This window comes from Alsobacter sp. (assembly GCF_059501845.1).
Genome location: NZ_JCACDK010000001.1, coordinates 277,419 through 392,761 on the forward strand (window position 1 = coordinate 277,419; position 115,343 = coordinate 392,761).

The 115,343-nt window shown below is 64.2% G+C and carries 89 protein-coding genes and 1 pseudogene (2 of these 90 cut by a window edge); 59 read left to right on the forward strand and 31 right to left on the reverse strand.

What is annotated here, in order from left to right:
- Nucleotides 1-330: the 5' end (the start) of an alpha/beta hydrolase gene (locus AC5JCN_RS01360; protein WP_495753207.1), read on the reverse strand. The gene continues 1,281 nt to the left of window position 1, outside the view; 330 of the gene's 1,611 nt are visible here — the first part of the coding sequence; its start codon is at nt 328-330; its stop codon lies beyond the left edge, outside the window.
- A gap of 289 nt (nt 331-619) precedes the next feature.
- On the opposite strand from AC5JCN_RS01360, the gene AC5JCN_RS01365 reads away from it, so the two are divergent.
- Complete coding sequence (locus AC5JCN_RS01365) at nt 620-1,162, forward strand: hypothetical protein (protein WP_495753208.1); 543 nt, start codon at nt 620-622, stop codon at nt 1,160-1,162.
- Nucleotides 1,163-1,318: 156 nt separating this feature from the next.
- Here AC5JCN_RS01365 and AC5JCN_RS01370 read toward each other — a convergent pair whose 3' ends face one another.
- Entirely contained in the window at nt 1,319-2,320 is a 1,002-nt protein-coding gene (locus AC5JCN_RS01370) for an FkbM family methyltransferase (protein ID WP_495753209.1), read from the reverse strand.
- Nucleotides 2,321-2,977: 657 nt separating this feature from the next.
- On the opposite strand from AC5JCN_RS01370, the gene AC5JCN_RS01375 reads away from it, so the two are divergent.
- The 5 genes from AC5JCN_RS01375 to AC5JCN_RS01395 all read left to right on the forward strand — a co-directional run bounded on the left by AC5JCN_RS01375 (nt 2,978) and on the right by AC5JCN_RS01395 (nt 8,325).
- Nucleotides 2,978-3,673, forward strand: coding sequence for a 4'-phosphopantetheinyl transferase family protein (locus AC5JCN_RS01375; RefSeq protein ID WP_495753210.1), 696 nt, complete (start codon nt 2,978-2,980; stop codon nt 3,671-3,673).
- A 582-nt stretch (nt 3,674-4,255) separates the two neighbouring features.
- Nucleotides 4,256-4,879: a polysaccharide biosynthesis/export family protein gene (locus AC5JCN_RS01380; RefSeq protein WP_495753211.1), complete on the forward strand. Its 624-nt coding sequence runs from the start codon at nt 4,256-4,258 to the stop codon at nt 4,877-4,879.
- A gap of 85 nt (nt 4,880-4,964) precedes the next feature.
- The gene (locus AC5JCN_RS01385) at nt 4,965-6,311 is read left to right on the forward strand and encodes an outer membrane beta-barrel protein (protein WP_495753212.1); all 1,347 of its coding nucleotides are present in this window, start codon (nt 4,965-4,967) and stop codon (nt 6,309-6,311) included.
- A gap of 137 nt (nt 6,312-6,448) precedes the next feature.
- The gene (locus AC5JCN_RS01390) at nt 6,449-7,174 is read left to right on the forward strand and encodes a lytic transglycosylase domain-containing protein (protein WP_495753213.1); all 726 of its coding nucleotides are present in this window, start codon (nt 6,449-6,451) and stop codon (nt 7,172-7,174) included.
- A gap of 218 nt (nt 7,175-7,392) precedes the next feature.
- Nucleotides 7,393-8,325, forward strand: a complete 933-nt coding sequence (locus AC5JCN_RS01395) for a cupin-like domain-containing protein (RefSeq protein WP_495753723.1) — start codon at nt 7,393-7,395, stop codon at nt 8,323-8,325.
- Nucleotides 8,326-8,465: 140 nt separating this feature from the next.
- Here the strand turns inward: AC5JCN_RS01395 and AC5JCN_RS01400 are convergent, their stop codons facing one another.
- The 6 genes from AC5JCN_RS01400 to AC5JCN_RS01425 all read right to left on the reverse strand — a co-directional run bounded on the left by AC5JCN_RS01400 (nt 8,466) and on the right by AC5JCN_RS01425 (nt 24,915).
- Nucleotides 8,466-9,680: a glycosyltransferase family 4 protein gene (locus tag AC5JCN_RS01400; protein ID WP_495753214.1), complete on the reverse strand. Its 1,215-nt coding sequence runs from the start codon at nt 9,678-9,680 to the stop codon at nt 8,466-8,468.
- A gap of 67 nt (nt 9,681-9,747) precedes the next feature.
- A complete protein-coding gene (locus AC5JCN_RS01405; protein ID WP_495753215.1) occupies nt 9,748-11,388 on the reverse strand; it encodes an asparagine synthetase B family protein in 1,641 nt (546 codons plus the stop codon).
- A 132-nt stretch (nt 11,389-11,520) separates the two neighbouring features.
- Nucleotides 11,521-12,474 carry a UDP-glucuronic acid decarboxylase family protein gene (locus tag AC5JCN_RS01410; protein ID WP_495753216.1) on the reverse strand — a complete coding sequence of 318 codons (954 nt, stop codon included), beginning with the start codon at nt 12,472-12,474 and terminating at the stop codon, nt 11,521-11,523.
- Between the two features lie 168 nt (nt 12,475-12,642).
- On the reverse strand, nt 12,643-14,892 hold the full coding sequence (locus AC5JCN_RS01415) for a condensation domain-containing protein (protein WP_495753217.1): 2,250 nt from the start codon (nt 14,890-14,892) through the stop codon (nt 12,643-12,645).
- Entirely contained in the window at nt 14,889-22,994 is an 8,106-nt protein-coding gene (locus tag AC5JCN_RS01420; protein WP_495753218.1) for an amino acid adenylation domain-containing protein, read from the reverse strand. Before AC5JCN_RS01420 ends, AC5JCN_RS01415 begins: the two co-directional genes overlap by 4 nt.
- Before the next feature lie 4 nt (nt 22,995-22,998).
- On the reverse strand, nt 22,999-24,915 hold the full coding sequence (locus AC5JCN_RS01425; RefSeq protein ID WP_495753219.1) for a non-ribosomal peptide synthetase: 1,917 nt from the start codon (nt 24,913-24,915) through the stop codon (nt 22,999-23,001).
- A 772-nt stretch (nt 24,916-25,687) separates the two neighbouring features.
- On the opposite strand from AC5JCN_RS01425, the gene nusG reads away from it, so the two are divergent.
- The 26 genes from nusG (at nt 25,688) to AC5JCN_RS01555 (ending at nt 60,176) form a co-directional block, all read left to right on the forward strand.
- Nucleotides 25,688-26,254, forward strand: coding sequence for a transcription termination/antitermination protein NusG (gene nusG / locus AC5JCN_RS01430; RefSeq protein ID WP_495753220.1), 567 nt, complete (start codon nt 25,688-25,690; stop codon nt 26,252-26,254).
- A gap of 318 nt (nt 26,255-26,572) precedes the next feature.
- Complete coding sequence (locus AC5JCN_RS01435; RefSeq protein WP_495753221.1) at nt 26,573-27,250, forward strand: hypothetical protein; 678 nt, start codon at nt 26,573-26,575, stop codon at nt 27,248-27,250.
- Nucleotides 27,247-28,686 (forward strand): O-antigen ligase family protein, encoded by a 1,440-nt coding sequence (locus tag AC5JCN_RS01440; RefSeq protein ID WP_495753222.1) that lies wholly within the window; start codon nt 27,247-27,249, stop codon nt 28,684-28,686. Before AC5JCN_RS01435 ends, AC5JCN_RS01440 begins: the two co-directional genes overlap by 4 nt.
- A gap of 56 nt (nt 28,687-28,742) precedes the next feature.
- The gene (locus tag AC5JCN_RS01445) at nt 28,743-30,992 is read left to right on the forward strand and encodes a GumC family protein (protein ID WP_495753223.1); all 2,250 of its coding nucleotides are present in this window, start codon (nt 28,743-28,745) and stop codon (nt 30,990-30,992) included.
- A gap of 24 nt (nt 30,993-31,016) precedes the next feature.
- Complete coding sequence (locus tag AC5JCN_RS01450; RefSeq protein WP_495753224.1) at nt 31,017-32,342, forward strand: sugar transferase; 1,326 nt, start codon at nt 31,017-31,019, stop codon at nt 32,340-32,342.
- An 8-nt stretch (nt 32,343-32,350) separates the two neighbouring features.
- Nucleotides 32,351-33,427, forward strand: a complete 1,077-nt coding sequence (gene galE / locus AC5JCN_RS01455) for a UDP-glucose 4-epimerase GalE (RefSeq protein ID WP_495753225.1) — start codon at nt 32,351-32,353, stop codon at nt 33,425-33,427.
- Nucleotides 33,428-33,436: 9 nt separating this feature from the next.
- Entirely contained in the window at nt 33,437-35,287 is a 1,851-nt protein-coding gene (gene asnB / locus AC5JCN_RS01460; protein ID WP_495753226.1) for an asparagine synthase (glutamine-hydrolyzing), read from the forward strand.
- Nucleotides 35,284-36,372, forward strand: coding sequence for a glycosyltransferase family 4 protein (locus tag AC5JCN_RS01465; protein ID WP_495753227.1), 1,089 nt, complete (start codon nt 35,284-35,286; stop codon nt 36,370-36,372). Before asnB ends, AC5JCN_RS01465 begins: the two co-directional genes overlap by 4 nt.
- The gene (locus AC5JCN_RS01470) at nt 36,369-37,211 is read left to right on the forward strand and encodes an ABC transporter permease (protein ID WP_495753228.1); all 843 of its coding nucleotides are present in this window, start codon (nt 36,369-36,371) and stop codon (nt 37,209-37,211) included. Before AC5JCN_RS01465 ends, AC5JCN_RS01470 begins: the two co-directional genes overlap by 4 nt.
- A gap of 1 nt (nt 37,212) precedes the next feature.
- Complete coding sequence (locus AC5JCN_RS01475) at nt 37,213-38,514, forward strand: ABC transporter ATP-binding protein (RefSeq protein ID WP_495753229.1); 1,302 nt, start codon at nt 37,213-37,215, stop codon at nt 38,512-38,514.
- A gap of 30 nt (nt 38,515-38,544) precedes the next feature.
- Nucleotides 38,545-39,969 carry a glycosyltransferase gene (locus AC5JCN_RS01480; protein WP_495753724.1) on the forward strand — a complete coding sequence of 475 codons (1,425 nt, stop codon included), beginning with the start codon at nt 38,545-38,547 and terminating at the stop codon, nt 39,967-39,969.
- 197 nt (nt 39,970-40,166) lie between these two features.
- Nucleotides 40,167-41,186: a glycosyltransferase gene (locus AC5JCN_RS01485; protein WP_495753230.1), complete on the forward strand. Its 1,020-nt coding sequence runs from the start codon at nt 40,167-40,169 to the stop codon at nt 41,184-41,186.
- A complete protein-coding gene (locus AC5JCN_RS01490) occupies nt 41,183-42,424 on the forward strand; it encodes a glycosyltransferase (protein WP_495753231.1) in 1,242 nt (413 codons plus the stop codon). The genes AC5JCN_RS01485 and AC5JCN_RS01490 overlap by 4 nt, the downstream gene beginning before the upstream one ends.
- Nucleotides 42,425-42,722: 298 nt before the next feature.
- A complete protein-coding gene (locus AC5JCN_RS01495) occupies nt 42,723-43,484 on the forward strand; it encodes a CgeB family protein (RefSeq protein ID WP_495753232.1) in 762 nt (253 codons plus the stop codon).
- 30 nt (nt 43,485-43,514) lie between these two features.
- Nucleotides 43,515-44,879, forward strand: a complete 1,365-nt coding sequence (locus AC5JCN_RS01500; protein WP_495753233.1) for a DUF8712 domain-containing protein — start codon at nt 43,515-43,517, stop codon at nt 44,877-44,879.
- A gap of 11 nt (nt 44,880-44,890) precedes the next feature.
- Nucleotides 44,891-46,078 carry a glycosyltransferase gene (locus AC5JCN_RS01505; RefSeq protein ID WP_495753725.1) on the forward strand — a complete coding sequence of 396 codons (1,188 nt, stop codon included), beginning with the start codon at nt 44,891-44,893 and terminating at the stop codon, nt 46,076-46,078.
- A complete protein-coding gene (locus AC5JCN_RS01510; protein WP_495753234.1) occupies nt 46,075-46,935 on the forward strand; it encodes a glycosyltransferase family 2 protein in 861 nt (286 codons plus the stop codon). Before AC5JCN_RS01505 ends, AC5JCN_RS01510 begins: the two co-directional genes overlap by 4 nt.
- A gap of 298 nt (nt 46,936-47,233) precedes the next feature.
- Nucleotides 47,234-48,985: a carbamoyltransferase family protein gene (locus AC5JCN_RS01515; protein WP_495753235.1), complete on the forward strand. Its 1,752-nt coding sequence runs from the start codon at nt 47,234-47,236 to the stop codon at nt 48,983-48,985.
- A gap of 72 nt (nt 48,986-49,057) precedes the next feature.
- On the forward strand, nt 49,058-50,017 hold the full coding sequence (locus AC5JCN_RS01520) for a glycosyltransferase family 2 protein (protein ID WP_495753236.1): 960 nt from the start codon (nt 49,058-49,060) through the stop codon (nt 50,015-50,017).
- A gap of 58 nt (nt 50,018-50,075) precedes the next feature.
- Nucleotides 50,076-51,353 (forward strand): glycosyltransferase family 4 protein, encoded by a 1,278-nt coding sequence (locus tag AC5JCN_RS01525; protein ID WP_495753237.1) that lies wholly within the window; start codon nt 50,076-50,078, stop codon nt 51,351-51,353.
- Nucleotides 51,325-51,543: a hypothetical protein gene (locus tag AC5JCN_RS01530; RefSeq protein WP_495753238.1), complete on the forward strand. Its 219-nt coding sequence runs from the start codon at nt 51,325-51,327 to the stop codon at nt 51,541-51,543. The genes AC5JCN_RS01525 and AC5JCN_RS01530 overlap by 29 nt, the downstream gene beginning before the upstream one ends.
- 104 nt (nt 51,544-51,647) lie before the next feature.
- Nucleotides 51,648-52,643 carry a glycosyltransferase family A protein gene (locus AC5JCN_RS01535; protein WP_495753239.1) on the forward strand — a complete coding sequence of 332 codons (996 nt, stop codon included), beginning with the start codon at nt 51,648-51,650 and terminating at the stop codon, nt 52,641-52,643.
- Between the two features lie 481 nt (nt 52,644-53,124).
- Nucleotides 53,125-53,793 carry an alpha/beta hydrolase family protein gene (locus AC5JCN_RS01540; RefSeq protein ID WP_495753240.1) on the forward strand — a complete coding sequence of 223 codons (669 nt, stop codon included), beginning with the start codon at nt 53,125-53,127 and terminating at the stop codon, nt 53,791-53,793.
- A 91-nt stretch (nt 53,794-53,884) separates the two neighbouring features.
- Nucleotides 53,885-55,546, forward strand: coding sequence for a hypothetical protein (locus AC5JCN_RS01545; protein WP_495753241.1), 1,662 nt, complete (start codon nt 53,885-53,887; stop codon nt 55,544-55,546).
- Between the two features lie 34 nt (nt 55,547-55,580).
- Complete coding sequence (locus AC5JCN_RS01550; protein WP_495753242.1) at nt 55,581-56,870, forward strand: putative glycosyltransferase family protein; 1,290 nt, start codon at nt 55,581-55,583, stop codon at nt 56,868-56,870.
- Between the two features lie 267 nt (nt 56,871-57,137).
- Nucleotides 57,138-60,176, forward strand: a complete 3,039-nt coding sequence (locus AC5JCN_RS01555) for a hypothetical protein (RefSeq protein WP_495753243.1) — start codon at nt 57,138-57,140, stop codon at nt 60,174-60,176.
- A 227-nt stretch (nt 60,177-60,403) separates the two neighbouring features.
- On the opposite strand, the gene AC5JCN_RS01560 is transcribed toward AC5JCN_RS01555, so the two are convergent.
- Nucleotides 60,404-60,985: a hypothetical protein gene (locus tag AC5JCN_RS01560; protein ID WP_495753244.1), complete on the reverse strand. Its 582-nt coding sequence runs from the start codon at nt 60,983-60,985 to the stop codon at nt 60,404-60,406.
- Nucleotides 60,986-61,476: 491 nt separating this feature from the next.
- Between AC5JCN_RS01560 and AC5JCN_RS01565 the strand changes: the two genes are divergently transcribed.
- Nucleotides 61,477-62,622: a glycosyltransferase gene (locus tag AC5JCN_RS01565; RefSeq protein ID WP_495753245.1), complete on the forward strand. Its 1,146-nt coding sequence runs from the start codon at nt 61,477-61,479 to the stop codon at nt 62,620-62,622.
- A 458-nt stretch (nt 62,623-63,080) separates the two neighbouring features.
- Here AC5JCN_RS01565 and AC5JCN_RS01570 read toward each other — a convergent pair whose 3' ends face one another.
- Nucleotides 63,081-63,923: a Hint domain-containing protein gene (locus tag AC5JCN_RS01570; RefSeq protein ID WP_495753246.1), complete on the reverse strand. Its 843-nt coding sequence runs from the start codon at nt 63,921-63,923 to the stop codon at nt 63,081-63,083.
- A gap of 459 nt (nt 63,924-64,382) precedes the next feature.
- On the opposite strand from AC5JCN_RS01570, the gene AC5JCN_RS01575 reads away from it, so the two are divergent.
- Nucleotides 64,383-64,586, forward strand: coding sequence for a hypothetical protein (locus tag AC5JCN_RS01575; RefSeq protein WP_495753247.1), 204 nt, complete (start codon nt 64,383-64,385; stop codon nt 64,584-64,586).
- A gap of 23 nt (nt 64,587-64,609) precedes the next feature.
- On the opposite strand, the gene AC5JCN_RS01580 is transcribed toward AC5JCN_RS01575, so the two are convergent.
- Nucleotides 64,610-66,310, reverse strand: a complete 1,701-nt coding sequence (locus AC5JCN_RS01580; RefSeq protein ID WP_495753248.1) for a dihydroxy-acid dehydratase — start codon at nt 66,308-66,310, stop codon at nt 64,610-64,612.
- A gap of 82 nt (nt 66,311-66,392) precedes the next feature.
- The gene (locus tag AC5JCN_RS01585; RefSeq protein WP_495753249.1) at nt 66,393-67,145 is read right to left on the reverse strand and encodes a helix-turn-helix domain-containing protein; all 753 of its coding nucleotides are present in this window, start codon (nt 67,143-67,145) and stop codon (nt 66,393-66,395) included.
- A gap of 260 nt (nt 67,146-67,405) precedes the next feature.
- Between AC5JCN_RS01585 and AC5JCN_RS01590 the strand changes: the two genes are divergently transcribed.
- Complete coding sequence (locus tag AC5JCN_RS01590) at nt 67,406-68,404, forward strand: arginase family protein (RefSeq protein ID WP_495753250.1); 999 nt, start codon at nt 67,406-67,408, stop codon at nt 68,402-68,404.
- Between the two features lie 75 nt (nt 68,405-68,479).
- On the opposite strand, the gene AC5JCN_RS01595 is transcribed toward AC5JCN_RS01590, so the two are convergent.
- The 4 genes from AC5JCN_RS01595 to AC5JCN_RS01610 form a co-directional block, all read right to left on the reverse strand.
- Nucleotides 68,480-69,247, reverse strand: a complete 768-nt coding sequence (locus AC5JCN_RS01595) for an amino acid ABC transporter ATP-binding protein (RefSeq protein ID WP_495753251.1) — start codon at nt 69,245-69,247, stop codon at nt 68,480-68,482.
- The gene (locus AC5JCN_RS01600) at nt 69,244-70,074 is read right to left on the reverse strand and encodes an amino acid ABC transporter permease (protein ID WP_495753726.1); all 831 of its coding nucleotides are present in this window, start codon (nt 70,072-70,074) and stop codon (nt 69,244-69,246) included. Before AC5JCN_RS01600 ends, AC5JCN_RS01595 begins: the two co-directional genes overlap by 4 nt.
- A gap of 68 nt (nt 70,075-70,142) precedes the next feature.
- A complete protein-coding gene (locus AC5JCN_RS01605; RefSeq protein ID WP_495753252.1) occupies nt 70,143-70,973 on the reverse strand; it encodes an ABC transporter substrate-binding protein in 831 nt (276 codons plus the stop codon).
- Between the two features lie 143 nt (nt 70,974-71,116).
- On the reverse strand, nt 71,117-72,037 hold the full coding sequence (locus tag AC5JCN_RS01610) for a polysaccharide deacetylase family protein (RefSeq protein WP_495753253.1): 921 nt from the start codon (nt 72,035-72,037) through the stop codon (nt 71,117-71,119).
- A gap of 149 nt (nt 72,038-72,186) precedes the next feature.
- Here AC5JCN_RS01610 and AC5JCN_RS01615 point away from each other — a divergent pair, with 149 nt between their 5' ends.
- From AC5JCN_RS01615 to AC5JCN_RS01635, 5 genes are all read left to right on the forward strand, one after another.
- Complete coding sequence (locus AC5JCN_RS01615) at nt 72,187-72,840, forward strand: TetR/AcrR family transcriptional regulator (protein ID WP_495753254.1); 654 nt, start codon at nt 72,187-72,189, stop codon at nt 72,838-72,840.
- Nucleotides 72,841-72,981: 141 nt separating this feature from the next.
- Nucleotides 72,982-73,986 carry a dimethylarginine dimethylaminohydrolase family protein gene (locus AC5JCN_RS01620; protein ID WP_495753255.1) on the forward strand — a complete coding sequence of 335 codons (1,005 nt, stop codon included), beginning with the start codon at nt 72,982-72,984 and terminating at the stop codon, nt 73,984-73,986.
- 10 nt (nt 73,987-73,996) lie between these two features.
- Nucleotides 73,997-75,586 carry a zinc-binding metallopeptidase family protein gene (locus AC5JCN_RS01625; protein ID WP_495753256.1) on the forward strand — a complete coding sequence of 530 codons (1,590 nt, stop codon included), beginning with the start codon at nt 73,997-73,999 and terminating at the stop codon, nt 75,584-75,586.
- On the forward strand, nt 75,583-76,308 hold the full coding sequence (locus tag AC5JCN_RS01630) for a nitroreductase (RefSeq protein ID WP_495753257.1): 726 nt from the start codon (nt 75,583-75,585) through the stop codon (nt 76,306-76,308). Before AC5JCN_RS01625 ends, AC5JCN_RS01630 begins: the two co-directional genes overlap by 4 nt.
- A gap of 7 nt (nt 76,309-76,315) precedes the next feature.
- Nucleotides 76,316-77,950: a thiamine pyrophosphate-dependent enzyme gene (locus AC5JCN_RS01635; RefSeq protein WP_495753258.1), complete on the forward strand. Its 1,635-nt coding sequence runs from the start codon at nt 76,316-76,318 to the stop codon at nt 77,948-77,950.
- A gap of 33 nt (nt 77,951-77,983) precedes the next feature.
- Here AC5JCN_RS01635 and AC5JCN_RS01640 read toward each other — a convergent pair whose 3' ends face one another.
- From AC5JCN_RS01640 to AC5JCN_RS01650, 3 genes are all read right to left on the reverse strand, one after another.
- Entirely contained in the window at nt 77,984-78,433 is a 450-nt protein-coding gene (locus AC5JCN_RS01640) for a hypothetical protein (protein WP_495753259.1), read from the reverse strand.
- A 10-nt stretch (nt 78,434-78,443) separates the two neighbouring features.
- A complete protein-coding gene (locus AC5JCN_RS01645) occupies nt 78,444-79,364 on the reverse strand; it encodes a DMT family transporter (RefSeq protein WP_495753260.1) in 921 nt (306 codons plus the stop codon).
- A 124-nt stretch (nt 79,365-79,488) separates the two neighbouring features.
- The gene (locus tag AC5JCN_RS01650; protein ID WP_495753261.1) at nt 79,489-80,505 is read right to left on the reverse strand and encodes a dimethylarginine dimethylaminohydrolase family protein; all 1,017 of its coding nucleotides are present in this window, start codon (nt 80,503-80,505) and stop codon (nt 79,489-79,491) included.
- A gap of 163 nt (nt 80,506-80,668) precedes the next feature.
- Between AC5JCN_RS01650 and AC5JCN_RS01655 the strand changes: the two genes are divergently transcribed.
- Nucleotides 80,669-81,487: an MBL fold metallo-hydrolase gene (locus AC5JCN_RS01655; protein ID WP_495753262.1), complete on the forward strand. Its 819-nt coding sequence runs from the start codon at nt 80,669-80,671 to the stop codon at nt 81,485-81,487.
- 37 nt (nt 81,488-81,524) lie between these two features.
- Here the strand turns inward: AC5JCN_RS01655 and AC5JCN_RS01660 are convergent, their stop codons facing one another.
- Nucleotides 81,525-82,283 (reverse strand): SDR family NAD(P)-dependent oxidoreductase, encoded by a 759-nt coding sequence (locus tag AC5JCN_RS01660; protein WP_495753263.1) that lies wholly within the window; start codon nt 82,281-82,283, stop codon nt 81,525-81,527.
- A 358-nt stretch (nt 82,284-82,641) separates the two neighbouring features.
- Here AC5JCN_RS01660 and AC5JCN_RS01665 point away from each other — a divergent pair, with 358 nt between their 5' ends.
- From AC5JCN_RS01665 to AC5JCN_RS01710, 10 genes are read left to right on the forward strand one after another with little or no spacing between them, the layout of a single operon-like run.
- Nucleotides 82,642-84,735, forward strand: coding sequence for a HAMP domain-containing methyl-accepting chemotaxis protein (locus tag AC5JCN_RS01665; RefSeq protein ID WP_495753264.1), 2,094 nt, complete (start codon nt 82,642-82,644; stop codon nt 84,733-84,735).
- Nucleotides 84,736-84,768: 33 nt separating this feature from the next.
- Nucleotides 84,769-85,083, forward strand: coding sequence for an STAS domain-containing protein (locus AC5JCN_RS01670; RefSeq protein ID WP_495753265.1), 315 nt, complete (start codon nt 84,769-84,771; stop codon nt 85,081-85,083).
- Nucleotides 85,080-85,442 carry a response regulator gene (locus AC5JCN_RS01675; RefSeq protein ID WP_495753266.1) on the forward strand — a complete coding sequence of 121 codons (363 nt, stop codon included), beginning with the start codon at nt 85,080-85,082 and terminating at the stop codon, nt 85,440-85,442. Before AC5JCN_RS01670 ends, AC5JCN_RS01675 begins: the two co-directional genes overlap by 4 nt.
- The gene (locus tag AC5JCN_RS01680) at nt 85,439-87,478 is read left to right on the forward strand and encodes a chemotaxis protein CheA (protein WP_495753727.1); all 2,040 of its coding nucleotides are present in this window, start codon (nt 85,439-85,441) and stop codon (nt 87,476-87,478) included. The genes AC5JCN_RS01675 and AC5JCN_RS01680 overlap by 4 nt, the downstream gene beginning before the upstream one ends.
- Nucleotides 87,475-87,930 (forward strand): chemotaxis protein CheW, encoded by a 456-nt coding sequence (locus AC5JCN_RS01685; RefSeq protein ID WP_495753267.1) that lies wholly within the window; start codon nt 87,475-87,477, stop codon nt 87,928-87,930. Before AC5JCN_RS01680 ends, AC5JCN_RS01685 begins: the two co-directional genes overlap by 4 nt.
- Nucleotides 87,931-87,953: 23 nt before the next feature.
- A complete protein-coding gene (locus tag AC5JCN_RS01690) occupies nt 87,954-90,176 on the forward strand; it encodes a HAMP domain-containing methyl-accepting chemotaxis protein (RefSeq protein WP_495753268.1) in 2,223 nt (740 codons plus the stop codon).
- A 20-nt stretch (nt 90,177-90,196) separates the two neighbouring features.
- A complete protein-coding gene (locus AC5JCN_RS01695) occupies nt 90,197-90,676 on the forward strand; it encodes a chemotaxis protein CheW (protein ID WP_495753269.1) in 480 nt (159 codons plus the stop codon).
- Nucleotides 90,677-90,678: 2 nt separating this feature from the next.
- A complete protein-coding gene (locus AC5JCN_RS01700) occupies nt 90,679-91,539 on the forward strand; it encodes a CheR family methyltransferase (protein ID WP_495753270.1) in 861 nt (286 codons plus the stop codon).
- Nucleotides 91,536-92,642, forward strand: a complete 1,107-nt coding sequence (locus AC5JCN_RS01705; protein WP_495753271.1) for a protein-glutamate methylesterase/protein-glutamine glutaminase — start codon at nt 91,536-91,538, stop codon at nt 92,640-92,642. Before AC5JCN_RS01700 ends, AC5JCN_RS01705 begins: the two co-directional genes overlap by 4 nt.
- The gene (locus AC5JCN_RS01710) at nt 92,639-94,288 is read left to right on the forward strand and encodes a methyl-accepting chemotaxis protein (protein WP_495753272.1); all 1,650 of its coding nucleotides are present in this window, start codon (nt 92,639-92,641) and stop codon (nt 94,286-94,288) included. The genes AC5JCN_RS01705 and AC5JCN_RS01710 overlap by 4 nt, the downstream gene beginning before the upstream one ends.
- A gap of 16 nt (nt 94,289-94,304) precedes the next feature.
- On the opposite strand, the gene AC5JCN_RS01715 is transcribed toward AC5JCN_RS01710, so the two are convergent.
- The 4 genes from AC5JCN_RS01715 to AC5JCN_RS01730 form a co-directional block, all read right to left on the reverse strand.
- Nucleotides 94,305-96,545, reverse strand: a complete 2,241-nt coding sequence (locus AC5JCN_RS01715; protein ID WP_495753273.1) for an ATP-binding protein — start codon at nt 96,543-96,545, stop codon at nt 94,305-94,307.
- Between the two features lies 1 nt (nt 96,546).
- Complete coding sequence (locus AC5JCN_RS01720) at nt 96,547-97,053, reverse strand: putative pterin-binding protein (RefSeq protein ID WP_495753274.1); 507 nt, start codon at nt 97,051-97,053, stop codon at nt 96,547-96,549.
- 5 nt (nt 97,054-97,058) lie between these two features.
- A complete protein-coding gene (locus tag AC5JCN_RS01725; RefSeq protein WP_495753275.1) occupies nt 97,059-98,174 on the reverse strand; it encodes an HD domain-containing phosphohydrolase in 1,116 nt (371 codons plus the stop codon).
- A 189-nt stretch (nt 98,175-98,363) separates the two neighbouring features.
- On the reverse strand, nt 98,364-98,612 hold the full coding sequence (locus tag AC5JCN_RS01730) for a hypothetical protein (protein WP_495753276.1): 249 nt from the start codon (nt 98,610-98,612) through the stop codon (nt 98,364-98,366).
- A 250-nt stretch (nt 98,613-98,862) separates the two neighbouring features.
- On the opposite strand from AC5JCN_RS01730, the gene AC5JCN_RS01735 reads away from it, so the two are divergent.
- From AC5JCN_RS01735 to ftsH, 3 genes are all read left to right on the forward strand, one after another.
- Nucleotides 98,863-99,324 carry a DUF4112 domain-containing protein gene (locus AC5JCN_RS01735; RefSeq protein ID WP_495753277.1) on the forward strand — a complete coding sequence of 154 codons (462 nt, stop codon included), beginning with the start codon at nt 98,863-98,865 and terminating at the stop codon, nt 99,322-99,324.
- Entirely contained in the window at nt 99,321-99,611 is a 291-nt protein-coding gene (locus AC5JCN_RS01740) for a hypothetical protein (protein ID WP_495753278.1), read from the forward strand. The genes AC5JCN_RS01735 and AC5JCN_RS01740 overlap by 4 nt, the downstream gene beginning before the upstream one ends.
- A gap of 447 nt (nt 99,612-100,058) precedes the next feature.
- Nucleotides 100,059-101,999 (forward strand): ATP-dependent zinc metalloprotease FtsH, encoded by a 1,941-nt coding sequence (gene ftsH / locus AC5JCN_RS01745; protein WP_495753279.1) that lies wholly within the window; start codon nt 100,059-100,061, stop codon nt 101,997-101,999.
- Between the two features lie 141 nt (nt 102,000-102,140).
- Here the strand turns inward: ftsH and AC5JCN_RS01750 are convergent, their stop codons facing one another.
- The 4 genes and pseudogenes from AC5JCN_RS01750 to AC5JCN_RS01765 all read right to left on the reverse strand — a co-directional run bounded on the left by AC5JCN_RS01750 (nt 102,141) and on the right by AC5JCN_RS01765 (nt 105,704).
- Nucleotides 102,141-102,557, reverse strand: coding sequence for a hypothetical protein (locus tag AC5JCN_RS01750; protein WP_495753280.1), 417 nt, complete (start codon nt 102,555-102,557; stop codon nt 102,141-102,143).
- A 150-nt stretch (nt 102,558-102,707) separates the two neighbouring features.
- Entirely contained in the window at nt 102,708-103,715 is a 1,008-nt protein-coding gene (locus tag AC5JCN_RS01755; protein WP_495753728.1) for a cytochrome d ubiquinol oxidase subunit II, read from the reverse strand.
- 6 nt (nt 103,716-103,721) lie between these two features.
- Nucleotides 103,722-105,084 (reverse strand): annotated as a pseudogene (locus AC5JCN_RS01760) (cytochrome ubiquinol oxidase subunit I); the annotation flags it as partial.
- Entirely contained in the window at nt 105,084-105,704 is a 621-nt protein-coding gene (locus tag AC5JCN_RS01765; protein ID WP_495753281.1) for a GbsR/MarR family transcriptional regulator, read from the reverse strand. The pseudogene AC5JCN_RS01760 and the gene AC5JCN_RS01765, both read right to left, overlap by 1 nt.
- A 203-nt stretch (nt 105,705-105,907) precedes the next feature.
- On the opposite strand from AC5JCN_RS01765, the gene AC5JCN_RS01770 reads away from it, so the two are divergent.
- Both AC5JCN_RS01770 and AC5JCN_RS01775 read left to right on the forward strand, forming a co-directional pair.
- Nucleotides 105,908-106,996 carry a mandelate racemase/muconate lactonizing enzyme family protein gene (locus tag AC5JCN_RS01770; protein WP_495753282.1) on the forward strand — a complete coding sequence of 363 codons (1,089 nt, stop codon included), beginning with the start codon at nt 105,908-105,910 and terminating at the stop codon, nt 106,994-106,996.
- A gap of 17 nt (nt 106,997-107,013) precedes the next feature.
- The gene (locus AC5JCN_RS01775) at nt 107,014-108,708 is read left to right on the forward strand and encodes a GMC family oxidoreductase (protein WP_495753283.1); all 1,695 of its coding nucleotides are present in this window, start codon (nt 107,014-107,016) and stop codon (nt 108,706-108,708) included.
- A gap of 9 nt (nt 108,709-108,717) precedes the next feature.
- Here AC5JCN_RS01775 and AC5JCN_RS01780 read toward each other — a convergent pair whose 3' ends face one another.
- A complete protein-coding gene (locus tag AC5JCN_RS01780; protein ID WP_495753284.1) occupies nt 108,718-109,533 on the reverse strand; it encodes a class I SAM-dependent methyltransferase in 816 nt (271 codons plus the stop codon).
- A gap of 138 nt (nt 109,534-109,671) precedes the next feature.
- Nucleotides 109,672-110,415: an acetoacetate decarboxylase gene (locus tag AC5JCN_RS01785; RefSeq protein ID WP_495753285.1), complete on the reverse strand. Its 744-nt coding sequence runs from the start codon at nt 110,413-110,415 to the stop codon at nt 109,672-109,674.
- A 208-nt stretch (nt 110,416-110,623) separates the two neighbouring features.
- On the opposite strand from AC5JCN_RS01785, the gene AC5JCN_RS01790 reads away from it, so the two are divergent.
- The 3 genes from AC5JCN_RS01790 (at nt 110,624) to AC5JCN_RS01800 (ending at nt 114,589) form a co-directional block, all read left to right on the forward strand.
- Nucleotides 110,624-111,046, forward strand: coding sequence for a YciI family protein (locus AC5JCN_RS01790; RefSeq protein ID WP_495753286.1), 423 nt, complete (start codon nt 110,624-110,626; stop codon nt 111,044-111,046).
- Between the two features lie 156 nt (nt 111,047-111,202).
- Entirely contained in the window at nt 111,203-112,873 is a 1,671-nt protein-coding gene (locus tag AC5JCN_RS01795; RefSeq protein ID WP_495753287.1) for an FAD-dependent oxidoreductase, read from the forward strand.
- On the forward strand, nt 112,874-114,589 hold the full coding sequence (locus AC5JCN_RS01800; RefSeq protein ID WP_495753288.1) for a cation:proton antiporter domain-containing protein: 1,716 nt from the start codon (nt 112,874-112,876) through the stop codon (nt 114,587-114,589). It begins immediately after the preceding gene.
- Between the two features lie 4 nt (nt 114,590-114,593).
- Here the strand turns inward: AC5JCN_RS01800 and AC5JCN_RS01805 are convergent, their stop codons facing one another.
- Nucleotides 114,594-115,343, reverse strand: partial view of an amylo-alpha-1,6-glucosidase gene (locus tag AC5JCN_RS01805; protein ID WP_495753289.1) — the end only. 1,467 nt of this gene lie beyond the right edge of the window; the window shows 750 of its 2,217 coding nt (coding positions 1,468-2,217); its start codon lies off the right edge, out of view; its stop codon occupies nt 114,594-114,596.

The following is a 115,343-nucleotide window of genomic DNA, read 5'->3' on the forward strand; positions in this document are numbered from 1 at the left end:
GATCGAAGCCGGGAGATACTCTGTCCCGGCGTCCCCGGGGCCGCCGGGGTTCCAGAACAGCGTGCCGATGCGCCGCGCGGGGTCCTGGGCAGGCTGGCGGATGAGCGCCAGCCTGAATGCCGGCCCATCCGGTTTGGCGTGATCCACCGGCACGTCGAAAGTGGCGCACGCGAGCCCGTCAGTGACGGCCGAGCCCTGCGCCGGGGCCGGGCAGGCGTGCCAAGCGATCGGCGAGGCAGCCGCGGCCTCCTGGTGCGAAGCCGCCGCGAAATTCCAGCACAGCGCTGCTGCCGTGACTGCCCACCACCGGGCCCTGGTGCCCCGTCCCATCCGTCACCTCATGAAAACCCCGCCGGGGAGGTCCATCCGGCGGGGAGAGTTGGTCAGGGAGGAAGCACCGGAACGGCACGCCGCGCCGGCTCATCCAGCTTCATGCATTGAGCATGCCAAGCCGGAATGATCCGCCTGCCTGCGGCAAGGCTCGCACGGCTCGCGGCCTGTGGCGAGGCCGGGATGCGCGACCCACGGAATGCGGGGCGTTGACGGCTGTACTGCCGGCATGGTGCAGTTCAACTCACACAACCTTCAATGGCGTAACTCTGAACATCCGGAGGGTTCCTTGCTCCTGCGTGCCGCCGCTTTTGCCGCCGTCCTCGCCACGCGGGCCGCTGCCCTGGCCGGGACGGACTGGTCGATCGCCGCGCGGACCTGGAGCGACCAACTGCATGAGTTGCGCGTTGCCGACGCTGCCCGGCGGCTCTGCGGCGTGCCGGCACCAGCCGCCTCGGTCGACCTGCTGCGCACGACCACGAAGGGACTTGAACAGGCGCTGCGCCCGCTGGGCTCCCCCGGCAAGGCCGACGCCCCCGTCGTCGCGGCCGGCGGCCGCAAGGCCTTCTGCGCCGACGCGTCGCTGATGGCGCAGGCCAAGGCCACCTTGGCGGGGCTCGCCGCCGAGACCCTTCCGGAAACCCCACCTGCCCCGGCCAAGCCAGCGATGGCGGCCGACGCGGCAACCCCCGTCATCGACCCCGACGTCCCCCTGATCCGCGGCTGCCGCGACGCCGTGAACCGCATGCTCGGCGCGAAGCGCACGAACAACGAGGCGTTCTGGGCGAAGTACGAGGCGTGTGTCGGGGATCACGGGGCGGGGTGGTATTGAGGACAACTGGAGAGCAGAGCTCTAGTTTACGGGTTTTCTGATCTGGAGCCGCCGAAACCGCGCCCGTATCCGAACATGACATTCAGTGAAGGGCCGCAATGAATTTGCGTTCAGTGTAAGCGAAATAGGCCAACGTCGCAGATAAGTACTCTCTGTTTATTCATGCTTGTAACCAATCAGCATCTCAGTTCCCGATTGGAGCGGACTCGAAAGTGGGGACGACGCTTTCAAGAAGCTGTCCATTTTCAAAACCTTGAAACCAAGTTCCATGAGCAGCCTCTGTGCACGTCCAACATCGCCGGGGTAAGCACGTTCTTCTGCCCAATCGCAGAATTCAAAAATAACTAATGGTGCAGGACGTTGTGAGAGCACAGTCGTTGCGCCTTCAATCACGTCAGCCTCGTGGCCTTCAACATCGATTTTGATAGCTGCGACACGATCTGCGCCGCTGGCTTCCAGTAGGCTATCCAGAGACATCATAGGGATTGTGGTCGGTGCTGAATTGAATTGCGGTGACATCGACCCCATCCCAAAGTGACTCTCTGGCGGGACATAAAATTCCGTGGTTCCCTGGTTCCTTCCGGCTGCGCATCTTGACAATTGTACATTCTGTAATCCGTTCATTTTAATGTTATAAGCTAATATCTCTGCAATACGAGGAGAAGCTTCAACTGCTATAACTTTTGCCTTGTCGGCCAAGTGCCGTGCTACTGGTATAGTGAGTGCTCCAATATTAGCTCCCACGTCAACGAAACTACCACCTGTTCTGCAAGCGTTTTTAATGACGTGAAATGTCTCGGGCTCATACATTCCATGGACGAATAAATGAAAACCCACAGGCTCCACCAGATTGGGAACCGAATACCAATCTCCCTTTTTATCTTGGAACGTATAAGATCGGCTTAGCGATATGTCGTTCATAAATAAGCGCGCCAGGCGTGCTTTTCCACGGAACGCCGGGAGATGACGAAGTGCAGTTCCCAGAAGCTCTATACTCATATGCAACCTCAGATACGCCAGACGGAGTAAGTGCCACCGTCCACCGTAGAGTTGCACAAGATTGTTAATCAGGTAAGTGCGGGATTGGTGCTGTGGCGGCATTGCAAGATCCACCGAGCGGGTTTGATGCGCTCCATCCGCGCCGGCAAGCGGGGTCAATCTGAAGTAAGCGTCCTGCTATGGACAGTGGATCTATGGCCGATGCACAGATCTTTTCGAACAGGTTCGACCTTAGCGGCTGCCGCGATGCCGTGAACAGTGTGCTCGGTGCAATGCGCACGAATAACAAGGCGTTCTGGGCGAAGTATTAGGCGTGTATCGGGAATCAGGGGGCGGGTGGTATTGACGCGTTCTTCCTGAGTGCTATCGGGCAAATGCTTGCCCAAGGGAACTTGCGTATCTTTTGGAATGCTGCTTCGCTCTGCCCGGTGCAGTTCCGCGCGACCCTGGTTGGAAGCAGCGCTTGTCTGGCTGGTTCACAATTCGGCGCGGTGCGCGAGATGGTTGACTCTTGTGGCTCCAGGAGGGGATCGGCCAGGGGCCTCCTAAAATCGAGATTGTTGCGCGCTCCGCGAGCGGCGCTCTCGAGTTGAAAGCAGTGGACAGGTTTTTGGTTGGCGGATTATCGGCGGGCTTAGACAGTGCGGTCGTGTCTAACGGATGCCTATCGAGGCTTGCCGTTGAAAGGCGGATCTACGTGACCCACGGAGGTTGAAGGGCTTGGAGGGCCAACGGTGGAACATGGGAAGCGGGCGCGCGGATACCTGCAAGTTACTGCCCTGCGGGGATTGGGTCACGTCGACCAGGCCACCCGGAATGCCGACCGGGTTCTTCCTCCACATCTGGCACGCCGACACCTTTGCGTTTCCACCAGGCGTCCTGGACGTTTGCCTAACCGGCGAGGATCGGGCCCGCGCGGCAACTTTTCATCGCGAGGAGGACCGGATGCGGTCGATGGCCTCGCGCGCCGCATTGCGGCACCTGTGTGCCGGCTATCTCGTTGCAGAACCGCGCAGCCTGGTCTTCGGTGCCGGCGAGGACGGCAAACCGAGGCTGGATGGCTCCCATTTGAGGTCCGGTCTGACTTTCAACCTGTCGCATTCAGGCCGTCATGTCCTGCTCGCCTTTGCGAGAGACGCGGAGGTCGGGGTGGACGTCGAGGTGCTGGCGCCGATCCCCGACCTCGGATCGTTGATCACGAGCGTGACCCATCCCGATGAGGAAGCTTCCCTGAATGCCGAACCGGATAATGACGCCAGGCTTCGACGGTTCCTGGCGCTCTGGACTGCGAAGGAGGCCGTCCTGAAGGCGATCGGCACCGGACTCGGCGCCGATCCGAGGACTGCCAGGTTCGCGCCTGACGGGCCCGGATGGGCCTTCGTGTGTGTGGACAATCGGCCGCCGGGCGAACGTTTGGTCGTTATGCCTGCAAACCCGTCGTCCGACGCCGTCGGACATGTGGCCATGCTTGGCAGGGTTATTCAGCCGGCCTTGTTCCGATTGACTGCTTAATGGATTGGCCGGCTGTGTGGCGGCGGGTTGCGTGCCCGAACGGCGCTCCAACTTGCCGGGTGGCGTATCCTGACCACGCAAACGGCACAGGCGTAGCTTAACTTTATAAGAATCACCTTTACATCCAACCCAATTTAATGTTTAGTTTAAGTGCCATTATCAATGCGAGCTTCCCCATGTTGCGTACGGTCGTTCTCGGCAGCCTGTCGTCGGCGCTCCTTTGGAGCGCGATTGGCGCGCTCGTGTGGCTGACCTATCATTATTGAAGCGCAAGACGTACGAACGAGCTGCAGGCCATCTTCATCAGAGTGGCCCGCTTATCAGTCTTCATGAGACTGTCGCCGGCAGATTTGCCAATTTCGTTCACGGGCAGTCCTTACAGGGCCTAGTCGGCACAGCAAAATAGCCGGTCGACCTGCCACGCGCCACATGTGTGGCCCCCTTGCGACGACCCCTGGAAATCAACCGTATCAAAAAGCATCTCCCCCTCGGCCAAGCACCCCTTAACGTGTTAGCAACGCTGGTCGGATGGGTTCGGGTGAGTGCGCGCGGCGACAGCCCGCGTTGTCCGGAGGGGAAGGCATGACATTCCAGACGCGGCTTGCCGGTGGCGACATTAAGGCGGTTGTGCCTGCACGCCCCGCGGGGCGTGCCGCCGCGGCGGCATTTCTGGCGCTGCTCGCCTTCGGGCTTCCCGCCTGTTCAACCGACCCCTATGTCAAAACGTCCGGTCAGGTCGATCGCTATCCCGAGATCCGGCTGGCCCCGGGCGACAAGCTCAGGATCACCGTTTTCGGTGAGGACAAACTCACGGGCGAATTTGACATCGACTTCACTGGCGACATTTCCATGCCGCTCGTCGGGACCGTGAAGCTGGCGGGCTTGAGCAAGAAAGAAGCGGAGGCGCTTCTCACCAGAAGGTTCAGGAGCGAGGCTCTCAACAAGCCAAGCGTGACGGTCGAAGTCGTCAGCTTCCGTCCGTTCTATGTTTTTGGTGAAGTCAGTTCACCTGGACGGTTCCCCTACACCGATCGCCTGACGGTCGTGACGGCGCTCGCCATTGCCGGCGGACCGAGCTTCAGAGCCAGCAAGTCGACGATCTTCATCCAACGCGCCGGGCAGGGGCCGTTCCAGGAGTACCCGCTTACAGCAGATATCCCGATCTATCCCGGCGATGTCATCAGAGTTCCCGAGCGGTACTTCTGAGGCGCGCCGGCACCAGGAGATGAGCAGCTTGGCGTCCGGCCGGACCCCGTGCATCAGTCGTTCCCGTCGCCTCTGTGCCGCGGCGATGATCGTTGTCGGAACGGCTTTGCCGGGCGCGGGCAGTGCGCAGTCGCAGCGGATCGAATCTCGTGACTACCAGCCGATGGTGTGGGGAGACTGGCTCGTCACAGCGGGTGGAGGCATCGGCTTCCTCTACAATTCCAACCTGTATGGGTCGAGCAGGAACATCCGGGCGGGATATGGATCGGCACTGACCGCCGACATTGGTGCCATCCGTAGCGATGGCGTTCACACGACTTCACTTTACGCCGCTGCGTTGGCTGGTCTCTATGCTGGCAACGCGGGTGCGAACACGTATTCGGGGTCGCTCGGGCTGTCACACACGTGGTCGATCGCCCCGGATCTGACCTGGGCAGCGAATATTGCGCTTGCATTTGGACAAAATACGCTCAACGACGCAAATACTCAGAACGGTGTTGGAGGCGTCTACGACAAACCCCAGCCGTATCTTACAGGCAACTTTGGAACGACCCTCACAAAGGAACTGAAAGATTTTATCATTGACGTCGGTGGATCGGTGAATAGCCAATTCTATGGCGATCAGAAGAACACCACCGGCGCTGTTGTTTCGACGGGCTCATCGGACAACGGAAGGAACTATCAGCTCAATACCCGTGTGAGCTACAAGATCAGCCCCGACCTCCGCTTGTTCGTGCAGCCGTCTTACAACTGGGAACGTTATCGGCAGAGCATCAACGATAATGAAGGGTACACCCTGACCGGGGGCCTCTCAATTGGGGGCGGGGATCTCCTGATAGGGGGCGACGTCTATGCGGGTTGGCAAAGCCAGACATATCCCAACGCATTCGCGAACCGTACGAACGGCGCACCGACCTATGGTGGATCACTCTGGTGGGTCCCCACGCGCGACATCCGGGTAACGGCGGTTCTGTCGCAGTCCTTCGGGATCGGTTCTCCGGTCTATTTGCCGAACGTGCCCGCGTCCGTCCTTGCCGCAAGCGTTGGGTCGGGCACGGCAACATCAGCTGGCTCACAGCCAATCGTGACTGTGCCCGCCCCGGCTGGAACACCGCCCATACCGCAGGATCTGCTCCTTCAGAACAACGCGCAATCGCGGACCACGACGGCAGGGCTGGGGCTGTCCTATGACGCCACAAATCGGCTCAAGCTGGGCAGTACCTTCGCTTGGTCGCACTCGTCCGCTGTATTTGGCGCGCCTGCGAACGACACATACACTGCAATCCTGAAAGCCGACTATCTGCTGACCAACACGTGGAGCGTCACCGCGAATTATGGCTTCGACTACGTAGACGGGGGGAGGATCTTGCAGGGGGGCGAGGGTAGTTACAACCGCAATCTGGTCGCCCTCGGTTTCAGGGGACGATTCTGAGACGGTCGGGCCCGCCGAGCGGGGTTTTGCGGCTCCGCACCGCGCTGCTCGTCCTGGTCGTGCTAGGCCCTTGCATGATGGCTCGCGCTGAGCCTCCGGGCTCATCCGAAGCAGCCCAGCCCAGCACGGCATCCGGCATGGTCGAACCAAGATGGCTGGGCACCAGACTGGACCGCGACAAGCTGCGGGCGCTGGTGAGAGCGGAAGCCGAGGCAGCCGGAATGCCCGCCGATATTGCCGACGCGGTCGCCCATGTCGAAAGCGGGTACGATCCGGCGGTAGTCGGAACCGTCGGTGAAATCGGATTGATGCAGGTGCGGCCGACCACGGCTTCCATGCTCGGATTTTCGGGACCGGATTCGGAACTGGCCAAGCCGCAAGTGAACGCCACCATTGGCGTCGCGTATCTTGCAAGGGCCTGGCGGCTGGCGAACGGGGATCTGTGCCAAGCGCTTATGAAATATCGCGCAGGGCATGGCGAAACGCGGATGACCGACCGCTCGGTTCTCTATTGCTGGCGTGCGCGGAATTACCTGCGATCGATAGGGTCGCCTTTCGGGGGCGCCGTAGTGCCCCGCGAGGACCAGATTGCGTCCATCATAGCTGCCGAACGAAGCGCAGGCCCTAGCCGCTATTGGATGGCTTTGCGGTTCGCTTTCATGCTCCGAACCGAGACCGGGAATCCTGCGCCTGCAGCGTCGAACGCATTGAGCTTCTCGCCCGCCGCATCTCTTGCCTCGAGAAGCACTGCGCCGCTCCTGTCGAAGACGAACAGCACGGCCCCGAAGCGTGTCGGGCGAAAATGGTCGATGTTGCGCGACGCTTTCGCGCAGCGTGAGGCAGGCAAGCCGGCCATCAAGTAAGAGCGCGTTCAGGGCCACTGGATCCACGCGGGGCAACTGCCGAGCGGGTCGTGATCGACGGGTGGGTCACCGCGCTTCAGTTAATAACTTTTATGTTGCCGTCGCTTGAATTAACATTAAACTGCGATATCAGTTTGCTTGGCGGCGCAGAGCCGTATCCTGCAAGCAGGTCCGCCGCTTGCCGCCGGAGCGGATATTGGAGGGCGCTCCCTGTGAACATGCTGACGTCACCTGCCCAGATTGCATTCACCAATGGAAATTGGGCGACCCCGACGGACCCGTCCCATTGCTTGGCGTCCTTGCATGTGCAGCCCTTCAGCCTGAAGCACAATCTCGCCGCAAACCCCCTTTTCTCGATCCCATGCCTGATCGAAACGGCGCAAGCCGCTGCGAAAAGGAACGGCGACGCCTATATCGATGCGGGCAAGGTTGCCATTACTGACAAGTGGGGAGCCATTCCGACGCCGGACCTCCCGATCGAACAGGTGATGCAGAGGCTCGAAACCTCGGGCGCCTGGATCATTATGAAGCACGTTGAGAAGGATCCTAGGTACAAGGCGGTGCTGGACGAGTTCACCGCGTTCGCAAAGGATCTGGTCGGCCCAGCCAAGGCGAGGGATTTCCGAAATCCGGAAATGCTGATCATCGTGACATCGCCGGGACGGATGACGTCATATCACTTCGACGCCGAAATCAATTTTCTCGTCCAGGTGCACGGAACAAAGCGAGTTTGGATCTGCGATCCGAACGATCGCGACATCACGACATCCCGCGAAATCGAAAGGTATTATGGCGAGACCGAGTCGGCTGGAGACTTCAAGGCTGTCGCCGAGGAGCGCGCAATGCAGTTTCTCCTGGAGCCGGGGGACGCAGTTCACATCCCCAGCCATGGCGCGCACTGGGTGCAAAACGGTGACGAAGTCTCCGTCTCCTTGAGCCTGAACTTCGAGTTTCCCGACTGGAAGTACAAAGACCCGTTCGCGGCAAACCACCTCTTGCGCAGCTTGGGTTTCAACCCGAAACCTCCGAGCGTCAATCCGGTGGCCAACATCCCCAAGATTGCGCTCGTGAGGTCGGTCAGGACGGCCAAGGCTCTCGGGAGACCCGTCAAAAAACTTGCGCGTTCAGCGTTCAAGGGTTCGCGGGCCTGAACAACCTTCAAAAGTGCTACTGAAGCCCAGCGTCAGCTGTACAGTCATCGGCCAAGTGCATCTGCAGCACGTGGTCCGGCGCGAATGTAATTGGTAAGGACAGCCAGGCACAGAGCCCCCGCGCCGTCGATCGGAAGGCTTCAGCTTTGCAGCACTGCAGGGAAGGCGGGCCGCGAACCTGACGCGAATCCATCACGCGACCGGTGCTTTGCGGACAGGATATTCTGGTAGATTTCCTGGATTGTGTCCCCGTAATGCGCCCAGGAACACGAGTTGCCGACTCGGGCCATGGCCAGTTCGCCCATTCGTGCACAGCGAATGCTGTCGCCGTGGAGCAGTGCAAGTTTCTCCTTCAGGGCTTCAACGTCGCTGGCAGGGATCACGAAGCCCTCGATCCCATCTGCCGAAAGGAAGTCTTCGCCCCCTGCATTCGTCGTGCAGATCAAAGGCAGTCCGCAAGCCATGGCCTGCGCCTGAACCGTCGCCAGGCCCTCCTCGATGGAAGCCATAACGAATACGCTTCCTTGTGAGTATAGCTCGGCGAGTTCCGCCGGGTGCCGGTGACCGAGCACTTTGACTTTCGGGGATGAATATTTCGCGAGAAATGGCCTGATTTCGTCGCTGATGCCGCCGACGAGCATCAACTCACTGTTGGGAAGGTCGAGTTCGGCGAAGGCCCGGAGGAGGACGTGCGTGCCTTTCCTTACGCTCTGCCTGCCGCTCGTCACGACGCGGAATACGCAATCGCTCTTGGGCTTCCGGGTGAACCGCTCGAGATCGACCCCGGTGTTCACCATGATGATCTTCTCCGCCGGCACACCTCTCTTGACGAGTGTTTGCGCGGCGAAATTCGAATTGGTTTGGACGTAATCGGCTTCCGCGTATTCGGCAATCTCTTGGGCTACGACCCCTCCATCCCGGCGAAAGGGCAAACCAAGAAGGCGATACTCTGCTTCGAGGATATCCATCTGCTCGGAAATGTGAGCGCTGCCGCGTACGACGATCGAGGTGATCCCGAGGCGGTTTGCCTTGCGGATCGTTCGCAGTGAGCATCCGCTCCAGCCCACAAGTATGTCCGTGCGGGGATCGAGCACGAAGCTGGCAAACCGGTCGTGCGCCAGACGAAAGGGACGGCTCTTGTCGAACAGATCAGGGAGCCACCGTTCCACCGCCACATAGGGAGCATGCAGGTAATTTGAGCGAATGCGGGAAGGGTCCAGCGACAGCCTGAAGCGTCGGTTGATGTACGCGGGAGGGTAGTTGGTCACGAGCCGATCAAGTGCTCCGTGCCGCTGCAATTGGTCCGCCAGATGAAAGGCGTGGAACGCTCCCGCAACACTGACAGCGACTTTCATCGACCACCCCTTCGGCACGACGGCGAGAGTGACGAGGAAATGAAATCAGACAGGACCGGCACTGTGATCACGGTGCAGCTCCGGCCCGTGCGAGGAACTCGCTCAGTACGTAAGCTTTCCATGTCTGCGGAAAGTGGCGAAATGCAGTGAACGTGTTGGCCATCGACGGACGAACATCGGCGCCGAGCTCTGCAAGAAGGGGCGCACTCCTGAGGACGGAGCGGCGGAAGGTGGGGATCATCGACAACATCATATAGCGGAGTGGGTAGGCAAAGCCGAGCTTGGGGCGATGCACGAAACCCTTCCTAAATCCGCGTTCCTCGAGATAGCGTTTAAGCGGATACTTCGTTGTTCCGGAATGACGGAGCCAGTACTCGGCTGGCAGCCGACGGACAAAATCCATGAGATCCCAGTCCAGGAAGGGACAACGAGCCTCCATCTGGTTCTCGGCCGTGGCCTTGTCGACCTTGACGAAACCATGGCCCACGAGGTCGATCGTGCCCTGCTGAATACCGTAGTCGCTGAGAGGGAAGCTGAAATCCGGGCCGCTGCGAACGGGATCCAGGAGCGAGGGCGTCTGGCCCCCGATCCAGTCTTTCGCCTCGCGGTAGCCAAAGAAGACTTCGTCAGCGCCGTCGCCTGTGAACAATACGTTTCCGGTCTTACGGGCCTGAATGGCCAACAAGGACAGAAAAAGGTAAGATTCAAGTCCGAGTGGCTGGTCGAGGCGGCGTACCGCGCTCTCGATGTTCTTTAAAAGATCTTGGGCAATGCTGACGTTTATGAGCGGTGCGTCGAGCTTACGCGCCGCCTCGCGGGCGTATATCTCGTCATTGAGCCACGGAAGTGGCTGTTTCAACGTGATCAGGCGTGTATCTTGCCTTAGCTCGGTCATCTCGCACGCTAGGACAGTCGAGTCGATCCCGCCGGAAAAAATGAGAACGGGCGTATCCAAACCCGCCATCCGCTTTTCCACGGCGCGGCGGAGCCTTGAGCGGAGCTCGCTTTGGATCTCATTATCGCTGCGAACGCCCAGATCGACAGACCGAGTGGGCTGCTCCAGTGTCGACGTTGTAATCGCACCTGTATGCAGGTCTATGGTGACGACCTCGCCCGGGGCAACGGGCTTTACGCCCTTGAAAATCGAGTGAAGAGGGTGGACGAAGCCGTGCTGCCAGTAGTGAAGGATCTGTTCCCTGTCGATGGTCGGCTGGCCGGGGAGGTTATTGACCACTGCCGTCACGTTCGAAGCACAGACGAACCTGCTGCCATGCATTCCCCAAAACAATGGCTTCTTGCCAACTCTGTCTCGGTGCAGGATCAATACATTCCGCTCACAATCCAGAAGCGTGAAGCTGAAAAAGCCGTCGAGGTCGCAGAAGCCGGCGACCCCTTTCCGTCGGTAGACATGCATCACGGCTTCACAGTCGGACGTGGTAAGATACGTGAAGTCTCCTGCCTCACGGCGCAGATCAAGGTGATTGAGAATCTCGCCGTTGCAGACCAGAATCTGGCCTCGATTGACGATCGGCTGGTTGGACGACTGCTTAGTGTCGATGACAGCCAGGCGGGTGTGGAACAGGGATGCAGAATTCCAGTGAAACTCGCCGACATTGTCGGGCCCACGATCCACGATTCCGGACAGGTCTGCTGCGAAGCTGGGCGCAGGAGCGCCGTCCAGAGCAACACAGGCCAAGATTCCGCACATACCTCAGCCGCGCTCCCGGGTGAAAAACGTCATGGCAACAGTAAACTGGACTGACGCAACCAACAAATCACGGGCTACCTGACCATAGCGGGAGCGAGGCAAGGAAGCCCAGGTTGTCCAAGAACGCAGCGCTCAGCCGGCCAACTGAAGTTGCTTCCGGAAATATGAAACAGTGCGGGCCAGCCCCTCCTCGAGCGGAACCTTGGGTTCCCAGCCCAAGATCGACTTCGCAACTGCAATGTTGGGCTTGCGCTGGCGCGGGTCATTCTCAGGCAAGGGTTGATGGACGATTCTCGACCGGGACTGCGTCATTCGCAGGATCATTTCCGCGAGCTCAAGCATCGTAAACTCGCCGGGGTTGCCGATATTCACGGGCCCTGTGATGTCCGATGCTGTATCCATCATTCGCAACATGGCTTCGATCAGGTCGTCCACGTAGCAGAAGGATCTCGTTTGCGAGCCGTCACCGTAAATTGTGACGGGTTCGCCCTGCAGGGCTTGGACGATGAAGTTGGAAACGACCCGTCCATCATTGGCCATCATGCGCGGGCCGTATGTATTGAAAATCCTGACGACTTTCGTGCTGAGGCCATGTTGCCGGCGATAGTCGAAGAAAAGGGTTTCAGCGCAACGCTTTCCTTCATCGTAGCAGGCGCGGGGTCCGATAGGATTGACGTTGCCCCAATAATCCTCGGTCTGTGGATGGATCACCGGGTCGCCATAGACCTCCGAAGTGGACGCCTGCAGGATGGGAACGCGCAACCGCTTGGCCAGGCCAAGCATATTGATCGCGCCGAGCACGCTCACCTTCGTCGTTTGCACCGGGTCAAACTGGTAGTGCACGGGAGACGCAGGACAGGCCAGATTCCAGATCTCATCGACTTCCACGTATAGTGGAAACGTAACATCGTGCCTCTGCATCTCAAACGATGGGTGGCTCAGCAAATGGCTTACATTTGCGCGGTTCCCCGTGAAGAAATTATCGACGCAGAGAACGGCTTTACCTTGACCGAGTAGGCGCTCGCAAAGGTGGGATCCCAGAAATCCCGCTCCTCCGGTAACGAGAGCTGTCTTTACTTTCGACATTGACGATTTTCCCGTTTATCGGATTACTATAAACCTTGCTGGCGTGCCTTCGGGGTGTATAGCATCAAACGACTAAAACTGCGTTCACCGGGATCAATCCTCCTATTAATCCTGAATGCACGCCGACGCCTTTTCGAAAGGTGGCAAGGATTTCACGACTTTATCTTGTTATTTTCGGGTAACGATTTCGCCAGCCTTAGGCTGGCTTTGCAGGATCGCTTTGAGCGTATTCGCTATCGTGTATGAGCTCGCGTCATTGTACATGTTGTAATGATCGGTCGGGAGCATTTGTACCGACAACTGCCCCTGCACGATGGACCGCCATCCCATGTCGTGACGAAATCCAATACCTGTGGCGGCTTCGGCCGTCCTGAACACCACCGCATTTCCCTGGTAGGGCAGCGGCCGGAGTTTGGCGCAGGCTTCGATCATGACGTTGCGGTAGAATTGCGTCTGCGGGTCGTCTGTCGATTGCATGGGGTCGCCGACATCTCTGCTGCCCCGGCCCTTAACCAGAAGCACGAGGTTGCGCAATATACCGCCTTCCAACTTCCAGCGGAGGTAGCGTAGCTTCCAAAGCCGCCAGTGCTGCAGCACTTTGGGCATTGTTTCGCGGTAGCCAGGTGCCCACGCGTCGAAGATCACCAGAAGCTCAATAACGTGTCCGCGTTCCTGTAGCCGCCGCGCAGTTTCGAGAGCCACTGTGCCCCCCGTAAAACATTCACCTGCGATTATATAGGGACCGCTGGGAGCAGATCTTTCGATCATCGCGACCGCGTCGTCGACATAGTGAGCTACGTCAGGCGCTGCATTTGGGGGATCATACGGGCCGGAGAACGACAGATCGATGAAGGGCCGGTCGGGCAGGCGGTCTGAAACGCGTCGGAGCGTGCCGCCGATGTTGATCATGATGATCGGCGTCGCATGTCCTTGATCACTTAACTCCAGAACGCGGAGGTGTTTTGTGGCGGCTGCCGCCGCACGACGGGGAGCCCGGACCTGAAGTGCCGCTTCTTCAACCGGGCGCTCAGTGTTCGTTCGGCTTTCAGTTGCCAGGTCGCCGATACTCTTCGTGCTGAACTCGACGAGAGACTCGATGACGTCGCGCCACAGGTCGACAATGCGCTCCAGCGTATCCTGATCGTAGAGGTCGGCATTGCCTTCGCAGGACAGGCGCCAGCCGCTGGCGCGGTCTACCATGAAGAAATTGAGATCCCACACGGCCCCGCAGGCCTGCGACGGTACCGTTGTCATGGTAAAGGCGCCGGCAGCAAATTTTGCCCCGAATGCGAAGTCGCCGAGTGCCCGAAGCAGGGTGAAGTTGATGGGGCACACCGGGTAGGGTGTGTCGGGTGATGGGGGAATTACATCCTCGACCGGCAGGTCGCGATGACTGAGAGCCTCATCCACGACAGCGGCGATCCTGCCAATGGCTGATGCGACCGTCTGGTCCGGCGGCATGTCAAACCGCAGGATGATCGTGTTGAGGAGCGGACCCACGATGCCCTCCGCCTCGACGCTGTCTCGCGCGGCGACCGGGCTGCTGAAGACGACCTCGTTTTTCGGATTGAGGCGGCGCAGGCAGAGGGCGAGAGTTGCAACCGCCACCTGGAAGAAGGTGTGCCCTTGTTCTTTCGCGAACTGCTCGAGGCGATCCGTGGTGGCGCGCGACGCGACAGTGGACACGATCTCGGATTTGGCCAGACCTGCCTTGCGCTTCGGTCGGTCGTAAGGGATCCGGAAACTGGTCAGGCTCGTGAGGTGCTCGTGCCAGTAATGGCGGTCACCGTCGAGCGCGTCGCTCTCGAGGACCTGTTGCTGCCAGAGGGCGTAGTCGCCGTGATGCAGATCTACAGGCTCCGGTGAAAAGGAGCGGCCTTCGTGAAGTGCGCGTGCGGCGTCCACGAATTCCTGTGTCAGGATGCCGAGTGACCAGCCGTCAATCACCGCGTTGTGGAAGGTGAGGGCGAGCAAAGCTTCGTCCTGCGCCGTCCGGACAAGGGCTGCCCGGAAGAGTGGGGCGGTCCCGATATCGAACGGGGTGCTAACTTCCTTCTCTCCAAGCGCATCTGCGTATCTGCCGGCTGCATCAGATGGCAGCCCGGAGATGTCGACGAAGCAGAACGGCAGCATCGCGGACGCGACAACCCGCTGCACGAACGTGCCGTCCACCATGGGAAACGATGTCCGCAGGATTTCATGGCGGTCGACGAGCGCCTGGAGCGCCTTCCCGACGATGTCGGCGTCAATCCGGCCGTTCAGCTGGAACCTGTATGTCGCGTTCTGCGCCGGCCCGAGGAGCGAGGAGTGCCGCAGGACCCCTTCCTGAAAGAGCGTGCAAGGAAAGTCGATCCCTCGCGAAGCTCCGGCTTCGGTCAGTTGCTGTGCGGGGGCGGCGTCCTGTCGGCGAACGCTCATTGTAGTGTCGTCCTCTGAGCCGCGTTGGTCCGCGATCGGCGGAAGTCTGACAGGGAGGGTGCGCTGGAGGCCGGCGCGCTGATGATCTCAAGAGAGGAGGCGAGCTTCGCGACTGTGCGGTCCTTCAGGATGTGCCGGGCGGTGATGGGCAGGCCCTCGGCGGTAAGGCGGGCCGCGATTCGTGACACTTGGATCGAGTCTGCGCCGAGGGCGTAGATGCTCTCTTCCACGGGAACGTGGTCGAGCTTCAGCACCTCTTTCCAGACGGCCTGGATCTTTTGCTGCACCGGCGTCAGGTTCTCTGCCTCGGCAGCAGAGCCCGGGCGTGCCGGGACGGCTCTCTCCAGAGCGACTTGCGGAAGAGCCTTGCGATCGAGCTTGCCGTTGCCTGTGAGCGGCATGGCGTCGAGTCGTTTCCAGAGGACCGGTCGCATGTAGTCGGGAAGCTGTGCCGCGACATGCGCCTGCAGCGCTTCCTTCGTCACCACCGGGTCACCTGTGAAATACCCGCACAGCCTCTGCGCGCCGGCGTCGTCCGTGACCACGGATGCCGCGGCCTCCGCCACGCCGGGGAAGCTGCGCATGACGGTCTCGATCTCTTCCAGCTCGATGCGGAAGCCGCGCAGCTTTACCTGGTGGTCCTTGCGGCCCAGATGCTGGATGGAGCCGTTAGGCAGGCGGCGGGCGAGGTCGCCCGTGCGGTAGAGCCGTCGGGGCGGGAGGCCGCCGATTGCGAGGGTGGGGAAGGCCTTGGCAGTCAGGTCGGGGTTGTCGAAATAGCCCAGCGCGAGGCCCTCGCCGCCGATGAGCAGTTCGCCGGGGGCGCCGGGCGGGAGGAGCTCGTCGTGGCGATCGACGATGAAGAAGGACGTGTTGAGGATCGGCTCGCCGATCGTCACCGGGCCCTCGCCCACGAGGCCGGCGGACGACCAGATGGTCGTCTCGGTCGGGCCGTAAAGGTTCCACACGGCTGCGCCGGTGGCGCGGAGGTCGATTGCGAGGTCGGCGGGAAGCGCCTCGCCGCCGCAGAAGATGCGGAAGCCCGGGGGCGTGCGGCCCTTCAGCCCAGCCTCCAGCACCATGCGCCAGCCGGACGGCGTGGCCTGCATCACGGTCGCCTTTTTGGCGTGGATCATGTCGAGGAGGACGGAGCCGTCCACTACGTCCTCGCGCGAGGCAATGACCACCGTGCCGCCCACGCTGAGCGGGCCGAAGATCTCGAGCACGGCGATGTCGAAGGAGATGGTGGTGACGGAGAGCATCGTGTCGTCCGCCGACAGGCCGGGCTTGGCGGCCATTGCGGTCAGGAAATTGACCACGCTCTGGTGGCCGACCGCGACGCCCTTCGGCACGCCGGTCGAGCCGGAGGTGAAGATCACGTAGGCCGGGTCGGTTGGCTTCGGCGCCTGCGCGGGCTTGCCGCCCGCCACAAGCTCAGGGCGGGACTGGTCGAGGTTGATCAGCGCCGCCGCCTCAGGAAGGTCGGCTGGCTTGCTCGCATCCTCGGTGATGACGGCGGCCACCCGCGCGGCCTTGAGCGTCGCGGCGATGCGGGCCGGCGGGAAGCGGGGGTCGAGCGGCACATAGGCGTGGCCCGCCTTCAGCACCGCGATGAGGGCCGCCACCATGCGCGGCGAGCGCTCCAGCAGCACGGCCACGCGCTCGCCGGTGCCGGGCACCTTGGCGCGGATACGCTGGGCTAGTGCCTCCGCCTGGCGGTCGAGGTCGCCATAGGTCAGCCGCTCCTCGCCGAAGACGAGGGCCGTGCGGTCGGGTTCTGACGCCGCGCGCTCCTCGAACATGCGATGCATCGGGATGTCGCGCCGGTAGTCGCCTTCGGTCGCGTTCCAGTCCGAGAGCATGAGCTGACGCTCGGCCTCCGTGAGGAGCGGCAGGCGGGCGACGGAGCGTGACGGGTCCGCCGCCAGTTCCTCCAGAATCGTCTGGTAGTGGCCGATCCAGCGGTGGATCGTGACCTCGTCCAGCACGTCCGTTGCGTAGTCGCACTCCACATCCAGGCGACCCTGCCGCTCGACGACGTTGAAGAACACGTCGTAGTTCGCGGCGGCCTTCGGGTTGGCCTTCAGGTCCACCGTCGCCTCGCCCGCCTTCAGGCCTTCGGCCGTGCGCTCGAAGTTGAACTGCACGGAGGTGAGGGGCAGGCGGCTCATGTCGCGGGGGACGTTGCGCTCGCGCACCAGGGTGCCCAGCGTGAAGCGCTGGTTCTCGGACGCCTCGAAAAGCTTGGTCTGCGTGGCGGCGAGGAGCTCCTCGGCGCGGGTCTCGGGCGTCCAGCGGGCGCGGACCGGCAGGAAGTTGACGCAGTGGCCGACGAGGGAGCCGTCCTCCTCCAGCACCTGGCCGGCGAAGGGGATGGCGACGACGATGTCATCGAGCTGTGCGAGGCGCCCGACCAGGATCTCGAAGCCGGTGAGCAGCGTGGCGAAGGGCGTGCAGCTGCGCGCCTTGCCGAGAGCCTTCACGCGGGCCAGCGTGTCGACGCCGATGCTCTTCACGGTGGTGGCGCCGCGGAAGCTGCGGGTCGCCGGGGCAGGGCGGTCGGTGGGCAGGTCGAGGGTGGGCGGAAGCGTCTCGTACTCGGCGAGCCAGTAGCGCTTCGTTTCCTGCCAGGCGGGGTCGGAAGGCAGCTTAGCCTCGGCGTCAACGTGGTCGGCCCAGCGCACGGCGGGGCCGAGGTCGGGCTCGCGGCCGCTTGCGAGCGCGTCGACGATCTCGGCGAGTTCGGTGACGATGACGTTGGACGACCATCCGTCACAGACGATGTGGTGGGCGGTGAAGACGAGCACGTGCTCCTGCGCTGCCCGCTTCACCAGCGTGGCGCGCCAGGGCCGGCCGGCGGACAGCTCGAAGGGCGTCTTCGCCTCGGAGGCGATGAGGGCGTCGAAGCGCTCCTGCGCTTCGTCCGCCGGCAGGACGGAGAGGTCGAGCACGGGCAGGAAGGAGGGCGCGTGCGGCTGGATCGTGGCGCGCTCGCCGTTCGGCTCGAAGACGAGGCGCAGCGCCTCGTGGCGCTCGACGATACGGTCGAGCGCCGCCTGGACGTGGCCCGTATCCAGCGGCCCGCGGAGCGTGATGCTGACGGATTCGTTGAAGGCGCAGGAGGCCTCGTCACCGAGCTGGGCCGCCATCCAGATTTCGGTCTGCGGCTCGGTCAGCGGGATCTCGATGGGCTCGGCCTGCCTTGCCGTCGCGGAGGGCGCGGGAGCAGCCGGGGCGGGGGCGACCGCCGGAGCGGCCGAAGCTGCCTGCGCGTTTCCGGCCACGATCCCCACCGACTGCAGCGCGTCGATCGACTCGCGGAAGGCGCGCTCGATCTGGGCGAAGTCCTCGTCGCTGTGGCTGGTCGTCAGGAAGCAGGGGAAGCCTTCCTGCAGGTGGACGCCGCGCAACCGCATGTGGTGGTAAAACAGCGAGGCGAGCCGGTCCTCGTTGGCGAAATTGACGTAGAAGACGCTGCCATATGTCTCGACGCGGCTGCGGATGCCGCGCTGGGAGAGGATGTGATTAAGCGCGTCTACCAAGGTGCGTGTGCGCCCGGCGACACGCTGCTGCAGCTCCGGGCCCTGCGCCTTCAGATACTCGAGCACGGCCTTGCAGGCGGCAAGCGTGACGGGATGGCGCACGAAGGTGCCGGCCACGAAGGTGACGCCGACCTCGGGCGCAGAGTCGTCGCCGAAGCGCCATTCCCCGCCGTCGAGCGCGTCCATGAAGCGCTTCTTGCCTGCGAGAATGCCGATGGGCATGCCGCCGCCGGCGACCTTGCCGTAGGTGGCGAGGTCGGCGCGGATGCCGAACACGGCCTGCATGCCGCCGGGGTGCATGCGGAAGCCGGTCACCACCTCGTCGAAGACGAGGGCGAAGCCGGCCTCGTCGGCGACCTTGCGGAGGTCGCGGATGAATTCGACGGGCTGCAGGTCGGGGTGGCGGCTCTGCACGGGCTCGACGAGCACGGCCGCGAGCTCGCCGGCATGGGCGCGGATCCAGTCCAGCGAGGCGGGGGCGGCATAGTCGAGCACGACCATGTTGCCGGCCGAGCCGAGGGGGATGCCGGGCGCGGAGGGGACGGCGCATTCCTGGCCGTTGCGGCGGCCCTTCTTGATCAGCACCTCGTCAAACTGGCCGTGATAGGAGCCGGTGAACATCACCACCTTGTCGCGGCCGGTGACGGTCCGCGCTATGCGCATCGCCGCCATCACGGCTTCCGAGCCGGTGTTGCAGAGCGTGGCGCGTTCGTTGCCGGTGAGTTCGCAGACGAGATCAGCCACTTCGCCGGCCAGCGGCGTCATGGGGCCGATCTCAAAGCCCTTCTTCAGCTGCTCCTGCATTGCCTCGACGACGAAGTCGGGCGCGTGGCCGAGCGCGGTCGGGCCGAAGCCGTTGAGGATGTCGACATACTCGTTGCCGTCGATGTCCCACAGCTTGGAGCCGGAGGAGCGGTCGGTGACGATGGGGTAGATGAGCTCCTTCCACTCCGGACGGAAGCCGGCGACGACGCGCGGGTCGGCGAGGACGGCGCGGTTCTTCTCGGTGAGCGCCTTGGAGCTCTTCGTCTTGGCGTTGTAGGCGGCGACGAGGTCGGCGATGTGCGCCTTCTGCGCGTCGGTGAGGCCGAGGTCGCCCGCGGCGCGTGCGGCCGAGAGGCCGGCGAAGCGGTTGTTCTCGCCGCCGGGATTGTCGGACGCGGGCTTCGCAGCCGGCCCAACGGATGCCGGGGCGGGAACGGGAGTGGCCGGGGCAGGTGCTGGTGTGGCAACCGGAGCCTGGACGGCGGCCGGGATCGCAGCGGGGGAAGCGAGGGCGGTCGAGCCCTGAAGAGCGTCGAGCTGGCGCGCCATCAGCGCCGACATGGTTTCGAGCTGGGCGCGCAGCAGGCCTTCGATCGAGCCGGCGGGTGCGGCAAGGGCGTGAGCCGGCGTGGCAGGGGCGACCGGCGCCGCTGTGATGGGCATTGGTGCAGCGATGGCCGGCGCTGCGGGAACGGCAGGGGCCACGGTGGCCGGGGGAGGCGGCAGCATGGCGTCGGTCACGCCGGGCAGCAGGTGCCCGACCAGCGCCGAGATGCTGGACAGCTCGCCCAGCAGCTGGCGGAAGCCGAGCTTGACGCCGAACCGGTCGTTGATGCGCCGCACCGCCTGGGTGAGGAACAGCGAGTCGAAGCCGAGCTCCAGGAAGCTTGTCGCCGGGTCGGCGCCCGAAAGGTCCTCGCCCGAGAGGTCCTCTAGAATTGCGCGCAGCACGTCGGCGAGCTGCTGGTCACGCGAGGGTAGGGGCGCGGCGGCGGCGATGACGGGTCTGTCGTTCAAGGCGGACTCCACGACGGCAGGCAATTCGGAAACAGGCGGGGCGGCCGGAGCCGGCTCCGGAGCGGGAAGAGCGGGTGCGGCGGCCGCGGCCGCCGGGACCTTGCGGTCCACCCAGTACCGGCGGCGGTCGAGCACTGTCGGGGGCAGGGAGACGCGGCGGTGCGGGCCATCGGCGCCGGGCAGCGCGGCGCGGTCGACCTCCACGCCCGTGCACCAGAGGCGGCCGGCAGCCTCGACGAAGGCGTCGGCATCGGGGCGTTCGGCGGCTGGGTCGGAGAGGGCCGCCACGATGGGCAGGGTCCGCCCGCGGCCGAGCGACTGGGTGGCGAGGGTCGTCAACACGACGCCCGGGCCCACTTCCAGCAGCACGGAACCGGCATCGGCGATGGTGCGCAGCGCGTCCTCGAAGCGCACCGTATCGCGGCAGTGGCGGGCCCAGTAGTCGGGCGAGGTCGCCTCGTCCGGACGGATCCGGGTGCCGGTGAGGGTGGAGACGTAGGGGCTGGCAGGAGGCGAGAGCCGCATGCCGCGCACCTTCTCCGTCAGCGCCGGCAGGATCGGGTCCAGCATGGCGGAGTGGAAGGCATGCGAGGTGTGCAGGCGTCGGGCCAGCACGTCCTTTTCCTTCAGCATGGCCTCGAGCCGCTCGATGGCCTCGAAGGGTCCCGCGGCAACGCAGAGCGACGGGCCGTTGATGGCGGCAATGGACACGCCCTGCGGCAGGAGCGGAACGAGATCCTTCTCCGGCAGGCGAACGCTCAGCATCGCGCCGCCGGGCAGCGAGCTCATCAGCCGGCCGCGCTCGGCAACCAGGGAGAGGGCATCCTCCAGCGAGAAGACGCCGGACAGGCAGGCGACGACGAACTCGCCGACGCTGTGGCCGACCATGGCCGAGGGCTGCACGCCCAGCGCCTGCCACTGCCGGGCAAGCGCATATTCGACGGCGAAGATGGCGGGCTGCGCATGGGCCGTGTCGGTGAGGCGGGCCAGCGCCTCGGGCGTGTGCTCCGCGGGCCAGAGGATCTCGCGGATGTCCGCGCCGAGCTGCGGGCGGAGGAGGTCGGCGCAGCGGTCCATCTCGGCGCGGAACACCGGGAAGTCACGGTACATCGAGCTGCCCATACCGAGGTGCTGGGAGCCCTGGCCGGGGAACATGAAGACGACCAGCGGAGAGGTTTGCTTTGCCTCGCCCGACACCGCGGCGGAGGCGTTCAGCGCCGCAATGGCGCTCTCGCTGTCGCGGGCCACCACGGCCGTGCGATGCGCGAAGGGCGTGCGGCCGGTCCGCAGCGTATGGGCGACGCCGGCCAGGTCGAGATCCGGCTCGGCGGCGAGCCGCGCCGCGAGGGCCTTGCGGGCCTCGGCGAGCCCTTCGGCCGTGCGGGAGGATAGCGCCAGGAGGTGCGGAACCGTTTCGCCGCTGGTTGCGCCCAATCCGGTCTCGGGAGCCTGCTCCAGCACGACATGGACGTTGGTGCCGCCCACGCCCAGCGCCGAGACGCCGGCGCGGCGGGGACCGGGCTTTTCCGGCCACGAGGAGAGAGAGCCCGCCACCGCGAAGGGCGAGTTCTCGATCTCCAGAAGCGGGTTCGGCCGCTGGAAGTGCAGCGTGGGCGGGATGGTCCCGCTCTCGACCGCCAGCGCCGCCTTGATCAGCCCGGTCACGCCTGCGGCGGCGTCGAGATGGCCGACATTGCCCTTCACCGATCCGATGAGGCAGCGCACGCCATCCACGGGCCCGAAGGCCTTCTTCAGTGCCGCGACCTCGATGGGGTCGCCGAGCGGCGTCGCCGTGCCGTGGCACTCGACATAGCCGATGTCGCCCGGCTCGACGCCCGCCACTGCCTGCGCGGTGGCGATGACCTCGGCCTGCGCGTCGACGCTGGGGGCCGTAAAGCCCACCTTGGACGCGCCGTCATTGTTGACGGCGGTGCCGCGGATAACCGCGTAGATATGGTCACCATCGCGCACCGCATCCTCGACGCGCTTCAGCAGCACCACGGCGGCGCCCGAGCCGAAGACGGTGCCGTTGGCGCCGGCATCAAAGGGCCGGCAGGTGCCGTCCGGCGACACCATGGCGCCTTCGGTGGCGATGTAGCCGCGCTGCTGGGGGAAGGTGACGGACACGCCGCCTGCGAGCGCCATGTCGCATTCGTGCAGGGACAGTGCCTGAACGGCCTGCGCCACCGCGGTGAGCGAGGTGGAGCAGGCGGTGGCGATGGTCATCGCCGGGCCGCGCAGGTCGAGCTTGTAGGCAACGCGCGTTGCGAAGGCATCCGCAATGCCGCCGACGAGCTGGTCGTAGCTGCCGACCTGAAAGTCCGTGGTGAACCTGGCGGCGACAGCGGGGTCGGACAGGACGTGGTGCAGCATATAGGTGTTGTAGCTGCAGCCGGCATAGACGCCGATGCTGGCGCCGGCGCAGCCCCTGGGATCGTAGCCCGCATCCTCCAGCGCCGCCCAGGAGACCTCCAGGAAGGCCCGGTGCTGCGGATCGGTCAACGCAGCCTCGCGCGACTTCATGCCGAACAGCGCGGCGTCGAACAGGTCGGCGTCCGGCAGAATCGGCCGCACCGGCACGTAGTCGGCCTGCGCCCGCTCCAGCTCCGTGTACACGTCCTCGATCTCTTCCGGCGCGAAGCGCGAGAAGCCATGCCGCCCCTCGCACGCCATGCGCCACAGCTCCCGCACGGAAGCCGCGCCCGGGAAGCGGCCCGCCATGCCGACGATGGCGATGCCAGGGGGGAGGGGAGCCGCGTTGGTGTCGTCGAACGACATTGTTCTAGGCCCCCCGTAGCTGGCGCATACGCTGCGCCGCCTGAGCGCGCGCCGCGACACGCGCGTCAAGCCCGGATTGTCGCGCCGGCCCGCCGTCCGCCGCATCGAGATGTGCCGCGAGCGCCCGGATGGTCGGAAACTGGAAAAGATCGGTGAGCGCGATCGCCTTGCCGGTCGCCGCCTGCAACCTCTCGTGCACGGCCATGGCCTTCAGAGACGTGCCCCCGAGGTCGAAGAAGTTGTCCTGCGGCGATATGGCAGGCATGGCGAGGACGTCGCGCCAGACCCGGGCCACCGTGTCCTCGGTGCCCGCTGCAACGCGCTCGGTCGACGTAGCACTTTGACCGACGGCGCGAAGTGGGGCCGGAAGAGCGCGCCGGTCGACCTTGCCGTTGATGGTCAGCGGCAGCGCGTCGAGCTCGACAAAGTCGGCCGGGACCATGAAGGCGGGCAGCAGATCTCGCAGCTGGTCACGAAGGGCCCCGAGGCTTGGCGCCCCGGCGGCGGCGAGCACCACATAAGCGGCCAGTCGCTTCTGCCCAGGCACATCTTCGCGCGCGATCACCGTCACGTCGTCAACGCCTGCGAGTTTCCGGATCGCGGCGTCGACCTCTTCCATCTCGATCCGCTTGCCGTCGATCTTCACCTGGGTGTCGCCACGGCCAAGGAAGGCGATGGTGCCGTCCGGTAGAAGTTTCGCGAGGTCGCCGGTGAGGTAGAGGCGGCCATCGGGCTCGTCGCTGAAGGGATCGGCAATAAACTTCGCGGCCGTCTGTTCGGGCTGGTTGAGGTACCCGAGCGCGACGCCGTCACCCCCCGCACAAAGCTGACCGACTTCCCCGGCGGGAACCGGGTTCAGCGCATCGTCAAGGATCACCACGTGGGTGTTCGCGATCGGGCGCCCGATCGGAAGTGCCCCGCCTGCGAAAGGCCGCGGCACGGTATGGCAGCATGTGAACGTGGTGTTTTCGGTCGGACCGTATCCGTTGATCACGCGAAGATGCGGGTGGGCATCCATCACCCGGCCCACATGGGCAGGTGACAACACGTCGCCCCCGGCGAGGAGCTGGCGCAGCGGCGCGAAGGCCTCGATATGGCGGTCCACCATCAGGTGGAAGAGGCCGGCTGTCAGCCACAGCGTCGTGACCCGGAATTTCCGGATGGCTTCGGCGATCTGGGAGAGAGACGGTGTCTTCTCTTCGAGGAATGCCAGGCGGCCGCCGTTCAGCAGCGCTCCCCAGATCTCGAGGGTCGAAGCGTCGAACGAGATCGGCGCCAGCTGCAGGAACACCTCGTCGGGTCCGAGTTCGGCGAAGTCCGTGTTGCGGACGAGGCGCGCAATGGCCCGGTGCGGCACGACGACGCCCTTCTGCCGGCCCGTCGAGCCGGAGGTGTACATGACGTAGGCGGGATCCGTCCCCGCGCCCGTGGCGAGAGAGGACGGGGCCACGTTGCCGGCCGGGTCAGTCCCGACTTCGTCCAGCATCAGCACAGGCCCGCGGAAATTTATCGCTCCGGCTCGCCAGGCGTCCCGAGTGGACACCATCACGAGCGGGGACGCGTCAGAAACAAGGTCACGAAGGAGGTTGAGCGGATATTGCGTGTCGAACGGAACGAAGGCGGCTCCGAGCTTTGCGACGGCCAGCATGGCAGCGACTGCGGCCGGCGAACGGTCGGCGAGCAAACCGACCCGGGCATGGCGCACGACGCCATGTCCGGCCAGCCATGAGGCCATCACGTCCGACCAGCGGTCCAACTGCTCATAGGTCCACTCGGCCGAGCCACATTGAAGCGCGATCGCCTTCGGCGTCCTGCCGGCCTGAGTCCTGAACAGACCTGCGATTGTCGCATCTCGCTCGTAGGGAAGCTTATTTCCCTTGGCGAAGGACACCTTGCTGTCGCGCAGATCCGCCTCGAGCACATATCCCTCCATCAATCCCGGCAAAGATGCCGGGCCCGGCAACCATCACAATTCGCTAGCTTAAGGGTATGAGAATATCCAGTTCAAACTGTTTCAAATTTAACAAACTGAAAATGCTTCATTGTCAACACTTCCCTTGCTGTCCTGTCCCGCGATACGGCCGCGAATTGTGCTGACAGTTAATAGTCGCTGTCGATCAGAGCGCGAGGGATCCACGATAGTTCTGCTCGTGACTGCGCGGACATCTAGGCTTCCGATTCACGATTTACCGCCCTGAACCCCATTTTCAGCGCAAGCTGCATACAAAATGATAGTAATCAAAAATCGAGAAGACCTTTTTTGCAGCGCAATATAATTTCGTCCGATCCGATCGGCTGATACACATCGTTATGAGCCGTTGGTAGCATCTTTTTCTTCCTGCCTGAGCTTCCCGAAGCTTCATGCCGGCTTTGCCGCTGTCATACAGAAAATCCGGCAGTGGACGTGTTACGACTGCAACGGTTTGCTAACTGTACGCTCTTCTCCTTTCTTTACTCGTTCCAGTCATGGTCGTCGTGACACCGGAGATGGAAGTTCAGTGACCCCGGCCTTCTCGAAATCAGTTAACTATGTAACTGGACGGGGCGGAAACGCGGCTGCCTCGGAAGGCAGCCAGCCTTGCGCTTGCGCAACCTTTATATTAATTTGTAAGTGAAGTTGTTGGATTGCTCAAGTTCGAAGTCGGCGCTTGGGCGCTCGGCGGTCCCAGAGTGCGGCGTAGGCGGAGGGGCATATGCGTTCGGGGCTGAGTGAAGCCCATGGCGATGGGGTTGACTGCTTGGTCACCGGTGGCGAGGCTGATACCGCCCGCTGGTACCTCGTGCAGAGCCATCCCCACGCGGAAGAGAAAGCCCGCGTAAACCTCGGGCGGCAGGGCTTTGAGTGCTTCTTGCCTGCGCAGCGCCGCACCGTGCGGCATGCCCGCAAGGTGAAGTCGGTCATGGCGCCCCTCTTCCCCCGTTATCTCTTCGTCAGACTTGACCTCAACCGCGACCGCTGGTTGTCGGTGAGATCAACGTTCGGCGTGTCATCGCTCTTCATGATCCGTGAAGCTCCGGTCCCGGTCCCTCGTGGTGTCGTGGAGGACCTGCTTGCCGGGCTTGACGGGGATGGCGCCGTCCGCCTCGACCGCGGCCTGTCGCCGGGTCAGGACGTCCGTGTCCTGGATGGACCTTTCACCGATCTCGTCGGAGTGCTGGAGCGCCTCGACGACAATGGCCGCGTGCGCGTGCTCCTGCAGATCATGGGATCGCGGATCGCCGTGCGCATGGACAGCCGGGCTCTCGCCCCGGCCGTGTGAGACACCGGCCGCGCCACGGCGCGGTCGATCATCAGGACGGACGGGGCGGGGAGCGATTCACCCGAATGGCGGTAGCGTGCTGAAATTCACAAGCGTTTTGCTGGTGCTGGTAATGGCGATCGTTCTTGGCACCGGTCCGAGGCAGGCTGTGGCACAGGAGCCTGCCGGACGAACTCTGGGCGGATCGCGAGCGAAGCCCGACGATATCGCTCGGGTCCTGCTTTCGGCGAATACAGCGAGTACGAAGGCCAAAGATCCCTGCGCTACAGGCAGGCGCAATCCTTCGTCGAGCCCCTACTTCAACTTGGGGGATGACCGGTGCACCGGTCCGCATTGATCAGCAGCATTGCCGGAGCGACCGGCCGCGTCGTTATCGTTTCGGTTGCGCTTGTCGCAATGGTGCTTGGAATCCAGGTGTTGCGCTTCCACGGTATGCTGGACCGCGTCACTTGGGCCCAATCGATCCTCTCGGCTGGCACAAGTGGTGGCACGGTCGTGTGGGCTGCAGCCGAAAAGGACCTGCAGCGCTGGACCAACAGTCTCGGATTTATGCTCATTGCCCGCGCATACCGCCTAGATCTGCAAGCGGCGACAGCGCCGACCGTGTTTGCGGACCTCGAGAAAGCCGAGATTGAGCTCATCGCGGCGTCGCCCACGCTCCCAACATCTTGGCAGGCACTTGCAGAGTTGCGGCTTGCAGGCGGCGATACAGCCGGGGGTCTGGCAGCGTGGCGCATGTCGCGTCTCACTGGCGGTCACGAAGGCTACCTGATGGTGGAGCGCGCGACCCTGGGCCTCAAGCACTGGAGCGACCTGGGGGCCGACGACCGGCAGCAGGTTGCCCGAGAAATCGCGGCGACGGCGGACGCGAACGGCCCCGTGTCCCTCTATCGTGACATTTTCGCCGCAGCTGACCCGGCCTTGCGCGAGGCGGTACGGATCGAGATGCAGGCTATTGGGATGAGCGCTACGGACCTCGCGAGGTTGGGGCTGTGAGCCAGGCCGTCATCGAAGGAGACACCAAGCTTAACTTCGGCGTGACCGCAGTTGCGGCGACACCGGGCCCCAAAACCCATGCGCACCGGGATCATGCGGTCGACCGGATCGTCTTTGCGCTCCTGCTGGCCGGACTTCTGTGGGCACCGGCATGGTACGGAAGCGACCGGCCCCAAGCCTGGGCCGTAAATGCCATTCTCTTTCCGGGTCTTCTCGTCGTCAGGGAACTCGCGCAGTCACTTGGCCGCGCAGAATCGGTCAAGGTAACGCCCCTTATGCTGGTGGCGTTCGCGCTCGTGGGGATTGCGTTCGTCTGGGCGTGCCTCCAGCTCTCTGTCTTCACGCCGAAGTCCTGGCATCATCCACTTTGGCCGATGACCAACGACGTCTTGGGAACAGCGATCAGCAGCCGAATTGCGATCGCGCCGGACCGTGCCCTGATCGCTCTGATGCGGTTCGTTACCGTCGCGAGTGCGTTCTGGCTGGCGGTTGGGCTCGGCCAGAACGAGACTCGATCGAGATATCTTGTCTTCGCGGTAACTCTGATCGTTACCCTGTATTCCCTGCTCGGATTTCTGACCGTGGACAGTGGATACGTCCTCTCTTCCGAGGCGCCGAACCCTGACTCCGTGACGGCGACATTCCTGAACCGAAACTCCTTCGCCCAGTTCGCGGGTATGGGTTTCCTCGCTGGTATCGCCATCACGGTCCGCGAACTGCGGAAGATGAACACTCATCCCGATATGCGTGAGAACGGCTTGGCTTCGCTCCGGCGCGCGCCGGTGGTGCTCCTCGCCGTCCTGTCGAGCCTGATCTGCTGTGCAGCTATGCTTCTGAGCCAGTCCCGCGGCGGCACGATCGCCACGCTTATCGGTTTCGCGGTGTTCATCGTTCTCAGCCTGCGGACCGGCAACAGGAGGGCCTGGCTCAGCGGCATCGGCATTCTGCTCGTCGTTCTGATCATTGGCGGGTTGGCCGATCTCGTGACCAAGCGGATCGTTGAGCAGGGTGTCATCGACGCAAGTCGTGCGGCTATTCGCGACGCGACCGCTTATGCGGTGCAGGGTTCGGCCCTCTACGGTTACGGCCTGGACTCGTTTCCCGCGATCTTTCCAATGTTTCGAGATGACGCGGTGGGCGTCTGGGGAGTATGGGAGAAGGCTCATAACATCTATCTCGATACGCTCCTCGATCTAGGGGTGATCGCCGGAACTTGCCTGCTTGCAGGAATTGCTCTCATCGTGCTTGCCTGCGCGATCGGTAGTCTTCGGCGGCGGCGAAACGCATCCGTGCCGACTTGCGCCGTCGCGGTGTCGGTCCTCGTAGGCGTTCACGGGACGGTCGATTTCGCCCTAAGCATCCAGGCAAACGCCCTGATCTGGGCCGTCCTGCTCGGCGTCGGACTGGCGCAGTCTACGAGCCACCGCACGGCCTGATCTCCGAGGCCTGACTACATGAGACGCGAACCTTACACCGGGAACCGGTTCTGCCCGTGACCAAGCCCTTCAAACTCGAAACTGATCCCGAGCCCCAGTTCGTCGAGGCCAATCAGGAGTTCGACTACAAAGCCTATATTGGTTTTGTTCGTCGTCACTGGCTCCTGATGGTTTCTGCAGTCTTGCTGGCGCTGGTAGGGGCCCAGATCTACTTGGTCGGAATGGTTCCGGTATTTTCCGCCACGTCTCAGATTTTGCTCGATCCCCGCAAGGAGCGTATCTCGGGAGCCGAAAAGATCTACTCGGATGTCTCCTTCGATATCAGTTTCATGGAAAGCCAGATCGCGCTCATGCGCTCCGACGATTTGCTGGCACGGGTCGTAAAGGCGGACGCGGTCGCTTTCCCTCCGGGTCCCCGGCCAGAGCCGGTCATACCGCCGCTGGTGCTCAGCCTCTCGGCTCTCCTGCCGCCCGTCGCGCCATGGCTGAAGCAGATGTTTGCGGTGGAGGCACCCTGGTCGCCGCCTGTCGACATCAATAACCCTGCATCCGTTCAGGGTGCCGTCGATGGGCTGCGGAACAGTCTTCAGATCACCCGCACCGGGCAGTCCCTGGTCATCGCAATCTCGGTCTTCAGCACGGATCCGCAGAAAGCCACGCGTCTCGCCAATGCGGTGGCAGAGGCCTATGCGGTTGACAAGCTCGATGCACGTTATGCGTCGGCCCGCCGCGCCTCCGAGTGGTTGAACGATCGCCTCGTGGATCTCGGCCAGCAGCTGCGCAAGTCGGAGGATGCTGTCGCGCAGTTTCGGGCAAAGACGGGATTGCTCGGATCCGTCGCAGGCGGGCCATCCCAGTTCACCCAGCAGCAAATGACAGAACTGAACGCGAAGGTCGTCGCGGCTCGCTCCGAGGTGGCTGAGAAAAAGCTGCGGCTTTCTGTGCTCGAAGATGCCTTGAAGAACGGAAGCGCGGCCGACCTCAGCAACATCTTTGCGTCGCCGGAAGTCGCGGCGTTGAAAGTCCGCGTTTCGCAAGCAAAGCAGCGCGAAGCGGAACTGCGCTTTCGGTATACGGAACGGCATCCCGCCCTGATCAGCGCAGCGGCAGAGACTCGCGATGCCGAGCGGGCGCTGTCGGTCGAGATCAAAAAACAGGTCGATGCCGTTCGGACGGATTACGAACTCGCGGTCGCAAAGCTCGCGGCTGCGGAGAAATCGTTCACCGACGCGAGCAGCCGGGGTAGTGAGGATGAACAGACCGCCGTGACGCTGCGGGAGCTGGAGCGCGCGGCGGCAGTCAACAAGAGCCTGTTCGAAGATTTTCTTCAGCGCGCCAAGCTGACCGACGAGCAGGCAACCTTCGAAGTGCGGGAGGCGCGCACGATCGTCGGAGCACAGCCGAGTTCGATGCCGGTGAGCCCGAACCGGAACCGGATCTTCGCCGTCGCGGTCCTGCTCGGGCTCGCGATTTGGTTTGCCATCGCGTATGCGCTTGACCGGCTGAAGACGGGCTTCACGACAGCGCAGCAGGTCGAGAACACGCTTGGCCTGCCTGTACTCGGCTCACTTCCTCGCATTTCCGGCCGCGAACGCCGGGCATCTGGGAAGTCCTTGTCGCTCCCGTTGCTTCCCCTGCACAAACCGCTGTCCCGCTTCAGCGAGACGATGAGGACCTTGCGCAGCGGCCTCCAACTATCGGACGTGGATCGTCCGCCCAAGATCGTTCAGGTTGCTTCATCCCGTCCAAGTGAGGGTAAGACGACGATTGCGCTCAGCATCGCCAGCTCGGCAGCGATGGCTGGTCACAAGGTCCTTATTCTGGATTGCGACCTGCGCAGACGTTCCGCTACTCATTACTTCAAGGCGGAAAAAGAGCGCGGCCTCGTCGACTACCTTGCGTCCAGCGAGAGCGAGGATGCGTTCATTTGCCACGATGTTGAACTGGACGTTGACTATCTTCCTGCAGGAAGCAAGAGCACCAGCCCTCCGGATCTTCTTCAGTCGGATAAGCTGAAGACGCTCTTGTCCAAGCTCCGGGCCAGGTACGATTACATCGTGATCGACTCCCCGCCGGTCGGACCTATCGTCGACGCGAAGATCCTGTCCCTGCTCGCAGACAAGGTGCTGTTCGTCGTCAGGTGGGATGCCACGGCGCGAGAAGTGGCGGCGTCAGCGGTGGCGCAACTCAAGACGCCCCGCAAGATGGCGGGCGTCGTTCTGAACCTGGTGAACGAAAATCGCGCGCGTCGTTACGGGCGGCAGGCGTACCATTACACCTATGGCGACGCCTATTACGGTGAGTAACTTTACATCACCGACGATCAGATCATGAGCATCACCTTCAATCAGGAACAGCGCGGGCCAAGCGCTCTCGCTCCTGCACCGGGCGAGATCGCATCGTGCGGTCCGGGTCATGTGGACACGTTCTCAGCCTCGGTCCTCTCCCTGGGGCTCACGATGGCAGTGTTGCTCCCGGCGGCGATGTCATCATGGGGGTTCGGCTCTCCCCAGCACGGCTTTTCCGTGGTCATCATTACGACCTTTTGGTCTACTGTGGCCATTCTAGCTGGACTGCTCTTCATCTCATCCGTACTTACATTTCCCCTCGTCCGCACGGTCACATGGGTTTTTGTCGGGCTTGCATCTTCGTTCGGCGCTGTAGATTTGATGCTGACGGCTGCCCGCGTGGCGTTTTCATCGCAGCAGTTCATCTCGAGTTTCGTTGCCAGCGCCGTTGCTACCGAAGTTTTCCTGATGGTCCGGCGCCGACGCAACGTCTTGACCTTCGGGATTGCGCCAAACTGCAGGTCGGAGATTACAATTCCGGACTGGGTTTCGAGGATCCGGCTGGTCAAGCTCGATGGCGTGCCAAACCGGGCAGATATCTTCAGCGGCATCGTTGTCGATATTCGCAACGCGATGGACCCTGCCTGGGAGCGATATATGGCCGAGACGGCTTTGGCCGGTCGACCCGTGTTTCATATAAAGCAATTCAACGAGATGATGACCGGTCGCGTCGCGGTTGACCATCTCTCGGAAAACACGATCGGTGCCTTCCTGGGCCATCTCAGCTATCCCAGAATAAAGGTCGTGCTCGACATGCTTGCGACGCTGCTGATCATGCCGGTGCTCCTGCCGGCTATTCTGGTGCTGTGCATCGCCGTGAAGCTTGATAGCCCCGGTCCTGCGTTTTTCTACCAACAGCGGATCGGCAAGGGGGGAAGACCCTTCACCGTTTTCAAGTTGCGCACCATGCGTCAGCGCTCGGAGGCAGCCGGCCCGGACTTCACCCAAGCGGCCGACAACCGGATCACCCGCCTTGGGGCGTTCCTGCGAAAGTACCGATTTGACGAACTTCCGCAGGCGTTCAACATCTTGCGCGCGGAGATGAGCTGGATCGGTCCCAGGCCTGAAGCGCTTTCCCTTGCCGAATGGTACGACGCGGAGGTGCCCTTCTACAGTTACCGCCACATCGTACGTCCCGGCATCACCGGCTGGGCGCAGGTGAACCAGGGAAATGTGGCATCTCCCGACGCTGCACGGCTGAAGCTTGAATACGACTTCTACTACATCAAGAACTTTTCGTTCTGGCTGGACGTCATCATCGTTGTGAAGACGCTCCGCACCATCCTGACGGGCTTCGGCTCCCGCTGACTTCCGGAGTGTTGCGTCCCATGAACGACAGAACACGCGCCATCCTGGTCACCGGGGGCGCCGGCTATATCGGCAGCCATTGCTGCAAAGCGCTGTCGCAAGAAGGTTTCCTGCCGGTGACCTTGGACAATCTGTCTACCGGGCATCTTGAATTCGTCCGATGGGGACCGCTCGTCGTCGCTGATATCCGTGACGGTGCGGCGCTTTCGGCTGCGATGAGCCAGCACCGTCCCATCGCGGTTCTTCACCTTGCCGCTCTTGCTTTGGTTGGTCCGTCTGTCGGGGACCCCGGTCCTTACTGGGACGTCAATGTGGGCGGGACACGCGTCTTGCTCGACGCGATGCGGCGGGCCGGCGTCGGCACGATCGTCGCTTCCTCGACTTGTGCCGTCTATGGACAACCCGACGTGCTGCCGATCGGAGAGGATCAGGCCAAGCACCCCGTCAACCCGTATGGCGCATCCAAACTGGCTGCCGAAGGGATGATGGACGACTATTCCCACGCTTACGGGATCTCGTCGGTCAGGCTGCGCTACTTCAATGCGGCAGGCGCGACCCCTTCCGGAGAGATCGGTGAGGATCACGACCCGGAAACGCACTTGATCCCCCTTGTCCTCGATGCGGCCTGTGGGCGCCGCGGTCATGTCGATGTCTTCGGGTCAGACTATCCGACCGAGGACGGGACCGCGGTCCGTGACTATGTCCATGTCGAGGATCTTGCCTCCGCTCACGTGAAGGCGCTCGAATACCTGCTCCACGGCGGGAGAACAAGGGCGTTCAACCTTGGTACGGGGCACGGAGCCTCGGTTGCGGGCGTTATCCGGGAAGCTGAAGCGATCGTCGGTGGTCCCATACCGTGCAGGATGGTGCCCAGGCGCGCAGGGGACCCTGCCTGCCTCGTCGCGAGCTCGCGCGCAGCCCGAAGCGTGCTTGGCTGGAGGCCCGAGCGGTCGGGGCTGCGCGGGATCCTGGCGGACGCATGGTCCTGGCACTGTTCCCGCTTCGATGCTTCATACGCTCCGCGGAAATCGCAGGCTCCCGTGCAAGGGCCACTCGTCGCCTCTGGCCAGCACGCCGGAGCCTGAGACCTCCCCATGTGCGGCATCAACGGCGTCTACGCCTATCACGACGCGGCCAGCGCGCCCGCCGAGGCGGAGCTGTTGGCCACCCGGGACTCGATGGCGGCCCGTGGTCCCGACGGGGCGGGCGCGTGGTGGTCGCAGGACCGGCGTATCGGCTTCGGCCATCGGCGGCTGTCGATCATCGACCTGTCCGAGGGCGGCACGCAGCCCATGCACAGCGCGGACGGGCGCTACACGGTCGTCTTCAACGGCGAGATCTACAATTATCCCGAGTTGCGCGCGCGGCTGGAAGGGGAGGGTGTCCACTTTCGGTCGACGAGCGACACGGAGGTGCTGCTGCACCTCTTCGCGCGCTCCGGCGAGTCCATGCTGACCGAGCTGCGCGGCATGTTCGCGCTGGCGATCTGGGACTCGCTCGAGCGCAGGATGGTGCTCGCCCGTGACCCCTATGGCATCAAGCCGCTCTACTACGCCAATGATGGCTGGACCTTTCGCTTCGCCAGCCAGGTGAAGGCGCTTCTGGCCGGCGGCAACGTTTCGCGCGATCCCGAGCCTGCGGGCATCGTCGGGTTCCATCTCTGGGGACACGTGCCCGAGCCCTTCAGCCTTTACCGCGACGTGCGTGCCCTGCCGGCGGGCCACGTCATGGTCGTCGACTGGCTCGGTCCGCGTGAGCCGCGCGCCTATGCAACCGTGGCAGGGACGCTGGCGGAAGGCCGCGAGCGGCCTTCCTCCGGGAACGTCGGTGGCGCCATCGGCACCGCCGTGCGTGACAGTGTGCGCGCGCATCTCCTTGCGGATGTCGAGGTGGGTGTCTTCCTCTCCGCGGGCATCGATTCCGGCGCCCTGCTGGGCCTCATGGCCGATCTCGGGGCCAGGCCGCGGGCCGTGACTCTCACCTTCGCAGAGTTCCGCGGCGGACCGGAGGACGAGGCTCCCCTGGCGGCCGAAGTGGCTCGTCAGTATGGCGCGGAGCAGATCGTCCGTGCCGTATCGGAGCAGGAATTCCGGCAGGACCTGCCGGCCATTCTGGCCGCGATGGACCAGCCTTCGGTCGACGGGGTCAACACCTGGTTCGTCGCCAAGGCGGCGCGGGAGGCGGGCCTCAAGGTCGCGCTCTCCGGGCTGGGCGGAGACGAGCTGCTCGGCGGCTATCCGAGTTTTCGGGATCTGCCAGCCTGGCGGCGCAGATTTGGTCCGCTGGCCCGCATACCCGGGTTCGGCCGCGCCGTGCGCGCCGTTGCGTCCCGCGTCATCCCCGGTTTCGCGCGTCGCCAGCCGAAGGCGCTGTCGATGTTCGAACTCGCCGGCAGCTGGGAAGGCGCCTACATACTGCGCCGCGGCCTGTTCATGCCCTCCGAACTCGGTGCGATGCTCGAGCCGGATCTCGTGCGCGAAGGCCTGCACCGCCTGACGCCGCTGGGGCGACTGGCCGCCACGCTGCGCCCGGATCCCGGCACCGATATGGGGCGTGTCTGCGCGCTGGAATCCTCGCATTACATGCGTGATCAGCTGCTGCGGGATGCCGACTGGGCCGGAATGGCGCAGAGCGTCGAGATCCGAACACCGCTCGTCGATGCCGCGCTGCTGCGTGACCTCGCACCCGTGATCCCGGGACTTGCGCCGGGGCAGGGCAAGCGGGCGCTCGCCTTGGCGCCGTCGGTTCCGCTTCCGGCGTCGGTGGCGGACCGGGCCAAGACCGGCTTCGTGGTGCCCACCGCGGCCTGGATGGCAGCGGAGGCGGATCGTCTGGATGCACCGCGCGACTCGGCTACCCTGCACTCGAAGGGTCTTGCGTCACGCCACTGGTCCCGCCTTGTCTTCGCCGCACCGCAGCTCGGCGGGAGCCCGATCGCGGCATGAGCGCCGCTCCCTCCATGCTGGCGCTGGTGACCGAGGCCTATGGCGGCCGGGGCGGAATCGCGCAGTACAATCGCGACCTGCTGTCGGCACTGGCGCCTTCGATGCGGATCGCGGTTCTGCCGCGCCTTGCGCCTGATCCGGCGCAAAACCTTCCAAACGGCCTGTGGCAGGGCCCGGCCCTCCTCAGCAAGTTCCACTACGCTGTCGTTTCAGTGTGGTCCGCCCTGAAGTCTCGGCCGCAGGTCATCTTCTGCGGTCATCTCTACATGGCGCCTCTAGCAGCCCTCGCGGCGCGGATCACGGGCGCCAAACTGGTCATCCAGCTGCACGGCATTGAAGGGTGGGACGCCCCTTCCGCCTCGCGCCGCAAGGCCGTCGAAGGTGCCGATCTCGTCCTGTGCGTGAGCCGCTACTCCCGCGCGAAGCTCCTCTCCTGGGCAGCCATCGCGCCAGAGCGTGTCGTGGTTCTTCCGAACACGGTCGGCGAGCAGTTCCACCCCGGTGACCGCGCGGCCGCCCGCGCCCGCTTCGGCTTCGGCCCGGAGAAGGTCATCCTGAGCGTCGGCCGCCTCGACCCGCGCGAGCGCTACAAGGGGCAGGACAGGGTGATCGCCGCACTGCCGGAGCTGGTCGCGCAAGGGCTCGATGTTCGCTATGTCGTGGCTGGTGCTGGGGACGATCGGGCACGTCTTGAGGAGCTCGCGGCAGAGATGCGGGTTTACAACCGGGTCGTCTTCCGCGGCGCTGTTCCGTCCGCTGAACTTCCCGATCTCTATCGTGCTGCCGACCTCTTCGCTCTGCCATCCACGGGAGAGGGCTTCGGGATCGTCTTTCTGGAAGCCATGGCCTGTGGAACACCGGCCTTGGGGCTTGCCAGGGCTGGAGCCCTGGATGCCCTCACTGACGGAATCGCGCTCGACAGGGACGGTCCGACCGACATGGCTCAGGGTCTGAAGCAGGCTCTTTCTACCCCAGCGTCCGCTTCGTCCGCACTGTCGCATGCAGCCCGGGCACGCTTCGGCCGCGCAGGATTTCAGCAGCGCACGCGGGCATTGGTTGCACGCGTCCTTGGAACACATTCATGACCGATACAATTCCGATGCCGCGCCAACTCGTCCTGGAGCCAGGACGATCACAAACCCATTACTGGCGTGATCTGTGGGCGTACCGCGAACTGTTCGCGATCTTGGCCTGGCGCGATATCTCTGTGCGCTACAAGCAGACCGTCCTGGGCGTGATCTGGGCGCTGCTGCGCCCGTTTATTACGATGGTGATATTCACAATCATCTTCGGCCACATCGCGGCGATGCCCAGCGACGGGAAGGCCCCTTACCCCCTCCTGGTTTTCGCTGGCATGCTCCCTTGGTTCCTGTTCTCGTCGATCCTCGCTGACTCGTCGAACAGTTTGGTTTCGAATTCGCAGCTTATCAGCAAGGTTTATTTTCCTCGACTGATCATTCCGGGTGCAAGTGCGGTCGTGGCACTCGTCGACTTCGGCATCAACATGCTGATGTTCGTGGTCCTGATGCTGTGGTTCAGCTACGCTCCCAATCCGAGGATCGTCCTGCTGCCTGCCTTCATCGTGCTCGCGCTCGTCGCCAGCATGGGGCCATCATTACTGATGGCGGCCCTGAACGTTCGCTATCGCGACTTCCGTTACATCATACCGTTCGTCGTGCAGTTCGGACTCTACGTATCCCCGGTTGGCTTCTCGACGTCCACAGTGCCTGAGAAGTGGCGCCTTCTGTACAGTCTCAACCCCGTCGTCGGCGTCGTCGATGGCTTTCGCTGGTGTCTCCTCGGCGGCGACAGTGAAATCTATCTTCCTGGCTTTGTGCTCAGTGTTCTGATCGCGGTCGGGTTCCTTTGGATCGGCCTCAACTACTTCCGAAAAACCGAACGAACCTTTGCGGACACGATCTGACATGAGCAATCCCGTCATTCGTGCCGAGAACCTCGGCAAGCGCTACATCCTGGGGCAGGTCGCTGGCGGCGAAAGTTATACTGCCTTACGTGACGTCATCGCGCGATCAACTTCCGACCTTGCCGCTCGTGTCTTCCGCCGGAAACGACCAACGCCCGCCAACAATGTTCAAAATATTGAAGAATTCTGGGCGCTGAAGGACGTCACGTTCACTGTGGCTCAAGGTGATGTGGTTGGCGTCATCGGACGTAACGGGGCTGGAAAGTCAACGCTTCTGAAAATTCTTTCGAGAATCTCGGATCCGAGCACAGGGCGGATCACACTGGATGGCCGTGTGTCGAGCCTGCTTGAGGTCGGCACGGGCTTTCACCCCGAGCTTACAGGACGAGAGAACATTTACCTAAACGGAGCGATTCTGGGCATGACTCGCGCCGAGGTCCGTCGCAAGTTTGACGAAATCATCGATTTCGCGGGGGTAGAGCGTTTTCTGGATACGCCAGTGAAGCGCTACTCAAGTGGCATGTATGTCAGGTTGGCGTTCGCAGTAGCCGCCCACCTGGAACCTGAGATCCTGGTTATCGACGAGGTTCTTGCGGTAGGAGACACTGAGTTTCAGAAAAGATGTCTTGGAAAGATTGAAGAAGTTGCGAGCGGAGGCCGTACAGTGTTGTTTGTCAGCCATAATATCGATGTTGTACAACGTTTCTGTCAAAGCGCGATATGTCTGGATCGTGGACAAATTACACATCAAGGAAATGTCGGGGATGTCGTCAACAATTATCTAAGCGCCACATCGAGCGTCAAGGCAGAACTGGACGTGGCTTTCTCCGGGTTTGTGCTCAGCATCTCTCCGCCGGTGCTTGAGATTGACAGGAGAATGGCGACGCTCGACATCACGCTTACTTCATCCGACGCTGTCAGATTTGACGAGCTTTGCGTTGTGGTGCTAACAATTACTGGGACAAGAGTTGGGATCATGGATCTTCGTTGCTCGGCGGGCCTTGATTTTGGGATAAACGAACCGGCGCACTTCAGCATTGTATTCGATCACAGCATTCTTAACCCCTCCGAGTACGATCTGGTCATTTGGGCTAGATGTCCCGGCGGTTTCAGGGTCGTCGACCTTGGCCGAATTTTCCTCGGCTCGCGACAGAGTGGGAGTGAGTCCATGACCCTGTATCCTGCACAGATCAACGGGGTCGTTTCCTTTAGAGGCGAGGTCGTCCGACATAGGCCTGCCGAGGCCGGAGGATCGTCTGACCTGGGAATGCCGTCGCTGGACAAAGCTAGTGTCAGCGCTTGAGCGTTTCGGGTGCCGACACTTGGAATAGCAATGCTCAATGGGGCTCAGAAATCCGAGCGCTCGGCTGCAGAGCGAAACCGGCGCGTCCTACTTGTGCCCTACACGTACTTTCCTGATCCCGCGGGCGGGACAGAGATATTTGTTCGTGGTCTAGCCAAAGGTCTCACAGGCAGAGGGTTTTTTCCGATTATTTCCGCGCCAGCTTCCCAGACCCAAAGCTACGTCCACGATGGAATACCAGTGTCTCGGTTTGCGGTGACGTCCAGTCCCTCCGTCGAGAATGCCTATGGTGTTCCCGATCCGCACGCCGCCTCCGAGTTCAAGGCGCTGCTTGCGGAGACAAAGCCTGCCATCGTCCATTTCCATGCCCTGTCGTCGGCGATATCCGTTTCGCTCTTCGACCTGGCACGGGAGGCGGGTGCGAAGGTGATCTATACGTATCATACGCCCACCGCGAGCTGCTCGCGGGGAGACATGATGCTCTTCGGACAGGCTCCATGCGACGGGGCGCTCAGGCGCCTGCGCTGTTCGGCCTGCACCCTTCAGGGACATGGCCTTGAGCGCCCGTTTGCCGACCTGCTGGCGCTCGCTCCGCCCGCGGCGACAGACCATCTCGCGCGTCTTGTGCCCTCTCGCCGGAGCGGTACAGCTCTCAGGTCAGGAATGTTGATCAAGAACGCTCAGAGCCGGTTCAGGCGCACAATGGACGCGGCAGACCATGTGATCGCGACTTGCAATTGGGTCCGTGAGGTGCTGTTGCGTAACGGCGTGCCCGAAAAGCTGCTCTCAACGTGCAGGCAGGGTGTAGATCATCCCGGGCTAGTTGACGGCCTCGCATCGGCGGATGGCCACGCGGTCCAGCGCGTGCGCTCGGACGAAAAAACGCTGCGCATCGCTTACTTCGGACGACTCCACTGGACCAAGGGGCCCGACATCCTGATCGAGGCGGTAAGGCAGATGGCCGGTCAGCCCGTGTTTCTGGATCTTTACGCCGTCGTCCAAAGCCGTTCGGATCGGTACCTCGCCAGGATATCTGAGCAGATTGGGTCGGATTCCCGCATCCGGCTCTGCGAGCCGGTCGCACAGGAGCACGTTGTTGAGGTAATGCGCGGATATGATCTTCTTGCCGTGCCTTCGCGCTGGCTTGAGACGGGCCCGCTTGTTGTTCTCGAAGCCTTCGCTGCAGGCGTGCCGGTCATTGGATCCTCGCGAGGAGGCATTGCTGAACTGGTTCGTGCCGGCGTTGACGGCCTCCTTGTCAATGACGACGATCCCCGCACGTGGCGCGTGATGCTGAATCAGCTTCTGGACGATCCTTCGCGACTTCGCGCTCTCAGATCTGGGGTGAGACAGCCCAGGACCGTGGACGACGTGGTGAGCGAAACCGCTGCCCTCTACGAGAGCGTTCTCGGGTGCGCCATCGATCCTTCCTACCGTCACGCGCCAGTCGCGTGACCTCAGCGCGGCACTTGTCAGAGATGCTCCACGTGGACTCTGTGGTCCGGCGGTCGAAGCAACGCCAGATTGTATACCTGCAGTTTACCAGTCCAGCGGAGTACCCGCCACTGGAACACTCCTCATGGATACTAGCCGAGCGTGGCTGGCGCTGCACGCTTCTGGGAGTTGAGAAAGACCGGAACACCGTATTCTCGATGCCAGTTCACTACGGCATTGTTTCGAAAACCATGATCCGGAGTGTCCGTCCTCTTGGAACAAAACTATCCTACATCCAGTATCTTATCTGGGCTCTGTGGGTCTGTTTAAATGTCAAGCCAGATTGGATCTATGCGTCGGACTTCTTTTCCTGCGGTCCAGCATTGATCGCCAGATTTATTACGGGGGCGCGAATTCTGTATCATGAGCACGACTCACCTTCGGACGATCAAAAGCGTAATCTGTTCCAGAGCTTTTTGCATCGACAGCGTGGCAGGCTGGCGCAATCAGCTGATCTGATCGTATTTCCGCAGGCACAACGGCTTGCCATCTTCCGAAAGAGGCTGGCCTCGGAGCGTCCGGCGCTCATAGTCTGGAACTGCCCGACCCGCACCGAAGTGAGCCCGCCTCGCGAGCCGCTGAATGGACCGGTGACTTTCTACTACCATGGCAGCCTGAACGCCGCGCGCCTGCCATTCACTTTCCTGCATGCGTTCAGCCGTTTGACTGGCGAACCGCAGTTCGTGCTCGTCGGTTACGAAACGCTGGGCAGCAAAGGTTATGTGGCGCAGTTCCTCGAGTTGGCCCAGCGTCTCGGAGTGGCCAATCGGGTCACCTACGCCGGAGCTGTCGGACGCAAGGACGCCCTTGCAGCCGCTTCGCGTGCAGATGTGGGGCTCTCCTTCATGCCGAACGAGAGCGATGACGTGAACATGGCCTTCATGGTCGGGGCATCAAACAAGGTGTTCGACTACATGGCCGTCGGCCAGATGGTGCTCGTCTCCGATACTCCGGAGTGGCGGAACGCCTTCGATGTGCCCGGCTATGGTCTGGCCTGCGACCCGTCGGACGAGGAGTCGCTCTTCCGCAGCATGCAGTGGTGTGTCAGCAACCCGGAACAGGTCAGGGCGTGCGGCGAACGGGGCCGGCAGGCGATCGCATCCACATGGAACTACGAAACCGAGTTCGGGCCAGTCCTGCGTGTCCTTGAGGATGAGACGCCGAGCAGTTCCCAATGACCACGCTGGAGCATACCAGAGCAGATGCGCCCGGTACGTCTGCCGCCAAGGGAAGGCTACCTCGGTTGGCCGTCTTCACCACACACCCGATCCAGTATCAGGCGCCGTGGTTCAAGGCGCTGTACGACTGTGGCTTGCTCGATCTCAAGGTATTCTTTTCCTTCCTGCCGACGGCAGAACGACAGGGCAGGGGGTTCGGCGTTCCATTTTCCTGGGACGTTCCTCTTCGCGACGGCTATCCGAACGAAGTCGTTGAAGGATCGGACCGCTTCCCCGGGCTCCCGGATTTTTTCCGTCCTCAGGCGAAGGGGATCGGGATGGTCTTGAGCGCGTATAAGCCAGACATCGCGATGATCATGGGATGGCAGCACGTGTCCTTGGTGCAGGCGTTTCTGGCCTGCAGACTGCGGCACATACCGGTCATTTTCCGGGGCGATTCCAACGATCGGCGCGAGCGGCCACGTCTCGTCCGGCTCTTGCACCGCGCCTATGTCAGCCAGGCCGACGCGGCGCTCGCAGTCGGTACCGGCAGTATGAACTTCTTTCGCAATGCGGGGCTCCCGAAGGATCGCGTCCTGGCTGCGAGATACGTCGTCGAAAACGAGCGCTTTGGTGCCCAGGCACGTGAGTTGCGGATCCACCGCGAAGAAATCCGGCAGGGATGGGGCATCCCGGCTGGTGCGAGTTGCGCCTTGTTCGTGGGCAAACTGGAGGAGAAGAAGCGCGTCTTCGACTTCATCGGGGCACTGGGAATGGCCTACGAAAGGGGAATGCCCATCCACGGGCTGATCGTGGGGACGGGCGATCAGATGGAGATGGCCCGCCAGTTTGCGCAGGCGGTTGGGGCTCCCGTTACGTTTGCCGGATTTTTGAACCAGAGCGAGATTGTGCGCGCCTATGTTGCCGGTGACTTCATCGTTCTGCCGTCCGACTTCGGTGAAACCTGGGGTCTCGTCATCAACGAGGCGATGATCTGCGAGCGGACAGCTATCGTCTCGGAGCGCGTGGGTTGTGCTGGCGATCTGGTGCGCGACGGTGAGACGGGCCTGGTGGTTCCCTTTGCCGACAGAGACGCGCTTTGCGCCGCGATGCTTCGACTAGCCGATCCGCAGGTGCGGCGTGGGCTCGCGCAGAACGCATACGCACTGGTGTCGTCGGACTATTCGATGAAGCAGGCCGTCGATTCGACAATCGCTGCCGTTCGTACGCTCCTGGAGAGTACCCGTGGCACGGACTGAACTGCTTCTCATTGGACCAACAGGGAACACGCACGTCGCGTCCAGCCTCCATCGGGCAGCACTGGCCGACGGAATCGGCGTCGAGGTGCTCGACAGCTCGGCTGCATTCAACAGTCCCCGTCTGGTGCGGGCCATCACCTGGAGGCTCGGAGGACGCCGGCCTCCGCGCTTGCAGACGTTCTCTGACCACGCCGTTGCAGCTGCACTGGCCTGTCGCCCTCGCTGGGTCGCCTGCATCGGGCAGGCGCCCGTTACGGCAGCCGCCCTGGACCGTGTCCGGAACTGCGGCGCCTTGGTCTTGAACTATTCGACCGACGACCCCTGGAATCCTGCCTACCGCGCAACCTGGTTCATGGAAGCGCTGCGGCGGTACACGACTGTCTTCACGCCGAGGGCGGACACATTGGACGATTTTCGGCAGCTTGGCTGCCGGGATGTTCGCGTACTCCCCTTTGCCTTCGATACTCAACTGATACCTCCGATGCCGGAGCATCGTCAGCCGCCCGACTGCGACATACTCTTTGTGGGAGGAGCGGACCGAGACCGCGTTCCGATCATGCAGGCAGTCGCGGAGAGCGGTCTTAAACTGAAGCTTTTCGGGGGCTACTGGGACAGGCACCCGGTATTGAAGCGCTACTGGGCTGGGAATTGTGATATCCGTACCATCGTTGCTGAAACTTGGCGCGCGCCGGTCAACATCTGCCTTGTGAGGCGGGCCAACCGCGACGGACATGTCATGCGGACCTTCGAGATAGCAGCTGCCGGAGGCTTCATTGTTGCCGAGGACACTGCGGATCATCGCCGGATCTTCGGAGGAGATGGCGAGTGTGTCCTCTACTTCAGGACAGTGCCTGAACTCATTGCAAAAGCCGTTTGGGCGCTCGAGCACCCGGCCGAGCGGGAGAGGATGGCAGTTGATGCGCGGCGCCGCATCACCGCAGGGGGAAACACTTACCTGGATCGCCTGCGCACGATGCTGTCTGCCTCCGGTGGTCCTGTCCAGACCCGGGCCTCTGCCGGGAGCGGCGGCGGCGTGCCATGTCCCGAGCCGCTTTTCTGATCGTCGATCCGAGCGCAGGAAGCTTCTTCCGTGAGCGATTCAAGCGACGATCTGATCACCAATTTGCTGATTTGGTGTTTGGTGCCGATCTTTCTCGGCGTCATGAACTCAGGCAAGCGCAGTGGAGGCGGTACGCTCGTCTACTCGTACTTCATCTCAATGGTCATCAATTACTGGATCGGTGCACTCGTCCACGTTTCACCGGCAAGCCCATTCCTCAACTCCAGCGTTACAGCACTGGGGTTCCGAGAAGCGACCTATGGCCTGATCGCTTTCACCATTGGCTCCGTCATCGTGCCTGCGAAGGTGGGCGCAACTCGTCGCTCGCCAGGCGTTGCAGTCCGTGTCGACGGAGTAACCGGGATCGCTAACCGTTATATCGCCGTCGGTATTGTTTCTTGGATGCTTAGCTATACCGCCGTCAATAACCTGCCGAGCGTTACGTCATTGATCGCCGTCGGCAAGCAATGCGCGATCATTGGGATCTGCTTCAGGTGCTGGGCGGCCTGGCAGGGTGGGAAGTGGGTTCAGTTCTCGCGCTGGCTGCTGGCGTCGCTAGCCTTCCCTGTGGTGACCGTGATCCTTCAGGGATTTATCGGCTTTGGAATGGTGATGGTCTCGATCATCCTGGCGTTTGTCGGCACGTTTTATAGACCGAAATGGCGCGTTGTCGTTGGCATGGTGGCGGCCATCTTCATCGCGATTTCGTTTTGGGTACCCTATTATCAGAACCGCGAGGCCATCCGTGCAACGGTATGGGGAGGAGCCGATCTCTCCGTCCGCATCGATGCACTCGGCAAAGTCTTGAGCGACCTCGCGCCTTTCGATCTTCTCAATCCCACTCATCTGATCGCGATCAACGATCGGCTGAACCAGAACGAGTTGGTAGGCGCGGCCATGCTTTACACGCCGCAGGCTGCGCCTTTTCTCAATGGAGCGACGCTCTGGGATGCGGCAATCGCCATAGTTCCGCGTGCTATTTGGCCGGACAAGCCGATCACGGCCGGAAGCGGCGATCTCGTCAGCGAACAAACCGGCATCAGATTCGAGCAGAATACCAGCGTCGGCATCGGCCATATTATGGAATTCTACATAAACTTCGGAACGGAGGGTGTGCTCGCGGGACTCTTCGCATTCGGGCTGATGCTGGGCGCGTTGGACAGGATTGCCGCGAATTCGCTCGCAGACGGGCGATGGCTGCGAGCCGCGTCAACTCTCCTGGTCGGCATTGGCGCCCTGCAGGTGCTGGGCTCGCTGAGCGAGACGGTGATGTCCATGGCGTCGGCCGCTCTCGCCAGCTTGGCCATCGCGTTCAGCATACGCGCCAGCTCCCGCCGACACGGTTCCAGTCAAGTCGCAAGGCCCGCCTCCGACGTCGCCGGTCCGCTATCGTGAACATTCTCCAGGTGACGCCGACATACTTCCCCGCTGTCAGGTATGGGGGTCCCATCTATTCAGTCCACGGACTCGCGCGGGCGCTCGCCGCCCGCGGCCATCGGGTGGACGTGTTCACGACGAACGTGGATGGCCCGGGCACACTGGACGTCCCGCTGGACAGGGCCGTGGCGATGGACGGCGTAACGGTCCGCTACTTCCCTACCAGGCTGGGACGGCGTCTGTACCGGTCCCCTGAACTCGCGTCGGCTTTGCGGCGGGAGATCGGATCGTACGACATCGTTCACGTACACGCGATGTTCTTATGGCCAGAGATGGTGGCTGCGCGCCTTGCGCACAGGCACGGGATACCTTTTGTGCTTTCTCCGCGCGGCATGCTTGTGAAGGAGTTGATCAGGCAGCGCAGCCGGTGGCTCAAATGGGCCTGGATCAAGCTCTTCGACCAGTGGATGATAGAACATGCGTCGTTCATCCATACGACGTCCAGGATCGAGAGCGAAGACCTTCAGGCGTTCGGGCTTTCGCTTCCCGCGGTCAGCGTCGTGCCAAACGGCGTCGATGACCCCGAGGCGATCACTGCGGACACGTGGGTCAGCGAAGACGTTCGGAACGCGACGGCCATTCCCTATGTGCTTTGCCTGGGCCGCCTCAGCTGGAAAAAGAACCTGGAAAGCCTTGTCCGCGTGATGGCAACAATCCCCGGACCGAACCTGGTTTTGGCCGGGACACCGGAAGACGAGTATGACCGAAAAATCCTAAAGACCGGGAGGGAAACTGGTCTAGGCAACAGGCTTCACGTGCTCCCTCGCCAGATTTCGGGAGCGGACAAGGCTTGGCTCTTCAAGAATTGCGCCTGCTTCGTATTACCTTCTCTGTCCGAGAACTTCGGCAACGTTGTTCTTGAGGCAATGTCTTATGGGCGGCCGGTCGTGACAGCGCGAGGCGTTGGGGCGAGCGTCATCCTCGAAGATGCGCAATGCGGCCTTGTTGCCGACGCCAGCCCGGAAGGTCTTCACGACGCTCTCGTCCGTATTCTGTCTCAGCCTGATCAGGCCCGAATCATGGGTGAGAGGGGCCGCGCAGCAGCAAGCGCCAGCTATCAATGGTCGTCCGTAGCCCGGATCATGGAAGGTCTGTACGCGGGAGCACTGAGCCCGTCTTCAACTGCATTCGGCCTACCATGCGAGACTGCATCGTGAGCGCTGTCGAGAATTTCGGGCGTGACCTGACGGCTCTCGTCATCACGCATGACGAGGAGGCGAACCTTCACCGGACTCTCTCAAAGTTGACGTGGGTGAAAAGCGTGCTTGTCGTCGACAGCGGGAGCCGCGACAGAACGCTCGAGATCGCTGCTGGCTTCCCGAACGTCTCTCTCTTGACGAGGGATTTTGACACGTTCGCGGGTCAGTGCAATTTCGGCTTGGAAAACGTGAAGACCGAGTGGGTTCTGTCACTCGATGCCGATTATGTGCTGTCAGACGAACTCGTTGCAGAACTCACGAACATCCGCCCTGAACCGACCGTCGCCGGTTACCGGGCACGCTTTATCTACGCGGTATGGGGTCAGCCGCTGCGCGGCACGCTCTACCCGCCCCGGGTCGTCCTTTACCGTCACCGTCTTGGCAAGTACCTCGACGAGGGGCACGGTCATCGCCTCTGCATCGAGGGGCGCGTTGTGTCACTATTGGCGCCAATCCTGCACGACGATCGAAAGTCTCTGACGCGCTGGGTCCAGTCGCAGCGAAATTATGCTTGGCGGGAAGTTGCACACCTTCTGACCGCCGCGCCAGGAGAACTTGGCAAGATTGATCGCCTCCGGCTCAAAGGTTGGATCGCGCCGCTCCTCATCCTACCCTACGTCCTCATCGGCAAAGGATGCATTTTTGATGGAAGGGCCGGCTGGTTCTATGCCTTGCAGCGGCTCTTTGCCGAAGTGAGCATTGCGCTCGAACTGCTCGATCAGGTTGCTTTAGGCAAGGAGCGGAAGGTCAATCCGCGCGAGCCAGAGCAAAAGCGTCCGTCCGAGGCGAAAATTAAAGCGAAGGGTTTTTCATAATCAATTCAATAGTGCAGTCCCGCGGTGGGCTGCAGTCCTGCCGTTCGTTGAATGCGGGGCGTTCGTCGAATAGCTTCGTTTTCACTATTACGCTACATTTCAGTCTTCCTCCTGAGATGTGGCTTTGGACCTTTCCGCAAGCATTGTCTTCTGCTCACAAAGACTCGCGGCCAAACTTCGTTCGACGCTCGCCATCTTAGCGAGGTCTGTCGGCCTCTGCACCGTCCTGCTCCAGCAAAGCCACCGGCCACTCGCTAGCAGGCGTCCCCAAACTGAACTTCATGACGGGACAAGTTGCATGATCATCCTCGGCATCAACGCCTTCCACGGCGACAGTTCCGCGTGCCTCGTCAGAGACGGCCGCTTGGTGGCGGCGGTCGAGGAAGAGCGCTACCGGCGAGTCAAGCATTGGGCAGGGTTCCCATCCGAGTCCATCAAGAGCTGCCTCAAGCAGGCAGGGCTGGGCATTGCCGACGTCGACCACGTCGCGCTGAACCAGGACAGCAAGGCCAATATCCTGCGCAAGGTCGCCTATGTTGCCCGGCGTCGACCGGACCTTAGTCTGGTGACGGACCGGCTCCGAAACCGGCGCGCCCGGGCGGGCATCGAGGATCTCTTGGCGCAGGCTTTCCCTGGCGAGCGGATCCGGGCGAAGGTTCACAGCGTGGAGCATCATATCGCCCACCTGTCATCGGCCTTCCACGTCTCGCCCTTCCAGGATGCCGCTGCCGTATCGGTGGACGGCTTCGGCGACTTTGCCTCGGCGGCGTGGGGCGCAGGACACGGTACCCGCATCGATGTAGATGCGCGGGTCTACTTCCCGCATTCGCTCGGTGTGCTCTACCAGGCCGTCACGCAGTACCTTGGGTTTCCGTACTACGGGGACGAGTACAAGGTGATGGGGCTCGCTCCCTACGGAAAGCCCACGTTCCTTGCTGCACTTCGCAAATTAGTCAATCTGGAGGTCAATGGCGGCTATTCGCTCAACCTTGATTATTTCAGGCACCATCGGGAAGAGGTCGCCTATGAATGGGAAGACGGTATGCCGGAAGTCGGTGACCTGTTCTCGCCCGGCCTCCTCGAACTGCTCGGCCCTCGCCGTGCGAAGGACGAGCCGGTGTTGCAGCGCCACATGGACATCGCGCATTCGGTGCAGGCGCTCTATGAGGAAGCCTTTTTCCACCTCCTGACCACCCTTCAGGCCAGACACAAGCTGACGGACATTGTGCTGGCAGGCGGGTGCGCGGCCAACTCCGTAGCCAACGGCAAGATCCGGCGTCAGACGCCTTTCCGCCGGGTCTATGTGCAGGCGGCGGCCGGCGATGCCGGCGGAGCCCTTGGCGCAGCGTTTACGGTCTGGCACCAGCTGGGCGGGGTCCGCAGCTTTGTCATGGACCACGCTTACTGGGGCGACGCTTTCTCGCCCGAGCAGATCGCGGCCGCCTTGGCAAATGCTGCCGAGCGGATTGCGCAGGCCGGTTGCGAACCTGTTCGGCTCGAGCCGGCTGAGCTCGTTCGCCGTACTGCCCACGCCGTCGCAAATGGGCAGGTCGTGGGCTGGTTCCAGGGCCGCATGGAATGGGGGCCGAGGGCGCTGGGCAACCGCTCTATCGTCTGCGACCCCCGGCGCGCCGACATGAAGGACATCCTCAATGCCAAGATCAAGCGGCGTGAATCGTTCCGCCCCTTCGCACCTTCGGTCTTGTCAGAGTCTGTCGCGGAGTGGTTCGAGGAGGACGACGACGTTCCCTTCATGATGCAGGTCTTCCAGATCCGGGAAGAGCGCCGCGCCACGATACCGGCGGTGACCCATGTGGATGGTTCAGGCCGTTTGCAAACCGTCCACCAAACCACAAACCCGCTTTATCACGCGTTGATCTCGGAGTTCCACGCTTTGACCGGGGTTCCCTTGGTTCTCAATACGTCTTTCAACGAAAACGAGCCTGTTGTCTGCACGCCGGAACAGGCGCTCGACTGCTTCTTGCGGACCAACATGGACGTTCTGGTGCTGGGGGACACGATGCTCAGCCGGAACGCATCGGTTGCGTGAAACCCGAGTGAACTTCGCGGGGTCTCTAGGCCCGAAGCCATCCGAAGCAACGATTTACAATGGGTTTTAGCGATGCGGCTTAGCGTAATCGTACCGTTCTACAACGCAGCGCCGACACTGCGGGCTACCATAGTTAGTATTCTTGAAGAAGTAAATTCTGATGATGAGATCATCCTTGTTGATGATGGCTCTACAGACAACTCGCTTGAAATCGCGCGCACCTTCGGCAGCCGAGTGTCTCTTCTCAGTGGCCCGAACCGCGGCGTGAGCTCAGCCCGAAATGCCGGGTTCCACGCGTCGTCCGGTGAGTGGATCGTGTTCGTGGATTCGGACGATCTCCTCAAGCCCGGCACCTTGGCTGAACGCTTCAAGGAAGCGGCGCGGTGCCGCGCGGAAATCGTTATCTGCGACTGGGTCGAGTTCACGGGTACGACAACCGGCGGGCTCAAAGACACCCAAGCGCGCCAGGTCGACATGGACCAGTTCTCCTGCGACCCGGAGGTCGCGTGTATCGAGACATTCTGGGCTCCACCGGTCGCCTGTATGTATTCGAGAAACGTGGTCATCGGGGCCGGCGGGTTCAAGGCTGAGTATCCCATCGTGCAGGACGCGCATTTTCTGTTCGATGCTGTCCGTACCGGGGCCGTTCTCTGCCGATCCGAGCACGTCGGCGCCGCTTACCGTGTTCTTCCCGACAGCCTTTCACGCAGGCACCCGGATCGGTTCTGGGTCGATTGCATGAGGCGCGCGCAAAGCTGCATGACGCTCTGGACTAATGAGCAGGCGCTCACGGCGAGGCGTCGCGCTGCGATTTCCGGGGTCGTCTGCAAGGCGGCGTACACCTTGTTCCTGCACGGCCATCCGGGGTTCCTAGAGGGGGTCTCCTGGCTCCGTAAGGAGCAGCTGGGGATAACCACACGCCTGAAGATTGCAGCTTGGGTGTCCGAACGGGTGGGCGTTCGCGCCGCGTCGCAGATCTTTGCCTCCCTCCACCAAGCAAAGGGCAGGCTGGCCGTGGGCGCGACGTCCTGAGCCGAATGGGAAGGTGGCCGGCTGACTCAACCAAGTTTCTGGAATTAGGGACCGGCTCATGCCCCGTATCATCTTCGTCAACCGGTTCTACTATCCGGACCAGTCGGCGACGAGCCAGATCGCGACCAGTCTGGCGGAGAGCCTGGCGTCGGCGGGAGAAGACGTGCATGCCGTTTGCGGCATGAAGGGCCTCTATGCCGAGGAGGGCGGTTGCCTTCGGATGGAAGAGGTGGCCCGCGGTGTCACGATCCATCGAGTCCGATCCAGCAATATGGGCCGCAAGAGCATTCTAGGCCGGGTCGTGGATTACGTGACCTTCCTTGTGCTGGCAGCGCTGGCGGTATTCAGGCTCGCCAGACAAGGAGACATCGTCGTTGCGAAGACCGATCCGCCACTGCTGTGCGTAGCCCTTCTCCCGGTGATCATGTTGCGAGGCGCTCGGCTCATCAACTGGCTTCAGGACGTCTACCCCGAAATCGCCATTCGTTTGAAGGTGCCATTCATCGCGGGGCCGATCGGCACGGCGCTGATCAAGGTTCGCAATATCGCGCTGCGGAAGGCGGCTGCGAACGTCGTGATCGGAACGAGAATGGCCGAGTACCTCAGATCGCTTCATGTCCCCCCTCAGTCCTTGCATGTGGTCTCGAATTGGGCAGACGAGGCCATCATTCCTGTAGCCCCCGAGAATAACCCACTGCGACAGGCTTGGGGATTGAAGGATAAATTTGTCATCGCGTATTCAGGTAACATGGGACGAGCCCACGAATACGATACGCTGTTGGATGCCGCGGAGCAGGTGCAAAACAAACGGATATTATTCCTTTTTATCGGCGGCGGTAATCATGTCGATCAGCTGAAATCTTCTGTGAGGGCCCGCTCACTCGAACATATGTTTCAGTTTAAACCGTACCAGGATCGCGAGTCGCTTTCTCTTTCCTTGGGTGTTGCGGACGTTCACTGGCTGTCGCTTAGACCGGAAATGGAAGGCCTCATCGTTCCCAGCAAATTCTTCGGGATTGCCGCAGCGGCCCGTCCTGTAATCGCCGTGGCCGATCAGGACGGGGAGGTGGCAGGCTTGGTCAGAGCCTACGATCTCGGGGCCGTTGTCGCGGTTGGCGATGGTGCTCAATTGGCGATGACGATCGACGAACTGGCGATCGACCCTGACAGGGTCTTGCGCGCGGGCAAACGGGCGCGGGCCATGTACGAACAGGTATTCTCGCTGCGCCAAGCGACCGCCGCATGGGCCGACATATTGTCGCGTTTGCCTTCATCGCTGGACAAGCATGCCGCTGAATTCCCGGCCGATGCCCGCCGACGTGTCCGGCAGCCCTAGCAACGAAGAACGGAAGCAAAAAGCGCAGGATTACGGCGGCGTTGCGCTGAGAAAGCCAGATGACAGCATTGAAGATCGTGTTGTGAAGCTGCAGGCTGCGTACCTCAACCGCGCAAGTGGAAGTCAAAAAGAACCGGGCAGCGGTACCCAAGGAAGATTACCCGAAGCATCCGGGTTTGCGTTGGCCTGAACGACGTCTTCGAATGCTGGTGATGATTTACCTGACATCGCTCGACGACTACACAAAACGCGGGAGATCCGTGTTGTTTCGATTTCTATCAGGGGGAGCGTATTATGAAAGTGGCGGTCGTGATACCGGCTTACAACGCGGCTGACACGATAGTTCAGACGATCAAGTCAGTGTTGGATCAAACCTACGACAACCTCGAAGTCGTTGTCGTTGACGATGGGTCGACCGACGGTACCGCCGCCATTGCGGAGGCCCGGCTTTCCAAATCGCGACGGCCATTCGTTGTTCTAAGGCAGGAAAACAGGGGCGTCAGCGCAGCGAGAAACGTCGGGTGGCGATCGACAGACGCGCCCTGGATCAGTTTTGTGGATGCTGATGACTACATCGTGCCGCATAGAACGGAGCATCAACTGCGCGGCGTCAGCGGTCTCGATGATCACTACGCAGCCGTTCACTCTGCCTGGCAGCGGGCTTACTGGCGGGACGGGGTCTTCGAACCTTTTGGCGATGTCATGGAGGCCCAGATTGATGGTCGACCTCCGGCAGTCATCATGATCGGTGGAAATGCCATTCTCCCCCAACTGGTGCGGCGATCCTGGCTTGAGGCAGTCAACGGTTTCGACGAGTCAATGAAGGTCTACGAAGACCTTGACATTCAGGTTCGGATTGCAGTCAAAGGCGGACTATTCAAGACGGTTCATTCCGACGAGCCGTTATACTACTGGCGCCATGTTCTTGGACAGACACGGGTGGGCGGGGCGGCAGCGCGGTATGAGGCTGGCTTAACAGCGCGATCCTTTCTTGCAACCGTTAGACGGGCGCTCGACGGAAAAACCATGATCGAAGCCGGCTTGACCGAACAAGAGCACGGTGCGCTCGTCGCGAGCTGCACTCACTATATGCGGCTGTTGTTTGTTGCGGACAGGAACGCGTTTCGCCAGGAGTTGACCCTGCTTGACCAGGCCACGGGCAAGTTCCTTCCGTCTGGTCCCCCTCATCTCAGGAAGCTTGCCAAAATGCTGGGATACGAAAAGGCAGAAAGCGTGGCTAGGTCATGGCGGGTGGCAAAATCAGCGCTAATGCCCGCTCAGGGCATGTAATACCTCCAAGTCCAATCAAGAAGCCTCAAGCCGCCAACGCGATGCGACAGAGCGTGAGGTTTCACGTAAGGCCCCGGTTTGACTGGATGCGGGTATGCTTGGGTTTCCGGAATCGTTGCGTCTTATCGGTCTCACCGCGGTGTCGAACGTTTCTTCGTTTCAGTGCCGACCAGCACGTAAGCTTGTGATGATCCAGAGAGGAGGGATGGTCTTGTTCTTGGAGAGGCGATGGAACGCCATGTCGAACCTTGTGGGCTGGGGACGCACACTGCTTTGCGCTTGTGCCTTGGCATGTTTGGCGTGGCCAGTTCAGGCTCAGGAAGCTCTCGGCGCCGATGGAAAAACGACGGCCGTTCGACCGAGTGCAGGATGCGGCCAACCTGGCCCAACCGGCCATTACCAGCGGACTATAACCGATGGCTCCGGGCGGGAGCGCATATACGACATTGTTGTGCCCAAGAACTACCGGGGAACCACCCCATTGGCACTCGTCTTCGGTTTTCACGGTGCTGGCCAGAAAGGACAGGATGCCATCAACGAGGGCGTGGTTGAGGCAGGGCTTCCCTCCGGCGAGGCTATCTTTGTCGCTCCGGATGGAGTGCCGTTCGAGAATTACGGCGTCGGCTGGAATAGCTCCTGCACTGGTTACGACATGGGGCTGTTCGACAACATGATGAAGGAAATTGGAGAGAAGTACTGTATTGATGAAAGCCGTGTCTTCGCGTATGGCGGTTCGTGGGGTGGCGATTTCACGACTGCGCTGACCTGCTGCCGCGGAGATAGATTTCGGGCCATTGCCGTCCAGGCAGCAAGCGACGAATTCAAAGACAAAACCGACTTCAAGTCGTACGTTAACATGAAAGACGGCGGGGCCTGCCCAGTGCAATCGCGCGCCTCGCTCCGTTTTACACACGCAACAGGCGGGGACCAGTACTATCCGGCGCCTTTGTTCGCGACCACCAGCAAGCTTTTGCAGCATCTGAATGGCTGCACGAGCGACACCCAAGTCACAAAAGGCCAAATCTGCCGAGCGATGTCGGGCTGCCGCGCTCCAGTGATCGAGTGCGAATACGATGGGCTCGGACACAAGCCTCCCCCAGGTTTCGGCGCGGATACCTGGAACTTCTTCGTCGAGTCCATGAACCGCTGAGAGAACGTGTAGCGGTGCCCGCCGTGCGTTTCGGTCCCAAGCGGCCCGGCAGTTCCGGCCTGACACGCCTCAAAACATGGTGGAAAGCTTGATGGAAAAATCGGATCGAGGCCGCCGGGCCGATTCCGGAGCAGTCTGGCTCATTCGGGTTTCCTTTGCACGTACCAGCCTAGAGCGGTTGGAGGCCCGGTTTCCCGGCGCCATTGTCAGTCTGGCAGTGCTGCTGGTCCTCACGGTTGCAACTCAGATCATCTACGGCGGATGGAATGATGGCTCCCGTCTTGCTCAGGTTCAGGCTATCGTAGAATTCCACGAGTTGAACATTGATAAATCGGATTTTCTAAACAGAACCGGCGACAAGTACTTCTATAGGGGCCATTTTTACTCAGATAAGCCGCCCATACTGTCTTTATACATTTCCTTATTTTATTTTCTCATTAGGTTCGTCGGTCTAGATTTTTCCGGATACGGGGTTCCAACATACTACATACTAACCTTTCTCTCGGTGGGGCTTCTCGCGACGGCGGGTGCTTACGCGTTTCGTTCCATCCTTCTGGTTTTCGGCTGTCCTCCGCGGTTCAGTGACCTGATCACGTTCTGCATGTTCTCCGGAACACTCGTGTTGCCGTTTTCGACCTTGATCAACAACCACGTGCCAAGTGCAATGTTGATCATGTTCGGGACATATAGTCTTTGTGTATCGCGACGGGCGGAGAATGCGAGTGCTGCATTCTGCTGCGGACTGGCTTATTCGTTGGCCGCGTCTATTGACGTTGCATGCTTGGTTTTTTTGCCATTCATCTTCATTGCATCGGCACTTCAGTCCGTAAAAAAGGGCATTGTGTTCTCGGTTGCTACGGTCGGGCCGCTGGCAGCGCATTTCTACTTAAATTACATTATGACGGGTGGCATCAAGCCGGCATCTATGACCCCGTCGTTATGGACATACGAGGGCTCCACATTCAGTGCGGATAACCTTTCGGGGGTAGCCGGTCAGGAGAGTTTGGCAGGCGGCTTAGCCTATGCGTTTCACATGTTGGTTGGGCACAGAGGACTTATCTCGCATTCGCCAGTTCTGATCCTTGGGGTCGCTGGATGGTTATTCTGGTTCTGTGCGCCGAAAAAATTTGAGTACAGAAGAGAGGTCGCCTGCATTCTCGCAGGGGTATTGTCTTTTATTATTGTCTATATATTGAAATCTAACAATTACTCGGGCTGGTCTTTCGGTGTCCGCTGGTTTGCGACAATCTGCCCCGTATTGATGCTTGGGTATGGAGCTTTATCGGGTGTGCTGAGACGAGGCGCGCTTATCCGCAGATCGTTTGTAGGTTTGGCACTTTTGTCCATCGTATTCTCGGGTGTTGGTGCAGCGGCTCCATTTCCGTCCCGCGCGCCATGGCAGCACGAGGAGCCTACAAACGGGCTGGTGTCGTCAGGGAACGCTGTCGTGGGCTCAGCCAGACGGATCGCGGAAATCCTCTTTATTAGGCATTCCGATCCGGAGCCGCTGTATCGGCTTGTACTACCGAGCCTGACCCTAGCCCGGTTCACTGCCACCCTGGCGATCAACCTCTGCTTGTTCTTCTTTTTTTACCGCCGCTGGATCACCGCCGCGGATCCGTCACCGGTTTCCGATCAAGTAGATGAGGTGGGTTCCAGCGCGAAGTTTGCTGGGGTGAGTACGTTCAACCGTTCCGCCATCAACCAGCAGTATGGAGGTGGTCCGCTACTGTCGCGCGGCTGGGCGGACTGACGAATGCGTGGCATTGCTGGCTGAGGGTCTCCTGATGGAACATGAGAAGCGCGTAAGTGGCCAGGCGTGGTGTCTTGCTACCGCAGTCCTCACGGCCTTGCTGTTCGTGTTGGGCCACTTGCGCGGAATCGGATTGCCAGCCGACGCATGGGCGTACTGGCAGGGTGCCGTCAACATCGCGGAAGGTAACGGATACCGCTACTTTTCCGGTAATCCGATCATTGCATGGCCGCCTCTTTACAGCATTTACCTCGCTGCTTGGACCAAACTCCTGGGCCAAACCACGGCGGTTCTTGTCGCGGCGAACACTTTGCTATTGCTTGTTCAGGCGTATGGCTGGTGCTGGCTCTATCTTCTTCTGACCAAGGACTCCCGGACGCCTGCTCCCCTGATGGAGCGCGTTCAGGTTAGTCTCTTCATCGCGTTCGCAATCGTGCTGTTCCAGGCGAGCGCAATGGCGCAGAATCTGACAGGCACGTTTCTTCCATTCTTCCTTGGAGCGCTTTGGCTTTCACATCGCCGCGAAGGCCGGGCCAGTTGGCCCTCTCTGGCCGTCGCCATCCCCATCGGGACGGCAATGCTTCTGAGCCACAACTCCAGCATTGTAATGGTGAGCGCCGCAGCATGCACTCTGTTCTTCCTGGGGCGGGGAAAACTGGTCGATCGTTTCGCTGGCGGCGCTCTCCTTGTCGGCGTCCCCCTGCTGGCCTGGGTCGTCTGCCGGGCCTGGTTGGGGCAAGGCGGAAGCCACCCGTTCGTTGGAGGTCAATTTTCAGTTCCGATGACAGTTTATCAGGCCGGGGAGGCCATTGGACGGGTGCTTACAGCTCCCCAGATCGCGTACCCGGCGTTGCTGGTGCTGTTCTACATCGGGTTCTGCATTCTCCGTGAGCGCAAGAGGGACAGCCTGTTGTTCGCTGCAGTTTTCTGCGGCGTAGCTCTGGCACTTCTGATTTGTCTCTTCAGTTCGGTCTGGCTAAACGGGTCCATCGGTGAGACTCGGCATATTCTTTTCATTCCGCTACTCATCGTCCCATTGATGATGCACTTCACGGCTCTCAGTCAAAAACGTCTGTTTGCCGTCCTGATCATCCTGACTCTCCCGGTCTCCGTCAGCCGTTACGTCAAGTGGAACTTCCTCGACAAGGACGATCTGGTCCCATTGTCGGCGACCATAAGCCGGACCACGCCTCCCGGTACGGTCCAGGTTGTGGATGGTCTGCTCCTCGCTGGACCGAAAGCGTGGGAGGAACCCGCAGGCGGATACAGCAAGGACGGTGTCCCGCTTTGGGGACCTCACCAGCAACACATCGGCTCTCAATAGGCCGTGCTGGAACCGGTTTGCCCGTTGGTGCGCCGCTAAGCCCAGGTGAACATGATATCGCCGTCCGATATCCCGACATGTGTCGCTAACCCACGCGGGCGGGCGCGCGATGCGCGCACGGCCCCTTCATTCCTGCCCGCTGCATGCTGCGCTATCGTTCTGATGATCTGGCCGGGATGGCTGGGTCCACTCGCACTCGTCAGCGCTGCAGCCGCGAATTCCGACACGCGACGGGCAGCTGTTTGCAACCTGGACAGGGTGCGGGAGGTGAACAACCCCACCTCGGCCTCGATCGAACTCCAGGTTGTAAGCGTAGAGGCCCCACTGCCTTGTGAGGTCCCGGCGCCTGAGCCGCAAAGTCAGTACCAGGTTCTGAGTTCGGGCGAGGTGCTCTTTCAGATGGGACTGAGGGCGGGCGAATCCCGAGCCGTTAGCCTGCGCGCTATCGTGAGCAACGCCTTTCCTGTCCATGGCGCGGTCCAGATCAAGGAGACCCCGGACCAGATCACGGTCGCGAACGACCGTCTCGAGGTCGTGCTGCGAAAGTCGATGGATCTCTCGCACCCTTTGCCCCCGGTGCGCTCCATCTCTCCACGCTCCGGCAGCGTGGTGCTCAACGGCACCATCGGGGCTGGCGAGTTCGACCGCCATTTCGATCCGACCGGAAACTCACGCCCAAAGCTGACGGCCTACTCGCTCACGGTCCTCGAGAAGGGGCCCCTACTGACACGGCTGCGCGCCACCTTCTCGTTCTCGCACCCGGCCATGCGCTATGGCGAAGACCAGATCGTTTTCCCTCCCGACGAGAACGGTTTTGCTTCCCAGATCATTGAGCTTAGAGCCGGTGTCAACGCTGTCTTCTTTGAAGAAGAAAGCAATTACAACTGGGTCAACGGATACGAGGTCGTCGGTCTCGACATGAACCAACTTCGTTATCGGGGGCATCACGCCGACGACGTTGCAGCGGGTTATACAATCCAGAACGGTGAGAAGATTGTCTATGAGAGCTGTTGCGGTGACACTGAGGAGCATGTCGACGCAACGCGCGACCTGACCGAGCCTCTCGCCGCAGACGACTATAACAGGAATCCGTTTGTACAGATCTGGAACCCCTGGAGCGTCAATGGAGGGCGCTTTGTCATTGCGCGAGATGGAAGCGGCCACAGTACCAACTGGGTCGCTGCCATTGGCGGAGCAGCTGGCCGGGTGTCGGGTGCGGGCTTCAGCGGCGTCAAATTCGTGGGATTGGGGCGACATGCCCAGCTATTGTACCTAGCCAATGGCAGGGGCCCCGACGCGTCGATCTACCGGCACATCCGGTATCCCTGGGCATTGTCGATTGGTGCTGAGCCCATTACGCCGGCTAATGTCACGCCCGAAGCCGGCCTGATCCAGAACCAGCAGATCAATTTTCCGCTCACAAAGCTACTGCAGTGGTTGCCAGAGTCAGACACGGAAATGTTTTCTTCAAGCGGCATGTACTTGCAACCCGCACAGCAGGATCGCCTGTCGAACAGACTTCGCAACGACGCGCTCTTCGCGCGCCGAATGGGGGACCGCGAACCCGCATCCCGCAATTTACTACAGCTTATCGCAGGGGACGGCACCGAACAGGCCCAGAAGGTTTACAGCGACGTGACAACAACTCATCGGGACATGCTCGATGCGTTCTGGCAAAGGAATGGAGTTTACGAAAACAAGTATATGTACTGGATGGGTGCGCTCGCTATTCGTGGCCTCACGCCCGGTGCTACAATCGCGGTCAAGAGCCTCGGCCTTTCAGCTGAAAAGAAGAGGCGCATCTATCAGGCAATGGTGTTCTTCGGTTACTTAATGCTGGATAACGACTTCGTTCCCTTGCATGACGGTGCTGACGTGGGCATGGGTACTGCAAACATGCCTCTTCAGTATATAAGTCAGCGGGACGGGTTGCTGCTGACGTTGCTCGGCAATCGAGGTATTCGGAACCGCTTCAATCCCGAAACACTGACATCCCGCCTTCGCGAGAGGCTAGCCGCCTATGTGAGCGACACGGGAGCTTCGCGCGGGAGTCCCCACTATACCTCTGCCGGCGTTGTTCCCACTCTTAATCTGTGCCAGCAGGCACGCGTCGCAAATCTGGGCGATTGCGCCCGCTCAGATCCCAGGGTGCCGCCCCTGGGCCGCTTCATGCTCGATCTGGTCACTCCGCCTGAAGTCCGTTTCGGGGGCAAAAGAAAGCTCGTCACGTTCGGCGATGGACCGACGGAAGCCTCCGAGATTCTCGGCCAACTCGCTACAATGCTTGCCGAAGCGCAACCGGACTTGTCGAGACAATTGATGGCGGCATGGACGTCGATAGGCGAACCGTTCAGCGACTTCTATCAATCCTCAATCCTGAAGATCGACCAGTCCTTACCGCGGCTTGGTCCCAAGCTGCACGACGCGACCTATCCCGACTATCTGTCGGTCATGCGGTCTGGCTTCGGAACCGAAGCTGAAACTGCGCTTTGGTTCCTGCACGGAGACTTCTTTCACGACCATCGCAGCGCTGACCAAGGTGCACCCATCATGTATCTGATGGGAGTGCCGGCATCGGTCTCGTGGGGCAGCATGTACTCGCCGCGCGTGAGTTCCTCGCTTCTTGCGAACACAATTACGATGGCGGCTGATGCAAAGTGGGACGGTTCGTCAGGACTGCTGCCGGCCCTGGCCGACGTCGGCTATGCGTACCCGACGCACGATGTGACTGGTGTCACAGGGGATGAACGGGCTAGGGCAACAGCCACCTTTCAGATCACCGACACGACGACCTGGTCGCGCACGGTCGAGCTGGACCGCGCTGTTGCCGACAGGCCCATCGTCGTCATCAGAGATACATTCAACGGACCGGACGCGGCAGCCGAAAAGATACTCAACCTGAACCTCATGGCCAGGGGTGGTGTGGCAACGCCGAGCGGGGTCAAGACACCTCCGGATGGCGGGAAGGCTGCCTCCTCAACAGATTTCTTTCCGCTTCCTGCAGGCTGGAACCGTTTTGAATTCAAGGGTCAGTGGGGGGTAGACTACGTTCTGCTTGTCGAGTCTGAAGCGAACGCGCGTTTCCAGCTTGGCAGCTTCAAGCATTCCTGGGCACCGGGACGGGAATGGGATGAATTCAAAGAGGCGACCGGGCGGGATTTCGAGGAAGCGCAATACCAGTTTCGGATCTGGTCGAAGTCGAGTTCCCGGCTTGTCTTGGTGCCCTACAGATCCGCAGGGGTAAAGCCTGTTGTCGAAATCGAGGGCCGAAGGTTGACTGTTGATAGTCGGTCCATCGATCCTTAGCGCCGCCGAGTTAAGCCTCGAGCGGAAGAATGGGCGCCACCCGTTTGCCGTTGCGGACGCATGCTGGCAATACACGGTGCGGGCGCATGTGCTGCCGACACTTGCTCTAGAGCTTGAGTTCGCTCGTTAGCTTCTGTCGTATCGGCGCTTCCATGAAGGACGTGGCCCATAGCGCATCCCGCCACTCGGGTGAGCAGAGTGCACCATCATTTCCCAATATCAGATGTCTAGCGTGAGACCCGGCGCGCGGCGCGCACTATGCGAAGTCCAGCTGTGACTGCCAGCTTTTCGGCAGGATGCCTGAACGACTTGAACTCTGAGTAGAAAAAGGACTTCCGGGGCGTCATCCCCCCCTGAAGTCCGCTCACAAATCCGCCCGCCTGTCCGGTCAGGTTCTTCGTAGTCGCAAAGATCTTTCCATCTTCGCCTATACTGTAAACCCCAAACAAAAAGTCCAGGGGGTAGCCCTTACTGATGCAATAATTCAGCGAGTTTTCAATTCCATCAAACGCATTCTTTGTCATAATAAGACAGTGGCACAGCGAGTTATGGGTTATCCGAACGAGTCTGACCTTCTGGAATGGCTGCTCGACGCAGTCCAACCGATGGAGACAAAGGAGATCCCAGTCTGTCCTGTCCACATGGACCGAAACCTCATCCCACAACTGACTAAAATTGGCCCTGAACTTGATGTCGTCCTCAAAGATGGCGACGCGGTCCCAGGCATTTTCCCGAGCCAGCTGGATTGCGCGCTGCACGGCGTCGATGAGGCTGACCAACTTCCCGCCATCTGGTCCGTAGGCTTCCATCCTGGGATCAGACATATCGATCCGCCGCGGTTGGACGACTATTGGATGATGTACGCCGACGCTTCGGAGCCGTGCTTCGAAGTGGGCCGTCCTTTCCGGATTCCATTCTTGCGAGTGAATGACAGCGTACCCCGCACAAAGCTCACCGAAGATCATGTGTGGTACCCAGCTGCCAAACCATCCTATGCCAACTTAATATAGGACATGATTTATGTAAAGCGGTTGCGCGGAAACGTGCTTCATCGAAGCGAGCTTTCCAAGCTGTTTATTGTGAGAGAGAAACGTGTAGCGGTCTCCGTGGAAGCAATCGCGCAGTGAACGAGACTGTTCCTACAACGCTTCCGGCGAGGACCGCCAAAGCGCCTAAACCTCGAGAGCGACGCCCATGTTAGCCTTGTCGTCGATAAGAACTTTAATTAAAATGAGGGCTAGGCTATTAAGCGGGGTGACTGTGACTGAACGCTCCTCTGCTGGAGCAAAGGAGGGGGACAATGCGCGCAGCAGATGGTTTTGGGCTGTTGGAGCGCGCACGGCCAGCCGTGCTTGCCGCAGAGCCTCCTGTTATTTCCGTAATCATCCCCACCTTCAACGAGCGCGAAAATGTCGAAATAGTCGCCCGGAAGGTTCACGAAGCGCTTGACGGTTACGCACACGAGATCGTCTTCGTTGACGACGACTCGACCGACGGCACTCTGGACGTTCTGCGGGAATTAACCCTGCGCGATCCCTTGGTTAGGCGAATCCACCGGATCAAGCGGCGGGGCCTGTCTTCAGCCGTAGTGGAAGGGATGTGCAGCACCACGGCGCCATACGTCGCCGTCATGGATGCAGATCTGCAGCATGACGAAGAAATACTGCGCGTCATGCTGGAGGAGATCAGCAGGGGTGATTGCGATGTCGTTGTCGGATCACGTTACGTTCCGGGCGGAGGAATTGGTGACTGGGACAAGTCACGGGCGAGGATGAGTTCGATTGCCACGCTGCTCGCCGGCACTGTGATGCGGTCAGAGTGCTCAGACCCCATGAGTGGTTTTTTCCTGATAACCCGAGACGCAATAGATCAAAGTGTCCGAAATCTTTCCGGGCAAGGATATAAGATCCTTCTAGATCTGTGCGCTTCCAGTAAGGCGCCATTACGGATCAAGGAAGTTCCATATCAGTTTCGAGCTAGGCAGTACGGCGCAAGTAAGCTCGACAGCCTTGTAATTTGGCAGTATTTTATGTTGCTTGCCGACAAGGCTGTTGGCCACGTTATCCCCGCCCGATTTCTTTCCTTTGCGGTCATCGGGGGCGCTGGCGTATTCGTACACATGACGGTCCTCTCGGCCCTCATGGCCGGGCAGATCGGCTTTCAGGCTGCCCAATCGGCCGCAACTCTGGTTGCGCTTGTATTCAACTTCTTCGTCAATAACGAGTTGACCTACTCGGATAGACGCCTGAAGGGCCTTTGGCCGGTAACAAAGGGCCTGTTGAGTTTCGCAGCTGCATGCTCATTGGGCGCTGTAGCGAATGTAGGTATTGCCGGCTACCTCTTCGCCGATCGGGATTATCGGTGGTGGTTGGCTGGCATTGCAGGCATCCTCGTTGGCGCCGTCTGGAATTTCGCCGCCACGTCAGTGGTGACCTGGCGGAAGTGAGACCTTTGTTGGTTTATCGTGGCGCCGTCGCGCTCCTCGACTGCTTGCCTGCTCGCCAAAGTCACTGGTGCTGCTTGAGGCGGTTATCGCCAAGGCCGGCTCGCTTCTGACGAAGCAAGCCCGAGCTTGGGGGGCACACATCAAGTCTCGCCGGGATCCGGCCTCGACCGCGGCCTCCGCCCGAGGATAATCGACGACCCTACCGGGTGGGATCGATAGTTTCGATTCAAGTGCGCCTGCGCCAGGACAAAATCGTCCGGCGCCGGCCGCCATCGAGCAAATTAAACCGCGCGCGAAACGGCGCCTTTGACCGATTCAGGCACGGCTACGGCACGTATTGCGACGCCCGGACAACTTGTCTGTGCTGGATCCCGTCCGGAGGATTACTCTATTCTCGATCGGCGGGCTCGGCCCCGCACGACTGACGGACGGGTTCCGACCAGACCGGTCGCTCTCGCCTAGAGAGCTCGCGATGCCCGCGCCACCACGTCGTCGCAGATCCGGTGAATCGGGTCGCGCAGATCGGCGAGGGGGTAGACCGACGCTCTCACGAGGCCACGGATTTCCTCGCGAAGGCCATTGTAGGACAGCCGGGCGGCGTATGGAATGACGGCGCGACGCTGCTCGGCACCGTAAAGCCGTGTGTAATCCGCTGCATTGTCGAAGCCGTCGCGCGTCTGATGAGCTTCGACGAGAAGCGTCTCCACCGGAAGACCATTCGCCAGGATTACCCGGTGATCCTCCAACTCGACGTGATAGACGGTATAGGTCTCGCCGCGTGGCGCTTCGCTGATGATGCTGCGGCCGTTGACCAGAGTGTCGGCATTGATGAGATAGCCGGCCACATAGATCCCGTGAGCGGGCGTCAGCCAGACGTCCCGGCTGGGAACTCCGTCCTCAATCGCGCCGGCATTGATCCGGACGAGGCGCTGCTCGGCTTCCCACGACGCGCCCTGCTTCGATACGGTTTGGCGGCCAATCCACTTGATCGGGCGGTACGAGCCGTCAGCTGTTTCGAGAAGGTCTCCGATCCCAAGGTCCTGGACAGGCTTCTCACCCTCTCGGGTGGCAATCATTGTGCCTTCGAGAAGGCAGTTGCCGCTTCCGCCAGGCTGCGTTCCGCCCTTTGGAGGCTTCGGCCTGATGATTTTGTCGAGATTGAATTCGCCGGCCTGGGCACGCGACATCAGCATCAGCGGTGCCGTCGCGGCGGCGCCAGCGAGCACGCGCAGCAATCGCCGCCGCGCGTTTGAGGTGCAGTATCCGGTGGGTGTCGTGCGGTCCATCAGGGTGCCCTGCATCAAATCAATGTGTCAAACTATGGGCACGGGTGTTCAATAAAGGCAAGAGGTAAAATTAAAGAGCTTGTTACACGTTATCGACGTGAAATGGTCGGACTGACCGTGGCCTTATCTGCGTTAAGCTGGCACAAAGGGGAAATAGTTAACAATAGATTAAGTTTCAGCTTGGCGGCGTGGTTCAGAGTCAGTTGGGGCATGCGGGCAGGTTGGTGCCGGGCAATCCTGCAATCCACAGCAATTCATTCCCGCTTCCGAGTCCTGATTTTGCCGCCGCCCTCCTGTTTTCCGGGGACGCCGCCAAACCTGGGGTGGTTTGCTCTGTCGCGTCAGAGCGAGGCGGAAACCGCGAGCGAACGACTCGTGCGTTCAGCAGATGCTATTCGGGAGGTGGCCGCCCTGGCGGGGGTTCGTGTTTTCCCGACTGTCGCTTTGCGCGGCAATGGCGGATCACTATGGGCCATGGACCCGCAGCGACTCTCCGACGACGCCCTCCTTGCCCTTGCTCACTCGGTGTGCCGGAGGGAGCTGATCGCGCTGCTGCTCGAGATCCGCGCCGATATGATCAGCGACGAGCCCTGCAGCGACGAGGTCGAGCAGGCGTTCCGGCGCGTGTGCATGCGCCTCGACATCTCCCTGCACGACCTTGAACGATCGATGCACTGAGCGACAACGCCGGTCACACCGGCTCAGCGCAGGAAATCGAAGTCGCAGCCTTCGTCTGCCTGCAGAATGTGGTCGGCGTAGAGCCTGGCGTAGCCGCGCTCGGGGCGGGGGCGGGCGGGGCGGCGTTCGCCGGCGCGGCTCGCAAGCTCTTCACCGGAGACGAGGAGCTCGATGCGGCGCTCGGCGACGCTGAGCCGGATGCGATCCCCGTTGCGCACGAGGCCGAGCGGGCCGCCTGATGCAGCGTCGGGTGCGACGTGGAGCACGATGGTGCCATAGGCGGTGCCGCTCATGCGCGCGTCTGAGATCCGCACCATGTCCTTCACGCCCGTCCGGGCCAGCTTTCCCGGAATGGGCAGGTAACCGGCTTCCGGCATGGCGGCCTCGCTGGCGGGGCCGGCATTCTGCAGCACCAGGAAATCGTCCGGGTTCACGTCGAGCGCGGGATCGTCGATCCGCGCCGCCAGGTCGGCCAGCGAGGAGAACACGACAGCGCGGCCTTCGCGCTCGAAGAGACGCGGATCGGCAGCCGAGCGCTTCAGGATGGCTCCCCGCGGCGCGAGATTGCCGAACAGGGCGACGAGACCGCCTTTCGCGTCCACGGGTGCATCGAGCGTGGCGATGATGGAGCGGTCCACCCAGTCAGGCGCGGCGTCGATGCGCTCGCCGAGCGTTTCGCCGGTCACCGTCCGGCAGTCGAGGTGCAGCAGGCTTCGCATCTCGCGGAGCAGGGCCGGCACGCCACCGGCGGCATGGAAATCCTCCATGTAGCCGCTGCCGGTCGGCTTCAGGTCGACCAGCACCGGCGTGCTTTCGCTGAGTGCGTTGAAGAGGTCGAAATCGATGCGATGGCCGACGCGCCCGGCAAGGGCGGCGAGGTGCACCATGGCATTTGTCGATCCTCCGACCGCCAGCAGAACGCGCAGTGCGTTCTCGAAGGCACGTGGCGTCAGGATCCTGTCCGGGCGGCGGTCGCTGCCGATCAGCGCGACAGCGGCCCGCCCCGTCTCCTCCGCGATGCGCAGGCGGTCGGCGTCGACGGCCGGCACGGTCGCTGCTCCGGACGGCATCATACCCAGCGCTTCGGCGAGCACCGCCATCGTACTCGCGGTTCCCATCACGGCGCAGGTTCCGGCGGTCGAGGCGAGCCTGCGCTCCACCTTCGAGATACCCTCCGCATCCACCTCTCCGGCGCGGAACTTCGCCCAGTAGCGGCGGCAGTCCGTGCAGGCGCCGAGTCTCTCGCCTTCGTGGCGGCTCGTGGACATGGGCCCGGTCACCAGCTGGATCGCCGGCAGGCCGGCTGATGCCGCACCCATGAGTTGCGCCGGAACCGTCTTGTCGCATCCGCCGACGAGCACCACCGCGTCCATCGGCTGGGCGCGGATCATCTCTTCCACGTCCATGGCCATGAGGTTGCGGAACTTCAGGCTGGTGGGGCTGAGGAACACCTCGCCGAGCGAGATGGTCGGAAATTCGATGGGCAGCGCCCCGGCCGCAAGGACACCCCGCTTCACCGCCTCGACGAGGTCGGGCACGTAGCGATGACAGTTGTTGAAGCCGCTGGCGGAGTGCGCAATGCCGACGATGGGCCGGTCCATCATCTCCCGGCTGTAGCCCATCGAGCTGGCGAAGGAGCGGCGGAGATACAGGCTGAAACCGCTGTCGCCGTAATTCGTCAGGCCCCGGCCGAAGCCGTGGGGTCCCTTGCCGTTCCTGGTCACGCGCGCACTCCCGCCGGACCCTCGCCTGGGGTCCCTGCGCCCAGTTTCGACGGGGCGACCGCGCGCCGCAAGCCTTGCGGCGTCAGAGTCGCTGCATGGCTTCGCTGCCGAGAGAGAGACCCTTCATCCAGTGCTCCTGGTCGTCATCATCGAGCAACCGGCGATAGGGCGCCTGGGTTTCGAGCTCAGCCAGGCTGGCGATGGTGACGGTCTGGCCGTCAAACTTCACGCCGTGCTTCTGCAGCACCGCAATGCTGCGCGACAGACTCTCGGGCGACATGCCCAGCAAGGCCGCGATCTGCCGACGCTGGAGCGAGAGTGCGATCGTCTGGCTGTCAGGACCGTTCTGCACGGTCTGGCGCAGCAGCCAACGCGCGAAGCGCTCCAGGGAGGTGCTGAAGCGGGCCTCCAGCAGGTCGGAAACCAGCACCCGGCTCGTGCCCGCCAGACAATCGATGATGCCACGAGCCACGGAGGGATACTCCGTTATCCACTGCCGCAGCTTGTCGTCGGGGATCATGGCGATGCGGGAGCGCCGCAGCGTCCTGGCCGAGAGGAGGCAGGGCGCATCCGACAGCACGCACGGCAAGGGGAACAGAAAGCCGGGAGTTCCCAGAAGCACTGTAGAGGCCGCTCCGCCCTGCGCGGCCCCGAGCTCCACCTCACCCGAGAGAATGGCATAGAGGAACCTGCTGCGTGTGTTCTGGCGGTAGAGCACGGTCTCCGGGGGAAAGTTGTTGATCATCACGGAGGCGGAAACCCGTTCGGCCGCATTGTCGTCGAGTCCCGAAAAGAGCGGGACGGCGCGGAGCTCGGGAAACGTGAACTGGGTCATGGTTTGCCTCGATCGGGGTCGGCCGCGCCCGGAGCGCCGCACCGCTGTCAGCCTGCAAAGGCCATTGTGAACCAGCGACAGCGCTACTCTGCATTGTCTTATATCAATCTGCATAACGTTTGCACAGCAGGGAAGTTGTGCACTTGCAGTTGTCTTTGCCGGTGTTTGCTTTGCCCGGCATCCACTGCGCCTCCGCCCTCCCGGTATTCTCCAGCTGCCTTTTCAGGAGCATTCTGTGGTCGGAAGAAGGGAGCTTGGGAATGAGCGAGACCGACTGGGACGCCGCGAGGCAGTCCATGGGGCGCTGGTACTGGTGGGGCGTGCCCACTTTTTTCCGGTGCCCGCACGAGGAGGATCCCGCCGCGGCGGACATCGCGGTCCTCGGCGTACCCCACAGTTCCGGGAACGGCTCGACGGAGCGCGACCAGCATCTCGGTCCGCGCGCGGTGCGCCACGTCTCGGCGCTCTACCGCCGGGGACACGGACGCTTCGGCCTCGCACCCTGGGATGTCTGCAGGATCGTCGATGCCGGCGACGTTCCGCTGCCGGAAGCGATGGTCAACGACATCAGCGTGCAGCACATCGAGGAGTATGCGAAGCGCTTCGACAGGGCAGGCACCCGTATCGTCGCCATCGGCGGCGATCACTCGATCACGGGGCCGCTGCTCAAAGCGGTTGCCGGTACGGGCAGCCGGCTCACGAAGGGGCGGCCCGTCGCCCTCGTTCACTTCGACTCGCACACCGACACCTACCATCACCTGCCGCACTGGCTGGGAAGCAGGCGGTCGGCAGCGCACTGGGGCAGCTACACGGTCATGGAAGGCCATGTCGATCCGACCCGCTCCACGCAGATCGGGATCAGGCCGAATGTGGGCACGCCCGGCTCCCGGCACGCGAGCGAGGAACTCGGCTACCGCATCATCGGCATGGACGAGTACGAGGAGATCGGATGGAAAGCCGCGGCTGCAGCCATCCGGGATCGGATCGGCGACGCCCCGGTCTACGTGACGTTCGACCTCGACTCGCTCGATCCCGCTGACGCGCCGGGCGTTTCCAACATCGAGCCGGGCTATGCCGGGTTGCGCTGTGCCGACGCGATCCGGATCCTGCAATCGCTTCGCGGACTCGACATCGTCGGCGGCGACGTGGTGTGCCTGATGCCCACGAAGGACAGCCCCAATCAGATCACCGCCATGAATGCCTCGGTGATCATGTTCGAGATGATCAGCCTGATGGCGGACAGGATGTCTGCGCGCTGAGGCTTCGCGGCCAACGCCCCGCGTCACCCGGGGCTGCCGCCGCTCTGTGGCTGCGGGCCTGGAGGGGAGAGTGGCTCACCGCCCCAGCACGGAGCTCAGGAAGTTTCTGGTCCGCGCCTCGCGCGGGCTAGCCATCAACTCGCCGGGCCTGCCCATTTCGACGATCTGTCCCTCGTCCATGAAGATGACGCGATTGCCGACCTCGCGGGCAAAGCCCAATTCGTGGGTCACGACGATCATGGTCATGCCGGAGGTCGCGAGGTCGCGCATGACCTTGAGCACCTCGCCGACGAGTTCGGGATCGAGCGCCGAGGTCGGCTCGTCGAAGAGCATCAGCTTGGGCTGCATCGCAAGCGCGCGGGCAATGGCGACGCGCTGCTGCTGCCCGCCCGACAGTTCCGACGGGTAGGCGTTCGCCTTGTGCGCGAGGCCGACCCTGTCGAGCAGCGCCATGGCCGTGGCCTTGGCGTCGGCGGGCCTTTGCCGGAGCACCTGCACGGGACCTTCGGTGACGTTCTGCAGCGCGGTCATGTGCGGAAAGAGGTTGAAGCGCTGGAACACCATGCCGGTGACACGGCGCTGGCGCGAGATCTCCGCCTCGCTCAGCGGATGCAGTGCATCGCCCTGGCGCCGGTAACCGGTGAGTTCGCCCGCCACCCACAGGGCGCCGGAATCGATCGTCTCCAGCTGGTTGATGCAGCGCAGGAACGTGGTCTTGCCCGAGCCGGAGGGCCCGATGATGCAGGCGACCTCGCCCGTGGTGACGTCGAGCGTGACGTCCTTCAGCGCGGCGACATGGCCGAACTTCTTTCCCACGCGCAGTGCCGACACGATGGCGGTCATCGGCGCGCGTTCGTGCTGGCGAAGCCGCGGCCGAAGCGGCGCTCGATGAGGCTCTGGCCGATGCTGAGCACGGTCACCACCACGAGGTACCAGAGCGCGGCGACGATCAGCAGCTCCATCACCTTGGCGTTGGCGTAGTAGATGTCCTGCGCGTTGTGCAGCAGGTCGGAGAATCCGATGATGCTGGCCAGCGAGGTGATCTTGATCAGGCCGATGAACTCGTTGCCCAGCGGCGGGACGACCACGCGCATGGCCTGGGGCAGGATGATCCGTCGAAGCGCGGTCATGCGCGACATGCCGATGGCCTTGGCGGCCTCGTACTGTCCGGCATCCACCGACAGCAGGCCGGCCCTGACGATCTCGGAAATGTAGGCACCCTCGTTGAGGCCAAGGCCGAGCAGCGTCGCGACCACCGGCGTGATGACATAGACGGTCTTCACGTCCCACACGCCGGGGATGCCGAGGCGGGGGAAGACCAGCGCCAGGTTGAACCAGATCAGCAGCTGCAGGATCACCGGCGTGCCGCGAAACAGCCAGGCGTAGAAGATGGAGGCGCCGCGCAGGATCGGGTTCGGCGATCCCCGCGCCACGGCGAAGGCGACGCCGAGGACGATGCCGAGCGCCATCGCCGCGCAGGACATCCAGATCGTGTTGACGAGGCCCCACAGGATCGTCGGCCACACGATGTATTCGCGGACCGTGACCCAGTCGATCTGGCCGACGGCGAAGGCACGGACGAGGAAGACGGCAAAGGCGAGAATGAGCACCATGGCCGCGAGGCGGCCATAGTGCTTGGGCTTCACGTGGCGCAGGGTCGCGATGTCGATGTCGTCCCGGTGCGCCGATTGCTCGACGACCGGGACGGTACGGCTCCCCTGCACCGACGGCGCTGCCGTCACGGTTGGGGGCCCTCATTGATCGACAGCTTGGGATAGGCGCTGAGGTCCAGCTTCCACTTCTTGATCGCCGCGTCGTAGCGCCCGTCGGCGATCACCTTCTTGAGGGCCGCGTAGACCGCGTCGCGCAGCTGGGTGTCGCTCTTGTTGAAGGCGATGCCCATCAGCGTCGACGAAATCGGCTCGCCGAGCGGACGATAGGTGCCGGCCTCCATCTGGATGATGGTGGGCACGGCCTCGAGGCCCTGCACGCCGGCGACGGCGCGGTCCTGCTTGATGTTGCTGAGCTGCTGGCCGAGGTCGGTGTCCACGATGACGGTGATCGGCTCCTTGCCGGCGCAGATCTTCTCGCTGTAGGCCTTCACCGTGTCGGGATAGCTGGTGCCGCGCGTCGTCGTGATCGTCTTGCCGCACAGGTCGGCGTGCGTCTTGAGGTCCTTCAGGCTTTCCAGCGTGTAGAACTGCGCGCCGGCCTTCAGATAATCGATGAAGTCGAAGATCGCACGGCGCTTCGGCGTGTCGTAGAAGCCGCTCATGATCATGTCGACGCGGCCCGACTGGAGCGACGGCGTCATGTTCTCGAAGGCGCCGTCCTGCCACTCGACCTTGACGCCGAGTTCCTTGGCGATCTCGTTGACCATGTCGATGTCGAAACCGACGACCTCGTTGGTCTTGGGGTCGCGGAACTCGAGAGGCGGATAGCCGACATTCTGCGCCACGCGCAGGGTCTTGGTCTTGGCCATCTCCGGCGGTAGTTCCTGCGCCAGAGCAACAGCCGGGGCCAGCAGGCACAACGCCACCGCCAGGCTCCTCAAACGGGTACGAGACATCACACTATCCCCTCTCTCCGGTGTGTCGGGATCCTCTCCGGGATCCCTGGAAACTCACGCGGGACGGCCGCCCTGGTTCCCGGCCCGCCTTGCCCCGCTTCCGCACCACGTCCCGTCAGGCAAGGAACGGGCCGCAGTCGCGCTCAAGTCTTTGGCCGCGCGACCTGCGGCACGGGCTCCGGCCAGAAGGGCACCTTCTCCACCTGCGGCGACCACTCGCCACGGTCGACCAGTCCCTGGATGTGCGCGGCGATCTCCGCCATCGTCGCGAACCACACGCCGCCCTTGCCCTGCATGTGTTCGATCAGCTCGACCATGGCATGCGCCCGGGCCAGGCGCCCGGACACGAAGGGGTGCCAGATGGCGGCCCACAATCCACCGTACTCCCACGCCGCGTCGAATTCCGCCTGGAAGACGTCCATCGCTCGCTGCGGCGACTGGATCGTCATGCCCATGTTGAACTCTTTCATGTTCACATATTGCGGCCAGTCGTCGAGCGTGTGGTCCGACGGCAATTCTACGAGCCTGCGTCCCTTTTCGTCCTCCATCAGGTAGGGCACGTCATCGCCGCCGAGCGAGGCGTCGTAGGTGAAGCCGTGGTCGATCAGGAGGCCGATCGTGTGTGCCGACGTGGCGCCCGAGGGACACCGGTACCCGGCGGGCGGCTTTCCAGTGACTTTCTCGATGGCCCGGATGCCCGCCTCCAGAACTTTCAACTCGTCGTCGCGGGTGAGCTGGTTGGGGCGCTCGTGCAAATAGCCGTGATGGCCCAGTTCATGCCCGTGCGACACGAGGAGCTCCGCCGCGTCGGGGTAGGTTTCCACGCACCAGCCCGGGACGAAGACGGTCTGCTTGATGCCGAAATGGCGCCAGATCTCGACGATGCGGGGGATGGCGACCTTCGGCCCGTAGCGCAGGCTGGAGGAGAGGTTGATGCGGCGCGCGGCATCATCGGGGTAGTAGAGGTGAAGGAGGCTTTCCGCGTCGAAATCGAAGCAGAAGCAGACGGCACAGCGTGCCCCGCCGGGCCAGGGGGGAGGGTTTTTCACTAGCTTCAGACCCATGCCCGGGTGCTCCCCCTGACGTCTCTCCGGGTGATCTTTGCGGGGCGGGGGTGTAGCGTCAACGCCAAATTTGGAGCGGAGTCCAAGTTGGGGCATGAGCGGTCGGTCGTTGGAATTGCCACGGATTCGCGGAGCCGGACCGGAGACCCATGAACAGCGAGAGCCTAAGAGAGAAGCACAGGAGAAAGCGCGCTGCCCAAGTTCTGGACGCGGCGGAGGCGCTCTTCGCCGAGCAGGGCTATGAGGCGACGCGCATCGAGGAGATCGCGGAGACCGCGTCCGTCGCGCCGCAGACGGTCTACAACTACTTCTCGACGAAGCCGAACCTGCTCATGGAACTCGCCCTGCGCCACGTCCAGGCGTCGATCCCCGAGCGGCGCGCCTACATGGCCAAGCTGCCCGCCGACCCGCGCGAGGGCATCAACGGCTTCGAGCACCTGCTTGCTCGGCAGGCCATGCGCCACCTCTCCCGCGAATGCTGGCGCATCATCCTGTCGGCGCAATATCTCGAGCCGGGCGGCCGCGCCCATCGCACCGGCATGCGGCTGAACATGCTGATCAGGCGCCAATATGTGCGGCTCCTCAGGATCTACCAGGCGCAGGGCGGACTGGATCCCGCCGTGGATGCAGCTGTCCTGGCCGAACTCATCGTCGGCATCACCACCTGGAATTTCTCCCGGTTCATCGCGGCGACGTCGATGTCGATCGAGGATCACCTGGCGCTGAGCCGGCCGCATCTCGACCTGATCCTCGCCGGCATGACCGCTCCCGCCGGGCAACCCCGGATCCGCGCCATCGAATGAAATTTGGAGTGGACTCCACGTTTCGGTTGCCGCGCCCGCCTGGGCTTTCTACGCTGGCTCGAGGACGGCGGTGCGGCCGGCCCGGGACCTCTGGCAGCAAGGTCCCTGCATTTGCCGCGCCAGAGCGACGGAGGCCTGGTCATGGGCGCCTTGACTGAGAACGAGTGGCGCTACAACCAGCTCATCAAGCAGTTCCCCTCCGAGCCCGAGCCCGCCTTCGAGGACGAGCACCAGCAGACGACCTGGTGGGGCCGGAAATGGGGCTGCACCACCGATGTCGGACGGCTGCGGGTGGTGCTGATGCACCGGCCGGGCTCGGAAGTGCTCGTCGTCGACACGGCCAAGAGGCTGGACAACAACGCCTTCGGCGACGTGCAGGCCGGCTGGTACTGGCGCGGCACGGAGGGTCCCGACCTCGCGGCCATGCAGGCGCAACACGACGCCTACGTGGCCGTTCTGAAGGCCGAGGGGGTCGAGGTCGTCTATCTCGACGAAGCCGCGCCCGGGCGCATGAAGTCCTGCTACACGCGCGATGCCGTGGTCGGGGTCGGAGGCGGCGCCCTCATCATGCGGCTGGGTCCCCGCATCCGCCGCGGGGAGGAACTTCCGGCGACGCGCACCCTTGCCCGCCTCGGCTGCCCGATCCTGCGCACGATTTCCGGCACCGGAGTAGCCGAGGGGGGCAGCTTCGCCTGGATCAACAGCAGGACTGCGGTAATCGGCCTGTCCTCCCGCGTCAACGAGGAGGGCGCGCTGCAGGTGGAGGAGGTGCTGCGCTCGCAGGGCGTCGAACTGCTGAAGGTGCACCTGACCGGCTACCGGCTCCACATCGACGGGCTCTTCGTGATGATCGCGCCCGACCTCGCGCTCGCCAGCATCACGCTGCTGCCCTTCTGGTTCCTGCAGAAGCTGAAGGACCTCGGCATCCGGCTGATCGAACTGCATCACGAGGACGACGGCGCTATCATCAACTCGCTCGCAGTCGCGCCGGGGCGGGTCATTATGCCAGAGGGCGTGTCCGGATACACGATGGACAGGCTCGCGCTGCACGGCGTCGAGGTGATCACGGTGCCCTACGACAAGATGATCTCCGGCGGAGGCGGGCTGCATTGCTCGACGGCGCCGCTGGTGCGCGACGATCCGTGAGGGCCGACCGATGAGCACGGACAGCGGCTTCACCGAGGCACAGGCGACGGCGCTGGCATGGTTTGACCGGAACCGCGCCGCCTTCTCAGCCGACCACATGACGATCTGGAATTTCCACGAGCCGTCCTGGCGGGAGTACAGATCCTCCCAATGGTATGTGGACCGGCTCCGCCGGGAAGGGTTCACGGTGGAGCAGGGCACGGCGGGAATGCCGACGGCCTTTCGCGCCCGCTGGTCGAACGGACCCGGGCCGGTCATCGCCGGCTATGCCGAGTATGACGCGGTCCCGGGTCAGTCGCAGGCGCCGGTGCCCTACCGCAAGCCGCGCGATGGCGTGAGCGCGCGCGCGGCCGGTCATACGGATCCGCATTCCGCGCTCGGGATGGGATCGCTGGCGGGCTTCCTGTCGGCCAAGGCCGCGATGGAGGCGCACGGCATCGGCGGTACGCTTGTCTATTTCGGCGAGCCTGCGGAGAAGATGTGCGGAGCAAAGCCCGTCCACGCCGCGCACGGTTTCTATGACGGGCTGGATGCGGCGATCAGCTTTCACCCGCACTCGTTTCCCGCGCTCACCAATGGCTGCTTCTGGGACACGACGAGCGCGCCCTACTGGAGCCGCATCTACACGTTCGAGTGCGAGAACCCCGAGACGTGGCAGGCCCACATCGGTGCCGGTGCGGTGACCCACGCCCACGCCATCGCGCGGGCCCCGGGTGCCATCGACGCCGTCTGCCTGATGTACACGAACTCCAAGATGATGAAGGAGTCGATGCTGCCGCACGCGGGCAGCTGGACGCTCAACGAGTTCATTCCGATCGCCGGGCAGGCGGCCGCCGACAACATCGCGCCCGGCATCGGGCAGATCCAGTACTCGATGCGCGGCCCGACGCTCGCCATGTGCGAGACGGTCTTCGACGTGCTCGACCGCAACGCCGACCATATCGCGGCGATGACCCACTGCGCGGTGACGAAGGCGTGGATCACCAAGACCCGTGCCGGGCTGCCGAACCACGTCATGGCCGAGGTGACCTACCGCAATTTCGAGCGGCTGGGTGCGCCTGCCTGGGGTGAGGAGGCGAAGGCCTTCGCACGAGACCTCCAGGCGTCCCTCGAGATGACGCCGATGCCCGAGCCGTTCTTCGACGGGCTGACGGAACTCACGCCGCCCTGGGAGGCCGAGAAGGCGTTCCGCTCGCAGCTGCCGCCCTGGCAGATGAACTACGCCGCCGACGACTATGTCGACTACACGTGGCACGCGCCGACGGTCCGCCTCTACGTGGCCCGTCCGACGCTGCAGCCCCCCGCTCCCGGCGTGCGCTATCCGGAATGGGTGCGCCACGCCATGGGCGGCGTGCCGGCCTGCATAGACCCGATGTGGATGCGGGCGGCCGAGGTGATCTCGACCACCATCGTCGACCTCCTCACAAAGCCGGAATGGCTGGCGAAGGCAAAGGCCGAGTTCGAGGAGCGCACGGGGGGCGGGATCGGCGGAACGAAGTGGGTCGCGCCGCTGCTGCCGCCCGACTTCGAGGCGCCGATCGGCTATCGTTGGCCGGAATACGTGGTCACGCCCCGCGGCGAGGAGTGGACGGTGCCGTGAGTCGCAAGACTGAGGGAGCCGTGTATTCGGGCGAGCCGGCCCGCACCGTGTCGGAGGCCGTGGCGACCCGCCGCTCGATCCGCGCCTTCCTGCCGGAAGCGCCGCCGCCGGGCGAAGTGGAGCGGCTCCTGAGGCTCGCCGCGCGCGCTCCCTCTGGTGGCAATCTGCAACCCTCGTTCGTGCACGTGCTGGAGGGAGCGCGCCTCGATACGCTGAAGGCGCTGATGGCGCGCCGTTGCGCTGAGGATCCGGAAGGAGAGCCGATGAGCTACTCCTTCTATCCGGAACGCCTCCCCGACGCTTATTGGCAGCGACGCGTGCGCAATGGCGAGATCCTCTACGGGGCGCTCGGGATCGACCGGAAGGACAAGGCGGCGCGGCTGGCCTGGATCCACGAGAACTTCCAGTTCTTCGGCGCGCCCATGGGCCTGCTCTTCTTCATGGAAAAGGGCTTCGGCCAGTCGCAGTGGATGGACCTCGGCATCTATCTTCAGACGGTCATGCTCCTGCTGCGCGAGGCTGGCCTCGACAGCTGTCCGCAGGCAGACTGGGCCCTGTTCGAGCGAACTGTCTGTGAGCATCTCGGCGTGCCCGGCAACCTGACGCTGATCTGCGGAATGTGCGTCGGCTACCGCGATCCCGCCGCCCCGATCAACATAGCCACGACGGAGAGGGATGATCCGGTCCTGATCCTCGGCGGAAATCCGGGCCCGGACCAGTGAGGCTAACGTGAGCGACGTTCCTTTCACGCCGAGGACCGGCGGTGACGCCGTGGTGGCCGCCCTCGCCATGCAGGGCGTCGACACCGTTTTCGGTCTGCCGGGCGTTCAGCTCGACGGCCTCTTCAACGCGTTTCACGACGGCGGCAACGCCCTCAGGATCATCAACGCCCGCCACGAGCAGGGTGTCGCCTACATGGCTCTCGGCTATGCCCACGCGACGGGACGACCCGGCGTCTACGCTTGCGTGCCGGGCCCCGGCCTGCTCAACACGGGAGCCGCGCTCTCCACCGCCTATGCCGGCGGCGTCCCCGTCGTGGCTCTGATCGGCCAGATCCCCACACGGTTCATCGGCGAGGGCGGCGGGGAGCTGCACGAGTTGCCGGACCAGACGGGGATCATCGCCCGGCTGACGCGGTGGAATGGCATCGCCATGGCGCCCGACGAGGTTAGTCCTGTGATGAACGAGGCCTTCGCCCGCCTCGCTGCGGGGCCGGGACCGGTCGCGGTGGAACTCCCCGCCGACGTGCTCAAGGCGGGGCTCTTGCCGGAAGCGGCAACTCAAACGCCCGGCCCTGTGCCGGTGCCTTTCCCGGGCGAGAACGACATCGAACAGGCGGCCCGGATCATCGCCGCGGCGCGAACGCCACTGATCGTCGTCGGCGGAGGAGCCATCGGCGCAGTCGCAGAGGTCAACGTGTTGTCGGCCCGTCTCGAGGCTCCGGTGCTCAGCCATCTGCAGGGCAGGGGGATTGTCGACAGCGCGAGCCCATACTCCGTCGGTCGTGCCGAGGGTGCCCGGCTGTGGCCCTCCGCCGATGTCATCGTCGCGATCGGCACGCGTTTCAACTCGCCCCGCAAGGCATGGCGGCTGCGGCCCGGGCAGAAGGTCGTGCGCATCGACATCGACGCCGCGCAGTTCGGGCGCGGCGCGGCGCCGGATGCCGCCCTGCACGGCGACGCCCGCGCTGTGACGGCCGCACTGCTGGCCCGGCTCCCGGCAGCGCCGTCGCGTCCTTCGCGCCGCGAGGAGATGCGGCGGCTGAAAGCCGACATCGCCTCGGTGTTCAACAGAAGTCTCGGCCCGCAGATGGCCTATGTCCGCGCCCTCAGATCCGCGCTGCCGCCCGAGGCGACGATCGTTTGCGACTACACGCAGGTCGCCTACGTCGCGACGGCGGCCTTCGACGTGCACGAGCCCCGCCGCCTGGTCACGCCCGGCTACCAGGGCACGCTGGGCTTCGCCTACGCCACAGCGCTCGGTGCAAAGGTCGGGCGGCCCGACCACCCGGCTGTGGCCCTGTGCGGGGATGGCGGCTTCCTGTTCACCGGTAACGAGCTGGCCACCGCAGCGCAGCACGGCATCGCGGCCATTGCGGTCGTCTTCAGCGACGGCGCCTACGGGAACGTCCGACGCATGCAGGAGGACCTCTATGGCGGCCGTGTGGTTGCGTCGGAGCTGCGCAATCCGGACTTCGTGAAGTATGCCGAGGCCTTCGGCGTGGCCGCGCGCCGTGCTGAGGGACCTGCCGGTCTCTCCGAGGCCCTGCGGTGGGCGCAGGCGGAGAGGGGGCCGACGCTCATCGAGGTGCCGGTCGGCAAGATGCCCGATCCCTGGGACCTGCTGGAGCCGGTCCTCGACTGAGGAGGGGCGGGGCGGCATGTGCCGCCCTCGCGCTCACTGGTGGTCGTAGGGATCGCCCTTAGTGACGTAGGGGACCACGGACACCTTCCCCGATCCGTCCACGGTAAACCCGCGCACGCCGGCGTATGAGATGCCGTTCTCCTCGAGCAGCTTCTGCGCGGCGTCTTCCTTGCCAGCCGGGACGTAGACGAAGAAGTGCCTGACGTGGGTGGGCGTATCGTTGTCGGTGGCCTCCGAAGCCGCCTTCAGCCAGGGCACCCGCGCGGGGTCGACCTCCATCTCGACTTCGCCGATCTCGCGCGTGCGGCCGGTGCGGTCCACGATGTGGATATCGGGATAGTGCTCGCCCATCGGGGTCGGGATTGGCTTCGTCTTCACCGGGGCGTTGGTGAGCGTCACGTATCCGTCGGGCCATGTCGTCTGGCCGGGGAAGGGGAAGCGCGTCTTCGAGATGTGCTGGACGACGTCGTCGTGCGTGCTCATGGAAGTCCTTTCAGGGTGAGGAAGGGGCGGGCCGCGCCGCTTGCGCGGCCAACTCGCGGCGGTGCTCGGCGAAGACCATCAGCACGCCCGACGCGACGACCAGAGCCGCGCCGGCATAGGCGCGCGTCTCCGGGACGTCGCCGAATGCGAGGTAGCCCAGCAGGAAGGCAACGAGGATGGAGCTGTACTCCAGCGTCGCCAGCACAGGCGCCGGCACCCGGCTCGCGGCCTCGTAGAGCGTGAACTGCGCCCCGGCGCCGATGATGCCGGCGACGGCCATCCAGCCGATATCGGCCGGGCGGCTTTGCATCGGCCCCGACAGGAAGCCGAGCGCCGCCCCCGCGACCAGGATGGTGTTGGACCACGTCATCTGCACGAGCGCGCTCTCCTGCTGCGCCTGCCAGCGCAGCATGACGAGCGCGCCCGCCCAGCACACCGAAGCGAGCAGCGCGATGGCGACGCCGGCCGAGAGCTCGAAATGCGCCAGCCCGCTGGCCAGCGCCACCCCGCCGAAGCCGGCCGCGACCGCCAGCCATTGCGCCCAGGTGAGGCGCTCGCCCAGGATCGGACCCGAAACGAACGAAACGATCGCCGGCGACAGAAAGTAGATGATCGTCAGCGTTCCCAGCGGCAGGGTCCGCGCCGCGAGCGCGAAGCAGAACCATCCGCCGAGCATCAGCACGCCGCGAAGCATCAGCTGCTTCTTGATCGGGGTCGCGAGGGACTGGCGCAGCAGCGGCCCGCGCCCGATTGCCAGCCCGAGCAGCAACGCCGTCATGCTGCGGACCATGATCACCTCCCAGACCGGGAGTGTCATGACGAGCTTCTTCGTCACCGTGTCCTGCAGCGGAAAGCACACATTGGCGCACAGGACCAGCAGCGTGGCGGCGATCAGGCCGCCCGTGACGCCCGGCCGGGCCGAGGGAGGCATGAGGGGTCCTTTCGGTCGCCTTCAGCAGGGTCCTGTCCTCCGCAGCGCGATATCCGCCTGAACTTGGAGTCCACTCCAACAATGTCTCTTGGGTCGGTGCGCCGCGTCAAGCGCAGCCGGTACGTCAGACGGGATCGCGGGCGAGCGGCGCGGTCGAGCAGTGGATGCCGCCGCCGCCAAGCTCCACGCAGTCATAGTCGAGCGTCAGGACCGTGATGCCGGCCTTGTCGAGGCGATCCGCGAGGCGGGGGGTGCGAGAGGTATGCATAATCACCCGGCCCGGAGCCACGGCGAGGCAGTTCAGAGAGAAGCCGTTGTCGTCGGGCGGCAGCTCGATCATGCGGATCTTGCGGCGCTGCAGTTCCTCGATGAAGGGAAACGGCAGTTCATTGATGTTCACGATGGCGGTGTCGACGTCGATCATGACGAAGGCGCCGTCGATGTGGATCCGGTAGCCCGGCATCGGCACCTTGATCAGCTCCACGCCGAGGAGGTTCATCGCCGCCTCGACCTGCCTGACACCTTCCGGATTGCACGCGACGCTCACCGAGCAGACGGCGGTTTTCTCGTCGAGGTGCGCGAAGCCGCCGCCCTCGAACACCGAGTCCCCGTGCAGCGTGGACAGGATGGGGCATCCGGCCTGTGCCAGTGCACGCGTCACCGGCAATTCCTCGCCCCGCCGCACCTTGCGGGCGAGCCTCGTGACGATGGCACCGCCCTTTACTCCGATCACGCTGTCGCGTGTGTAGACCTGCTTCATGCGTCCTGGGGCGGCCTCGCCGACATAGATGACGTCGACACCCTCGGCACGCAGCATCGCCGCGAGCTGGTCGTGGCCGGCCTGCATTGCCGCGAGATCGGGCAGGGTCCTGCCCATCCAGTACCATCCGCTGTCGGGGTCGCCGAAGCCGCCGATCTCGGGAATGGGCTTGTCCTTTACCACCGACAGCTCTTCACCCGGCCGGTGCATGAGGACGGCCCTGAGCCGCCCGACATCGCTGGTGCAACCCCACGGGCGGCCCCAGACCGCTGTCTGCTCCTCTGGGGTCTCGAAGCGCGGCTCGGGGACCGAGCCGAAGATCTTGAAGAAGCTGTTCTCGCGGTACTCGTGTTCGCTCATCGCCGGCGTGTGATGGGTCACCGCGTCCTCCTCGGGGCAAACGTTCCGGAGCAGACCGGCGTGCGGCCAGACGGCACAGAAGCAGTTTGGAGTTGACTATACATGCGCCGTGCCAACGCTAGCGAGGCTTGCGCCTTTCTCCCACTCGCAGCGTGGGTGGAGCACGGATTGCACTGGAGGGACGATGACTGACCCTTTGCCTGTCGCTGATCCCTGGTTCACCTGCAGCGAGGTGGAAAACGGGATCTACGTCCTCACCGAGCCGCATGTCGCGCGGCTCTACCGGGCCAACCTCTACCTCGTGAAGGGCACCACCCATGACCTCCTGGTCGATACCGGCATGGGCATCGGCGACCTGAGGGCCACGATCGCCCCGCTCGTCGACAAACCCCTGCTGCTGTTCACCACGCACACGCATCTCGACCACATCGGCGGCCACTCCGGGTTTCGGGACGTCGAGATCCTGATCCATCATATCGAGGCGCCCAGCCTGCAAGCACCGGACTTCCCGACGGGGCTCAGCTATGCCGGCTTTTCGGAGACGCAGCGGGCCGCCTACCGCGCGGCCGGGTTCGACACCAGCGGCTGGCTCGTGAACGCGGTGCCCTCTGAAGGGTACGACCTCGACGGGTACACCGTGCACGGCGTCGAGCCGACCAGGCTGGTGGGGGAGGGCGACGTGCTCGACATCGGCGGACGGGTGTTCGACGTCATGCACCTGCCCGGCCATTCCCCCGGGGGCGTCGCTCTCTGGGAGAAGAAGACCGGCCTCTTCATCGCGGGCGACGTCATCTATGACGGGCTGATCATCGACACCACGCCGGACGCCAGCATTCCAGACTATCTCGCGACGATGGAACGGCTGCGCAGCCTGCCGGTGAACCTCGTCCTGGGTGGGCACCGCGAGCCGTTCGGCCGGCAGCGGATGCTCGAGATCATCGACGACTACGTCGAGAGCCGCACCACCGGCCGTGCGCCGCCGCCGCCGCGGGCCTCCTTCTGAAGAGCCGGGCGCCAGGCGGCGCCCGGACCAGGTGCGCTCAGATCGAGCCTGCTTCCACCATGTAGTTGTTGGCCGTGCACATGGCCGCGTCGTCCGAGGCGAGGAACAGCGCCATGCGGGCGAGGTAATGGGGCTCGATCAGGTCCGGCAGGCACTGGCGCTTGCGGTGCCGCTCCAGCGCCTCCGGAGTGGCCCAGAGCTCTTTCTGGCGCTCGGTCATGACCCAGCCGGGAACGACGGTGTTGACGCGGATGCGGTGGGGACCGAGGTCGCGGGCAAACGCGCGCGTCATCCCGTGCACGGCAGCCTTCGCCGTCGTGTAGACGGGCATGCCGCCCGATGCCTCCCACCACGAGTTCGAGCCGAAGTTCACGATCGAGCCCTTGCCGGCGGCGATCATGCCCGGTGCCACCGCCTGGATCGCGAAGAACATGTGCTTGATGTTGGCCGCGATGCGCTCGTCGTAATAATCTGACGTCACATCCTGCCAGGGATGGCGGTCGTCGCGCGCGGCGTTGTTGACCAGCACGGTTGCCGGCCCGATCTGGCCGGCGAGGGCGGCGAAGGCGCGCTGAAGGTCGGGGATGTCGCGGAGATCGCACGATTCGAAGCGCACGGTGCTTCCGTTTGATCCCAATTCCTTGGCGAGAGCGGCGCCGCGCTCCCTGTCGATGTCGACGAAGCCGACCTTCGATCCCTGCTCCACAAAGGCCTTCACGATCTCCGCGCCGATCCCCGACGCCCCTCCCGTGATGAAGACGACGGCGCCGTCGAGACTTGCGTAGCGCGTGTACATGGCTGTCCTCCCTGAACTTTTGCAGGACAGACCACCCTGGGCGGGGCGCGGTCAAGGGCTCAGCAGGCGTCATGGGGTGCGCTGGCAGACGGCGAGACGTTGTCCGGCATCTGACCGTACAATCGGCAATTTAATCACTCATTTTGACTGATATACTCAACTCGATCCTTCCGACGTTCTCACGATCCTCGATGACACGAAAGCATTCTCTGCGTTTTTCTGGCCCGTTTACGTTGTGTTTACTGTTCCCGGCATGCGCGTCTAAACACGTTGTTCACGGCTAGGTCGTAGCTTGGTGCCTGAAACACGCGGGGGCATGGGGAGAGGCCCTCTCGTTCAAAGCGAGGCGGATTGGCCCATGCGGTTGACCATCAAAGCGAAACTCGGATTGGCTTTCGGCACTATCGTGGCCCTGTCGGCCGCGACGGGTGCCCTCGCATTCGTGTCGCTTACAGACCTCAACACGTCGATCGGCAACCTGGCCGGGCGTGCCCACAGGATCGAGGCTGCGGAGGAACTGAAGGCGGGGATCCTCGCCAACATGCGCTCCGAACGCGATCTCATCGCGTCCCGGATCGAGGCAGACACCGAGAAACTGGCTGCCGAAATCGACCAGCGCCGCAGCGAACTCGACAGGCACGCCCGAGAGATCGAGGCCGCAGCGAGCCCGCAGGCCAAGCCGCTGATGCAGCGCGTCATCACCACCATGGACGCCTTCGCGATCGAGCAGAAACAGGTGGTGGACCTCGCCCGCCAGCACTCGGTGTCCCGTGCCTCGGAGGCGCTCGAGGGACCGGCTGCGGAAGCGCAAAAGAAGCTTGGCGCCGCGCTGGACGGGATGGGCGAGCGTGCGGCCGGTTCGCGCACCGCCGAGACGGAGCTCTCGCACTTCCGCACCGCGACGATGTCGCTTTGGCTCGATGCAGACCAGCTGACGCGGGCCGACAGCGTCGAGGATCTTGCCACCCGCGTGGCCACGGTCGCGGCGGCCACGGATGCGCTAGAGGCCAACGGCAAGGCTGCAGTCGAGCGCCTGACTGCCGACGGCGTGGACGCTGCCGAGTTCCGGGGAGCTCTCTCGGCGTTCGTCACCGAGGTCCGCCATGTCGTCGAGACCGCCCGCGGCGGGGGTACCCTGAACGCCGATGCCTTGTCGCGGGGTGCCGGTGCGAAGGCCATGGGAGAGGTGGTCAAGGCCGTCGACGACTATCGCGCTCTCACCGGACGGCTGATGGCAGAGGCACAGACCGAAGCCGACGCCGAGGCCAAGCAGTCCGAAACAGTCGTCGTCGTGGCCGTCGCGATCTCGGCTCTCGCGGCGCTCGCCTTTGGCCTCTGGCTGATCACCCTGATCGGCCGCGGGCTGCGCCGGGCCGGAGAAGTCGCGACGCGTGTCGCGGAAGGCGACCTGACCCACCCCGTGGACGTGAAGGGCTCCGACGAGATCGCCGTGCTGCTGGGTTCGCTCGAGGACATGCGGGTCAAGCTTGGCGCCGTCGTCGGCGACACGCACAGCGTGGTGCACAACGTCTCGTCGGGGAGCCAGGAGCTCTCTGCGAGCGCCGAACAGCTGTCCCAGGGCGCGACCGAGCAGGCTGCCGCGACCGAGCAGGCCTCCGCCTCGATGGAGGAGATGGCGGCCAATGTGAAGCAGAACGCTGAGAACGCCTCGCAGACCGAGAAGATCGCCCGGCGCTCCGCCCAGGATGCCGAGCATTCCAACCAGGCCGTCGAGCGCGCCGTGGATGCGATGCAGACCATCGTCGCCAAGATCACCATCGTGCAGGAAATCGCCCGGCAGACCGACCTGCTGGCGCTCAATGCCGCGGTGGAGGCGGCCAGGGCCGGCGAGCACGGACGCGGCTTCGCGGTGGTCGCATCGGAAGTCCGCAAGCTCGCCGAGCGCAGCCAGGCTGCGGCGGCCGAGATCTCCTCGCTCTCCGGCGACACGGTGAAGGCGGCCCGCGAGGCGGGCGAGATGCTCTCCAAGCTCGTGCCGGACATCCGCCGCACGGCGGAACTGGTCGAGGAGATCAGCGCGGCGTGCCGCGAGCAGGACATCGGGGCTGCCCAGATCAACCAGGCGCTGCAGCAACTCGACCAGGTGACGCAGCAGAACGCGGCGGCGTCCGAGCAAGTCTCGGCCACGTCCGAGGAGCTCGCCGCCCAGGCGGAGCAGCTGCAGACCACCATCGCCTACTTCCAGACGGCGGCCGACGACCGGACCCTGGCCACCGCGGCGGAAGAGGCAGCCCTCGATGCACGCGCACTGCAGGGCCGCGTCAAGGCAAGCTTCCCCGCGGGGCGCAAGAGGCCTGCCAAGGCTGCAACCGAGAAGAAGCGGGAGCCGCAGACGGCAAGGCCCGCTCGCGGCAAGCAGGTCGCGAATGGCGGCTTTGTACTGGATCTCGATGACGACGATGCCGAGGACACCTCGTTCAAGCGCTTCTGACCCCTGCGTCGCGACCAACCCGGATATTCAGCCATGCCGATCCTGTCCTTCGAAGGGCTGATGACGGTAGCCACCGCAGAGGAGGTGCGTGATCGCCTCCTCGCGGCCCTCGACGAGCCGGGCGGCTGCGTGGTCGACGTCTCGGCCGCGAGCCAGGTGGACCTGACCTTCCTTCAAACCCTCATGGCTGCCGCCGCAACGGCGTCCATGCGGGGCGTATCCCTGGTGATGACCGGAGCACCAGCCGGCCCGCTCGCCGTGGCGCTGGCGAGGGCCGGGCTGACGCCCTCCCCGGAGCGCGCCGCCGACTTCGATCAAATTTTCTGGCGCGAGGCCAAACTGTCATGAAGAGCGTTCTCACCGTCGACGATTCCCCGTCCATCCGGCAGATGATCCGGCTGACGCTGGGACCCGCCGGCTACACCGTGCTGGAGGCCGGCAACGGCGCCGAGGGCCTGAACAAGGCCAAGTCATCGCAGGTCGACATGGTCGTCACTGACCTCAACATGCCGGTGATGGACGGCCTCGGGCTGATCCGTGAGCTGCGCAGCCTGCCCGCCTACCGTGGCGTGCCTATCGTGTTCCTGACGACGGAATCCGACGCCGGGCTGAAACAGCAGGCCAAGGCCGCTGGAGCCACCGGCTGGATCACGAAGCCCTTCCGCCAGGACCAGCTCCTGATGGTCGTGCAGAAGTTCCTCGCCTGATGAGCGAGAACCCCGCCGATATCTTCCGCCAGGAAGCCGCGGACCTGCTCGAGACACTCGAGCAGACGCTGCTGGATCTCGAGGCCTCGCCGGCCGACCGCGACCTCGTCGATGCCGCGTTCCGGGCCATGCACACGATCAAGGGCTCCGGAGCCATGTTCGGCTTCGACGAGGTCGCGGCCTTCGTCCACGACTTCGAGACCGCCTTCGACCGCGTGCGCAAGGGCCAGGGGCCGGTGCCGTCTGGCCTCGTGCAGGTGGCGCTCTCGGCGCTCGACTACATCCGCATGCTCGTGGAACGTCCCCAGGACACCGACGCCGTGATCGGCGAAGCGCTCCTCGCCGACCTTCAGGCGCAAATCGGTGCCGTGCTGCCGGACTCGGGCGCCGGAGACGCTGGACCTGCCGCGACCGCCACCGACAGCCTGCAGACCTGGCGCATCCGCATGCGCTTCGAGCCTGGCATCCTCGTCAACGGCACCAACCCGCTCGCATTGCTCGACGAGCTCCGCGGGCTTGGCGAGTGCGAGGTACGGCCGGTCCTCGACGCGCTGCCCGGCCTCGAGAGCATGGATCCGACGGCGTGCTGGGTCGCGTGGGACGTCGTCCTGGTCACGACCGCCGCCCGCGACGCGATCGAGGATGTCTTCATGTTCGTGCACGACGAGATGGAACTCGTCGTGGAGCCGACGGAAGTCGAGGACCCGGCCCCGGTGTCGGGCGAAGGCGGCGAGCGGGCAGTCACTGAAGCGCACGTCGACATCCCGGATGATACTCCCGTCGCGCCATCTCCGCGGGCCGCGCAGAAGCCTCGCGAGGCGGCCGCCACGGCGGGCGATCGCGCGGCGGCGACCATCCGCGTCGACGCGGACAGGCTGGACGCCCTCATGGACCGGGTCGGCGAGCTCGTCATCGCCCAGGCCCGCCTGTCCCAGATTGCCGCCAGCCGGGGCGACCTGGCGCTGGCCGGGGTTGCCGAGGAGATCGAGCGTCTCGCTGCAGGACTTCGCGATACGACGATGGAAATCCGGATGGTGCCCATCGGCACCCTGTTCGGCCGTTTCCGGCGCCTCGTGTTCGACCTGTCGCGCGACCTTGGCAAGCCGCTGGAACTCGTCACCTCCGGCGAGGAAACGGAACTCGACAAGACCATGATCGAGCGGCTCGCCGATCCGCTCGTGCATCTGATCCGCAACGCAGTCGACCACGGACTGGAGACGCCCGACGTGAGGCGCGCCGCCGGCAAGCCCGAAAACGGGACGCTGCGCCTCACCGCCCGGCACGTCGGGGCCGAGGTGCTCGTCACCATCGCCGACGACGGGCGGGGCCTTGATCCAGAGCGCATCCGCGCGAAGGCCGAGGAGCAGGGCTTGATCTCGCCGGAGACGAAGCTCACCGACGCCGAGCTCTTCCAGTATCTCTTCCATCCCGGCTTCTCCACGGCGCGGGAAGTCTCGGCCCTGTCCGGCCGCGGCGTCGGGATGGACGTCGTCAAGAAGGTGATCGAGAGCATGCGCGGCGGCATCGAGCTGTCGACGCAGAAAGGGCAGGGGACGCAGGTCACCCTGCGGCTGCCGCTGACGCTCGCCATCATCGAGGGGCTGCTCGTGCGGGTCGAGAACGCCCGCTACATCATCCCGCTTGCCTGCGTCGAGGAATGCGTCGAACTGCCCGCGCTCGAGGACGGGCGGGGCTACGGCCGCAACTTCCTGTCCATTCGCGGCGACCTCGTGCCGTATCTCAAGCTGCGCACGCGCTTCGGGGCGGCCGGCGAGCCGGATCCGCACGAGAAAGTGGTGGTGGTCGCAAGCTCCGACACCCGCGTCGGGCTCGTCGTCGACCAGATCATCGGCCAGCACCAGACGGTCATCAAGTCGCTGTCGCCCTTGCACGCGAAAGTGCCGGGCTTCGCCGGCGCGACCATTCTCGGGGACGGCACTGCCGCTCTCATTCTCGACGTGGCCCAGCTTGTCGAGGGCGGCCAGGCGGAGGGCCCGACCGGGCGCCCGTCCGACAGCGTGAAGGAGGCGGCATGAGCGCGCCCGTGACCGAGCTTCCCAACCACTTCGAGGCGCTCATGCTGGGCATCGGCGACGAGGTCTTCGCCGTCGATGCCGCGATGGTGCGCGAGATCCTCGACCCCGTCCCCGCAACGCGCGTCCCTGGCGCCAGCGAGCATGTGCCCGCCATCGTCAATGTTCGCGGCCGCATCATCCCGCTTGCCGATCTTCGACTGCGCTTCGGCATGCCGCCGGCAGAGGCGACGATCGATACGCGGATCGTCGTGGTCGAAGTCGCCCTCGGCGGCGACCCCATTCTGGTCGGCGTCATCGCGGACAAGGTTCACGAGGTCACCGACCTCGCCACCGCGACCGCCCAGCCCGTGCCGCGAATCGGCACGCGCTGGCGCCCTGACTACGTCCGCTGCATCGCCCGGTGGCGAGACGACTTCGTCGTCGTCCCCGATCTTGCCCGCATTCTCCACTGACCCCCGTCTGAAGGCTATCTCCCATGCGCTTTTCCGTCCGCGCCAAGCTCGGTCTCGCCTTCGCAGCCGTGCTTGGTCTCTCCGCCGTTTCCGGCGGTATCAGCTTCATGAAGCTGAACACGCTCAATGAGAGCCTCGACTACACCATAAAGAGCGTCGCCAAGCGCATCCAGCTCGCCGGAGAGCTACGCGCGGCGCTCCTCGAAGATCAGCGCATGCAGGGGATCGTGCTGGAGGCCGAGACGGCTGCCGAGGCCGAAAAGGGCAAGGCGAAGCTTTCGGAATACCGCCAGGAGGTCTCCAAGCTTCGCGGCGAACTGCTCGCCCTGGCGACGACCGAAGAAGGCAAGAAGGCGCTCGAGGCATTCGGGAAGACCTACGAGAAGCACATTGGGGTGCAGGACAGGGTTGTCGCCCTTGACGGCCTCAACTCCGTCGAGAAGACGACGGCGCTCCTGCGCGGAGAGGTCGACGCCGCGTCGGATGGCGTGGCCAGCGCGGCCCGCGGTGCCGTCGAGAGCGCACCGGGTTCCGAAACCGCCCGTATGGCCGCCGATCTGCGCAGCGAGGTCGAGCGCGCCTTGAACGCGCTTTGGCCGATGGCGGCGGCGGCCTCGTCCGCCGATGCCATCCAGCTCGGCAAGGATGCGGCCAGCCAGCTCGACGTTCTCCGCAAGCAGCGGGAGGCCGCGGCTGCAGCCAAACCGCAGGAGGGAGGCGCAGCGCTCGCGCCGGTTCTGGCCTCGACGGATGCCTTCCTGGCGGCTGCAGGCAAGGCCATCGAGGCAGCCGGCGAGGCTGGTCCGCTCAAAGCCCGCGAACTGTCCACCGCCGAAGGTGACCCGATCCTGAACGAGGCTACCGGCCAGATTGGCAAGTACCTCGAAACGCTGGATTTGGTGTTCGAGCAGACCGAGGCCGAGGCTGCTTCGCAGTTCCGCTCGGCCCAGCTGGTGCTTGGCGCCATGTTCCTGATGTCGATGCTGGTCGGCGTCGGCGCCGCAGTGTTTCTGTCGATGAACATCATGCGGGCGGTCCGCGACTCGGTCGATCTCGCCAATGCCGTGGCGATGGGGGACCTCAGCCAGCGTGTCACGCCGCGGTCCGACGACGAGTTCGCCGATATGATCGGGGCGCTCAACAAAATGAGCGCCGGGCTGAGCGAGACTGCCGAACTGGCCGCGAACATCGCGGCCGGCGACCTGTCCGTGCGGCCGCAGCGCAGGTCCGACAAGGATGTGCTCGGCATCGCCCTCGAGGACATGGTTGAGAAGCTGCGTGCCGTCGTCGGCGATGCGTCGGCTGCCACGGCCAACGTGTCCTCGGGCAGCCAGCAGCTCTCTGCGAGCGCCGAACAGCTGTCTCAGGGCGCGACCGAGCAGGCTGCCGCGACCGAGCAGGCCTCCGCCTCGATGGAGGAGATGGCGGCCAACGTGAAGCAGAACGCCGAGAACGCCTCCCAGACCGAGAAGATGGCCCGGCGCTCCGCCCAGGATGCCGAGCACTCCAACCAGGCCGTCGAACGCGCCGTGGATGCCATGCAGACCATCGTCGCCAAGATCACCATCGTGCAGGAGATCGCCCGGCAGACCGACCTGCTGGCGCTCAATGCCGCGGTGGAGGCGGCAAGGGCCGGCGAGCACGGACGCGGCTTCGCGGTGGTCGCCTCGGAGGTGCGCAAGCTCGCCGAGCGCAGCCAGGCTGCGGCGGCCGAGATCTCCTCGCTCTCCGGCGACACGGTGAAGGCGGCGCGCGAGGCGGGCGAGATGCTCTCCAAGCTCGTCCCCGACATCCGCCGCACGGCGGAACTGGTCGAGGAGATCAGCGCGGCCTGCCGCGAGCAGGACATCGGGGCTGCCCAGATCAATCAGGCGCTGCAGCAGCTCGATCAGGTGACGCAGCAGAACGCGGCGGCGTCCGAGCAGGTCTCGGCCACGTCCGAGGAGCTGGCGACCCAGGCCGAGCAGCTGCAGACCACCATCGCTTTCTTCAACGTGAACAGTGGCGAAGACGGGCGCGACGCTACGCCGGTCCAGGCCGACGCCCGTGCGCTGCAGGGCCGTGTCAAGGCGAGCTTCCCGGGGGCGCGCAAGGGGCAGTCCGGCAAGTCTGCCGCTTCGTCCGATAACGGGAAGGCCGAGCTCCGCGCCGCCCGCGCGCCGAAAGGCAGGCAGGTCGCGAATGGCGGCTTCGTGCTCGACCTCGACGAGGACGACCGCGAAGACACGGCATTCCGCCGTTCATGACCGCGTGGGAGCAGGCCCGGATGACCCAGCCAGTCCAGTTCGTCACGCTCGGCATCGACCGCGACGTCTTCGCCGTGCCCGTTGCGAACGTCCAGGAAATCCTGGATCTCGTCCCGGTCGCCCGCCTGCCGCAGGCACCGCCCTGTGTCGCCGGCATCATCGACGTGCGGGGCAAGGCCTATCCGGTGGTGGATTTGCGCATCAAGCTCGGCCTTCCCAGCGCCGAGCCCACGCCCGCCACCCGCATCGTCGTACTGCGGCCGTCGGAGGCCGCCGACATTCCCTCGCTCGGCGTGATCGCGGACCGGGTCTTCGAGGTCACCGCTCTCGACGGTGCGCTGGAGCCTGCCCCCAGCACGGGCGGACGCTGGCGCGGCGAGGCGATCGCCGGCATCGGGCGGCGCAACGACGCCTTCGTCGTCGTGCTTGATCTCGCCCAGTTGCTCGCCTCCGAGCGCCCTCTCGCAGCCGGGACCGATCTCGGCTCCGAGGCTGCGTGATCATGACCGGATTGAGCGCAAGGAACTTCGAACGGATTGCCCGCTATATTGAGCAACGGGCCGGCATCCGCCTGCCCAAGGGAAAGTCCGTGATGGTTGAGGGACGGGTCGCCAAGCGGGTGCGCGCACTCGGGCTCGACTCTGCCAACGAGTATGCCGACCGCTTCTTCAGTGGTGCGCTGTCGCCGGACGAAGACGTCCACCTGATCGACTCCGTCACGACCAACAAGACCGACTTTTTCCGCGAGCCCGATCACTTCGCGTTTTTCCGGGACACCGCGATTCCGCAGCTGCTCGCCGTGCGCGGCGGCCGTGGCCCCCACATGATGAAGTTCTGGAGCGCCGCAAGCTCCATCGGCGCCGAGGCCTACACGATGGCCATGGTGGCGGCGGATCTCGCGGCCGAGCGGCGTGACTTCCAGTTCGCCGTCCTCGGCACCGACATCTCGAGCGAGGTGCTGCGGCAGGCTCGCCGGGGGGTCTACCCGGCTGACCTCGTCGAGCCCGTCCCGCCTGCCATGCGCAAGCGCTACCTTCTGATGGCCCGCGACCCGAAACGGCCGGAGGTCCGGATCGTGCCTGAGCTTCGCCGGCTGGTGCGCTTCGAGCGACTGAACCTCATCGAGCCGGTCCAGCACATCGACCGGGACGTCGACGTCATCTTCTGCCGCAACGTGCTGATCTATTTCGACAAACCGACCCAGGCCCGCGTCGTTTCGATGCTCGCCGGGCACCTGCGCCCTGGCGGCTTCCTCGTGCTCGGCCATTCCGAGGCCATGTCAGGCGAACCAATGACGGAGCTGCGCCAGGTGAGGCCCACGGTCTTCCAGAACAACGCCACGAAAATCAGGAAGGTGGCATGAACAAGCCTCCCATTCGCGTTCTCATCGTCGATGACTCCGCCTCCGTCCGCCAGGCGCTCTCGTCCATCATCGAGGAGGATCCCGCGACGGAGCTGGTCGGGACGGCGGGCGATCCGTACGCCGCCGCCCGGCGCATTTCCGAGGTCGTGCCCGACGTCGTCATCCTCGACGTCGAGATGCCGCGCATGGACGGCATCACCTTCCTTCGCAAGCTCATGGCGCAGCGGCCGATCCCGGTGATCATCTGCTCGACGCTGACCGAAGAGGGATCCGCGACGCTGCTGGAAGCCCTCGAGGCAGGGGCCGTCGAGGTCATTCCGAAGCCGAAGCTCGGCACCCGCGCATTTCTCCTGGAATCGCGGAAGCGCGTCATCGAGGCGGTCAAGGCCGCCGCGAGCGCCCGGCCGGGTGTCCGCCCGGGCCGGCCGGCCGCGCAAAAGATCGAGGCCAAGCTCACTGCCGACGCCATGATGCCCCCGCCCTCGCGCCACGCCATGACGGTGACGACCGAAAAGGTCGTCTGCATGGGCGCATCCACCGGCGGCACTGAATCGCTTCGCGCCGTTCTGGAGGTGTTGCCCGTGACTGCGCCTGGCATCGTCGTGGTGCAGCACATGCCGGAGGCCTTCACGGCCGCTTTCGCCCGCCGCCTCGACGGGCTGTGCCAGGTCGACGTGCGAGAGGCGAAGGACGGGGACGCGGTGCTGCCCGGCCAGGTGCTGATCGCGCCCGGCAATCGCCATACGCTCCTCCAGCGAAGCGGCGCAAGGTACTACGTTGCCGTCAAGGACGGCCCTGCTGTCTCCCGCCACCGGCCGAGCGTCGACGTGCTGTTCCGCTCGGCGGCACAGTTTGCCGGTGCCAACGCCGTCGGCATCCTGATGACCGGCATGGGCGACGACGGCGCCGCGGGTCTCCTCGAGATGCGCCGCGCAGGCGCCTACACCGTGGCGCAAAACGAGGCGACCTGCGTCGTTTTCGGCATGCCCAAGGAAGCGATCGAGCGCAATGCCGCCATGGCGATCGTGGCGCTCGACGACATCCCGAGGGAGATCATGCGCGCCGTCGACGACGAACGGCCGGCGCTGAGGGCAGCGCGATGAACTCGAGACCGCCACTCTCACGCCTGATGCAGGCCCGCGACACCATCACTGCCGCGAATTCCGGGATCGAGGCCGTCTTCGTCGCGCTTGGGCGGCATCTCGAAGGGGCGATGGTCGTCCTGGGCGAACTCGGCACCTCGGTCGCGGCTCTTCCGTCCGAGATCGACGCTCCGGCCATCCGCTCGGCCGAGGACGACCTCGTCGCCGTCGCTGGTGCCATGGGCGCTGTCCAGCGCGGCCTGCCCGGCGAGACGGACGCGCTCGCGTCGCTGGCCGGTTCCAACCAGTCGGTGTCCCGGCATGTCCAGTCGCTGGTCGAGAGCATCCGGACCATCGTGATCCTGGCGCGGACTGCCCGCATCCAGTCGGCCGCCCTGAGCGCCGGCAATGCCGGCTTCGCGGCGTTCGCCGACGACATCGTCAGGCTCGCCGTGGCTGCGCAGTCCGTCGTCGGACGGTTCCAGTCGGACCACGGCAAGCTGTCCGCCACGATCAGCACCGCCGTCACGGCCCACCGGCAGTTCGTCGGAGGGGAGGGGCAGCGCCTGACCGTGCTTGCCGAGGATCTCCGCGCTGCCGCGGCCGAACTGGCCGCACGGCGCGAGGATGCCCTGCATCTCTCCGACAGCGTTGCGAACTGTTCGGCCAGCATGTCGTCATCGGTGGGGTCGGCCATCATGTCGCTCCAGGTCGGCGACAGCACCCGCCAGCGGCTGGAACATGTCTGCGAGGGCATAGACCGCATGCTGTCTGCCAATGGGTCCGCTCACGCGGCGCCCGACTTCGCCGCCGCTCTGGCAACGCTGGCCGAGATCGAGGCCGCGCAGCTCGACCGGGCGCTCGACACCATGTCGGTCGACGCGGGCAGCGTCCGCGGCGCGCTCGAGGATCTCGCGCTCGAAGCGCAGACCCTCGTCGAGGCAGCCAGATCCCTCGCCGCCGGTGCTGGTACGTCCCACTCCTTCATGGAAGGGCTGGCCGACCGCCTGTCCAAGGCGGCTGCACTGACGGCGGCCTGCGATGCCGCCCGTGCTCCGGTGGAGAACGCCGTGCGTTCGGTGGACGACACCCTCGGGCGGCTCCAGGACCAGACGCGCGAGCTCCAGGAGATCGTCGCCGGCATCACGCTCGTCGGCATCAACGCAGCCGTCCGTTCGGCCCGCTTCGGCTCCGATGGCCAGGCCCTGGCCGTCATCGCCCAGGATCTCAGACTCTACGCCGACCGCATCGTGACCGAGGCCAAGGATCTCATGGAGGGCTTCGACGTCGTGACGCGTGAGGCGGAGCGGCTGGGGCGCAATGGCGCCGGCGCCGCCACCACGCGCGGTCTCGACGGCAGGCTCGGGGACGTGCTCGATGCGGTCCGGGCCGGCAGCCAGTCATTGTCCGGCCGGCTGTCCTCGATCGAGCGTCAGGCCAACACGGGATGCGCCGCGCTCACGCGGACCGCGGCCGAACTCGACGGCATCGACGAGGTGGAGCGGTCTGGCCGGATGGCCATTGGAACGCTCGGCGATTTCATCGTGGAACTGGGCCCGGTGGCCCAGACCCCGGCGTCCGACGACATCGTCTCCGGGATTTCCGGTGCAGCCAAGCACACCATGGCTGCCGAGCGCGAGATCGCGAAGAGGCGGCGGGCGTCCTGAAACACGCGCCGGCGGCTCAGGCCGCCGTGCGGGTGTCCCGCGGAGCTGCAAGCCGGTTCGGCTTGCACTCCTCATGGGCTGCGCGCGTCTCGATCAGCGCGGCCCGGATCGCCGCCACGTCGACAGCAGCTCCGTCCTTGAAGGCTGTCCCGGCTGCCGCCACGGCAGGGACCACCCCGACCAGCCCGACCGTCTCGGCGACACCCTTGATCGTGTGAAGGTGACGGCGGATCGCTTCCGCGTCGCCTGCCGCGACGGCCTCCTCGACGGCATCGCACAGCCGCTCCGCATCGGTCCAGAAGCTGGCGACCAGCGCCTCCAGCGTGTCCTCGCCGAGCCCGGCGCGGAGGGACTCCTGCTGGACGGCATTGACCAGGTTTGACGCCGGCGCGTCCTGAATTACCGAGACGCCTTCGTCGCTCTCGCCGATTGCCTCCGAGTGCGCGGGAAGCCACGCGGCCAGCATGCCCTCCAGCTTCGCCCGCGTGACGGGCTTGGCCAGGAAGTCGCTCATTCCGGCCGCAAGGCAGTCGTCGCGGTCGGATACGAAGGCATTTGCAGTCAGGCCCACGATCGGCAAAGCCGCCAGTCCCGCGGCGCGGATCTGACGGGTCGCCTCCAGCCCGTCCATCTGCGGCATCTGCACGTCCATGAGGACGAGATCGTAATTTTGGCCCATGGTACATTCGACGGCTTCGACGCCATCCGAAGCCATGTCGACCTCTACGCCGAGCCCTGCGAGCAGGTCGCCGGCGACGCGCTGGTTGATGCGGTTGTCCTCGACCAGGAGCACGCGCCCCTTGAATGTGCGGCGCGACGAGGCGTTTCGCGTCTCGTCGACAGCGGCGATCGGTTCGGCCGGCCCGAGGGGAAGCATGCACCAGAACGTGCTGCCTTCACCCTCGACGCTGCGCACGCCGATGTCTCCGCCCATCGCACGGGCGAGGCGCTTCGAGATGACGAGGCCGAGCCCCGAGCCACCGAAGCGGCGGTTGATGCTGGCATCGAGCTGGCTGAACTCGCGAAAAAGGCGCGACTTCGCCTCCTCGGGAATGCCGATGCCGGTGTCCTCGACCTCGAACCGGATCCAGCCGGGCTGCCCGGCCTCCTCGGCCACATGCAACGCCACGGCGCCGAAGCGGGTGAACTTCACGGCGTTCGAGAGGAAGTTGAGGAGGATCTGCCGGAGCCTGGCCTCGTCTCCTGACACGGCGAGCGCAGGACATTCGCTGGTCAGCACAAGGCCCTTCTCGCGCGCCAGCGGCCGCACGACCTGCATGGCCCCCTCGACCGCCGCCGGCAGGGCGAAGCGCCTGCTCTCGATATCGATCGACCCGGATTCCAGCTTCGAAAAATCGAGTACGTCCGAGATGATGCCGAGCAGGGAGTGCGAGCATTCGTGGATGGTTGCCAGCCTCGCCTGCTGCCGGGGCGACAGGTCGGCGGTGCCGAGCAGCTCCACGGACCCCAGGATGCCGTTGAGCGGCGTGCGGATCTCGTGGCTCATGGCCGCGAGGAACGCCGACTTTGCCTTGTTCCCGGCCTCGGCCAGGGCTGCGGCACGGGCAAAATCAGCATTGAGGCTGCGCAGACGGACCTGTGAAGACCGGATCTGTCGCAGTTGAAGGCCGAGGAGGACAACGACGGCGCCGAGCGTCAGTGTGAGCGCACCGACGGCCCAGCCGAGGACCTCGTAAAACTCCTCCATCGCCTTGCGGTCGTTCACCCTGATGGAGGCGATCTCCGCATTGCTGGTCTGGAGGAGCCGTTCCGTCCTGGATCGGAGCTCACCGATCTTCGAGCCTATCGCGGCCAGCTCGCTGTCGGACATCCCGGGGTCGGACCTGACGCGGTCGATGTCGGCCTCGAGGCCCAGGATGCGGGCCTTGACGTCGCCGACGAGCGCCTTGAGCTCGGGCTTGCTGTTGAACTTGATGGCGTAGTTGCCTCCAGAGAGGAGGCCCGTGCGACTGTACAGGATGTCGTAGCGGGAGACGACGTTGCCGGAGTCTTTCGGAGCCGCCTGATGGCGGAGGGCCATCAGCGCTCCATCGAGCTTCGCAACCTCGCGGTCGAGTTGGTAGGCCGCCCAGATAGCATCCTCGCGGACACTGTCGGCGATGGCCCGGCCGCGCTCGTTGATAGCGATGAAGGTCGTCACCACCGTCGCAAGCAGCACGAGGCTCGCTGCCACGAGGACGCCGAGGGCCAGCCTCCTGAAGAAGGCCGCCCTGTCGTTGATCACCGCATCCGGCACGTCACTGGATCTCGATGGCCTTCACCTGCCAGACGGAGCGGGCGAAATACTGTTCGTTGAACAGGTTGGAATCAGCGTCGAACGGGTAGATGACGAAGATCGGGCCCTTTTCACGCACCGACATCGGCTTGCCGTCGAGCTTGGTGGCGAGAATGACCGGCCATTTGCGGAAATCCTCGACCGGGATCTCGGCCGCGTAGTCGTTCAGCGCGATCACGCGGAGCTTGGCGCCCTTAGCACCGACGGCGTCCAGAAGGGCGGCGCCCAGCGGACCCTCGAAGGCGACCTTCTTCGAGTACCAGGGGGTCTCCACCTCCGACTTACGGCCGGCGAGCTTGTCCAGCATCGCCATGTCGAAGAGAGCGGCGCCCTCGGTGTTCACGTTGCCGATCTTCCCGGTCACCGTGAGAACGACCTCACCCTCGGGTTTGGCGAGTTCTCCGGCGCGCGCGGGCGCGGCGATAGCGATGAAGGCGAGAGCAAGGGCGGCAAGGGCAGTCTTGAGCATGGTCTTCACTCCTTTGATTCTGGATCGGGATCGTGCGGCGCTGCGCCGTTCGTGGCGTGGCCGTTCATGCGGGCGCGGGATCCGGGCGAGGCGGCTTGCGGCGGCTGGATGCAGGCGACGATCTCGTCCCAGCAGCGCTTGAAGGCTTCGACACAGTCCGGGTCGAACTGGCTGCCGCTATGCGCGATGATGTAGTCGCGCGCCTCCGAAACCGGCCATGCCGGGCGATAGACCCTGTCCGCGCACAGCGCCTCGAACACGTCCGCCACGGCTGCGATGCGGCCCTCGACCGGGATTTCGGCCCCCTTGAGGCCGTTCGGATAACCGCGGCCGTCCCAATGCTCGTGGTGGGTCGCCGCGATGGCTGCGGCCACGTGCATCAGGGTTGATGACCCGCCGGACAGGATCGCTTCGCCGACCAGCACGTGCTCGCACATTTGTTTGCGTTCGTCGGGAGTCAGCGGGCCCGGCTTGGACAGGACCGCGTCCGGCACGCCGATCTTGCCGACGTCATGAAGGGTGGCGGCGAGGTGGATGACGCCGCAGGTCTCGTGGTCGAACCCCAGTTCGCGGGCGAGGATGCGGCAGATGTCGGCCATGCGGGCGACGTGGTCGCCGGTCTCGTTGTCGCGGCACTCGATCGCGCGGGCGAGGCGGACGATGATCTCGCGCTCCTGCAACTTGAGCTGGCGGGTGGCCTTGTCGACTTCGCGGGTCAGCCATTCCGCGCGGTTGCCGAGGTCGACCTGGGCCTGCCTGAGGGCGAGGAGGTTCTGGAGCCGGGCGCGCAGCTCTGCCGGGTCGATCGGCTTCGTCACGAAGTCCGTCGCTCCCGCCTCCAGGGCCTCGATGCAGGTCTTCTTCGCGTCGGCCGAGGTGACCATCACGATCGGGATGTCCCGATACGCGGGGAGCTTGCGGATCGTGCCGATGAAGCGGATGCCGTCCAGGCCGGGCATCATGTAGTCGGCCACGACCATGTCGAACACCTGCTGCGAGCAGGCCCGAAGTCCCTCCATCGGATCGAGCAGCGTCACGACCTCGTGGTCGCCGAGACGGCTCACGATGCCGCCGATCACGGAGAGCATGATCTGGTTGTCGTCGACGATGAGAAGCTTCATGGGTGCTGGCCGGTCCTTCGTCACCGGCATGCGCCCGATCGGCCACGAAATGCTTAATGCGGGCGATTCCAGGCCCGCTACGGCCAAGGCAAAGCATGGGACGCCTAATGCGTGGCTTCCCGTTTCAGTTGCATTTTCTAGATCCGCACTTTTTCGGCAAGGCAGGCCCTGCGGAACAGCCTCCTGTCCTCAATGATTGAGCGCCAGGCGCACCCCGGCCAGGACGGTTGCGGCGGCAGTCGCCAGCGCGGCGCGGGAGTTCAGGATCTGGGTCCGGTTGAGCGCCGTCACCATGCGGTTGATGTCGGCTGCATCGAGTTCCTCGGTGCGGCTGATCCGGCGGACCCGCTGGCAGCTCGCCAGCCACCACATCCAGGACGATGCCAGCGCGGCGACGACGATCGCCGCATCCAGGGCCTTGAGGACGTACGGGAACACGGGAGCCTCCGGGCCGGTGGGACAGGACGCTGCCCGGCGTTGAGGTGGGGCAAGCCGAGCCCGTGGTCAAGCCCGCGCCCGCCGGCAGGAGGGCCGGGCAAATCGGTCGCACCCGCCTTGATCCGGCACCGGGCATCACCACCTGATCAGTATCGGGGTCCGGGCCCCTCTGGCAGGATCATGCTCCTGCGATGTCGGACTCTTCCACCTGACGGACGCACGGGCGTCCTGCACTTGGGAGATGTCGTTGATGACTTCTTCTCACACCAGTATCGATCCGCGCGACATCGCGGCCACCCGCCGCCGGCTGGAAACGCTGGCGTGGTTCCTCGACAATGCCGTGCGCGTGCCGGGCACCTCCATCAGGTTCGGCGCGGATGCCGCGCTGAACGTCGTGCCGGGCCTCGGCACGCTGACGGCGAAGCTGCTGGCGGCCTACATCATCTTCGAAGCCCGGCGGCTCGGCGTGCCCGTGCCAACGATGCTGCGGATGTTCAAGCATCTCGGCATCGACTTCCTGATCGGGATCGTGCCGTTCATCGGCTGGGTGGGCGACGTGTTCTACCGCTCCAACCAGCGCAATTTGGCGATCCTGCGCGAGCACCTCGACGGGCTGCATGCCCGTCACGGCGGGGTCATGCCGATGCGGCCGGGAGAGGAAAGGGGCGGGGCGATCCTCGACCTCGCCCCCGCGGCGGGAGGCGCACGATGAAGCGTCTTTTCACCGGCGCGGCCGTGGTTCTCGGCGTGCTCTGGTCGCTCTTCGCCTGGGGCGCGTATGCCCTCGTCGAATGGGCTGGCGGCTTCGCCTCTGCCAATGCGGATGTCGTGACGGGTCACCCTGAGACGGTGGTCCTGCTGTCGCAGGCCGCGGGACTCCTCACGAGCCTTGGTCTCGCGGGCGTCGTCGTGGTGTGGCTGATCGGCCTTGCCGTGCTTCTTCTCATTCCGGTTGCCGCCCGGTTGCTCGGCGGCAGCCGTCCCCTGCCGCGCTCCTGAGGGTCACCATGCTCAAGACGTTGCTCAAGCTGGCCTCCGCCTATTCCGGGCACAGGACCGGCTTTGGCCAGGGCTCCTACGGCAAGCCCTGGAAGAAAGGCTGGAGGAAGAAAGCCAGGTACGACCGGGGTTATGAAGCCGGCTGGGGTCCCCCGGGATCACCGCCCGGCTATCCCGGGTACCCGGCGCCGTACGGATACAGGCCGAAGGGCCTGAAAGGCTTTCTGCTGCAGGCGCTCCTCTCGCGTTTTCTGCGCCCCCGCTAAGCCGGAGGCCGCCTGCGCCCGGGCCCGCGGCGCTTAGCGCGCCGTGGGGCCTTGAAAAGCGTCACGTAATGGCCCACGTGTCAAAGTGCCTGAGTCCGGGCCCCTCTGGCGAGATGCGCTGACGCGTCCTCGCGATGTCGGACTCCAAACGCCGACACACTACACAGAAAGCTCGGACCGAATGGTTCCCCCGCCGCACACCCGCCGCTACCTCATCATCATCGCCGCTCTTCTGCTCGTGTCCGCCGTCTTCGGCGAACTCGTTCCGCTGAACGGGGCGCCACGGTCGCAGGCCGTTCCCTATTCGGAATTCATCGGCGCGGTCGAACGCGGCGAGATCCGGTCCGTGAAGATGCAGGGCCAGGATATCGAGGCCGTGCGCAGCGACGGCAGCAAGGCCACGACCTACGCGCCTGAGAGCGCCGACACCTTCACGCTTCTCAATAAGAACAAGGTCGAGGTGACGGTCGTCCCGCCTCCACGCCCCTCATTCCTCGCGAGCCTTCTCTGGGCACTGCTTCCGATGGTCCTGATCATCGGCGTGTGGATCTGGATGAGCAGGAACGCGATGAAGAACATGACCGGCTCCGGCGGGCCGTTCTCGTTCGGCAAGTCGCGGGCCAAGCTCGTGGCGCCTGAGAGCGCGGTGGTGACCTTCGCCGACGTGGCCGGCATCGAAGAAGCCAAGGACGACCTGCAAGAGATCGTCGACTTCCTCCGCGACCCGCAGAAGTTCCAGCGCCTCGGCGGCCGCATTCCGCGCGGCGTGCTGCTCGTCGGCCCGCCCGGCACCGGCAAGACGCTCACCGCCAAGGCGGTGGCTGGCGAAGCGGGTGTGCCGTTCTTCCAGATCTCGGGCTCGGACTTCGTCGAGATGTTCGTGGGCGTCGGCGCCAGCCGCGTGCGCGACATGTTCGAGCAGGCGAAGAAGAACTCGCCCTGCATTATCTTCATCGACGAGATCGACGCCGTCGGCCGTCACCGCGGAGCGGGCCTCGGCGGCGGCAATGACGAGCGAGAGCAGACGCTGAACCAGCTTCTCGTCGAGATGGACGGCTTCGAGGCGAACCAGGGCGTCATCATCATCGCCGCCACGAACCGTCCGGACGTGCTCGACCCCGCGCTGCTGCGCCCCGGCCGCTTCGACCGCCAGATCGTGGTGCCCAACCCCGACGTGAACGGGCGCGAGGCGATCCTGAAGGTGCACACCCGCAAGGTGCCGCTCGGCCCGGACGTCGATTTGCGCACTGTCGCCCGCGGAACGCCTGGTTTCTCCGGCGCGGATCTCGCCAACATCGTCAACGAGGCCGCGCTGCTTGCCGCCCGGCGCGGCAAGCGCATCGTGATGATGAGCGAGTTCGAGGACGCAAAGGACAAGGTGATGATGGGCGCCGAGCGGCGCACCATGGCCATGTCGGAGGACGAGAAGAAGCTTACCGCCTATCACGAGGCCGGCCATGCCATCGTCGCGCTGGTCGTGCCTGCCACCGACCCGGTGCACAAGGTGACGATCATCCCGCGCGGCCGTGCCCTCGGCATGGTCCTGCAGCTTCCCGAGCGCGACCAGCTGTCGATGAGCTTCCAGCAGATGACCTCGCGCATGGCAGTGCTCATGGGCGGACGCATCGCGGAGGAGCTCGTCTTCGGCAAGGAGCGCATCACGTCCGGCGCCCAGTCCGACATCGACCAGGCGACGAGGCTCGCCCGGGCGATGGTGACGCGATGGGGCTTTTCCAAGGAGCTCGGGACGGTGGCCTACGGCTCCAACCAGGACGAGGTGTTCCTGGGCATGTCCGTGTCGCGCCAGCAGAACGTCTCGGAGGCCACGGCCAGCAAGATCGACACCGAGGTCCGCCGTATCATCGTGGAGGGTGTGGAGGTCGCACGCCGCATCCTCACGGAGAAGCGGGACGATCTCGAGGCACTGGCCCAGGGGCTGCTGGAATACGAGACGATGTCGGGCGAAGAGGTGAAGGCGCTTCTCGCCGGTCGGCCGCCGGTGCGGACGCCGGAGGAGCCTGGCTCCACCAGGCCGCCGCGCAGCGCCGTGCCCGGAGCAGGCGCGCCGGACACCCAGCCGCGCAACCGTCCCTCCTCGCCGCAGCTCGGCGGCGCCACCTGAGGGCAGGCTACGGATCTGAAGAGGGCGGGTCCGAAAAGCCCGCCCTTTTCGTTTGTGCGAGGAGCAGGCGGCGGAGCGATCCAGGCCAGCGCCAACCAGGCGAAAGCATCCTGGATGACCGCGCTCTGCTCCTCGTCATGCTCACTGAACGGGGCAGCGCTTGAAGGTCTGAGAGAAGTCCTTGAAGCCGGACAGCGTCCGCGTGACCGTGCCATTCTTGTTGAGCCTGAGAGTAATCTCCTGGGTCGAGGCGAGGACGCTGTCCTTGCAGGACATCAGCATCGTGATCGTCGAACCTTTCCTGCGCGAACGGTCCACCGTGCAGCCGCGCGCCTGACCCTTGATCCGGTTGCCCTCGACGATGAAGCCGCCGACGTTGAAGCCGTCGTCGTTGCGGAGCACCAGCTTGCCGTTGCTGCTGTTGAAAACGTCCGCGCAGGTGAGCATCGAGTCGATCCAGCCGCCCTGCAGGTCCGGCAGGTCCTCCGCCCGGGCGGGCACTGCGGCAACGAGCGCGGCGATGCCGGCGGCTGACAAGAACGTGGTGACGGTGCGCATGGGTCAAGCTCCCCCTCGGGCGGGCGCCGCCCCCTTCGGGAACGGCCGGCCCCGCCGGCCAAGCCGCAGCCATGAAGGTGCTGCCGGTAGCTCGACGTCAAGTCCTCAGCTCCAGGTTGCACTCACGGGTGTGTCCGCCGGCACGACACCTCAGTCGTAGCTCAGCGCCACAGCCTTCCCGCGGAACACGGAATACGCAAAGACCGAATAGGCGATCACCACAGGCAGCACGACGCAGGCGCCGACGAAGATGATCATCAGGCTTTCCGGCGAGCTGGCAGCTTGCCAGAGGGTCAGCCGGCCAGGCACGACATAGGGGAAGAACGAGTAGGCGAGCCCCGCGAAGCCGAGCGCGAACAGCACCACGGCACCTGCGAAGGGCACGATGTCGAGCGAGTGGTCGCTGCGCGGCATGCGCCGGAGGAAGATCCACAGCGCTGCGAAGACCGCTGCCGTGATCAGCGGCAACGGCGCGAGCAGCACGATCTCCGGCACCGAGAACCAGCGCTCGAAGATGCGGGAGGAGACGAGAGGGGTCGCGACGGAAACGGCTCCCATGCCGACCGCCGTCAGGGCCAGCGTCCTGCGTGCCCAGCGGACGGCGCGGGCCTGCAGCCCGTCTTCCGTCTTGTAGATGAGCCAGGTGGCGCCGACGAAGGCATAGGCCGCCGCCACGCAGACGGCCGAGAGCACGGCGAAGGCATAGGCCGCCAGGCCGGCTTCGAATCCCAGCACATAGCGGCCGAGCATGTAGCCCTGCGTCAGTGCCGTGAGGGCGGAGCCAGCGACGAAGGCCCGGTCCCAGTGACGCTGCAGCGGCAGCTGGGCCTTGACGCGGAACTCGAACGCCACCCCGCGCAAAATCAGGCCCGCCAGCATCAGCGAGACCGGCACGTAGAGTTCGCCCAGCACGATGCCGTGCGCGACGGGGAAGGCCACGAGCAGCAGGCCGATGCCGAGCACCAGCCACGTCTCGTTGGCGTCCCAGAAGGGGCCGATCGCGGCGACCATGCGGTCGCTGTCGGTCCGGTCGGCGCGGGCCATGAGGATGCCCACGCCGAGGTCGTAGCCGTCGAGGATGACGTAGGCGAGGATGGAGAAGCCCATCATCGCGGCAAAGGCGAGGGGAAGCCAGTTCCCGGATGCCAGTTCTGTCACGGGCGCCTCCTCAGATGCCGGCTGCGATCGCGGCGGCGGCCGGCGCGGGGACCGATGCGGGCGTGCCCGACTTCGGAGCCCCGCCGCGTCCGGCAAGGTGGAAGATGACGCTGACATAGGCCGCGAGCAGGACCGCATAGAGCGCCAGGTACATCGCGAGGCTCATGCCGATCAACGGCGCCGCGACGCTGGAGGCAGCCTGCGCCGTCGTCAGCACGCCCGACACCAGCCAGGGCTGGCGGCCGATCTCGGTCACGTACCAGCCCGCCAGGGTGGCCACCCAGCCCGACAGCGTCATGCCGACGAGGGCGCGGGCCAGCCACGGCGTGAGGTCGCGCCGCCGCCACAGCGTCCATGCCGCCCACCAGGAGACGGCGAGCATCAGCATGCCCACGCCCACCATGGCCCGGAAGGCGAAGAAGACCGGCGCCACCGGCGGGTGCTTGCCCTGGTAGTCGTCGAGGCCGGGCACCACACCGTCCGGGCTGTGCCGCAGGATCAGGCTGGCGCCGTTGGGAATGCCGATCTCGAACAGGTTCTCGCGCGCCTTCTCGTCAGGCCAGGCGAAGAGCAGCAGCGGCACGTGGGACTGCGTCTTCCAATTGGCCTCCATGGCCGCAACCTTCTGGGGCTGGTGCTCCAGTGTGTTCAGGCCGTGCATGTCGCCGGCCACGATCTGGGCCGGGATCAGGATGGCGGCGAGGAAGGCGCCGGTCCGCAGTGCGGCCATGACCGCAGGTGACCTGTCCCTCCGCAGCCACCGATAGGCCGAGAGCCCGGCGATCAGGAACGCGGCCGTCAGCCCCGAGGCGAGCAGCATGTGCACGAGGCGGTAGGGCAGCGACGGGTTGAGGACGATCGCCCACCAGTCCGTGGCGTGCGCGACGCCGTCGCGCATCTCGAAGCCGGCGGGCGTGTGCATCCATGAGTTCAGGACCAGGATCCAAAAGGCCGACATCGTCGTGCCGAAGGCCACGAGAACCGTCGCGGCGGTGTGCACCGCGTTCGACACGCGCCGCCAGCCGAACAGCATGATCCCGAGGAAGGTCGCCTCCAGGAAGAACGCCGTGAGCACTTCGTAGGCCAGCAGCGGCCCCGCTATGTTGCCGACCGTGTTCATGAAACCGGGCCAGTTCGTGCCGAACTGGAAGCTCATCGTGATGCCGGAGACGACGCCCATGGCGAAGGAGAGGGCGAACACCTTCACCCAGAACCGGTAGGCGTCCATCCACTTCTCGTCGCGCGTCGCATTGTAGCGCAGCTTGAAGAAGAGAAGGATCCAGCCCAGCGCGATCGTGATCGTCGGGAAGAGGATGTGGAACGAGATGTTCGCGCCGAACTGGATCCGGGCGAGAATGACGGGATCCATCACTGGTCTCCTGTCTCGGGGGAAGGCTGCGGCGCACTCTGCGCCTCAGCCGTGACGGTCTTGCTGCCCTTTCGGCCAGGAAGCACGAAAAGGCGGTCCTTCATGTCGAGGACCTTCACCACCTTCGAGCCCAGCGTCAGGAGCTGGACGAGGCGCTCTGTCTCGAGCCGCTGCACGTCCGCGTACCAGGACGTCAGCAGCTCGATCAGCTCGTGCATGGAGCGCATGCGCTCCTGGGCGTAACGCTCGGTCTCGTCATGCGGCGTCTGCATCAGCAGCTCTCGCAGGACGGAAAGGGTCGGGTCCACCTCCCGCTTCTTGCGTTCTTCCACGAGGATCCGGACGATCGACCACACGTCGTCGGGGGTGGAGAAATAGTCGCGGCGGTCGTTCGGGACGTGCCTGAGCCGGACGAGATTCCAGGCCTGCAACTCCTTCAGGCCCATGGACACGTTGGAGCGGGAGATGCCGAGCCGGTCGACGATGTCGTCGGCGCAGAGCGGCCGGTCCGCCACGAACAGCACCGCGTAGATCTGGCCGACCGTGCGGTTGATGCCCCAGCGGCTGCCCATCTCACCGAAGTGCAGCACGAACGACGCGACGAGCGGGGGGAGATTCATCGCCGGCTTCCGTAATTTCAGACATTCCTGAAATAGGTGAATCAGGGGCGCCGTTCAACCGGCGCTTCGTCGCAGGCCAAGCTTGCTTCCGCGCGCCTGTGACGGGCAGGGCTGCGCCGGCTCAGCTTGCGGGCAGGCGAGGGCCGGGGCACCTTCCCGGCGAAGGTGCTGCGCCGACTGGCGCCCGGTGACGAGGAAACGCCATGGCCAAGCTGACCGGTATCGAGCCGGGTTTCTACCGCATACCGCTGCCGCAGGTGCTGACCGACAGCATGCATGGCGAGATGCGGGCCTTCGAGCTCAACACGGTGCGCGTTCGCGACGCCGACGGAGCGGAGGGCGTCGGCTATACCTACACGGTCGGCCGCAACGGCGCCGCCATCGATGCGATTTTGACCCGCGAGATGCCGGAGATCTTCCTCGGCGAGGAAGCCGACCACATCGAGCGACTCTGGACGAAGGGCTGGTGGGCCCTGCATTACGGCGGCCGCGGCGGACCCACGGTGTTCGCCATCTCGGCCTTCGACATGGCGCTGTGGGATCTCAAGGCCAAGCGCGCCGGCCTGCCGCTGTGGAACTACCTCGGCGGTTTCGACCCGAAGGTGCCCTGCTACGCGGGCGGCATCGACCTCGACCTCACGCCCGACGAACTGCTGCGCCAAACCGAGGGAAACCTCGCCAAGGGCTTCCGGGCCATCAAGATGAAGGTCGGGCGCAAGCGGCTGTCGGAAGACGTCGAGAAGGTGAACGCGATGCGCGGGTTCCTCGGCGACGGATTCCCCCTGATGGCGGACGCCAACATGAAGTGGAGCGTCGACGAGGCGATCCGCGCCGCCCGCGCCTTCCAGCCCTACGACCTCACCTGGCTGGAGGAGCCGACGATCCCCGACGATTTCGAGGGCCATGTGCGCATCGTCCGCGAGGGCGGCGTTCCCGTGGCGGCCGGCGAGAACCTGCGCACCCTGTGGGAGTTCAAGCAGTACATCGCCAGCGGCGGCGTCACCTATCCGGAGCCGGACGTCACCAACTGTGGCGGCGTGACGCCCTTCATGAAGATCGCCCACCTCGCCGAGGCCTTCAACCTGCCCGTTACGACGCACGGCGCGCACGACGTGACGGTCCATCTTCTCGCCGCCTGCCCGAACCGCTCCTACCTGGAGGCGCACGGCTTTGGGCTGGAGCGCTACATCGCCGAGCCGCTGCGGATCGAGGACGGGTTTGCCATCGCGCCCGACCGGCCCGGGCACGGCATCGCCTTCGACTGGCAGGGCCTCGACGCGATCCGCGGCTGAGAAGAACCGGGACACCCATGGCTGAGAGCTTCGACTACATCGTTGTCGGCGGCGGATCGTCGGGCTGCGTCGCCGCCGCGCGCCTCGTCACCGAGGCGGGGGCGCGGGTCCTGCTGCTGGAAGGCGGGCACTCGCACCGCCATCCGCTCCTCGACATGCCGCCGGGCATCTTCAAGATGATCAACGGCAGCAAGTACATGCGCTACCACCAGACGGTGCCGCAGCCGCACCTCGACGGGCGGGTGCACGACATCCCGCAGGGCAACGTGCTCGGTGGCGGCTCATCGGTGAACGCGCAGGTCTACATTCGCGGGCGGCCGTCGGACTACGACGCGTGGGACGAGGCGCTGCGCGGCGACAACGATGCGCCGGGCTGGGGTTGGAAGGACGTGCTTCCCCACTTCCGGGCCATGGAAGGCAACAACCGCCTGCATGACGAGCGGCACAACTCGGACGGCCCGCTGCTGGTGTCCGACCCCGGCCATATCGACGACATGTCGCGCTGGTTCGTGCAGGCCGTGCAGGCCATGGGCGAGCCCTACAACCACGACTTCAATGGACCCGTGCAGCGGGGCGTCGGCTTCTACCAGTTCATGAACCGGCGCGGAAAGCGCTCCAGCGCCGCCTACGCCTTCATCGCGCCTCTCGAGAACGACAATCGGCTCACCCTGCGCCTGAACTGCCGGGTGAGGCGGATCGACGTCGAGAACGGCAGGGCCGTGGGCGTCACATACCGCGACGGCAACGGCACGGAGCACAGCGTTCGCGCCGAGGCGGAAGTCATCCTCTCCGCGGGCTCTCTCGTCACCCCGCAGCTGCTGATGCTCTCGGGCATCGGCCCGGCGGACCAGCTTCGCCAGCACGGCATCTCCTGCGTCGCCGACATGCCGGGCGTGGGCGAGAACCTGATCGATCATCCCGAAGTGCCGATCGTTTCCATGGCGAGCGGCAAGCACGGCTATTACCGCCAGGGCGTGGGCTGGCGGATGCTGCTTAACGGGATCCAGTTCAAGCTGTTCGGGAGCGGCCGGATTCTGTCGGCCGGCGTCGAGGCAGGCGCCTTCGTCAACCCGGAAGACCCCGCCGGCGAACCGACGATCCAGGCTTTCTGCGTGCCCATCGTCTATCTCGACCGGGATACGCTGGGCCTTGTCGAGGACACGTACGGCCTGACGATCACCACCGTCGTGATCAAGCCAAAGTCGCGCGGAACGGTGCGGCTGCGCTCGGCCAATCCCGACGACATGCCGCTGGTCTCTCCCAACCTCCTCAGCCACCCCGAGGATGCCCGCCGCATGATCGACGGGCAGCGCTTCTTCCTGCGCGCATTCCAGACGAGCCCGCTGAAGGAGCGTATCCGCGAGGTGCGCATTCCGGACCCGAAGGACGTCAGCGACGAGGCGATCATGAAGCACTGCAAGCGCTTCGTGAAAACCAACTACCACCCCAGCGGCACCGCTCGGATGGGCTCGAGCGGCGATCCGATGGCAGTCCTCGACGCCAGGATGCGCGTGCGCGGCGTCGAGGGGCTGAGGGTCTGCGACCTCTCCGCCATGCCCGACATCAATGCCGGCAACACCAACGCGCCCGCCATGATGATGGGCAGCCGCTGCGCCGCCTTCATCATCGAGGAGCGGACGGGCCGCCGCGAGACGCCGCCCGTCGAAGTCTCGCAGGCCGCGAAGGCGGCTGCGGGAGGCGAGGCGGCCTGAGCAGGCCGATCAGGGCTTGCCTGCCCACGCGATCCGGTAGGCGACCGGAATGCGGAGAGGGCCGTCGCCGTACGGCTCGACCCGCGCTTCCACCGCCTTCCGGTAGCGCTCGAGGTCCGGCCGAGAGAGCGAGGCCATGAGCGTTCCGATCCTGGCGAAGCTCGTGGCGGCGAGAGCCCAGAGCGCTTCGAAGTCGGGCAGGAGATGAAGCCGCTCGTGCGTGACGATGCGGGGCGACGCGAAGCCGGCCGCTGCAAAGGACGCGCGCAGATTATCCTCGTCCGAGAAGTGGAAGGCCCCTGGACCGGGCGGCAGGGTGGAGGGCAGTGCTACCCCGGAGTCGCGGATGGCGTCGAAAAACACGCCGTTGATGCGGTTCTCGTGTGGACCGCACCACCACGACACCGCCAGCTTTCCGCCCGGCCGAAGCACGCGGGCGGCTTCCGCGAAAGCCCGCTCCGGCCGCGGGAAATGGCCGATCCCGTAGGCGCAGACGACTGCTTCGAACGAGCCGTTCTCGAAAGCGAGGTCTTCGGCGCTGCCGACGCTGAAATCCGGCCCGGGATGAAGCCGTCTTGCCTGCTCCACCATTCCGGGGGCGAGGTCGAGGCCGACTGCCGACGCACCGCGCGACGAGGCGAGGGCGGTCATCGCGCCCGGCCCGCAGGCAAGGTCGAGCACCCGTGTGCCCTCGCGCACGCCGGCTGCGTCGAGGAGCTGGGGGTGGGCGAGCGCCGTAACCGGCGTGAAGGCGTCGTGATAGCCGGGCGCGATCCTGTCGTGGACGGTGCGCTCGAACGCCTCGAAGGCAGCGGGATCGCTCATGGCCTCTGCCTCCCCGGCGTGCTGTCCCGGCATGGTGGAGGCGGCGGGGAAGGGACGCAAGCGAGGCGGTGAAGCGCGGGTCTCCAGACCCGCCCTCTCCCGTCTTGAAACGCCGGCACGGCAGAGGACGCGCGCTGCTCAGCGCAAATAGTCGTGCGCGACCCGTCCGAACGGCAAAGTGAGGTCGCCGAGGATGTGCTTCGCACCGATGACCTTGCGGACCGGCAGGTCGGCCACGGGCGCGTTGACGTGCGGCACCAAATGCAGCCGACCCGGCCCCTCCCAGGCACCCTTGATCGTGATCTCCGTGAGGTTGATGGCAACGAGTTGGCAGATGGCCGGCTTTCCGTCCACGTCGGGGATCAGCTTCAGGTTGATCTGCGTCCGCGTGAGCGAGCCCATCACCTCGTCGTGCCGCGCGGCCATGCTGCCGTGCTTGTAGGCCATGGTGCCCATCGCCACGCGCTCTCCGGCATAGTGCAGCGTGCCCGTGAGGGTATCTCTGGCGATGTCGAGCTTCGGCTGGGCCAGCTTCTTCGGGAAGCCCCAGATCTCGCGCCCGGCGGCGATGGGCGGATCGTCGTCGAGATACATCTGGGCGACGAAGCCGACATCCTCTCCCTTGAACTTCGCCGGGATGACGATCCCCGATTCCGTGTAGCTGCCGAAGCCCGAGGAGTCCGGCATCTTGATCCACTCGTAGTTCACCAGCGGCCTGTCTGCCGGCTCCAGCGGCTCCGGGAGCGCCGCCCGCACGAGGTCCGGATCGGTCTCGTAGGTGATGATCATGTATTCCCGGTCGATGAACCGGTAGGGACCGGTGGGGTAGCTCGGGCTCGCGGCCGGGATCGAGGGAAGTCGCAGGATGTCTTCGGTCTTCAACGGCGTGCTCCGTTCAGGGGACGATCGAGTATGGCGGCCTCTTCCGACGAGGGCATGACCACCTCCGGTTGAACCCGCCACTGGGGCCGCCAGCAAGTCGCACGCCATCGGCGGCCGCGCACAAGCTCGCGAGCGACGGCTCCGCCCCCGCTCGCGGTGGTGCTGCGATGAAGCTAGAGTGGCGCGTCGCACGCCGAGGAGCCTGCCCATGCTCTATGCCATCCTGTGCTACCACTCCGAGGAGGTCGTCTGCGCGTGGTCGCGCGAGGAGGACGAAGCGGTGATGGCGCGACTTGCGGTTGTGCAGCAGGATCTCGTGCGAAGGGGCAAGCTCGGCCCCGTTGCCCGGCTGCTGCCGACCCGTGCAGCGACGACGCTCAGGAAAGACCAGGAGCCACCGCTGGTGCTGGACGGTCCGTTCGCGGAGACGAAGGAGCAGTTGCTCGGCTTCTACGTCATCGACTGCGAGAGCCGGGAGGACGCTCTCGGCGTGGCGCGCGATCTCGGCAAAGCCAATCCGGGTGGGTCGTACGAGATCAGGCCGGTCGGCTACTTCCAGCCCGGCACGCTTTCGGAGCCTGGCGCCGGGACCGCGACGCGCGAGCAGGTTCCCGCAATGGCGAACACGTGAGCGCGAGCGTCACTGGACTTTCTTGTTTCGGTATATAACTAATCGGTTAACAGTCGGGCTGGCCTGCTGATTGCAGGCAGCTCATATTGCACCGGCCAGTCCGTTCCAAGCAGACGGCCCCGGCCTGCGTGCCCCTTGATCCACGCGAGGAGTCCAGTGGCGACAGCAGCTCCAGAGCAGGACATCGTCCTCGATCCCAGCGATCCTTATGCCCGCGAGGCCCAGACGTTTCCGAAGCTGTCGAGCGACATGCTCGATCGGCTCTCCGGATACGGCGTCGTGGAAGACATCCCGGCCGGCACGATCCTGTTCCAGCGCGGGCAGCGCAGCGTCGACTTCTTCGTCATCATCGAAGGCCTGGTCGAGGTCTACGAGATGGTCGAGGACGGACCCCGCGTCTTCACCGTGCAGTCCGACCGGCAGTTCACGGGTGAGCTGGACCTCTTCAACGACCGCGAGATTCTCGTCAGCGGGCGCACGGGGCGGGACAGCCGCATCCTGCGGATCAGGCGGCCGGACTTCCGGCGCATGCTCACGGCAGAGCCGGACATCGGCGAGGTTATCCTGCGCGCCTTCATCCTGCGCCGCGTCGGCCTGATCCGGCGCGGTCATGGCGGGGTGGTGCTGATCGGCCGCGCCCATGCGGCCGACACGCTGCGCCTGCAGCGCTTCCTCGTCCGCAACGGCTACCCGCACCGCCTGCTCGACACTGAGGCAGATCCGGAGGCCGACGGGTTCCTGACCTGCTTCGAACTGACCGCCGACGAACTGCCGGTGGTCATCTCGCCGGACGAGCGCGTCTTCCACAATCCCAGCAACGCCCAGCTCGCCGACGACCTCGGCCTCACCGAACGGTTCGACCCCGACGTCGTCCACGACGTTGCCGTCGTCGGCGCCGGTCCGGCCGGCCTGGCGGCTGCCGTCTACGCCGCTTCCGAGGGGCTCAGGACCATCGTCGTGGAGGGCATCGCGCCGGGAGGGCAGGCGGGCACCAGCTCCAAGATCGAGAACTACCTCGGCTTTCCCACCGGCATATCGGGGCAGGCGCTGGCCGGCCGCGCGCAGGTACAGGCCCAGAAGTTCGGCGCACGGCTCGCCATCTCGCGGCCGGTGGTCCAGTTGCATTGCGCCGACCACCCCTATCGGCTGGAGCTGGAGGGCGGCCAGTTCGTTTCCGCGCGCAGCATCGTCATCGCCACCGGGGCGCGCTACCGCAAGCTCTCGGTGCCCAACTATGAGCGGTTCGAGGGGCAGGGCATCCATTACGCGGCCACGGCGATGGAAGCGAACCTGTGTTCGGGCGAGGAGGTGATCGTCGTCGGCGGCGGCAATTCCGCCGGCCAGGCTGCAGTCTTCTTGTCGCGGACGGTCGCTCACGTCCACATTCTCGTCCGCGCGCCCGGGCTTGCGGCGACCATGTCTGACTATCTCGTCCAGCGCATCGCCATGTCGCCGCGCATCACGCTTCACACCCATACCGAGATCACGGGCCTGGAAGGCGACCGCGGCCTGCGTGAGGTCACGTGGACGGACAGGCGCTCTGGCGAGAGCGAGACGCGGACCATCGGCAATGTCTTCGTGATGATCGGCGCGGAGCCGAACACCGACTGGCTGGTCGGCTGCCTGGATCTCGACGAGAAGGGCTTCGTGCGCACCGGCAAGGCATGCTCCAAGGCTGCCGCAGCGACGTTCGAGACCAGCCGGCCGGGCATCTATGCCGTGGGCGACGTGCGGTCGGGCTCCATCAAGCGCGTCGCGTCCAGCGTGGGGGAGGGGTCGATCGTGGTCTCCGCCGTTCACTCCTATCTCGCTCCTGTCGAGGCCTGAATGGCGGATTCACACCATCTCCTGGCGACGCTCGTCCCCGTCATTGTCCTGCTGGCGCTGGGCATCGTCGCGGCCGTCGGGAGCCGGGCCGTCGGACTGAGCCCCATCGTCGGCTATCTCGCGCTCGGGCTCGGCATGAAGGCGAGCGGGTTCGGCATCCTGTCCGATGCCGGCACCATCGCGCTGCTGGCCGAGCTCGGCGTCGTCTTCCTGCTTTTCGACATCGGGCTGCACTTCTCCCTGAAGCATGTCCGCGAGCAGGCGAAGGATATCTTCGGGTTCGGGCCGGTGCAGGTCATCGCCTGCACGCTCGGCTTCGGGCTCATCGGCATGGCGCTCGGCATGGCCGCGCTCCCCGCCTTTCTCGTGGGCGCGATCCTTTCGCTGTCGTCGACGGCCGTGGTGGCCCGCCTCATCGCCGAGCGGCACCAGCAGAACTGTCCGGTGGGGCTCACCGCCACCGCCATCCTGATCTTCCAGGACGTCGCCGCGATCTTCCTGCTCATCATCGCGGGCGCCCTCGACGGCGGCACGGCCACGATGCTCCCCACCGCCGGGCTCGCGCTGGTCAAGGCCGCCGCGGCATTCGGCATCGCCGTGCTGCTCGCCCGCTTCGTCGTCCGGCCGCTCTTTTCCATCATCGCGGCAGGACGCAACGAGGAGGTGTTCACCGCGACGGCGCTTCTCGTTGCCCTGGCAGCCGGCTGGGCGACGGGACACGCCGGCCTGTCGCTGACCCTCGGGGCCTTCCTGGGTGGCATGATCATCGCCGAGACACCGTTCCGCGTCATCATCCAGTCGGAGATCAAGCCGTTCCGCTCGCTGCTGCTGGGCTTCTTCTTCATCTCGGTGGGCCTGTCGCTGGACCTCGGCGTCCTCGCCCAGTCGTGGCACTGGGTCATCGCGATCGCAGTCGGCCTCGTGGCGGTGAAGATCCTCTGCAACGCAGCCGCCAGCCTCGTCTTCGGCTGGTCCGTCCCGGGGTCGACGCAGCTTGCCTTCCTGCTCGCGCAGGGATCGGAGTTCGCCTTCGTCGTCCTGAGCCTTCCGCCGGTGCGGGCCCTCGTCGGCGACGCGACCACGTCCGTTCTCGTGGCCGCCGTGGCCCTGACCCTCGCCGTCACGCCGAACCTCGCCGAAGCCGGACGGGCGCTCGCGGGCAGGCTGCGGCGCAGGCGGCAGGTCACCTCGGACCCCGAGCTGCAACCGCGCGACATGCCCGGCCCGGTCTTCATCGTCGGCATGGGCCCTGTCGGCCGGACGCTCGCCGACGCGCTCACGGAGTTCGAGATCGGCTATGCCGCGGTCGAACGCGACCAGCGCCAGTTCGCGCTGGCGGTGGCCGATGGCTATGCCGTCGCATTCGGCGACGCCTCGGATCACCGCATCTGGGAGCCGCTCGCCATGCAAGGCCGGAGGATCACGGTGATCACGGCGCCGCGTTTCGAGACGTCGCGGGAGATCTCGCCGCTGATCACCCGGCTCTTCCCCAACCTGAAGCGCTTCGCCGTCGTGACCACCGAGGCAGAGAGGGAGCAGTTCGCCGAAATCGGCATGAACCCCATCCTCGACCGCAGCCGTCCGCCGGGCCTCGACGTCGCCATGACGGTCCTGACGGAACTCGGCGTCGAGGACGAGAAGATCGGCGACTGGATGCGGATGACGCAGGAACGCCTCTCCGCCTCGCGGGAGGACATTCTCCAGGCAGCGGAGTAGCGGCTCAGCTCATCGTCACGACGTGGACCTCGCCGTCTCGGCGCAGGATGGACGTGACAACGTCCTCTCCCTCTCGCCGGAGCGCGACGTCGAGGCGAGCGGTCCCGAGCGACAGGCCGCGCAGCACGACCTCGCCGAGGAAGTCCGGCAGCACCGGACGGTCGAAGACGACGCGGCGCTCCGCCACCTCGAAGCGCAAGCCGAGGCAGGACTGCAGCAGGGAGAGTGGCGCGCCCGCTGCCCAGGCCTGAGGCGAACAGGCGACGGGGTAGAAGGTCGGCCCCCGGCTGCGCTGGCGCGGGAAGCCGCAGAACAGCTCCGGCAGGCGGCGCAGTTCCATATAGGTCGAGGCGGCGAAGAGGCCCGACAGGATCCGGCCGGCCTCCCTGCGCATTCCGAAGCGGGCGAGGCCGGCGCCCACCAGGGCGTTGTCGTGCGGCCAGACTGAGCCGTTGTGATAGCTCATCGGGTTGTAACGCGGCTCGGTGTTCGGGATGGTGCGCACGCCCCAGCCCGAGAAGGACGACCCGTCCATCAGCGCGGACGCGACGGACGACACGCGCCCGTCCAGCGCCAGCCCGGTCAACAGGGCGTGCCCAGCGTTCGACGAGCGGACCCGGCAGGGCCGCTTGTCGCCGTCGAGCGCGATGACGTAGGTGCCGAGGCCGGCATCCCAGAAGGTTTCGTCGAACCGGATGCGCAGCCGCTCGGACCGATCCTCGAGCCCGGCCGCCCGGGCGTGGTTTCCGAGTGC

Bases quoted from the DNA above. Each gene is read 5' to 3' on its own strand.
- AC5JCN_RS01375 (WP_495753210.1), top strand. From the start codon at position 2,978: ATGCCGACCGGGTTCTTCCTCCACATCTGGCACGCCGACACCTTTGCG.
- AC5JCN_RS01380 (WP_495753211.1), top strand. From the start codon at position 4,256: ATGACATTCCAGACGCGGCTTGCCGGTGGCGACATTAAGGCGGTTGTG.
- AC5JCN_RS01385 (WP_495753212.1), top strand. From the start codon at position 4,965: ATGATCGTTGTCGGAACGGCTTTGCCGGGCGCGGGCAGTGCGCAGTCG.
- AC5JCN_RS01390 (WP_495753213.1), top strand. From the start codon at position 6,449: ATGGTCGAACCAAGATGGCTGGGCACCAGACTGGACCGCGACAAGCTG.
- AC5JCN_RS01395 (WP_495753723.1), top strand. From the start codon at position 7,393: ATGCTGACGTCACCTGCCCAGATTGCATTCACCAATGGAAATTGGGCG.
- AC5JCN_RS01400 (WP_495753214.1), bottom strand. From the start codon at position 9,680: ATGAAAGTCGCTGTCAGTGTTGCGGGAGCGTTCCACGCCTTTCATCTG.
- AC5JCN_RS01405 (WP_495753215.1), bottom strand. From the start codon at position 11,388: ATGTGCGGAATCTTGGCCTGTGTTGCTCTGGACGGCGCTCCTGCGCCC.
- AC5JCN_RS01410 (WP_495753216.1), bottom strand. From the start codon at position 12,474: ATGTCGAAAGTAAAGACAGCTCTCGTTACCGGAGGAGCGGGATTTCTG.
- AC5JCN_RS01415 (WP_495753217.1), bottom strand. From the start codon at position 14,892: ATGAGCGTTCGCCGACAGGACGCCGCCCCCGCACAGCAACTGACCGAA.
- AC5JCN_RS01420 (WP_495753218.1), bottom strand. From the start codon at position 22,994: ATGTCGTTCGACGACACCAACGCGGCTCCCCTCCCCCCTGGCATCGCC.
- nusG (WP_495753220.1), top strand. From the start codon at position 25,688: ATGCGTTCGGGGCTGAGTGAAGCCCATGGCGATGGGGTTGACTGCTTG.
- AC5JCN_RS01450 (WP_495753224.1), top strand. From the start codon at position 31,017: ATGAGCATCACCTTCAATCAGGAACAGCGCGGGCCAAGCGCTCTCGCT.
- asnB (WP_495753226.1), top strand. From the start codon at position 33,437: ATGTGCGGCATCAACGGCGTCTACGCCTATCACGACGCGGCCAGCGCG.
- AC5JCN_RS01465 (WP_495753227.1), top strand. From the start codon at position 35,284: ATGAGCGCCGCTCCCTCCATGCTGGCGCTGGTGACCGAGGCCTATGGC.
- AC5JCN_RS01470 (WP_495753228.1), top strand. From the start codon at position 36,369: ATGACCGATACAATTCCGATGCCGCGCCAACTCGTCCTGGAGCCAGGA.
- AC5JCN_RS01475 (WP_495753229.1), top strand. From the start codon at position 37,213: ATGAGCAATCCCGTCATTCGTGCCGAGAACCTCGGCAAGCGCTACATC.
- AC5JCN_RS01480 (WP_495753724.1), top strand. From the start codon at position 38,545: ATGCTCAATGGGGCTCAGAAATCCGAGCGCTCGGCTGCAGAGCGAAAC.
- AC5JCN_RS01485 (WP_495753230.1), top strand. From the start codon at position 40,167: ATGCCAGTTCACTACGGCATTGTTTCGAAAACCATGATCCGGAGTGTC.
- AC5JCN_RS01490 (WP_495753231.1), top strand. From the start codon at position 41,183: ATGACCACGCTGGAGCATACCAGAGCAGATGCGCCCGGTACGTCTGCC.
- AC5JCN_RS01515 (WP_495753235.1), top strand. From the start codon at position 47,234: ATGATCATCCTCGGCATCAACGCCTTCCACGGCGACAGTTCCGCGTGC.
- AC5JCN_RS01520 (WP_495753236.1), top strand. From the start codon at position 49,058: ATGCGGCTTAGCGTAATCGTACCGTTCTACAACGCAGCGCCGACACTG.
- AC5JCN_RS01525 (WP_495753237.1), top strand. From the start codon at position 50,076: ATGCCCCGTATCATCTTCGTCAACCGGTTCTACTATCCGGACCAGTCG.
- AC5JCN_RS01530 (WP_495753238.1), top strand. From the start codon at position 51,325: ATGCCCGCCGACGTGTCCGGCAGCCCTAGCAACGAAGAACGGAAGCAA.
- AC5JCN_RS01535 (WP_495753239.1), top strand. From the start codon at position 51,648: ATGAAAGTGGCGGTCGTGATACCGGCTTACAACGCGGCTGACACGATA.
- AC5JCN_RS01545 (WP_495753241.1), top strand. From the start codon at position 53,885: ATGGAAAAATCGGATCGAGGCCGCCGGGCCGATTCCGGAGCAGTCTGG.
- AC5JCN_RS01550 (WP_495753242.1), top strand. From the start codon at position 55,581: ATGGAACATGAGAAGCGCGTAAGTGGCCAGGCGTGGTGTCTTGCTACC.
- AC5JCN_RS01560 (WP_495753244.1), bottom strand. From the start codon at position 60,985: ATGGAAGCCTACGGACCAGATGGCGGGAAGTTGGTCAGCCTCATCGAC.
- AC5JCN_RS01565 (WP_495753245.1), top strand. From the start codon at position 61,477: ATGCGCGCAGCAGATGGTTTTGGGCTGTTGGAGCGCGCACGGCCAGCC.
- AC5JCN_RS01570 (WP_495753246.1), bottom strand. From the start codon at position 63,923: ATGCAGGGCACCCTGATGGACCGCACGACACCCACCGGATACTGCACC.
- AC5JCN_RS01575 (WP_495753247.1), top strand. From the start codon at position 64,383: ATGGACCCGCAGCGACTCTCCGACGACGCCCTCCTTGCCCTTGCTCAC.
- AC5JCN_RS01585 (WP_495753249.1), bottom strand. From the start codon at position 67,145: ATGACCCAGTTCACGTTTCCCGAGCTCCGCGCCGTCCCGCTCTTTTCG.
- AC5JCN_RS01590 (WP_495753250.1), top strand. From the start codon at position 67,406: ATGAGCGAGACCGACTGGGACGCCGCGAGGCAGTCCATGGGGCGCTGG.
- AC5JCN_RS01595 (WP_495753251.1), bottom strand. From the start codon at position 69,247: ATGACCGCCATCGTGTCGGCACTGCGCGTGGGAAAGAAGTTCGGCCAT.
- AC5JCN_RS01605 (WP_495753252.1), bottom strand. From the start codon at position 70,973: ATGTCTCGTACCCGTTTGAGGAGCCTGGCGGTGGCGTTGTGCCTGCTG.
- AC5JCN_RS01610 (WP_495753253.1), bottom strand. From the start codon at position 72,037: ATGGGTCTGAAGCTAGTGAAAAACCCTCCCCCCTGGCCCGGCGGGGCA.
- AC5JCN_RS01615 (WP_495753254.1), top strand. From the start codon at position 72,187: ATGAACAGCGAGAGCCTAAGAGAGAAGCACAGGAGAAAGCGCGCTGCC.
- AC5JCN_RS01620 (WP_495753255.1), top strand. From the start codon at position 72,982: ATGGGCGCCTTGACTGAGAACGAGTGGCGCTACAACCAGCTCATCAAG.
- AC5JCN_RS01625 (WP_495753256.1), top strand. From the start codon at position 73,997: ATGAGCACGGACAGCGGCTTCACCGAGGCACAGGCGACGGCGCTGGCA.
- AC5JCN_RS01640 (WP_495753259.1), bottom strand. From the start codon at position 78,433: ATGAGCACGCACGACGACGTCGTCCAGCACATCTCGAAGACGCGCTTC.
- AC5JCN_RS01645 (WP_495753260.1), bottom strand. From the start codon at position 79,364: ATGCCTCCCTCGGCCCGGCCGGGCGTCACGGGCGGCCTGATCGCCGCC.
- AC5JCN_RS01655 (WP_495753262.1), top strand. From the start codon at position 80,669: ATGACTGACCCTTTGCCTGTCGCTGATCCCTGGTTCACCTGCAGCGAG.
- AC5JCN_RS01660 (WP_495753263.1), bottom strand. From the start codon at position 82,283: ATGTACACGCGCTACGCAAGTCTCGACGGCGCCGTCGTCTTCATCACG.
- AC5JCN_RS01665 (WP_495753264.1), top strand. From the start codon at position 82,642: ATGCGGTTGACCATCAAAGCGAAACTCGGATTGGCTTTCGGCACTATC.
- AC5JCN_RS01670 (WP_495753265.1), top strand. From the start codon at position 84,769: ATGCCGATCCTGTCCTTCGAAGGGCTGATGACGGTAGCCACCGCAGAG.
- AC5JCN_RS01675 (WP_495753266.1), top strand. From the start codon at position 85,080: ATGAAGAGCGTTCTCACCGTCGACGATTCCCCGTCCATCCGGCAGATG.
- AC5JCN_RS01685 (WP_495753267.1), top strand. From the start codon at position 87,475: ATGAGCGCGCCCGTGACCGAGCTTCCCAACCACTTCGAGGCGCTCATG.
- AC5JCN_RS01690 (WP_495753268.1), top strand. From the start codon at position 87,954: ATGCGCTTTTCCGTCCGCGCCAAGCTCGGTCTCGCCTTCGCAGCCGTG.
- AC5JCN_RS01695 (WP_495753269.1), top strand. From the start codon at position 90,197: ATGACCCAGCCAGTCCAGTTCGTCACGCTCGGCATCGACCGCGACGTC.
- AC5JCN_RS01700 (WP_495753270.1), top strand. From the start codon at position 90,679: ATGACCGGATTGAGCGCAAGGAACTTCGAACGGATTGCCCGCTATATT.
- AC5JCN_RS01705 (WP_495753271.1), top strand. From the start codon at position 91,536: ATGAACAAGCCTCCCATTCGCGTTCTCATCGTCGATGACTCCGCCTCC.
- AC5JCN_RS01710 (WP_495753272.1), top strand. From the start codon at position 92,639: ATGAACTCGAGACCGCCACTCTCACGCCTGATGCAGGCCCGCGACACC.
- AC5JCN_RS01720 (WP_495753274.1), bottom strand. From the start codon at position 97,053: ATGCTCAAGACTGCCCTTGCCGCCCTTGCTCTCGCCTTCATCGCTATC.
- AC5JCN_RS01725 (WP_495753275.1), bottom strand. From the start codon at position 98,174: ATGAAGCTTCTCATCGTCGACGACAACCAGATCATGCTCTCCGTGATC.
- AC5JCN_RS01735 (WP_495753277.1), top strand. From the start codon at position 98,863: ATGACTTCTTCTCACACCAGTATCGATCCGCGCGACATCGCGGCCACC.
- AC5JCN_RS01740 (WP_495753278.1), top strand. From the start codon at position 99,321: ATGAAGCGTCTTTTCACCGGCGCGGCCGTGGTTCTCGGCGTGCTCTGG.
- ftsH (WP_495753279.1), top strand. From the start codon at position 100,059: ATGGTTCCCCCGCCGCACACCCGCCGCTACCTCATCATCATCGCCGCT.
- AC5JCN_RS01750 (WP_495753280.1), bottom strand. From the start codon at position 102,557: ATGCGCACCGTCACCACGTTCTTGTCAGCCGCCGGCATCGCCGCGCTC.
- AC5JCN_RS01765 (WP_495753281.1), bottom strand. From the start codon at position 105,704: ATGAATCTCCCCCCGCTCGTCGCGTCGTTCGTGCTGCACTTCGGTGAG.
- AC5JCN_RS01770 (WP_495753282.1), top strand. From the start codon at position 105,908: ATGGCCAAGCTGACCGGTATCGAGCCGGGTTTCTACCGCATACCGCTG.
- AC5JCN_RS01775 (WP_495753283.1), top strand. From the start codon at position 107,014: ATGGCTGAGAGCTTCGACTACATCGTTGTCGGCGGCGGATCGTCGGGC.
- AC5JCN_RS01780 (WP_495753284.1), bottom strand. From the start codon at position 109,533: ATGAGCGATCCCGCTGCCTTCGAGGCGTTCGAGCGCACCGTCCACGAC.
- AC5JCN_RS01790 (WP_495753286.1), top strand. From the start codon at position 110,624: ATGCTCTATGCCATCCTGTGCTACCACTCCGAGGAGGTCGTCTGCGCG.
- AC5JCN_RS01800 (WP_495753288.1), top strand. From the start codon at position 112,874: ATGGCGGATTCACACCATCTCCTGGCGACGCTCGTCCCCGTCATTGTC.